Here is a 115,343-nt window from a genome sequence, read left to right on the forward strand (position 1 = left end):
GATATGGACACATCGATTTCTCCGCTTCCAACTCATTGGGATCAAACCCAAGGTAATAGAGAAATCAAGTGGCCTGGCGCAATCGGCTCCTGGAGCGCTGATAAAAGAACGTATACGCTCAATACGCAAAGTAATCTTCCGGAATGGCACAAATTCTTTTGGAGATATCCGGATACTTCCTTTAAAGATATCGCAGGCAATATCGTCGTTTCCAGTCCTACCGTTTCCGTCTCAGCAGGGAATATAAACTTAAACTATGGAACCATTCAGGATACTGCCTATTTTTTCCCGCTTGATACGGAACAAAGCTTCTGTGCGGACCAGAATGGAAACACCATACCTTGCCTAGGCACCGGTCAGGATGGCGAGGTCGGCGGAGTAATCCCGGTGCTAAGTCCGAATAGTTTTTTCACGTTACCGACGAATATCAACGGATATACGAACGATTTTGTCACAATGGATACCAAAAACAATCGAGTTTGGAAGACCTGCGAGCCGGATTACGAATTTATACCCGGAGCGGGAGCCTGTGTGAAAATCTGCCCCGGTGCAAATAAATGGAACGGTACTTCTTGTGTGCCTGATTTTGAAAATCCGTGGAAATCTTTCGAACAGTCAGTGGAAAGCTGTTCCGAGTTGAATGGTAAAAATTCCGGTTCGGGTTATGCGGGTCGAAAAGGCTGGAGAGTTCCTACTCTATCAGAATATTATACTATTCTTGAGTTTAATTCGACAACAGGAGATGCAAACGACACTATTCCGGATCGTTTTTTCCCCGGAATAGCGCGTGGAGGATATCAAAGATATTGGACCAGTTCCAATGCGATTACGATCAATTCGACCAACGTGTATACCCTGACACCTGTAATTGATCCGTTGTCGAACGGCCCCATCAATTACGCCGCGATCTCCTCTTTGCAAACATGGGCAGCATGGTCCGTTTCTATATTTGGAGGAGTAGCGGTTCCGTACAATAAGCAGAAAAACGACTCATGGGACGGAGCTTATTACAATACCACACTGTGTATTTCGGATTAATCAAGGAGTTTACATGAAATCACTTTTCAGAAAAATGTTTACCTATCTTTTCACTTTGATAGTATTTATCACCTTTTTCGTATATCCAATCTATCCGTTGGACGGCCCTTTTACGGATAATCTGGATGGAACCATCAGAGCGGGGAGCGGACGTTTCTGGCAAAAATGTTCGATGGGACAAGGAAGCACCATTTGTAACGCACCGGTTGCAACCACAACGGATTGGACTTCCGCTCTAGGCTATTGCAATACATTGGGATTGGCAGGCCGCGCATGGCGTCTCCCCACTGTTAAAGAACTACAAAGTCTTGTAGATTTCGGTAGGACCGCCTTTCCGATTATCAGCGTTACGACTTTTCCGGATACGGTAGGAGGATATTACTGGACATCCACAAACGCGTTGTCCAATGGAACCAGTCCGGCAACCGCAACCGGCGGATCTGATCCTAAAACGAACATTGAAACTGCTACGAACAAAACCGCGTATCGAATTCCAATCAGCACACCGTATCGAACTATGGCATACATCGTGGATTTTCGAATGGGCGGTGTCATCGAATTTCCGAAAGCGAATAACACAAAAGTATACGTTCGCTGTGTAAGCGGACCCTAAAATTAGATTCAAACAAATCCCAACTTTGAGTATGTGGCAAACTCCTATTCTCTTCTCCACTTCCTTCCAGACGCCACATACTCGTTTTTTTGACTCCTCTTCTAACACCATATCATCCAAAATCGAAAGATTCTTTTCCGCATTATAACGTTCGTTATTGGAAACGATACAAATCGACTCTGATAATAAATTTAGCTTATCTAAATATCATAGATAGAGTGATTCAAAATTCAAATCGCTACAAAGTAGCACGGCTATCAAATAGAAAGCGTACGTCATACCGTATTGTAAAAGGAAGCTTTCATAATAATATTGTTGGCCTTAAATTATAAAATTCAGCCATTTATAAGAATACTTACTGTATCATAAATCTCAACAAAAGATTTCTTGAACGGATGTGTTTTCGAAACAATCAGAATTACAAAAGTTTAAATAGGAAGCTATAGAAAGCATGGAACAACAAACAGTATTACTAGACATGAACAAAATATCCTTTAATCAGGGAATTCAATGCAATTGCCCTCGCATAATCAATCATTCACTAACGGATCCAAGTCATGACGCTTTATCAAATAAAGAAATAGAAGATTGCATAAAAGAATTGCAGAACGATTTGGAAGACCCGCTTATCGCTGCTTATTTGATCGAAGTTCAATTCAGTCATCATCAATTCCCCGAGCAAGAGAAGGAACTCTATGGCGAGGCACTCAGATTTATTTTAGAATCGATACATTTTCTAACTAAGACGGAAATGCAAATGTTTCAATTCTACGAAAGTAGAATTCTAATCCTTTTACCTATGAATGTTGAGAAACCCGATTTAAGCCTTCTACCTTCTCAGTTACTTTCCATGATGAACCATCCAATTCGTTATAAGGAAAACGACTTTTTCTTTAAAATTTCGATTGGATCATATTTGGTAAGGGAAAAAAACGAACCCTTTATCGAAATCCGAAATAAGCTAACGGATTCTCTAATCAAAGCCAGCAAATACCCGCACAGTCACTATATTGTGAATGGACTCGAAAAAGAAATTCAGGTGATTTTCGCTTTGAAAATCGCAAATTTCAAGAAAGAATTTTCCTTAAATTACCAACCTATATTGGATGCAAGAACCAAAAAAATCGAATATTTGGAAACGCTAACACGATGGAATCATCCGATCAAAGGAAATATTAGTCCGGAATTATTTGTTCCATTGGCCGAGAAATCTCTCCTAATTCTAAAATTAGGCGAATGGGTAATCAGAAACGCAGTCAGAGAATTTTCGAATCTCCTAAAGTTTGCAGTCATTCAAGAAGATTGTAAACTTACGGTCAATCTTTCTCCAATTCAATTGATTCACAAAGACATCAGCGAAGTCTTACTGGAAACCGTTAACCAATACAGGATTAAATCGGACCAGATCTTAATCGAGATTACGGAAACTTCAGTAAACATGAACAGCGGGGAATTTCGCAGATTTTGCGAACAAGCCGAAACTCTTCATTTTCAAGGGTTTCAGATTGCAATCGATGATTTTGGGAAAGGACATTCAAATTTTTCGAGATTGGATCAAATTCAATCCGATATCGTCAAAATCGATAAGAATCTTTTGAGCGGAGCCTTACGATGTCCCTCCAAAAGAAAACTGCTCGGTTCCGTCGTCGAAATCATGCACACCATGCATAAGAGAGTCGTTATAGAAGGCGTCGAAAACGAAGAGTGCGAAAAAATAGCCTCCGAAGCAGGAGCAGACTTTCTTCAAGGTTATCATTACTATGCACCTCTAAACATAGAAGGTTTATCGCAGATCTTCGGAATCAACTTTCAGATTTCCATCTGACAATCTTTATATTAGTATTTTTCAATATATTGAAAAATCAAAAAGGAGAATAATAAAATCATGCGCACTAACTTTATACAGATATTAATAATTCTGATCTTCGTAAGCTTTGGAACGTTCTGCGGAGAGAAAACCAATAGTAGTGATTCATTCGGATATCTAATAAATCTTTTAGGGAAACTTTCAAATCCCGATCCGAATCCAAATCCCGATCCGAATCCAAATCCCGATCCGAATCCAAATCCCGATCCGAATCCAAATCCTGATCCGAATCGTCCAATCCTAAACGATCTAAGTGTCCAAACGACATATAGAACCGGTACCCCAGACGATCAAAAAATAGATGTACGTTTTTCCTTTCAAAACGCGCCTCCTTCTCCGATTTCCGTAAGGGCATATATAGGAAGACCCAGCATCATGACTCTTGGTTCTGATGGACTGACTGTAAGTAATTTTATTTCGGAAGAATCATCGCCTAACCCGCTCTTTCCGGATCGGTTTATCTTCTATTCTCCGGAAACCGCTCAGTCTTATAAGATCATTGTAATTGCTTCGAATACATTTGGAAAATCAGCTAAAGAAATTAATTCAGTTCCCCCGAATCCTCCAAATGGCCCTTGTTTTGGAGCGGTAGCTGCTCCGGTTACGATCGGAAACTGTACGGGTCATTGTATTCAAGTTACTCTGAATGGAAATCTGTTAGAATTTATTGCAAAAGATACGACTACATCAATTCAAGACTATTTCTATCTGGATTTAACTACTTCCACACCTTCTGGCGGAAATACCCCGATTCCTTTTACTTTCATTGAGCACGGTCTTGATGGTAACCCAGTTCCGATCGGAAGTTATTCTATTGCAAAGCAAACTTTGAATACGTTAACATACACTGATGCTTGTATCAACATAAACTCTTATCGAATACTCGATAGTACCACCGGCGGTTTTTTTGATAGTTTCAAAACGCAAAAGATTATAGTTCCTTAATTTAGACGCTGACTTCTTTAATTTAGAAATCAGCGTCTACCCGATAACTGTTAGGAAATTTGAAGCTGAGGGTTCCCAAAATCCGAACGAATCAGAAGTGCAAATTGTAATTCTAAACGAATCTCGTTGGAAAGTGTTTTTAGAATCGGTAGCTCGGTCGATGATCGCCTTGGCAATTGGGGGTGAGATGTTCGGCATCGCTACCATTTTCTGCAACTCAACGATTTTGGTTTCTACGGTTTCAACTGTGTGAGCGCAAGCTTTTCAACATCCGAGCTTGCGCGACTTTCGTATTTCCAAAGAATCACCGGGTTTTGAATTTCGAAAAGACCGAAACTCATACGTCGAACGCTCTACGAATCTTAGAATACATAAGCCATCGGATGAATACATCCCATAACCTGAATCCATTTATCTTTCCTCGAGAATCAAACCGATCGATTCGTGATGACGAAATTGCTTCACGCCGATTCCCGATTCTTCTGAAAGGTTTCCGAGATTCGCATCGTTCACCATCTTCTCGTTTCGTTAGTCTGTGTATCGATTTTACGTAAGAAAAGATCGGATCGCACTATGGCCCCTGTTCGTTAAAATGATTTTTCCTTTTCCCCTTCCGAAGAGCCAAGGAATCGTGAGATAAAGCTCCCGTCTCCCGTTAAATGAAGAATCTAAAACCTTCTTTTTTCCAAAGTTTCGGCCCTCTCATTCTATCTCGGAAAATAAATTTTATATTTCATTCCGGATTTTAAAGCTTTCCCCTATGGGAAGGTTAATGAACCGGGAGCAAAAAAAATCTGAAAAATAAAAAAAATTAAAACCAGCTATTGACCTTACCCCTGTGGGAAGGTTTAAGATCAATGTTAAGATCGGATCGAACTAAAAATTATTCAAAATATGAATGATATGTTAGTACTTAATAATATTTTAAATTATTTAGAATCAGACAAACCGAGGATACAATCGGCCCCGATAGCCTGTCTCGATTTCTTAGAACCGTTCTAAAAATTTACTATGAACTGCTCGTAATATGAGATCAAAAGATACCAAAAGAATAATTTTTTTCGGACTCACCGGAAAAAAAACAGCTCCAGTTTTTCTGAATATGCTGGTAATTCTCTTATCAATGAGTTTCGGGTTATTTTGCGCAGAAGAAGCGGTAAAAACCGATTCCTTCACCGACCTATTCGATCTAATAGGTGGAAACCCCATTTCTCAACCGGAATCAAAAGCCGCAAGTCCTTTGATCCTAAACGATTTAACCGTGCAGACCACTGATTGGTCGTGTACACAAGGCACCCAAAAAATCGAAGTCTATTTTTCTTTTCGAAACACACCTCCCGCGCCAACTTCCGTAAAAGGATATCTCGGAAGACCCGGTATCATGACCCTCAGTACAGATGGGTTGACTGTGGATAATTTTATTTTGCAAGAATCAACGCCTAATCCGCTCTTTCCGGATCGGTTTATCTTCTATTCTCCGGAAACTTTTCAGCCTTATAAGATCATTGTAACTGCTTTCAATGCATTTGGAAAATCAGCTAAAGAAATTAATTCAGTTCCTCCAAACGATTACTGTCATGGAACGGTAAATACACCGGTAACAATTTAATACCTTTCTCTTTTAAATCTCTTCGTTCCTTTCTAACTTGAAAACAGATCCTGTGCTGCAGTCTCTTTTCTGAAACCTACGACCGGCAGGATGTCCAGAGATAGGATCGCGGAATCCAGTAAAAAAAAAGAAAAAAAATCTTTATCGGCTATTGACCTTACCCTCGTGGGAAGGTTTAAGCTGGATTACAAGATCGGCTTCAAAAGTCGCACAAGGAGAATCTTATGGTAGAATTTCAAGTAGAGAATATGACGTGCGGAAGTTGCGCAAATGTGATCAGCAAATCGATCAAAACAATTGACCCAAATGTTCAAGTTAGCGTGGATGTAGTAAGTCAGACAGTCCGAGTTGACAGTATCCTTCCTGAGAATAAACTCGCGAGTCTAATCGAAGAATGCGGATATCCAGTTTCTACAAGCACGGTAGTCGAACGATAACAGGAGAAACAAATCAATGAATCAAGTAAATCCAAGCTGCAAGATCAAAGCTACCTTTACTAAGGTAGCTTTTCCAAGAGTCGAAATTGCAAAGTTAGCGTTATCGATTACTCTTATTTTCGCAAGCTATAGCCTATTTGCGCACGGAGAACACGAAGCGGGTCCAAATGGAGGAACGATTCGGATGCCGGGCGGCTTTCATACCGAGCTAGTTCTATTAAAGGAGGGTTTGAAGGTGTATCTTTTAGATATCGAATTTAAAAACCCTTCAACAAAAAACGGCAAGCTTCAGGCAAAAATTATTCAAGGAAAATCAGAACAAAAGTTGGAATGCCAAACCCGTTCCGATCATTTTTTCTGTCCGGCTTCCAACGTTCCTAGTTCCGGTAAGATCATTTTGAAAGCGACACGAGAGAAGATGGAAGGTATTGACGCGGTTTACGACTTACCTTTAGTAAAAAAATAAGTGTACGTCAATCCCGGAATAAACAGTCTCTTAGATCGACTACATCGACTGGACTCGGTTTTCCAGTTGATGTGGACTCAATTTCCATGCAACATAGTTTCTTTTTGACATCGTCTTATGCAGCTGACGAGTTCCTTCAGAGCTATCCTTCAGGATTCCAAAAGAGAAAATCAGACGAACAAATATAAGACCCTAAGTGAATCGAAAAATATTTTAATGATTATTGAATCGTTTCGATTCTGTTAATTTATAGATTCGGAATATCGATTACGGCTCGCATTCATTTATTACTTAGAATTGGATCGAATTGATTTTAATTCAGAGAAACTATAGGAACTTTGTGGGAACTCCTAGGACAACACGCCTTGGAATTTTCAGGAATTTATTATCCTACTATTAAGTATCACTCACTAACATATATTTCGTACTTATGCATTCCAATAGATTAGAAAATTGAGTTCTCTTTATAATTATTAAACTCTTTTGTTTTTAAAAAACAAAACGAATTTTAAAAGCTACCTTTAGATTCTTCCCTTCGTTCGGCTATTCGATTCCGAGAAAATTGTTTTGTTTTTAATTTTTCAGCCATTTGCGTATCGATTTCGATTTCAAGGATTGATTCGAAATTTTGTCCTCTTGCGATAGCACAAGTAAAACAATAGATTCGCATCAAACCGAAGGATTTAGTATGCACTTTTTGGGTTAGACGATTTCGAAGGATTGTTCGGCCATGCCTTATTCTTAGGAAGCCAATTTCCCCTTTTCTCGATAATTCAAGGCATCCTAATCTATAAAGAGTGAATCCAAGTTCTTAAAATTAAACTAAGCTAAAGTCATCAAGTTTCTATTCCAAAGATAACTGAACATAAAAACTATGCATAAGTCTAATAAGCATAAATGTTGCATCCTTTTGCTTTTAACTCTAAGTTTATTTCTAGTTTCCAATTGCATCCGAAAACCCGACGGAAATCTTTTTATAGATACCATGATTTTCTCTAACTTTCTGACAAATGCTTTAACTCCAATGAAGCTTAGAGTTCAAGTAAAAGGTCTTGCGAGCGGTGCGAATTTTACGATCTCAAATCAAGATTCAGAAAGCTTAACCATTAGTAAAAACGGGGACTTCGAATTCCCAAAAATGAAAACGAAATATTCCGAATTTTCAATTTCGATTTTTTCCCAACCCGTTACTACGCCGAGCCAAACTTGCGTGATTACCAATCCTGCGGGAATTCTTAGTCCCAATCACAATACCGTCGAGATCAATTGTGGAACGAAATTTTTTCCCTTAAATCTTAACGTATTTGGAATTTCTACAGGAGCGACAGGAATTCTTTCGGTTCGAAATGGGTCAGTCGATACACTAAATATTTCCTCCGATGGGACCTATGAATTTTCGGCGCAAGTTCCGGATTTGGGCTCGTATTCAGCAACAATCTTAACAAGACCAAATATGCATGATTGTATCCTAGAACCGCTTCCCGCTTCCATCGGAACAATCAACGGGGCACCAGTTACGTTAAATGTAAACTGCTTAAGTCAAATCCATACTTTCCCTATCGACCAAACTGCAATAGGACCGAACGATAACTTGATTATCACTTTTTCGAAACCGCTTACACCCATGAGTTGTTCTTTCGTAGCCCCACCCGGAACTTGTTCGGCGGATTTAAGCGCTTCCGCCCTACCTTTGGTCCCAGCAGACTATAGCGGTAATAGGCTTACCGTTCGACCCAATGTGAACTGGAATGCAGGTCTTAGACAGTGCATACAGCTTGCTGGTTGTACGGAAGCCGGAACAAACCGCGTTTTTAATCCTTCGCGACCGAATAGCTACGCAGTTACGAATCAGATAAAATACGTAAGTGCGGGAGGCGCTGTCGCGGGCGCTTGTAATTCCGTTGCAACTGCTTGTGCTAATATACAATACGCCGTTTCACAGTGTAACGTTTTATCTTCTTGTTTTGTCTTGGTTTCTCAGGGAACTTATTCGATAGCAACAATTCCCGATAGGATTCTTTTGATCGATAGATTACAACTTTTAGGTGGATTTAGTACCGATTTTCAATCTCGAAATACCACAACGTTTCAGACGATAATACGGGACGATATAGGAGTTGGCGGGTGCGGCTCTAATGATGCGACATCTTGCACTCCGATTTCAGGTAGCGCCATGACTCTGAATTCCGACGTGCTTGTACAAGGATTTACGATCATCACCAATTCGAATAACAGAGTTTCAACCGGAATCCATCTGAACAACGTAGCTACAGGACCGAATTCAATCACGATCGACAATAATATCATTTTAGGTACGAATTCAGCGGCCCCCTATGCACTCATGATCGTAAGGTCGGGTATCTACGCATCAAACGTATCTCCATCTTTTCGCGCTACCGGAAATTACGTTTTGGGTGGTAGCGGCAATTCTATGTCAGTCGGCATGCGAATATTAAACGGAACGCAAGGGCTCATACAAAATAACCGGATCAGCGGCGGTTCGCATGTAAACATCAACGACGGCTTAGATTCTTCCATAGGAATTCTGATTAACAATACAGTGAACAATACGACTCAGTCTTTGGTAATTGCGAATAATATCATCAACGCATTTCATTTGAACGGAACACCGGCCGTTTCCACTACAACTTCTTTTGGAATCCAAGCGTTGTCTATCAACTCGCCTAATTTTTACGTTTTACACAACACCATCTATGGAGGAAACGGAGCTACTCGTTCTTACGGCATTCAACAGCAATCCACCGGATTTCTGAATGTAAATGTCGTTAACAATCAGGTCATTGCGAATTCGGCGGCGAGCAATCAGATTTGCCTAAATTATGGCACAAATAGTGTAAACACACTATCTAACGTCCGCGGGAATAACCTTTTCGGATGCAATATACCCGTTACGACCTCCGCCGGCAACTTCCGCTTTTGCGGTCCGGAGCCATCAAGTTTAAGAGATTCGATCTTTTGTATGACACCGATAACTAATTTAACCGCTTTGAATTTTAATCATGATCCCCTTTTCGCGACTCCGACAGGCAATCTGGACGTCATGTTATTGAATTCAAATTCAAGATGCGGTTCGGTTTACGGCGGAGTCGATCCAGGTTATCCGCTTCCGCTTTCCCAAGCCTACTTACGCGACATTCGAGTGTTAACTAGATCAACAAATATACCGCCTACTCCGGTTCCATCCGGATCCTTCGGTTATTCCATTGGAGCTTACGAATACGATGGCACATGCGTGCCTTAACAGGAACACATTTCGATTTAGGAAAAAGGATTGAATTCTAATTTTTATTGCCCAAGCAATAATATTTTAAGCAATATAAATCGTATATTAAATAGAAAGAAGGGTGTTGCATGAAGGATCTATTAAAAGAAACAAATTCAAAGTTTAGGATGGCAAATCGTTCGTGTCTTGAACCCGAGGAAGTTAAAACGATATCGCGGAAGTATTCGAAATATTTCCTTTTGCGCTTTAGTTCGCTCGCCGAGTTTTTATTTCTTATACATCTTTTATTATTCGGGATCGCTTTTTGCGAATGTCTTCCGAATGAAAAAGATAACGATCCCGCGTTAATGCTTTTGGGAGTTCCGCAGACTTCCGAAGAGTCGCCAAACAACGACGGATCTCCGCAACTTTCGTTTAACTATCCGACTTCGTCGTATCGACTTGTAAAAAATGTTCCGGTCGTTCCGATTAGTCCCGATATCCAAGGCGATTTGTCGAATTTTTCGATAACCCCGCCCTTACCGGCAGGATTAGTTATGAATCCGACGACCGGTACGATTACCGGGAGCCCAGCCTCCGCATTGCCGGTAACAACGTATCAAGTAACCGCATCGAATTCATCCAAATCGTTTACGGTTTCGTTAAATCTTTCGGCCGATGCATTGAATGCCGAAATTGAATCTTATATCAAAGCCCCGAATGCAGAAGTTTTTGATCAATTCGGAAAATCGATCGCAATCGACGGAGACACTCTTGTTGTAGGAGCTCCTATCGAAGATAGTAATCAGACTACAATTTCAAATTCTCTGGGACCAAATTTAACCCCGGCGGGAGACAACGACTCAGCCAACAATTCAGGAGCAGCCTACGTTTTTCGCCGCACAGGGAGCACTTGGGCTTTCGAAGCGTATTTGAAGGCTCCCAATGCAGAAAGCGGCGACCAATTCGGATACAAAGTTGCAATCGATAACGGCTTTATCGCGATCTCTGCCCCATTCGAACGAGGTGGAGGAGGAATCAGCCTTCACAATCCGCAACCCTCTTTTGGTCCAGCAAACGACAACGATTCGGCATTCAGCGCGGGCGCAGTTTATGTTTTTCGTAGGGATTCGAATGTTTGGGTCTGGCAGTCCTACATAAAAGGAAAGAACACGGAAGCAAGCGACCGTTTCGGGGAATCAATCAGCATTTCAGGTGAGCTTATCGCCGTTGGAGCAATGGGAGAGGATTCAGCCAATGCGATTATTTGCAACGGTGCAACCAATATACCAACGGGCGCAACGGATAACGAGGGAGCCGGCGGAAGCGGCGCCACCTATGTGTTTACGCGTTAAAATGATGAATCAGGATTTTGAAAGAGGGAAAAGTATGTTAGTTGTCTAAGAAATTGTTATAAACTAAAAAACTCTACTTCGATTCGATCGAAGAGGATCGACTTGCAACGAGATGCTCGATAAATTCGGAAAGATTTATCTATAGATCCAATCCGAAAATCGGAACCAAGTAGAGTTTTACGATCCGTATTTTCGATTTACTCGAAATAATTCAAAACAGGATTCAAAAGAATCTATATTTACTTTTTTTGTTTGAGAGGTTTCCATGCCCTGCGATATTTATTATGCAAGTGCGATTCAATATATTACATTAGGTTCCATTTATTATTTTAAAAAACAAAGGCCGTTCCAAAAGAAACAAGCTTTGATAGTAATATTCATCGGATTAAACCTGATAATTTTTTCGAGTCAGTCTATTTTTTCCAACCAGATGTTATCCTATATATTAAACTTTCTTTATTCCTTTTCTACGGTTTCCGGAACGATTTTGATTTACACTGTTTGCAAAGAATCGTTCGAATACTCCGAATCAAAAAAAAGAAAAAACACTCAATCGGATTTCAATCAGGAACTTGCTTTAATCGGCTGTATTTCTTTGGCATTAAGTGTGGCTTTGGTATATTTATGGTATAATACCGAACCCAAAATTCTCCCGAACCTTTTTTCGACTTTAAACGGTTTTTCGATTACCTTTCTAATCCTATACTGCTTGTACATTCAAGTTTATTTAAAAAATCATTACGCTCGAAAAGCTTTAAATTTGATGTATTTTCTGATCGCTTTAATAGCTGTCGAAAAACTCAAACTGATGATTCCGAATCCGTATTCTTACACGATTACTCTTGTCGGAGGAATTATCTACATTGTCCTCCCTATTTTTCTTTTCAGCAACTTACTTATAATTACTCCTCCAAAAAAGGAATTCGAGTCATTACCGAAATCTTTCGAGTTCAAAAAAGCGACCGGTATCGATCTCCTTGTCAACTTAGACAATGAAAAAATCATGTTTAAACTGTATGATCTATTCGTCCATGAGCGAATTTTCTTGGACGAAGATTTGAGACTTCCAACTTTGTCGGAAGAAATGGGCTTGAGTGTGCATCAACTATCAGCATTCATAAATCGTCATCTTCGAACTAATTTCAATACCTTCGTGAATTACTTCCGCCTAAAGGAAGCGATGTCTATGTTGATTGACGAACCCTCAAGATCGATTTTGTCCATTTGCATGGCCGTCGGATTCAATGGAATGTCCACTTTCCAAAGATTTTTTCTCTATGCGACAAATACCTCACCGAGCAGGTATCGTGAAGCCGTTGTAAATGGAGAGAAAATAGAATTCAGTCCGCTATTCCAACCCATCGCATTTGAAATTCGCCAATTCGAAGAGCAATACTTAAGAGAATGCGAACATCGTGCTATTTCTGAACTTACGATGTAACTTCAAATTCCAGGAAAGAATCTTCTAATATTGAATTTTCTTTTTAAGTAGCGGAGCCGGTTTTCCTATTTCAGTCGGTTTTCACAGTAATGAAAGGGCAAAAACTATATCGAATAGAAGTTGGTATGGGCATAAATACCTCTGATTACCGAATACCGGGCGCCGACCTTCTATTTTTATATTTTCTCTTTATAAAGTCTCAATGCGTTCGCTATTACGGAAACAGAACTTAAACTCATTGCGGCACCGGCAATCAGCGGAGACAATAAAATATGAAAGAATGGATACAAAACACCTGCCGCAATGGGAACGCCTAAGAAATTATAGATGAACGCGAAGAAAAGGTTTTGTTTAATGTTCCGCATAGTCGCATGGCTTAACGAAATCACTTTCGATATTCCTAATAAATCCCCTTTCACTAAAGTAACTCCTGCGCTCTGAATCGCGATATCGGTACCGGAACCCATTGCAATCCCAACATCCGCTTCTGTGAGAGCCGGAGCATCGTTAATCCCATCTCCGGCAACAAGGAGAACTTCATTTTTAGATCTAAATTTTTTAACGATGTCCCTTTTGTCTTGCGGGCTAAGACCCGCATATATTTCCGAAATCCCGACCTGATCCCCAACTTTTTTTCCAGTAGAAATCGAATCCCCCGTCAACATTAAAATTCGAATCCCGTACGTTTTCAATCTGGAGACGGCATCCTTGGTTGTGGATTTAATTGGATCGGTGACTGCGATGATTCCTAACCATCGTTTTTCATCAGCAACCCAAATGACTGTCTTCCCATTCAAAAGGAACTCTTCTTCTTTGGATTGTAATTCTTTGGCAATTGGTTCAGTGTTTATTTCCCATCCGGTTTTCTTACCTACAAAGACCGTAAGGTCTTCTATTTTTGCGCTGACTCCTCTTCCGGTTAAAGAAGAGAAATTTTGACTCGGGAGAAATTTTAAATTCGATTCTTCCGCTCTACGAACAATGGCCCTTGCAATCGGATGCTCACTCTTTTGCTCCAAAGAGCTCGCCAATTGCAGTAGATATTCCTCCTTTACTCCCATAACAGGGATTACATCGGTAACTCTGGGTCTACCCTCCGTAAGTGTTCCTGTTTTATCCGTAAAGAGTATGGTTGCTTTTCCCGTTTTTTCTAATGCTTCCGCATTTCTGATTAGAATTCCATTTCGTGCACCAATTCCGACCCCGACCATGATGGAAATCGGTGTCGCAAGACCCAACGCACATGGACACGCAATAATTAATACCGAAAGAGAATTTAAGATTCCGTTCGCAATGACCGGCTCCGGTCCGAAAAAATACCAAACGCAAAATGTGATAACGGAAATTAGGATCACGATCGGAACGAAGAAACCGGCGACCTTATCCGCAAGGGCCTGAATCGGAGCCTTCGACCGCTGTGCTTCCTCCACCATATGAATGATCTGTGAAAGGATTGTCTCCGCGCCAACGCGCTCCGCCTGAATAATAAAACTACCGGTTTGATTTGTGCTCGCTCCGAATACTTTATCGCGAACTCTTTTTTCAACCGGTATAGGTTCGCCGGTCAGCATAGACTCATCGACAAAACTAAAGCCCTCTATTACGACACCGTCAATCGGAATCTTTTCACCCGGCTTGATTCTCAGATGGTCTCCAATTTTAATCTCATCAACCGCAATCTCAATTTCTTTACCGGCTTCTATTCGATGTGCACTCTTCGGGGCCAAACTTAACAAAGCCTGAATAGCATCTCCCGTTCTACGTTGTGCCCGTGCTTGTAAATACTCGCCCAATATGACCAAAGTAAGGATCACTGAAGCGGCTTCGAAATATAACCCGATCTTTCCGTGCATTTTCGCCGTCTCCGGAAAGAGATCCGGAAATAAGATTGCAAACAATGAATAGCCGTAAGCAGATCCGACACCTATGGTGATCAAAGTGTACATATTTAGGTTTAAAGTTCTAAAAGATAAAAAACCCTTCTTGATTAGGAAAAAACCTGGTCCCAATAAGACGCTTGTTCCTAAAATTAATTGAATCCAACCGTTGAGACTCGTAAAGTTCGCAGATGTAAAATACATTTCCCCCATAGCCAAAAAGAACACGGGTATCGTTAGAAGTATTGAAGAATAAAGTTTGCGTCCTAATGAGCGCACTTCGGCTTCATCCTCTTCTTTGGAATTCCCTTTTTGTAATACGAGCCTCATTCCACAAATAGGGCAATCGCCCGGCTCGTTTCTTCGGATTTCCGGGTGCATACTGCAAGTGTATATTTTCGAATTTATGTTCGAGGATTCGGGTGGTAAATTTTCAACCGACTTTACAGAATGATGATGCATGTGTTTATGTTCCATACTGAAATCCTTATCCGTAAGATTTTACAACATTCAGTACGGTACAATCAAGCTAATTTGAATATTTCTACTTTTAAAGAGGAGTATAAACCTCCTCAATTTTCGCACATTTCAACAATAGACAGCGCCTACTTATCAATTAGAACGTAGACAAGGCGGTTTTAGAAAAGGACTATCCGATCCTAAAAATGTAAGAAAGGAATCTTCAGTCGCTCACGATCTGAAAGTAGTTTCCATTTTTATAATTTTCGTAACGCTTCCAATGGATCTTCTTGCCGACCGGAACGTAAGGATAATCCTGTTGTTTGATTTTGACACCGTGAACCAAAGAATAAATTCCCGCCGCAAGCGAAATCGCGACGTCCTTCTTCCGTTTAGTCATCAGAGTCATATCCTTTTCCTTGTCTATATAACCGATTTCTAAATAAGCCGAAATCGCGTTGATAAACGTAGGAAGCGCGTATGTGGACAAGTAAGGTTTATTGATCGGTCCGGGTTCGGGAAAGTCTTCGTCCGTTTTTCTTTTTCGCAAACCGTATTGAACGAAACGCATCAGTTCCGCGGAAGCGTAATGGTTGTCGCCTCCGAAGCCTTCTCTTCCGTCCTCTCTTCTCCAGAGTTCGGGCTCGGCCTTTTCTCGTTCCCAGAATTTTCCTTCCGCGACAAAGCTTTTATGAGTTTTCGAGTATCGCCCTTTACCGCCGGCCTTCGCCAATTCTTCCCAACCGGGAATGTCCTTGTATTTCCAACTAATCATGTTTTGGCGATACCCTTCGAACGCGGAAAGATCCGTTTTTTTACCGGACTTGTTCGGCCAATAACCGTGAAAGTAAATCCACGCGTCGGCGACGGCGTTTTCGAGTTTGGACCAGCCTTCTTTAAAGACCATCCACTCCGCCCAAGGAGAATCGTTGAACTTATCCTCGGAATATCTTCCTTCGGAGATTCCTTTCAAAACGTAGAAGGTTCTGTACGAAGGAGAAAGCACCGCGGCCATTCCGCCGGGATGTTCCTTGTAACTCGGATTGAGATGAAGCGACACGACAAGGTTCGGTTTTTCCTGATTGATAAACGAAATTCTCCCTTGTTTCATCTTTTTCGTTTTTTTATCGGGATAATCGAAAAGACGATACGGAGCGTTCGGATCTTCGTTGGCGGAATATTCGCGTTCCTCCGCGTTTCCCGTCCGTGTCATCACGGAATCGATTTTGATCCAGGGAAGATCGTCGTTCGTAAACGACTTCATATACGACTTGAACGTCTCGAATCCTTCCGGAGTTTTCGTTAAGTCGAGAATCTCCTTGAGTTCTTTAGCAAGTTCTAATACGACCGCGCGTTCCTTTCTTCCTTTGGAAGAAGCTCCGGCTTTATAGAGTTCCAGATATTTATCCGTGATCGGATCGTATTTATCGCCGTGATCCTCTTTGGGTTTGAGATCGACTCCTCCGTGTCCGGGATCGATCACCACTTTGAAGGTTTGAGCGGGAGTCGGCGGTGAAGAAGCGGTTTCAGGCGCTTCCTTTTCGGGACCGGCCAGAAGGACCGCCCCCGAAAACAAAAGGTAAAAAAGAAGAAAATTGTTAAACGAAGAGAAGTTTTGAAAATGCCTCACTATTTTTTCTGCGATTCCTTATCCGAGCTTTCGGAGTACACCATATTCCGATTGTCGCTCAGGTCTATCTTATATTTTTCGCGGACGTTTTTGCTTTCTTCTTCCGGTTTGAGTTTGCTCAAAATGGAAATCCCGTATTCTTTTGCGAGTCGAAAGTGTATGAGAGAATCCTTATATCTCGAATCCCTTCTCATACGATCCGCTTGAATCATCTGGTAATATGCGATCTGAAGTTTGTGGTGATTCGCGGAGATTTCGCGGCTGCGCGCCGTGACGGATTGTGCCGGTCCGTTTTGAGTCTGTTCGACGCTTACGATCGTATCCGCGCATTCTCCCAAAAGCTGATCCGTTCTTTTGTTGTATTGATCGGAGAACTTGTTGAAGAGTTTGTCCATGCTCTCGGAAGTCTCGCGCATTTTTCTTCCGGCCACGACGTATTGCCTTCTGTAATAATAATGCAGAGCGTCGTTGTATTGTTTCCAGATCGAATTCAAATCCTCGTTGGAACCCTGAACGCTGGAACCGAAATTTTTCGTAACGGTCGCGAGTGCGTAGATGTCGTTTTTTACTTTTTCTTTAAGAGAATCCAAGGTTCTCGCATAATGGAATTCTTCCAGATAATCGCCTTGATATTTGGGATCGTTAGCCGCGTTTGCAAGTTCGCTTCCCTTGCCTTCGTCTTTGGTCGCTCCGGATTGAGCCGAAACGGAAGCGGCGGTTAAGAATAAAATCACGATCGAAATTCGGAAACTTTTTAATGACATGCGAATCTCCTACGCGGAAGTATAGCACAGGGTTTTAAAACGCAACTCCTATTTTTGGAGCTTGCTTTGCGGGGCGAATTATCGGGTTTCTCGAAAACGAATCTGAAGCAGACCGTCGCCTACCGGGAATAGAGTATAAGCGAAATCGGAATTTCTCACTTCGTCCCAAAACTCACGGACGGCCTTGTCCGAAGGAGCCTGTCTTTCTGAGTCGAAGATTCTCCCGTGCCAGAGAACGTTATCGAACACAGCCGTTGTCGGTTTCAATCGGGAAAGAATCCGAAAGATCTCCGGATATAAAACCTTATCACAATCTATAAATACGAACTTACCGAACCAGTCCGCGTTCGGAACATCGAGTGCATCCTTCATGTATTGCAAACAATGCGTTTTCAAAAGATGAATGTCGAGATCACCGAAGGGATGTTTTTCGAGATACGATCGAACCCTTGCGATATAATCGATCTCCCGTTCCAAGGAAACAATTTTCGCGATCCGTTTCAAACCCGAAGCCATCCAAAAAAGGGAAATGCCGTAACCGGTTCCGAGCTCGAGAATTTCTTCGGGCTGAGCCGTCTCCACGAGAAAACGCAACACCGCTCCGGACGCGGGAGTTAAAACCGGAACGCCGAGCGCGGCCGCGTCTTCTTCCATTTGAAAGAGAATGTCGACGGGACGAGGAACCAGTTCGGAATCGATCCGTTCCTCAAGTCCGTTTAAAAAAACGGAGGTTCCGTATTTTCCCGGAGGACTTCCCTTGCTCATGGCAGAAACGCGTGGAAGCGGTGTCTTTCCTCTTTCGGAATTCGTTTGTCCAAAACTTCGCGGATATAAGGAACCGTATAACGTTTCGAAAAATGTATCAAGACGATCTTTTCGTTTTTGAACGAGGAAAGGTTACCGATAATTTCGTCGAGATGAATATGACCCCATTCCCTCGCCTGCGCCGTGTTTCGTTCCTTGTCTATATAAGTACATTCAATAAATAGAATACTCGAATTGGCTACGTCTTCGTGTTCGAGAACGAATTCGATCTTCGTATCGCCGGAAAAACTGATGACGGGAGCTTCGCTTAGTTCGGAAACTTCCGTTTTTTCCTTCAAGACCCGGTTCAATTCTTCCTTGGAGACGGATTGAAATTCTTTTTTGAGCTTCTTTCTTCTTTGATAAATCGTATAACCTTGCGAAGGAACTCGATGGAACGTTTTATGCGGAGAAAAGAAATGATGCGGATCGAGGTCGATCTTTTCCCCGTCGCTCACGCCTTTCATCTCGTACGAATACGGAAAATCTTCGATCTGAGAATAAAGATCGAGAATCTTACGCATCGGTTGTTCGAGCGGAACCGGAACGAAAATCTTAGGAGGTTTTAACTTCTTCAACGATCGCTGCGAAATATAATACGGCAAACCGGCGGAATGGTCCAGATGAGAATGCGTAAGAAGAAGCGTATCGAGATGGATTCGATTCGGATTCTGCGCTCCTATATCGAACATCAGACTCAGGGAAGGAAGATACAAAGAAGTTCGGATTCCTCCTTCGGAAATTCCCTCGAACTGATACTGTTTATGATGAAACTTACAATACACTAAGGAATCCTTTCTTCCGGCGCGATGTGTTTAACGGTTTCATTCAATCCTTTCGTAATATCCTTCGGTCCTGTAAGAACCGTTTTCACGGAAGAATGTACGAAATATTTTTTCCCTACTCTCTTTAGATCGTTCAAACTTACGGCTTGGATCTTGTCGCGGTAGGTTTTCAGATAATCGTTCGGCATATCGTGTTCTTTAAACCGAAGAAAGTTATGAAGAATTCCCATCTTATCCGCGAACTGGAAGATGAACCGGTTCACGATGGATTGTTTGGCGGATTCAAGTTCGTCTCCGGTGATCTTATCGATCGTCTCTTCGCTTAATATTTCGCGCATCAGATCGTAGACTTCCTTGGTCGTGGAGGTTTTGGTCTGTGTGGTAAAGTAAACAACCCCGTAGTCTTTTTCGAAATAGGTGGAACTATTGGAGGAATACGCAAGCCCCCGGTCCGAACGGATCTTCTGCATAAAATACGAACTAAAACCGCCCCCTCCGATGATGTAGTTCGCGAGTTGGATCGCGTAAAAGTCCGGGTCCTTGTGCGCGGGAAGAATCCCCGTCATCATCACGATGCTCTGCGTCGCTTCCTTATCCACTCCTAAAATCTGAAACGAAAGAGAATCCAGATTCTTTTTGAGGGATTGCGTGTTCAACACGACCGGCTTTTCCGCAAGTACGGTTTCTCTCGGAGGCAGCAACGAACCGACCAACGGTTCCGCTTCCTTTTTCTGAAGGTCCCCGGTGAATAAGACCACCCTTCTTGACTTGGAAAAAATCTGTTCGAAGTAGTCGCGCAAATCCTTGGATTGAATTTTGGAAAGGGAATCGAGTTGCGCGCTTTTTCCGAGAACGGTTCCTTTATAAACGAGTTCCGCGGTTTTACGGTAAGCGATGTCTGGGATCTTATCGTTTCTCCGTTTGATCGCCTCTTCCAGATTGAGTTTGGCGACTCCGAAACCTTCTTCGCTTAACAAAGGATTGGAAAGAAATTCCTTCACGAAAGGAAGAATCTCCTTTTCGAACCGAGAAAGATAAGAAATCGTGAATACGATTTTTTCCGAGTTCGCGTCCGTATCGATCTTGGCTCCGTAACCTTCCAGTGTTTCGAGAAACGCGCTTCCCGGAGCGGAAGGAATTCCTCCGTGTTTCCAAGCCTGTACGAACAACTCGGGAACTTCGGGCGGAAGATTCGGGTTGTACAAAACGCCCGCGTAGATATGAATCTCTATGTTTCTCAGAGGGAATTCTTCCCCCGGTAAAAAATACACTTCGGTTCCTTTTCCGGAAGAAAAGGTCTGCACTTCGGGAAACTCGAAACTGAGAGGCGGAACCTTTACGTTTTTGACGAAATCTCCCGGAGCCGAAGACACGGGCAAAACCGCCGCGAGGAGCAATACAAAAGAATAACAGAATATTCTTATATACGAATTCTTTTTTGAAACTAGGCGGTCTTGTTCGCTCGACCCGGCTCTTTTTTTCGCCTCGGATTCGGATGAAAGGCCGAAAGCGAAACGTTCTTTTGAAGTTTTCTTGTTCAGTATCATGTTCTGTTCTAAGTTCGGCATCATCGGTTCCCGGATAATTTGGTTTCCTTTACGGGCGGATTCAATTCCGCGATCGTTCTGTTTTCGGCTACGAAGTATTTTTTGGCGACGCGCTGAATGTCTTCCGGCGTCACCGTATCCAATTCTTCGTATCCTTTGAGAAGTTCCTTCCAATCTCCGTATAAAAGTTGATAGAGGGAAAGAACGTCTGCGAGTTTTCCGTTGTCATCCAAGGCTCGGAGATAACCGCCTAGGATTTGATTTTTAATTTTAAAGAGTTCTTCCGCAGTTACCGGTTCGGTTTTTAAACGATCCAATTCCTCTTGAACGAGATTCTCCACCTTCTTTTGATCCGCGTTTTGATTGTTCGTGATGTAGATCGAAAACAGATTGGAAAGTCGATCGCCCGGATCTCCGTTCCAACAATATACTCCCTGCGCGATTTGTTCTTCGAGAACGAGTTTTTTAAACAACCGTCCCGATTCCCCTTCCGCGAGAAGCGTATCGATGATGCTGAACACCGCGTCGTCCGGATGAGGAAACGCGGGTTTGTTAAATCCGATGATTTTGGAAGGCGTGCTCGGATGAACCACGGAAACGAATTTCGGTCCGTTAAAGCCCGCGTCCGCGACTTTTTTCAAAGCCTGCGGCTTTCCTTTTTTCAAATCGCCGAAATAGTTGCGGAGAATCGTTTCGGTCTTTTCGAAATCCAAGGAGCCTACAACGGCGATCACCATTCTTTGCGGATCGTAATAATTTTTAAAAAACGTTGTCGTCTTTTCGAGATCGAGAAAACCGAGATTTTTTTCATAGCCGATCACGGGCATTCGATACGGATGACCGACCGGAAACGCCGCGTCCATATAATTCTCGCGGAGAATTCCGAGGCCTCTGTTTTCGACGCGCATTCTTCTTTCTTCGAGAACGACTTCCCGTTCCGTATAATATTCTCGTAATATAGGATTTTTCAAACGATCGGATTCGAGTTTGGCCCAGATTTCCAACCGGTTCGCGGGAAGAAGAATCTGATAGTTCGTAACGTCGTTCGAAGTGTATGCGTTAAAACCGACTCCTCCGTTTCTCGAATAGATATAATTGTCTTCATTAGAGATTACGAATTTGCGATGCAGTTCCAGCAGAGCGGTGAATCTTTTTTTCAACGTTTCGATTTGATTCTTAAATTCCGCCGAAGGTTCTTCGCCTCTGGACTTTAATTCCAATTCTTGAATGCGAAGAGAATCCAATCTCTTTCCCCAAACGGCGATCTGTTCCAGATACGGTTTTTCTTTTTCGTAGTTCGTGGTTCCGATGTTCTTGGTTCCTTTGAACAACATATGTTCCAAGAGATGGGCGGTTCCCGCGATCTCCGGAGTTTCGTCCGCGGAGCCTACTAAGAATTTCGTATAAACCGCGATGGTAGGAGAATCCTCCCGCTTCATCATAAGGACCCTCAGTCCGTTTTCCATTTGAAAGGTTCTTGTCTTTTCTTCCAAAGACTTCTTGAGTCCGGAGAAAATCGAAGCGTCCGCAAACAAAGACGGACTCGAAAGAAAGACGTAGATTCCGAAAATCACAAGGGGTTTAAGAATCGGTTTCGTGAAACGCATAGCTTACAGTCTTTCCCGTTCGGAACCTGGTGTCCAGAAAGTTCCCGGAAAAATCCTGCTTCCTTTTCGGCGAGGTTTCGGAAATGCTTGTCCCATGCGGCGGTTGCGTTTCGTATTTTTAGAAATTTCGATTTTATTCTTCCTTTTCTCTTGTGTACCCGCCGATCCGGAATACAGACAAAAAGTTTTGGAGAACGTGCGAGACACAGGTTTTATTTCCAGAGAATTCTTTCAGATCTTAGTCAAGGTTCCCCTTCCCGTAAAGGACGCAGGAATCAAGGAATTGCGAACTCAGTGCAGAAAGATCGCGGAAACGAAACGGGACGAGATCGCTGTTTCCATTTTGATCAGAGAGATTCGGGAGAACGATCGAATTTACAGAGGCCCGATTCCCGCCGATTTTTCGAACAGTTCCGCACCGGCGCTTCCTGGTCAGATTTCCAGCACGACCGCCGCCGCTTCCACGACTCCGGGAGGAATCGCGGTTTCAGGAAGTTCTTCCAGCACGGCCGGTTCCAATCAGTCTACTACGAACAATCCGAATTCTTCCCAAACGCAATCGACTTCGTTGATTCCCGATCCCCGAGCGGCGGAAAAAGATAAGGAGAAAGCAAAGCAGCTCGCACAGGACGTGCTTGCCTATCGCGGGGCTTTTGCTTGGTTCTTAAATTCGATGTTTCTTTTTCGCGAAGATTATACGGACTCGGCGAATTGTACTTTCATTTACAGAAATATTCAGAAAGATTTGTATGCGAACGTTATACGAAAGGGCATTCAACCCATCTCCAAAGAAGAAACTCGGGAGGATCCATGAAGTCGATTCTACTTTTCTTATTTACCTTGTCCTTATTGTTCTTGAGCCAATGCACTTCTTCCGGAAAGAGAACCGAAGTTCCTCCGGGTCACCAGGAAACCACGACCGTTCGGGAAGAATCGAACGATAATTCCGCGGACGAATTCATCAAAGCTCCCGAAGGATTTTTGAATTCGGATACGTTTCAAGTCGTGATTTCTTCTTTGGAAGGCAACGCGGACGGCGCACAAGACTTAGCGCGCAAACGCGCCCTCAATCTGTTGATCGCGGAAAAGGGAGAATCCTTCCGTCCCGCCGACAAAACGATTTTGAAAGAACTCGTGGAATCAAAAGGAAAGATCGTAAAACATTCCGCTTCCATCCAAGGGAAAACCTACTTTTTGTTTCAAGTCAGTTCTCCCGGATTGAAATCTTCGCTCAAACGTTAGACGAAATAGAATCGACTTCCGAAACAACGATCGAAAATCCTGCAGCCTTTGGATTCAAAATACGATTCCCAGTCCGAAGGGAAGGATCATCTGCGAACCATCTGATTCTTCTTCGGAAGCGCGAACTCGTTTACTGAATCGTTTCTATTTGTTGGATTTTGCCGGGAATGCAGATATTCTTGTCGTAGTTGCAGTAATAAATCTTACCGTGAATTTCCAAGGAACCCTTGCCGGTAACGGTTAATTGAATCGGATCGACGGAAGCCAGATATTCCTTTTTCTTTTCGGAAGTTTTCCCTTTCACTTTCAGATCCGCTTTTTCCACCTTCAAGCCTTGACCCGCATTCAAGAGAATCTTATGAGGTGCGTCCTTTTGAATTCCGTAATTGGCGGGATGAACGATTTTTAAGAGATACGAATTTCCGAAACTTTTTTCCAATTTGAATTTTACGGGACTTTCGTCTTCGGCTGAAATTCCGAAGGTAACAAAACATACTAAAACACCGATGAGTAACTTCTTTTTCATACTAGTTTGACCAGGTTACGTTCCGATTTGTTTAAGAAAAGAATTCTTCCGTAGGCTATTCGGGCTTTGTAAAAAGCGATTGGATCTCGACCGAAAATCCTTCCAAGAGTTTCGACTCGATTTTACCGGAATCCGAAGAGGCAAAAAGCGTAAAACCAGCGGTTCCGTTTTGATAAATCTCCACCGAACGTTCCATCGGATCGACGATCCAGTATTCGCGAACCCCGTGTTTTTCGTAGAGTTTCTTTTTAGTCTTTAAGTCGTGGTAGGCGTTTCCTTCCGAAAGAATTTCGGCGACCCAATCGGGCGCACCTTCGATTCGTTTTTCCCGGATGATCGTATTACGCGCTTTTGAAATGAAGATGAGATCGGGTTGAACTACGTTGTGTTCGTCGAGAAACACGTCGATCGGGGAAAAGAAGATTTCTCCAAGTTGGTTGCGTTCTACGTATTTCAAAAGGTAAGTATATAACTTACCGGACACTCTTTGGTGTTCCGGGATCGGAGCAGGAACCATAATTATCTCACCATCCAAAAGCTCCGCCAAGGTTCCTTCCGGAAGTTCGGCGAAGTCCTTATCCGTTTTTAAATCGGTCATAGGCATAGTGGGAACTCAGGTCTTGGATTCGTTTTCAAATCCAAGAATTTAGGTTTCTGTGTAGTTGCAGATTTTGACGGAGGAAAGAAACCCTGTCAAGAAACTTGTTCTCAAAGAAAGAGTGAAACCGGCTCGATGAGACAACCGGCGTTTTAGCGGGATTATTTATAGTTCGTAAATTGAACGTCAAAGGGAAGATCGGAAGTTTTCAGAAGATGGATCACTTCCTGAAGATCGTCCTTTTTCTTACCGGTAACGCGGACGGATTCTCCCATGATCGTGACGTTGACTTTCAGCTTGGAATCCTTGATGAGTTTCGTCACTTCCTTGGTTTGTTCCTTTTCCATCCCCTTGCGGATTTTCACTTTCATCCGAACGGTGCCGCCGGTCGCGGGTTCGATCTTGGATTTGAAGTCGAAATTCTTTAAGCCGATCCCGCGTTTCGCCATTTTAGAAACGAGAACGTCGATCACACTTTCCAACTTCGCTTCGTTGTCCGAAGTCAAAACGAGCTGTTCGTCTTCGAGTTGGATGTCGGATTTGGAACCCTTGAAGTCGAAACGATTCTTAATTTCACCGAGAGCCTGAGTGACCGCGTTCGTCAACTCGGGTCTGCTGATTTCGGAAACCACGTCAAAGGAAGGATCGCTCATACTCTTTCTCCGGTTAAGATTTGTTTTGCTTCGTTCACTGCACCCGCGATCGCGGACTCGAGATTTTGTTTTTCCTTGCCGCCGCCCTGCGCCATATCGGGTTTCCCGCCGCCCTTTCCGCCTAACGCTTCACAGGCGACCTTGACGAGATTTCCGCAGTGAATTCCTTTGGAAACGAGTTCGGGAGAACAAGTGATCACTACGCTCGCGTTCTCCGCGTTTTTGCTGCCGAGAATTACGAGAAGATTCTTTTCACGCACTTTGAGATTATCGGAAAGACCTTTGAGGGAATTCGGATCCTTATCTTCGAAAATCGCGGAAACGATTTTACCGACTCCGGTCTCAACGGAAGAAGCGAGCACTTTCTCGATCACCGAAGCGTTGTTCTCGAAGTCGCGGGATTCCAAACTCTTCTTCATTTTCAAAAAGGAAGAAGTGCTTTCTTCGATCTTTGCGGCGATGCTTTCGGAAAGATCACGGAAGAATGTTACCGCGGTTGCTCCTTCCTTCTCGAGTTTTTCCCGAATCTCATCCGGCCCGGGCACGGGAGAAGTGATGAGAAGTTTTGATCCTTCGTTTGCTAACTCCGATTTGATTTTTAAGTTTAAGTTCTGCACGGATTCGGTGAGTTCAGCGAAACGGTTTTGAAAGGTTTCGATCACCGCAGGTCCGCAAACTCCTTCGATACGACGGTTTCCCGCGCCGGGTGAAGATTCTTTTTTGATAAAGAAGTAACCGATCTCGCCCGTATGACTTACGTGTGTTCCTCCGCAGAATTCGACGGATGCGTCTCCCATCTGAACGACTCGAACCCGATCTCCGTATTTTTCTCCGAAGGTCGCAACGGCTCCGGTCTTTTTCGCGTCGTCGATTCCGAGTTCTTTGGTTTCCACTTGGAAATCCTTACGGATCGATTCGTTGACCCAGGATTCGATCTTGCGGATTTCTTCTCCGGTCAACGCGGAAGGATGAGAAAAATCGAAACGAAGATATTCGGGAGAAACGATCGAACCTTTTTGCATGACGTGATCCCCGAGCAAATTGCGGAGCGCCCCGTTCAAAAGGTGTGTTCCCGAGTGATGAAAGCGCAAACGTTCTCTGCGAACCGCTTCCACTTCGGCTTCAAGTTCTTGTGCGATGGAGAATTCGCCGCTCAAAACTTCTCCAAAATGAAGAATGACGTCGTTTTCCTTTTGTGTGTCCGAAACCTTGAACACGCTTTTGCCCTGACGCAGGAAACCCGTGTCGCCGACCTGACCTCCTCCTTCGGGATAAAAAGGAGTTCGGTTTAATACGATCACACCCGCTTGTCCTTCTTTCAGAACGTTCGCGGGTTTATTATCGTAAGAACCCGAGCTTTTAGGAGCGCTATAGAATAAATGTGTAATATTCCCTTTTCCTGATAGAGAAGAATAACCGAGAAATTCCGTTTTTTCGACGGATTGTCCGGTCATCAAGGAAACCTTGTTGGCCTTCCAAGATTCTCTGGAAACTTGTCTGTCTTTTTCGAGTTCTTCTTGAAATCCTTGTTTGTCGAAATCGAGTCCTTGTTCGGCGACGATTTCCTCGGTCATCTCAGCCGGAAAACCGTACGTTCCGTAAAGCAAGAATGCGTCCGCTCCGGAAAAGATCGTCTTTCCGTTCGCTTTCGTTTTTGCGACGAGGGTTTCGATCTTTTCGAGTCCGAGTTCGAGGGTCTTTAAGAAGAGTTCCTCTTCGGCAAGAATGGTTTTTGTAATAGCCGCGGCATTTTTTCCGAGTTCGGGATAACGGGCCTCGTAGATTGCTACGACTTTATCGACGAGCTTGTATAGGAACGGTTCTCTAAAGTTTAACTTTCTTCCGAAAAGGGTCGCGCGACGGATCAAACGGCGGATCACGTAACCTCTTCCCGTTCTGTCCGGATAAATCCCGTCTCCGATCGAAAAAAGAACGGAGCGGATATGATCGGTTACGACTCGAAACGGTGTTTTGTTTTCGTTCGTGTATTTGATTCCGGATAATTCTTCGTAAAAGGAAATGATCTTGCGGAGTTCATCCGTATCGTAAACCGAGTCGACGCCTTGCAGCAATAAGGCGACTCGTTCCAATCCGGAACCGGTATCGATCCCCGTTTGTTTGAGAGGATGCAGATTTCCTTCCGTATCTTGATTGAACTGATTGAAAACTATATTCCAAAATTCTAAAAAACGATCGCAGTCGCAACCCGGTCTGCAGGTTCCGCTCGTCGCACAATTCGGTCCGCCTTTTTCCACTCCGCGGTCCAGATAGAGTTCCGAACAAGGCCCGCAAGCCCCGCTGTCCCCGGCCGGTCCCCAGAAGTTGTCCTTTTTGCCGAGACGCGTTATGCGCTCTTTGGGGATTCCTTTTTCGAGCCAGATTTTTTCGGCTTCGTCGTCATCGGTGTAAACCGTGACCCAGATTTTATCCTTGTCGAAGCCCAGGTGATTGACGGAACAATCGAGCGCATACTCAATCGCTTCTTCCTTGAAATAATCCCCGAAGCTGAAGTTTCCGAGCATTTCGAAGAATGTGCAATGGCGTTCCGTTCTTCCGACAACTTCGAGGTCGGTGGTCCGCAGACATTTTTGACAGGAAGTCGCTCTCGTATAAGGGAGTTCCACCGCGCCGGTAAAAAGCGGTTTGAATTGAACCATTCCGGCTGTCGTAAAAAGAAGTGTGGGATCTCCCGCAGGTAAAAGGGAAGAAGACGGAACTACGCTGTGAGCCTTGTCCTTGAAGTAGTTTAAAAAGATTTCGCGGATTTCCGCTACGGATTGGCGTTTCATGATACCTCTAAAATCAAAAAATGCCTGAAGCTCTCGGACGAAAGAGATTCAGGCATTCCAAAAAACGAAATGAAATGAAAAAGAAACTTAACGTTTGGAGAACTGAGTTCCTCTTCTCGCTTTGTGTAGACCGTATTTCTTTCTTTCCACCATTCTTGGATCTCTGGTTAAGAATCCTTCTTTTTTCACGGCTGGACGGAACTCCGGTTTGATTCTGCAGATCGCTCTTGCAACTGCGTGACGGATTGCTCCGACTTGTCCGGTGATTCCCCCTCCGGTCACGTTCAGATTCAGATCATACTTGTCTTGAACGTTCAGGAGAGAAAGAGGACGAACCGCCTCTTCGATGATTGCTTTGCGGTTTTGAAGATAATCTTTGATATCTTTGTGGTTTACGGTGATTTTACCGGAACCTTCTTTGATTTTTGCGCGGGCAACGGAGGTTTTTCTTCTTCCTACAGCCCAGATTTCTTTAGCGGGTGCCATTCAGGTCTCCTTAGATTTCCAGTTTCACAGGCTTTTGTGCCTGGAGGTTGTGTTCAGCACCCGAGAAAATTTTGCAATGGGTGAGCATCTTATCTCCGAGTTTGCTCTTTGGAAGCATTCCTTTCACGGCCTCGTAGATCACCTTTTCAGGTTGTTTTGCGATTAAGTCTTTGAAAACGGTTTCAGTCATCCCACCCGGATAACGAGAGTGATGATAATACATTTTCTGTGTTTCTTTGTTACCGGTCACTTTCACTTTGGAAGCGTTGATAACGATGATATTGTCTCCGCAATCTTGGTTCGGAGTAAAAGTTGCTTTGTGTTTTCCGCGAAGTCTTGCGGCGATCCCGGAAGCGAGTCTTCCCAGGGTTTTTCCTTCCGCGTCTACTACGAACCAGCCTTTAACGGCATTTTCTTTCGTAAGAGAAGGAGTTTTATGCGCTTTTGATAGTACTGACATGAAAAATCGTCCTGTAGGTGCCAGAGTTTCGCTTTGACCCCCAAAGTCAAGAAAAAAGAGCCGAAGTACACGGTTTGGGCGATTCGCTCGCAAATTCTCTCCGTTTTCGAGGCGAGCGAACGCGCTTTTCGCTCCAATCCCTCACCGAACCGATCCATCGTAAAAAATGCGAATCAAATTTTCGTTTTTCGGTTCGGGGATTTCCGCTGCAATCGCTATCGCAGGGAATTTTGTGAATCGAAGTCGGAGCTACAAAGAAGGAAGTGGACGGAACCCCATCCGAACAGGGCGCCCTGTTTTCTCCGCAAAATTTCATTCAGGCCCGGATTCACGAAATGTGGGAACTCCTTCGAAGACGATGCAACTTTTAGGAACGCGGGAACTCTTTCGTTTTCATTTCGAAAATGTAGGAACTCAAACGATTTTAAAAACGAACACGACCGAATTCCGACTCTGAAAAGAATCTCCGCGCCAGAGATCGAAGCAACGCGAAGCGGCTCCCCGCCTGAGCGGGAGCCGAGCGGCAGCGAGTTGCGGAAGAGCTCGGTCCATCCGATTGCAAATCGGATGGAGGCGCCGTATGAGTTCCTACAACCCAATCGATTACTTACAATCGGCCTTCAGCATCGTCGAAATCGTAAGTTCCACTTCCGGCCAAAGTTTGGAAACTCCGTCCTTTCCCTTGTGCAGATCCAGGCAAACTTTGTTGAGTGCCTCGACCGCGCCGAGGGCTTTCCAAGTTGCAAGATCCAACTTCGCGTTCGCACTGAGATGTGCCCCTCCGTGTAGGCTGAATGTTACATCCAACTTTTTGGAAACCCCGTTGAATTTGAGTTCGATCGCGCCCTTCCCCGATGTTTTGTCGGAATTCAATTCTACGGCTACGACCTTTCCTTCGATTTTCCCGTTTTGTTTCAGCGGATAGAAGAATGCGGATTTGATCTTCGCGTCACGGTCGTTGTTCCCCGAGTTGATCGTGTTCGGATCGATGATGAACTTGATTCCTTTCAAGACTTTATCGACGGAAGTTCCGGACGGAGTTCCGGCCACTTCGATCTTGTCGAAGGAACCGCCGACGCCCGTCTTCTCCGTATACTTAAACGCCTTCCAGCCGAACTTCGTACTCGCGTGATCATACGAATAATTGCAACTTTGGTTTTTGGTCGGAGCTTCGGAAAATCCGGCGACAAATGGGAGTAGGATCAAACAATAGAATAGAATGATTCGTTTCATAGTCTTTCAGACTGACCTGAAATCGAATAAAGTCAAGGTTTTTGAAGGAAATTTCCATTTTGAAAGAATCTGAAATCATCCGCGTTCTTTATCCGCCCGGCAGCGTTCAGACTGACGACTGTTATCTGGACGACGAAGGTCGGATCTTCACAACAGATACGATCTGCGAAGGAACTCATTTTAGAACCGAATGGAGCGGTCCGAAAGAAATCGCCCGAAAACTCGTGGAAGTGAACGTCTCCGATATCGCCGCAGGTGGTGGAGTTCCTACAAAAGCATTTTTGAATTTAGGGCTCAGCGCAAAGGCCTCCAAAGAAGAATGGATTCTTCCGTTTTCATCGGCCTTGCAGGAAACACTTTCCTCTTACGGAATCGAGTTGTGCGGAGGAGATACGTATCGTTCTTCTTCTTTGAATCTGACTTTGACTTTGATCGGAGTTACGACCACTCCTTGGAAACGTTCGGGCGGTAAGAAGGAAGACTTTTTGTATCTCACCGGTTCGGTCGGACTTTCTCAATTGGGATATAAGATTCTCAATGAACGTTTGGATGTGCCGGAACCTCTTCGCACTCTCGCCTTAGAAAGACATTTGACTCCGAAAGCTCGTTTGAACGCGGCTCGCGAACTTTCCCGACAATTCACCGTTTCCTGTTGTATGGATTTGACCGACGGTCTTCTACAGGATCTCCCGAAACTCGCTTCGTCGTCGGAACTCGGTCTGAAAATCGATCTGGATTCGGTTCCTATTCCCACAAACGCAAACGCATTTTTAAGTTTGAACGAATCGCTCGGCTCCGGGGAAGAATTGGAACTTTTATTTTTGAGTCCGCAGAAACTTCCTTCTACGTTAGGCGGAATCGCTCTTACGCAAATCGGAAGAGCGACGGGAGAATGGAAAGGCGTGAAATACTTTCAGAACGAAACCGAGCGCACGTTCGAGTATCCCGGTTTCGAACATTTTTGAAGAATTAGAGATACAATCCGAATCCGAAAATTCCGATTTGATTCTTCAGCGGCTCCGCCGCGTCGTCCTTTCCGATTCGTATATTTGCGTGCGAATATTCTCCCTCTAAAAAGATATATCCTCCGCCGAAATTAATCCGAAACCCGAGTTTCGCATATCCTCGATACGAATAGCATCGCCCCGCGCAGCTTCCGGCTCCGACTCCTAAGGCAAGATACGGATCGAACGTCTTACGCGGTCTTGCATGAAACGTCGGGCCTATATCGAAGTAGGTTATGCTGTCTTGAATTTTAGCGGAAGAAGTCGCCGGAGATGCGATCGTATATAAGAGATAAGCGGTCGACATCGATGAACTCGACGAGGAAGTCGCCGCGCTCTGAAGCAGCAGAAGCGGTAAAAGCTGCTCGATCGGGTCCACCTTCGCTTTCAAATCAAAGACGGAATTGGACATACCGAAATGCAGACCGAAATAGTTCGGCAGATATTCGGCGTAAAATCTCCCGTGATAAGTCGGCCCGGAATACGATTCCTTGGAAGTGCTCGACGAGAGCAACGCGGGCAACAATAGATTGGAAGTGCCGGAAGAAGTCGTCGAAGGGCTCGTTATCAAATACGGCAGCAGGGCCATGGAATTTCCTTCCGAAGGCATCGAATACGTCGCCTTCCCCGCTCCGAATCCGTATTGAATAGACCAATTGCTGTTTTCGTAGTTTCCGCTTACTCTGTCGTTTGCGCCATTTGGCTGATTCTCGGTCGCGAAGATCTCCATTCCGACAAGAACCATCGTTAAACAAAAAACGATTCTGATTTGTTTCATGTTTTCCTACTTTGTATTTTTGGAATACATTAGAAAAACAATATATTCGTTTCAACGATTATCGAAGTTTCAATTTATAATTCAGTAAAAAAAGAAACTGCAATATTCTAAAAAACCGCGAACTTCTTCTTCCGCAATGACCGTGTTTGGCGATCAACGGGATATATCTTGTTGCTCCCTGCTCTACGCGGCGCAACCGATTCGGGTTTCCGCAGGGATCTCCCGTTCCATCATCCAACCCGAGAAGAGTCACGTTATTTGCCGTTCCGGCCGCGCCGTTTCCGCAAGAACTTAGGAACGGTTTTCCTGTTGGACCCAGGAAATCAGATTCCAGATCAAAGGCGCTCCGTGCAGATACAAACCGGGAAGCCAGATCGGAACGAATAAAAAATCCGGCCGGTTATAGACGAACAGTCCCGCGTTGGAAATGATCGCTTCGGCGCTCGTTCCTCCGATCGCAAGAAGAATCGAAAAGAACGTCAAAGACTTTGCTTCCATCGAAAAGATCATTCGAAAGAGCCAGGCGCCGACGTAGATCGCCGCGAGCGTAAACGGACTTCCCGCAAAGATTCCGCTGGCAAGATACGCCGCGACAAACCAGATAAGACTTAAGACGAAATCACGGACATCGAAGGCTTCCGCTTCTTTCCTAAAAAAGGAAGCTCCGAGATACATTAATAAAGTTGCAAGTACGAATTGAGGAGCCACCCACCAAGCCTGACCGAACACTCCGAAATGGAAGTATCTCAACACGTCGAATTGCACATGGATTTGGTCGCAAAGAGCGAGACCGATCCCGCCTAAGAAAACTAACGCGATTAGTTTTTTGGGATTCTCCCGAACCGAAGAGAAAACTGGATTCATACGATTCTCCTTAAAAAAGAATTTCTTTTAAAATGAAAATCCGAATCCGAAACACCGGACGTCCCGCTTCTGTATGGAATCCGGGGAAATTCTTCCCTTCGGAGCCGTTCAACCGGCGTTTTGCGGAACGATCCTAAAACGAAGTCATCGTAACAAAGACCGCAAATCCTTCCAAACAATTTTTCTTGCAGGATCGAATCCAAAGGATTGAATTGTTCCATTCGAGTAGTGAGGAAAGATACAAAGATGAAAATACTCAAGTGGGTCCTGGGGATTTTAGGAACGTTCGCCCTTTTTCTAGTCGTCACGTTTTACGCGGAAACGCCGAAATACGAATACAAAACGGCTTCTCTGCATTCCGACTTCGACGCTTATTACAAAGAAAAGCTCAAAATCAGTCAGGAGAAAAAAGCGCGACCGAATAATGAAGAAAAGCTGGTTCGTTATTCTCCCGGCAAAACGGAATACGCCATTCTTTATATACACGGCTTCGGAGCTTCCCGTGCGGAAGGAGAAGAAGTCACGGACCAACTTGCAAAGGATTTAAAAGCGAATCTTTACTACGTTCGTCTCCCGGGACACGGAACCAATTTGGAAGATCACAGAGACGCTACGTTTCAAGAGATTCTTCAGGATTCCGAAACGGCCCTTTTGGAAACGGAAAAACTCGGAAACAAAACGATTCTAATCGGAACGAGCATGGGCGGTCTGATCTCCACCTATTTGGCAGCGAAGTATCCGGAACGGGTTCAAGCTTTGATCTTAGGCTCTCCCTTTTACGATTTCACGAGCGCCCTCGGAGGAATCTATCAATTCTCTTGGGGAAAGGATTTCGCACATCTCGTAATGGGAAAGATACGCAAATCTACGGAAGAACAGAAACGCGATCCTGCAAGCGCATTCTGGTATAGGGATCAATATCTCGCGGCGGTTCAAAATCTTTCGGATCTACGCGAATACATTTTAGGAACCGATCCGTTCTCCAAGATTTCTTCTCCCGTTCTTTTATTTTATTATTATAAGAATGATAAGGAACAGGACGCTTCCGCTTCCGTTCAATCGATGTTAAACGCATTCAAAAAAGTGAATGAGAACGGAAAGGCGAGTCCGTTGAATAAGGCGGTAAAAATCGAACTCGGAAATCACGTATTGTTTTCCAAGTATATGAAAAGCGATAAGGAACTGATTCTAAAGGAAGAAAAGGAATTCCTGAAAAAGGTGTTCGAAACTAAAAAATAATCTTCTCCCGAATATCCGGTCCGTATAGCTTCGAACCGAATCATCCGTAAACCTCCTTACAGAAAAAGAGGTTTACGGCCTACCGATTACTTCTTCTTTTTCTTTTTAGCCGCGGTCTTTTTCTTCGCGACCTTCTTCTTAGCTTTCGGCTTAGCCTTCACCTTTGTTTTTGGTTTGGCTTTTTTTGCGGAAGCCTTCTTAGCCTTGGCTTTGGCCTTCTTTTTCGGCGCGGCCTTTTTCTTTTTAGCGGGAGCCTTCTTCTTAGCCGTTTTTACAACCGCTTTTTTCGGAGCGGGAGAAACTTCCTGATTCAACAAGGCGAGATCGTAAGCGCTTTCGCCTAAAGAAGGCCAGTCTTCCTGGAATTCCACGGGAACCTGAAGCCAATCCTTCATCGCTCGGTCGTTTCCGGACGGATCGAAAAGTTTTGCGCCCGGATAACGGGAAATAATCTCGGCGATTTTTTCCGCTCCGAGTTTCAAAACGAGTTCGCCTTGAAAAAAGGTAACAAAGGGTTTTCCATCTAGATTCAAAGAATTTAATCCGAACCATTTTCCGGAGGTTACGTCTTTGTGCTTGGTTTGAAAATTATCTGCAAAGGTTTCAAAAAGAAATAGTGACATGCGCCAAGGAGATCCCTTTTCAAAGAGTTTTCAAGAAATAAATCTTTTCCTCAATCGATCCAAAGGTTGACGATGCTTGCTCCGTGAATCCGGGGAAAGGTCTTAGCGGTCGATCGTTTCACCCAAATGGTCTCTCCGTCCGAACCTAAGTCCCAAAGAGAACCTCTGAGGAACACATTGATCCCGTGAGTCGCGCCCGACTTCGACATTCTTCCTCCAAGCGCGTATTTCAACCAGGCCTCCCCTTCCGTGATCCGATCGACGTCCCGAGTCAAAACGTCCTTAGGATTGGAAGCTCCGTTATAACCCTTCCAAACCGCGGTCATAGCGTTATCCGGAGCGACATACGAAGGAACCAATACGAAATCTACATTCTGTTTTTTGAATGTATCATATACTTCCGGAAACCAGGAATCCGCACAGACCAGTACTCCGATTTTTCCCGCCGGAACGGACAGAACCTTGAGTTCGTCAATCGACGTCGCTTCCACGAAGGTTTTTTCGTCCTCGATCGGATAAATCTTCAAGGGAGAATTCTCCGCAACTTTACCGTCACTCGCAAATACGAATGACCCGTTTTTTAAAGCCCCGTTTCCGATTTGCAAGACTCCGTCTACGACCGAAGGTTCGGGAAGAAGGATCGATCCGGCCACGATTGTGATCTTATATTTGCGTGCCAATTCGGAAAACGTGCGCGTATAAATCGAAGCCATCTTCTCCGACTTCATCCGAAACAAAGCGTCCCGTACGGAGTCCTTTCCTTTTGCCTTGAGCAAGTTCCAAACGAACGAATATACGTTGCTCAGAACAAGAGTCTGCATCGCCTCTTCGATTTTCGTAGCGGAGATCACGGATTCTTTTTCCTCCGTAACCACTAACCAAGTTCCCAAATATTCCGGAAAAACGACGATCGTTTTGGAATTTATAAAACCTCTTTTCTGCGCTGTTTCGATATAGGATTCGATTTTGTTTCGGAAATTTTCCTCTTCGGAATAATCGATCGGAGTCATCCAGGGTTGAACGCCCAAAAGATTTCCTTTGTTCGTATCCTTGCCGAAGCTTTCGACCCGTTCTAAACGAAGATCGGGTTTTCTCATCGAATGGGAACGGCCCGTAAACGACCAAACGAAATGGCCGCACACTATAGAAACGATTGCGGCAAAAATAAGAGCGTATTTTTTCATAGGATTCACCGGAGACTTTTCTGTCATCGGTCTCGATTTCTCTCAACTCTATTTTACGGGAAAAGGAAGGATAAAATTGGTCATCTATTCTAAATACATTCTAATTTATAAATATTCAAAATTATTAAATTTTACGGGAACTTTCAATTCGATCGGAAATGGATTCGAAATGCGAAGGGAATCAAATTCTAAGGCAAGGGATGCCGAGGGATTTTACTCCCTCGACGAAACCGGACTCATTTTAATTTAAGTTGAGTTTTGTAACTATGAGAATCGGATACTTTTTCGTTTCCTACGTATCCGGAAATCTCCACGGTTTCTTCGATCGTCATAATCGCCTTATCCATATCGTCCGCGTTTTCGATTGTGGTTTTCGAGCCGGTAGTCGTAAACGTGACTTCAAACTTAGGATACAGATAACCGTTCACTTTATAAGAACTGGAACTGATCGTCATCGAGCTGTTCCCGGTCGTTTTGAGCAAGCTTTGAGTCGAAGCAGGATCAACGGTAACGGTCATCGTTCCGTTTTGTTCAAGTTCTCCTTCTAAAAGCATCTGCGAAGAATTACCGGCGGACTCCACGTTCGGCGCCATCAAAGAACAAGCGGTATAGGTGATTTTGACACCGGTGAATTGAGCGTTGATAGAAGCGCCGTTCATTGCCTGCGTAAGATCTCCGGCGAGGGTCATGTTTCCGCCTCTTGGACAGTTTTGCGACTGACTGATCAAGGCGAAGGGAGAAACGCTTCCGTTCGAATAATTTCCGCCTCCTCCTCCGTTATTGCTGCGCGCCATCAACGAAGCATACAAACCGGAAATACCGGGGTTTTGGTTTTGTAAAGCCAACAGCAGAATCGCGTTATTCTGCGAATCGTCTTTCTTCTTCTCTCCGCAATTGGAAATAAACAACAAAAGAGTAAGCGATAGAATCAGTTTCGTTAGTTTCATACTTGGATCCTCCTAAGGAACGATCTAAATATGGAAGTCTCAGCAAGATTCTGAGACAGAAATCCGAAAAAAAATGAGGGAATATTCCTTCTTAATTTGGAAATAAAATTTTTCGAAGCGAAAGAATGGGAGAAACTATTAAGCGAAATCGAGCGGAACACTGTTTCAAAGAAGAAGAAGTTCAAACCCGCCGATCCGGTTCTCGTAAAAAGAATCGGTCGACGGGTCGAAGTTCGAATTACTTCATCTTAAACGTAGTTTTATAGGTATAAGTGGTATCGATCGTCTTATCACCGATCGTACCCGTAACGCGAGTCGTTTCGTCTACGGTCACGGTCGCTTTATCCAAATCGTTCGCGTTCTCGATCGTAAGTTTGGAATTGTTCGAAGAAAACGTAAGATCGAACTTAGGATAAAGATAACCGTTCACAGTATAATTACTGGAAGAAAGATTATAACTTCCGCTCTGCGTAACTTTCACCAAAGTCGCCGTATTTGCGGGATCCATGGTCTGAGAGATTGTTCCCGACTGTACAACTTCTCCGTTCAGAACAAGCAACGAAGAATCTTGACTGGACCCGTCGATACGAGGAGCAAGAAAAGAACAGGCCGCATAGGTATGTTTGATTGCGGTCAGAGTAGCGGTAAAGACGCCTCCCGCCATACCCATAGTTATATCTCCGTTAGCCGTATCGCTTCCTCCTCTAGGACAAGGATACGTACCACTGTACGCTTGAAAGGGGGAAACGTTTCCTTTGGAATACGCTCCCGGACCACCGCCTCCTCCGCCGTTTTGTTTGGCTAAGATCGCATACACACCGGAAATTCCCTGATCCTTAGGCATCAACGCCAAAAGAAGAGCGGCTTGCTCATTCGAATCGTCTCCTCCTTTGCCTCCGCATTGGATCACGAGCAAGACGGTGGTCAGCGTAAAGAATATTTTTTGAAACATTGGTTTGAGTCCTCCTGATGGATTCTAATCAAGCCAACGATTCAAAAAAAAAATTGTGCCACGCCGTATTTAAAAACGAATCGTGATTCCTCCCGATACTTCCTTATGTTGGAAGGAAACGTTGAAGGAAGGAATAACGTTCCCGAATTCGTGACGGTATCCTAAGAACGCATCGAGAATTAAAACGAAAACGAACGCTGAAACATACATTTGTCTTTCTTGAAAATAACGGTCCCGCTCCATCATCGTTCCATCCGAAACGACGACTTTCTGAGAATTAGAATACGTAGAATTCAAAAAGGCTACGCTGGTTAGATTACTATCCCTCAGCAGAAAGGCAAGTAGCATCTGAGGAGAAGGAGGAAGATCCGCCTCCGAACCGGGAGTCGGCGCTTTTAGATATACGTAACTTTTATAAGCGAGAAAGAGTTCCGCCGCCATAAAAAAGAAACCGACCCCTTTCCAAGAATACGAATCGGAACGAACCAAACGAGACCAACCGGGAATCAAACCTTCCGCAACGACGGCAACCTTCGATTTTTGTTTGGGTCCGGACGAACGTACCGATTCTTCGTTTGGATTCGGTAAAAGCGGTTTTACAAGTTCGTCTTTTTCTTTCGGATTTTTGTTTTCCGTTTTTTGGAAAGAATTTTTTGACTTGTCTTGATTCGAAACGACGGACGAGCTCTTCTCCGGAATCGAATCCGAAAAATGGACCTTCTGCACTTCTTGCAGGGAGAATCGTTCGATCTTCCCGTTCTTATAACGAACTTCAAATCCCGAAGAGATAATCTTTACGTTCACATTCTCGATCTTTCTGCCGTTTTTAAGCAAAATGGACTTCGCGCTCAACGTAAAAATAGGAACCAAAAACGGGATTAAGATCAGAAAAAAAATCAGGAATCGATTCAACATTTTATTTTTTTCCGATTTCGTTGGCACTTTTCAAAAGGTCAACTCGTTAATAAAAATAGATGAGCCGAAGTTTCGAAGAGCAAACTTTTGATTTCGACGGATTGTATTCGAGAAATTACGAAAAAATTTATCGATTCCTTTTAAGCAAAGGAGCATCCGTTGAAGAGGCCGAAGAAGTTTGCCAGGAAACGTTTATCAAGGTACTGCGTCATTGGGGGAATTACGATCCCGAAAAAGGGAATGAAACTTCTTGGATCATAACGATCGCGAAGAATCAGTTCTTGGACTTGGTTAAAAAGAAGAATACGGTTCAAAATAAGGAAATCGATAACTCGCAGTCGTATCTGGAAGCGGTCGCAACGGCGAAAAAAAAATCGGAAGAAGAAGACGAACAATTGGATCTTCTTCGAAAAGAGGTCGAACAATTGCCGGAATTGGAAAGGAAAATCATTCGATTCCGGTTTATGCAGAAATGCACGATCCAGGAAACGGCAAACTCATTGGGAATTTCGGTGCGTACGGTAAATCGCAAGACGTACGCATCGTTACAAGTATTAAGAATGAAACTGCAACGCGCAGATTTCGCTTTTGAAGGTGATTAGGAGAAGCAGAATGTCAACGAATCAAAATCAAAGCCGAAGAACCCAAATGCAGCGCGCGTTGGCGAACGAAATGACAAGAACGGAGCTCTTGGAATTTTTAAATGATCCCCGATCCAAAAAAGAATTCTTCGAGCTGATGAAATTAAAAAACAAAATCGGATCGCTCGAACCGAGCCTTAAAAAAGAGGAGAACGTTTCCGTTATCGGGCCTTCTCGATTTTCCATATATTCTAAAAATGGAATGTTATCCGCAGCGTGTTTGTTTCTGCTCGGAATTCTCGGGTTCTACTTTCTCTTTTTCTTCCGGGGAGAAACCCGCTTTGAAACAGTAAAATCCGTAACAAGCGGCTCCTGCGAGTTGAAAAACGAAAAACGTTCCCTTCTTATCAAATCCGGAAAAGAATCCTTATGCGACTACAAGATCGAGGGAGAATTGGGTTTGGTCGTCCGTCTCCTTCCCGATTCGGAATTCGAAATTTTCTCGGAAGAACCGGGAATCAATCTGGAATTAAATTCAGGAATCGTAATATTTACGACCTATAAGAAAAATCCTTCCTTAAAAGTGACGGCTCGGGTTCATTCCTTGTATTCCGAATTGTTGGGAACGACGCTCGTATTGACCGCAAAACGCAAGCAGGAAAAGGACAGAATTCTCGTTCTGGAAGGCGCGGTTCGAGTTCGCGGAATCGAGAAGGAACTCAAAATCACCGCGGATATCTACGCCGAATATTCAGCCTTTGAAAAAGAAAAAACCGGATCTTCTCCAGAGCCCCGAATCCAAGTCGAAAAAATTCATTCGATCGAACTCGATCAATACAGAAAACTTTCGGAAGATTCCCGGAAAACGGTGAACGGAGCGGAGACGAATCATAGCCGCGAAACGATGGATTTGATTCAGAAAGAATTCTCCGTTGAAAATCCGTCGTCCGAACCCGTATATAAAATCACCTTGAAGGACAAAAAGACGTATTTAGGCACTTTGGAAGAACGGGAAAAAACTTATGTTCTTACCGACTCGAAAGGAAACGTAAAGAGAATCGACAAAACCGAGGTTTTGGAGTTGGAACTGTTTCATGAATGAGGCGTCCTGTGGTGCCATATTATATTCTGATCTTCACTGGCTTATAAAGTAAGAAGCTTTTAATTTTAACATCGATTATTCTATTCGCATCTTTTAACGGGATCGTTTACGGAGATCGGGTATGAATATTACGGAAAATCAACTCAAGAGTTTAAGCGCTTCGTTCGACATCATCAACTTGGATCGAATTAAATTCGCTGAATTGTTTTTCCTGTATCTCAAAGAGAACAGTCCGAAATACGAGGATATCTTCAACAGACTTCAAATCGAAGAGGTTCGATCCTTTATGAACTCTGCGAGAAATATCATTCTTTCCAGTTCCCAGCAGATACAATTCGAAAAGGCGATTCATTCTTTCGGAATGGAATGTCTAAAAATCTGCAACCGAGCGGAAGAACTTCCTCTTTTGGAAAAAGCCTGGATCTTTGCGCTCGAGGAATGGCTCGGGCCTTGGTATACGCACGAGGTAGAAGACAGTTGGGAAGAAGTTTTTAAGGCGATCTACGTCGCTTCGGCGGAAACTCTCCAGTGGAGCTGAGTGAAACGTTTACCGCGGCAAAACTTTAAAATATTATAATTTTCTACTGATGATCGGAATACTGATCGGAGGATTGGTCGCCTTGCATACAAAGGTGGAAAGTCCCGTGGAGATCAAGGATACGAAGAAGATCTGATCCGCGCATTCGTCCACCGCGTCCTTCTGATACATTTTCTTTTCATCGATCCCGATACCGTCCGGAATCAAGACGGTGAGCGTCAATCCGGCTGCAGCGTTCGAACGCATCGGTTCCGGTTCGGTCAAAGCCATAAGATAAACGATTCGACTTAAGAGAAGTCGATCATTGATGATTTCTTTCGCCTCCGCTCCGGTGACAAGACTCGGATTCACGTTCAAATAGGCGCAGTTGAACGTTAGAAACAAAACGAACCATAAAAGCCGATCGATCCGAATACGAACCATCATAACCGCAGCCCCGCGGATAAAATCGATATCCGCTCTTTTAGTTTCTTTCCTAAAAAGGCAAAGTCAAACGATTTTCGGATCGGCCGATTCGTCGAACTCGGATTAGTATTTCGGCCAGTCGATCGCGTCGTCTTTGAAGAGCGGACTGAACCCGAAAAAGATCAGTTCGTTTTCTTCGAACTGAAAAATCGCGTTGAGTTTATCGGAGAACGCGGTCACTCCGTGAACATGATCCTCGTCGTCGTGGTCATGATCGTGACCTTCGTGATCGTGTTCCTCGTCGTCCTCTTCGAAATCGTCGATCCCGTTTTTGCTCAGGAGTTCGCGAATGGTTTCGATCGATTCTCCGATGATCGGTTTTCCGAATAAGCGGATGGAAGGATTGGAAATCGTGATCGAATACAAACGATCGCCTTCGTCCTTATCGAACTCGTATTCCGATTCCTGAGAAAAATATTCGAATCCGGTCGAGAGAGAACCTTCGTAATCATAGTCGTAGATTTCGTCGGGTTCTCCCAACTTCGACGTTACGTCTTCCTTGGACATTCCAAAATAAAGACCGTTTAATCCTTTGCCGATTTCGATGTTCACGATTCCTCCCGCGAGTTTAATACTCTTTTCGAATTTTCGAATATACGATTAAAAACACAGGCTCTTTGAGAGGCAGAAGGCTGACAACCTCTTAAAACAAAGAGTCTTCGGTAAGTTTGAGTTTTTTCCTCAAATCCCGGAATTCATTCTTGTTTCGATTCCAGTAATCGCTCTGGATGCTCGCGTCCAACACCGCATAGGTGGTCATCAGATGTCCGTTGAAGTCCAAAAAGGTTTCCTCCCATGCGAGAATTTTAAACGGAAATGAAGAATCCGTTCTGATCTTCAGAGTTCTTTCCTCTTCCGGATACCAGATCGTATAGATAAAATCGTTTTCCAGTTTCTGCTTCGTAACGACCGCTTTGAGAGGTTTTAATTCCTTATGATTGAGTCGTACGTGAAAGAATCCCGGTATCAATGCGACTTCTCCGGTAGGCACGGACTCCGGGTCCAAACGGATTCGGTTCCAGAGTTCGTCTTCGAGAATTTCGGTTTTTAAAAAGAACTTCGTATCTCCTTCCGTTTCGAAATAAGAATACGATTCGATTCTGAATTGATCCTTATCTAGATTCAATTGTGTGAATACGTTTCCGCACCATTCCTGAGAAGACATGGACTCTTTCAACGAATGCGGATATTTTTCGGCTTCCAACGGCGTAAAGACGGAAAGAGTCATCGAATACGCGTAGATTCCCGTCACGAAATTCTTTACAAAGTTGAGCTTTAACACTTTAGCGCGATCGTTTTCGGCAAGTTCGGGTTGATCGAGTTTGACTTGTTTCGTTCTGGAGAAGTCTTCCGTGACGAATACGAGAATCGCCTTACCCGTATGATTTTCCCCGTAACGAACCTGGCTCAAATTGTAAGAGGAGATTTCCGCGGTTCCGGATTCCCAATACGAGCGGAAGCGCTCCCGCGCATCGCCAGTAGTAGCGATTGCAGACGGTGGAACGGATTCTTTACAATAGGGTAAGAATCCGAAAAGAATCAGGATGAGCGCGAGTCGGTTCATGGATCTTTGAGCTTATCGCAAAGGAAGAACTCTTCAAGAACTTTCGTTTGTCTTTAGAGATTTGTCGGAGGTACGACGGATATCGCACTCGGGATTTTAGTTTACAAAAGTTGAATTTTCTGTTAATGGAAAGTTCGGCGATGGTGCCCACGAGCCCGCCTCCACCTCCCGAACTCGGGCGGGGGCTTTCTTGTATTACGGAAAGTTCGTCGGAACTACGACAAAACCCCGCGCCAGCGATCGGAGCGATGCGAAGCAGCCGCCTTGCGGCCGAAGCGAATGCGGAGTCGCGGAAGAGCGCGGTCCTTTTCATCGGAGATGAAAAGGAGGCGCCCCGTTTTTGAAAAAGAATCAATAGCTCAGATATTGCAAAGCGCCGATCGCGAGAAGATTGCCCGGAACGAGCAAAAACCAACCGAGAGCGACCATAAAGAAACAAACCACAACGACGACGGTTACTCCTAAGCTATACGGTGCGGCGTGATTGCGGGAAATTTCCCCTTCGTCGCTGCTCATAAAGGTCGCGATTCCGATCCGTAGATAGTAATAGAGCGCGAGCGCGGAGTTGGTCACTCCCCCGATCAAAAGAATGCGGTTCATCAGATGATCCGACTCCGCGAGCTTTTGAAAGAGAAACAGCTTCGCCCAAAATCCTCCGAACGGGGGAACTCCCGCCAAGGACATAAAGAAGATGTTGATTGCGATCGCTGTGAAAGGTTTCACTCCCGATAAGGATTGAACGGAAAAGAAGGTTACTTGTCTGGTTCCTTCTTCCAAATACGCGAGAATTGCGAACGCTCCCAAACTCATAAACGAATACACGATGAGATAAAAGAGAACTTCTTCCTTGATTCCCGCTGAAATTCCCGCCACGACGTAACCCGCGTGTGCGATCGAAGAATACGCGAGCATTCGCTTTAAATTTTCCTGTTTTAATGCGAGCAGGTTTCCGTAGACCATCGACAACAACGCAAGAATTCCCGGCAGCCAAGCCCAGGTGCTGTCTTCCAAAGGCAAAGGAAGTTTCGTATAAAGCACGAGAAGAAGTCCGATCGACGCTGCCTTTGCGGCGGTGGACATATAACCCGTTACCGGAGTCAACGCTCCTTCGTATGCGTCCGGGGTCCACGCATGATATGGAAATAGCGCGATCTTAAACGCGACTCCCGTAATGAACAAAACGAGTCCGATTTTTGCGAAGTTTCCTTGATAGCCCGCGATCAGCAGCGGTTTTAACGCCGCCGTGATATTCGTAGAACCGCTTCCTCCGAAAAGAAACGCGATTCCCATTAACATAAACCCGGAAGAAAAGCTTCCGAGCAGAAAGTATTTCAACGTAGCTTCCAAAGAAAACAGATCGCTTCTCGCCATTCCGATCAGAATATATAAGCAAATGCTCATGAGTTCGAGCGCGACAAAGACGAGAATAAAGTCCTGTCCGCTCGTCATCAGCATCATCCCGCAGGTTGCGAACAGTAAGAGCGGATAAAACTCGGGAAATTCTATTTTATGATTCTTTAATATTCTCGGTACGACCGCCGCCGTTCCGATCGCCATCGAGATGTAGATCAGATTCAGCCAAAAGGACAACACCGAATTTTCGATCTGACCGCCGAAATAAACTCCGTTACCCGGAAAACGAAACGCGGTATAAAAGACGCTCCCTAACGCTATAAGAAGAATCAAACCGGACACGTATCGCACGATGAGGAATTCTTTCGTTTTAAAAATCACTGAAAGACAGATGAGAAAGACTCCGCCCGCAGCGAGAATCAACGCGGGAAGAATGGAAAATAGATCGAGGACGTTCGGGATTAGATTCATTTTTGAGCCTCCTCGTCCCCTGTCGGAGAAGTTTCCTTTCCCTTGCGGATCGATTTCGGCAGCGAGTATTTACTTTGAAAACCGTTCAGACGTTCCTCGTAATCGCCCGGTTCTTCGCCGAGAGAACGGTAGGAAACGTATTTTCTTGCGTTATCCACCGTCCTTCCGTTCAAATCCGTTTCTTTAAACGAACTCGCCGTACGATCCCGAATCGCTTTTGCGGACGCAGAATTTAACGCGACTTTAACCGATGGTTCCAATACTTTTAAAAACGGTTTCGGATAGATTCCGATCCAAAAGATCATGACGACCGTAGGAATCAGAATGATCCATTCTTTCAGACTGAGGTCGTGATGTTCGATCAGATTTTTGGTCGGTTCCCCGAAGATCATTCTTTTTGCGAACAACAAAAGATAACCGGCGGCGAACACGACTCCGGTGGCGGCTAACGCGCCGTATACGACGTTCGCTTTGATGCTTCCGAGTATGATTAAAAATTCTCCGATAAAGCTGTTCGTCCCGGGAACTCCCAAGGACGAAAATATCGCGATCGCAAAAAAGACCGAAAAGACGGGAAGGAGTTTGGATAAACCGCCGGCCTTCGCTATATCGTTATTGCCGATTCTTTCATGCAGCATTCCCAACATGAAGAATAGCATCCCCGCGGTGAATCCGTGGTTTAGCATCTGCAACATTCCACCGGCCATCCCTTCTTCCGTAAAACTCAAAATCCCGAGCATACAAAAACTCATGTGAGATAGGGAAGAGAACGCGACGACTCGTTTGGAATTTTCCTGGGCCATTGCGATCACGGCGCCGTAGATGATTCCCGCGATACAAAGTCCTCCGAGAAGTTCTCTGTATTCCAACATTTCTTCGGGGAACAACGGAATCGCAAGCCGAACGAATCCGTATAATCCGATCTTCAATAAGATTCCGGAAAGATCCACCGAACCGACCGTAGGCGCCTGCGAGTGAACGTCCGGCATCCAAGTATGAAGCGGAAACAAAGGCACTTTGATCGCGAACGCAAGGACGAACGCGAAAAACATAAACAAACGGATATTCTTCGGAATTTCGGGAAGAAGTCCCGTGGACAATTCTTCGATCACGATCGTTCCGGTTTTGAAATACAAGATTAGAATTCCTGCAAGCATCAAAACCGATCCGGTGAACGAGAAGATCAGATATTTGATCGCGGCCTTTACGCGCTGATCCTCTCCCCAGATTCCGACCATCAGAACCATCGGAGATACCATCGCTTCCCAGAAGATATAAAACAAAACGAGGTTCCCGGACAAGAACACTCCGTGAACGCTCATCTCCACGATCATTAGATAAACATAAAATTCGCGAATACGATTCGTGATGCTCGACCAAGTGGCGAGCGTGGAAAGAAAGAAAAGCAAGGAGGACATTCCGCAGAGTAGAAGACTGAATCCGTCGAGTCCGATATGATAATCGACCCTGAGATTTCCGGAAACTACGATTCCCCAGATGCGATCCACGAATTGAAGAGCGGAATTCGAAGGATCGTATTGGAAATACAAGCCTACGATGATCAAAAACGGAACGAGCGTAAACGATCCGGCGACGAGCCTCAGCCAATAGACGCTATTGGAAAAAAATAAGAACGGCACTCCGATCAACGGAAGAAATAAAAAAATACTCAATATATACGGCGGGAAATCCAAGTTACAGCCCCCTCAATAGAAAAAAGGAAAGAATGACCACGGTTCCGAATACGATCAGGATCGCGTAGTCCACGATGATTCCGGTCTGAACCCTTCGCAACACAAGAGAGATCGCGACCGCGATTCTTCCCGTACCGCGCAGCATCAGATCCAAGAAATTTCTTTCCACGTATCCCGCGAAAAACTTTCCGAGCAGGAGAATCGGTTCCACGATGAAGTTCTTATAAAACTCGTCGACGTAGTATCTCTGAGAAAGAATCCGTTTCACGCCCGTATGCGATTCTTCCGCTTCGGGTACGTTTTTTCCCGTTAAGAAGATCGTTCTTGCGATAAAGATTCCGGAGATCGCAACGGCTACCGATACGGCCACCAAGATCAACTCGATCGCGGCTCCGGTTTCGTGACCGTCTACGGAATGTTTGACGATCATCTCGGAAATTTCGGTTCCGCGGACAAAGACGGGAGCGAAGTAACGTGTAAGAGCGTCCACTCCTCCGAACAAAAAGTGAGGCACTTCCAAAAATCCCGCAACGACCGCGCCGATCGAAAGAATCATCAGAGGAATCGTCATTACGAGCGGAGACTCGTGCAAGTGGTCCGCCTTGTGGGAAGACACTCTAGATTCTCCGTAAAACGCGAGGTATGTCATGCGGAACATGTAAAACGCGGTTAAAAGCGCGGTAACAATTCCGAGTCCGTAAAAGAGAGTTCCATACGCATAACTTTTTTCTAATATTAGATCTTTGGAAAAGAATCCGCTGAACGGAGGAATTCCCGATATCGCGAGCGATCCGATCAAAAAGGTCAACCAAGTGATCTTCATCTGATTTTTGAGTCCGCCCATGTTTCGCAGATCCTGTTCGTGATGAAGCGCGTGGATCACGGAACCCGATCCCAAAAAGAGAAGCGCCTTAAAGAACGCGTGCGTCATCAAGTGAAAGAGCCCTGCGACGTAAGCGCCCGCTCCCATCGCGACGAACATATATCCGAGCTGCGATACGGTGGAATACGCCAATACCTTCTTGATGTCGTTTTGAAAGAGTCCGATCGTCGCGGCAAAAAAAGCGGTGATCGATCCGATGATTACGATCCAATGTCCTACTTGCGGCGCGGATAAAAAGATAGGATTGAGTCTTGCGATCAAAAAGATTCCCGCAGTCACCATCGTCGCCGCGTGAATCAAAGCGGAAACGGGAGTCGGTCCCGCCATCGCATCGGGAAGCCACACGTGCAAGGGAAGCTGCGCCGATTTTCCGATCGCTCCGATAAAAAAGCAGATCGCCGCCAATGGAATCACGTATCGAAAGGAAGGGATTTCCGGAATCGATTCCGCGATTTGCGTAAAGGAAACGCTACCCGTATACCAAAACACGAGCGCGATTCCGAGAAGCATTCCCAAGTCGCCGATTCGATTCGTGATAAACGCCTTCATGCCCGCGTTGGCAGCGGACTCTTTGTGATAGTCGAATCCGATCAAGAGATACGAACAAAGCCCCACTCCTTCCCATCCGAGAAAGAGAAGAATTAAGTTTTCTGCAAGTACCAGATTCAACATCGCGAAGATAAACAAATTCAAATAAGCGAAGTAACGCGCAAAACCGGGATCGTCCTTCATATATCCGATGCTGTAAAGATGGATGAGCGCCCCGATTCCGGTGATGATCAAAATCATATAAAGCGAGAGCTGATCGACTTGATACGCGAGAGATACGTTCAGTTCGCCCGTTTCGATCCAAGGCATTACGGTTACGATTTCGGGAATCGTGCGTTCCATCGGATGAAACAGAACAAAAGACAACAAAGCCAGCGCGAAGGATAAAAAGACGACGCCGGTCGAAATGATCCCCGTGAATCCTTTCAGCCATTTGCCGAAAAGACCGGAGATCAAAAATCCGATCAACGGAAGAGCGACTAACGCAGGGATAAGATTTGCAATTTCCATTCTTCCTATTCCTACCATTTCATCAGATTCATTTCGTCTACGTAGCTCGTCTTTTTGAGCCTATGAATCGCGATCACGATCGCAAGTCCGATCGCCGCTTCCGCGGCCGCGATCGCCATTACGAAAAAGACGACCACTTCTCCGTCGACCTGATGAAGCGCCTTCGAGAAAGTCACGAACACGAGGTTCACCGAGTTCAAGATCAACTCCACCGACATAAAGATCAAAACCGCGCTTCTTCTTACCATCACTCCCGCGACACCGATCGTAAAGATGATCATCGCAAGAATCAGAAAGTAGTGCATCGGAATTCCGGAAATCCAAAGACTCATAGGTTTCCTCCTTCCGCGTTCTTCCCTAAATTCTTTTTTCCGAGTACGACCGCGCCAAGCACAGCCGCGAGCAATAACAAGGAAATCAGTTCAAACGGAAGAAGGTATCGTAAAAACATGGCGCTTCCCACGACGGCGGTGTTTCCCGAAGTCGTAATCGCGATCGGGTTGGCGGTGTTTCCGCCTTGCGGGATCGGATAACTGTATTGTTGGTTGGTGTTCGCCCCGTAACCGATTCTTTGCGAAGTTTCGGAAGGAATTCCGTCCTGAACCGCAGTGACGAGCAAAACGCCCAAGAACAGTACCAATCCCAAATATAACAATTTCTTAATGGGTTTTTCGAAGATGAAGAGTTTCGTATCGTCTTCGCGCAGCGACAAAAGCATCAACACGAACACGACCAGCACCATGATCGCCCCCGCGTATACGAGAAGCTGCATCGTCGCGATGAAAATCGCGTTCATCACCGCATAGATCGCGGCGAGCGAGAAAAAACTCAATACGAGCAGAACCGCGGCGGTGATCGCGTTCGGATGAAAGATCACCCCCAAAGAGCTGAGTATCATCACCGCCGAAAACAGAAAGAATAGAAGCAGTTGAGGTTGATCCGTGTATGGCATATTCTTAGTTTTTTAAAATTGTATATAGATGCTTGCGATGACGATGTTCAAAATCGCCCAAGGAATGAGTTTTTTCCATCCCAGGCTCATGAGTTGATCGTATCGAAAACGCGGAAGGGTCCATCTCACCCACATAAACAAGAATGCGAAAAAGAGAACCTTACCCAAAAACAAAACCAGTCCGAGCGCGGGCTGAAGAACGTTTCCTTCCAGCAATCCGAAAGGCACCTGATACCCCCCGAAAAACAGAAGAGTCACCACGCAGCTCATGGTGATCATGTTCATGTATTCCGCGATAAAAAATAATGCGAACTTAAACGCTCCGTACTCCGTGTGAAACCCGACAACGAGTTCGGACTCGGCTTCCGCCAAGTCGAAAGGAAGACGGTTGGTTTCGGCGAACATCGCTACGACGAACAGACAAAACGCGATGAACCCCGGAAGTTTGAAGATATTCCAGAGTCCCGCCTGAGACGCGCTGATGTCGGAAAGTTTCAAAGAGCCGGTAAGAATCACGATGGCAACCACGCTCATTCCCAAGGGAAGTTCGTAGCTGATCATCTGTGCCGTGGAACGGATCGCGCCTAACAACGAATATTTGTTATTACTCGCCCAACCCGCGATGATGATCCCGTACACGGCAAGAGAAGAGATCGCGAATAAAAAGAGAATTCCCGTATCCGGGTTTGCGATCTGCAGATCCAAAAAGGTCAGGCCGGTTTTTTCCTGAAGCCAAGGAGGAAGAGGAATCTGCCCGCCCAAAGGAACCACGGACCAAGCCATGATCGCGCAAGTCATCGAGATCGCAGGCGCGATGAGATACATCACGCGATTGACCTGCATCGGAAACACTTCTTCTTTGGTTAAGAATTTAATACCGTCGGCGAGAGGTTGAAGAAGTCCCCAAATCCCCGCACGGTTCGGACCTTTTCTGTCCTGAATAAAACCGGCCACTCTTCTTTCCGCGAGCGTGTAATATGCGCAGGCGGTGATGAGAATGAAAAAGAAAAGTCCGCTTTTCAAAAGCCAAAATAAAACTTCATTCCAATTCATGGAGTTCTTTGTCCCCCCGCGGTTTCGCCGATTCTATCTTCTTTTCTTCTTTTCGGATGATCGGGAACGGGTTCCGGTTTTTCCTTCAATCTTGCATCGAACTCCGCGCGAAACTTCTGCAAAGCGGGACGAACCGCTCCCACACACGCGTCGGAAAGAGGACAAATCGTAGTTCCCCCTTCCATGTTTCTGGATAAGGAAAGAATCAAGTCGATGTCTTGGGTCGTTCCTTCTCCTTCGCGGATTTTATAAAGAATGTCGCGAACCCAATGAGTTCCTTCGCGGCAAGGCGTACATTGACCGCAGGATTCGTGAGCGTAGAATCTCGCGAACCGATATGTGGTCTCCACAATGTCCGTGCCTTCGGCAAGAACGATCACCGCACCCGAACCGAGCATGGTTTTGTGGGCCGCCATCGATTCGAAATCCATATTCGCGGTTTTACATTCTTCCGCTGTGAGAATCGGAACGGACGATCCGCCGGGAATGATCGCCTTGAGAGGTTTATCGTCTACGATTCCTCCGCAAAGATCATTCACAAGTTCTAATAAAGGAGTTCCTAATTCGATTTCGTAAACGCCGGGACGTTTTACGTGACCCGAAACGCTGAAGAGTCTCGTACCCGGAGATTTTTCGGTTCCGATCTTGGAATACCAATCCGCTCCCTTGTCGAGAATATGAGGAACCGCCGAAAACGTTTCCACGTTATTCACCACGGTCGGAGAACGATAAAGTCCCGACACCGCGGGGAAAGGAGGTTTCAATCTTGGATGACCTCTCCTGCCTTCGAGAGAATTGATGAGTGCGGTTTCTTCTCCGCAGATATAAGCGCCCGCGCCTTCGTATAAAATCAGATCGAAGTCGAATCCGCTTCCGAGAATATTCTGCCCGAGATACCCTTTCGCATAGGCTTCGTCGATCGCCTTCTGCATGGTTCTCGCGCCTTTTTGAAATTCTCCGCGGATGTAAAAGAATCCCTTGTTGGAACCGATCGCTTTGGCGCCGATGATCATTCCTTCGATGATCTGGTGCGGAAGGTTCTCGATCAGTTTACGATCTTTGAATGTTCCGGGTTCGCCTTCGTCGGCGTTGCAGATGATGTATTTCGGCTTCGGAATGTCTTTCGGAATGAAGGACCATTTGAGTCCGGTCGGAAATCCCGCGCCCCCTCTTCCTCTGAGTCCGGACTTTTTCACCTCGGTGATGATGTCGTCCGGTTTCATCTGAAGGGCTTTTTTCAAGCCGTCGTATCCGTGAACCGATTCGTAGAACTCGAGTTCGGCGGACTTAGGGTTGTCGATGTATTTCGTGAGAAGTTTCATTTCTGCCATAAGGAGTTCCTTTGTCAGTTCAGGCCGCTTAGAATCTGATCCACTTTTTCGGGTGTCAGCTGTTCGTAAAAATCGTCGTTGATCTGGACCATCGGCGCGTAACCGCAGGCTCCGAGACATTCCACTTCTTCCAAAGTGAATTTTTTATCGGGAGTCGTTTGTCCGAGATGAATTCCGAGTTTCTCGCAGAGATGTTTTTCGATCGTATCGTTCCCTTGCAGATAACAGCTCGAGGTTCCGCAGATTTGGATGTGATATTTGCCGACCGGTTTCTTATTGTAAAGAGTATAAAACGTCGCGACTCCGTAGACCTGCGCGAGAGAAATCGGATCTCCGAGACGCTCCGCGATGTAATTCATTCCTTCCTGGTCCACAAAACCGTGTTCTCTCTGTAAAATATACAAACAAGGGAGAATCAGGGAACGTTTGTCCGGGAATACTTCCAGCATCTTCCGGAATCTTTTTTCGGATTCTTCACTGAACTTATAGCTCATCAGCAGTCCAACTCCCCCGCGATCACGTTCAAAGAACTCATCGTCGCGACTGAATCCGCGAGAAGTCCTCCGCGGACCAATTCCGCAAACGATTGATAATACCAGAAACAAGGGCGTCTAACGTGAACTCTCCAGGGAGACTTTTCCCCTTCGGACACGATGTAAAATCCGAGTTCTCCGTTGGCCGCTTCGGTGGACATGTAGTGTTCTCCCGGAGGAACCTTCACACCGTGCATGATGATCTTGAAGTGATAGATCAATTCTTCCATGTTGTTGTAGACTTTGTTCTTTTCGGGAAGATAGGCGTGCGGCAGATCCGCGTGCCAAGCTCCGCTCGGAATTCCGTCCACGAGCTGTTCGATGATCCGGATCGACTGACGCATCTCCTCCATTCTCACCAAACTTCTGTGAAGAACGGAACCGTCCTCTCCGATCGGAACGTCGAAGTCCACCTTATCATACAGCATATACGGTTCGTCTTTACGGACGTCCCAATCCACTCCGGCGGCGCGGAGATTCGGGCCGCTGAATCCGTAGGCGATCGCGTTTTCCGCGGAGATTCCGCCGATTCCTTCGGTGCGCCCGAGAAAGATTTTATTTTTGAGAAGAAGACTGTTGAATTCTTCGATCGCGGGTTTTAATCCCTTGCAGATCAGCTTTACTTCCTTTTCGAACTCGGGATAAATATCCTTTTCGAGTCCGCCGATTCTGCAGAACGTCGTTGTCAATCTCGCGCCGGTGAGTTTTTCGATGACTTGATAGATGTTCTCTCTGTGATGAAAGAGGTGCAGCATTCCCGAGAACGCTCCGAGGTCCACTCCCAAAATTCCCGTGCAGATGATATGATCCATGATTCTCGAAAGTTCCGAGATGATCATTCTCACATACGTTACGCGGTCGGGGACTTCCACCTGCATCATCTTTTCCACGGCGAGAATCCATCCGATGTTGTTGAGCGGAGTGGAAACGTAGTTCATCCGGTCCGTGCAGACGAGGAACTGATTGTATGTATAACGTTCTCCTAATTTTTCGAAACAGCGGTGAACGTAACCGATGATGGATTCGGCTTCGACGATCCTTTCTCCGTCGAGCTGGATCACGTTCTGTAAAATTCCGTGCGTAGCGGGATGCGAAGGTCCGAGGTTTACGAGAAGATGTCCTTCGGGAAGATTGGCGAACTTCTTTCCGAAATGTTCGGCCGTTTTTTCATACATCATTCTACTTTCCTCCTTCCTTTGTGATGTCTTCGTTCACGTGGATATGAAGAAGGTCTTCGATGAGATAATCCTGTCCGAATCCTTCCAAGGGAAAATCCTTACGCAAAGGATGTCCTTGAAAGTTGTCCGGCATGAGAATCCGATCCAAACTCGGATGACCGATAAAGGAGATTCCGAAAAGATCGTAGACTTCCCGCTCGGGCCAGTTCGCGCCTTTGAACACGGAAGTGATGCTCGGAAGCGATTCTCCGTCTTCGAGCCGAACCTTAAATTGAATCCTGCTCGAAGCCTTACTTCCCGAACGGAGAAGATAACAAACTTCGAATCGGGGTTCTTTTTTTCCGAGCCAATCGATCGCGGTTAAGTCGTTTAGAAAATTATAATTCAGTGATGGATCGTTTTTCAACGCGGCGAGAACCGGAACGATTCCTTCCGCTTTCAAAAAGAAAACGGGAACGTTCGAGACGACCTCTTCCTGCGTATCCAAAAAATGGGAAAATTTTTCTTTGAGGAAACGTTCTACTTCTTCTTTCATCGTACAACCAGGGGTTTATTTCTTTCGTTCAATTCCTGGATTTTCTGCATCACTTCCTGACGTCTTGCTTCCAGCCCCTGGGTTTTCAGTTTTGCCTGTAATTTCAAGAGAGCGTCTAAGATCGCTTCGGGTCTAGGAGGACAGCCCGGAACATATACGTCCACGGGAAGAATCCGATCCACTCCCTGAAGCACTCCGTAGGTGTTGAACATTCCTCCGGAAGAAGCGCAGGCCCCGACGCTGATCACGAACTTAGGCTCCGCCATCTGATCGTAAATCTGACGAAGAACGGGAGCCATCTTGTAAGTGATCGTACCGAGAACCAAAATCATATCCGCCTGACGCGGAGAAAACGAAGGACGTTCCGCTCCGAAACGGGCGATATCGTAATCGGAACAAGCGGTGCTCATATATTCGATTCCGCAGCACGCAGTCGCGAACGGATACGGCCAAAGCGAATAACTTCTTCCCCATTGGATCACGGACTCGATGCTACCGAGTTGAACCATATCTCCCAGGGCTTGGCCCGGGGCTTTACTTAAGTCACTCAATCCCATTCCAAGGCTCCTTTCTTCCAGATATAGTATAAACCTACGACCAACGTGAGGACAAACACAAACATTTCTATCACGAGAAAAAGTCCGATTCCCGCGTTCTTAAATCCGATCAGGTTGACCGCATACGGAAACAGAAACACCGCTTCGATGTCGAACAGGATGAACAATACGGCGACGAGATAGAACTTGATGTTGAAAAGCCCTCTCGCATCTCCATAGTATTGAACGCCGCATTCGAACGTGTCCTGAGGTTTGGATTTCTTTTTAGGACCGATGAGTATGGCAAGGGTAAGAATCAGAGCGGAGAATCCGACTCCGAGTAAGAATTGAATCAGTAGTGGGCCAAGGTGCTCGGGAGCGCTATCCATAGCTACTATTAGACTCCCGTTTGCATATAGCCTGTCAACGCAAATTCAAAAGGAAATGTCGCATGCTTCGCCCGTTTCCGAACGAAGAGAATTTCACACCGAAAAAGAAATCTCCGTTCACACAGGTCCGAGCGGAAAATAAAAATATCCTAAATTAGAATTTTGCGTAGAACGCCCGAATCGGCCGAACGGTTTGGCAAAAAACGGATGGACAAATGGGTTGAGTGACGGCTGGTAGTAATGGAACGAAAGGGAAAACGATTTGTCCGCCGCTCGCACCGCATTTTACTTTTCCCGAACGGGAATCCCTTCCTACATCGGGAGAATTCTCACCCTGCTCTTATTCCTTTTCACGTTCTCCGCTTGTGCGTCCTCCAAAAACTCGATCTTCGGAACCGTGTTCGTTCGAAGAGGATTCACTCCCGAGAAAAAAGCGAAACACGTCGTCTTCCCGGTTCAGATTCGATCAGGTTGGTTGTCGAAAGAGGCGAACGGCGAACAGAAAAAATTCTTAGAATCCAGAAGTTTTGAAAAACTGGAACTGGCGATCCTCGGATACGGAGGAAAGATCCAGGAAAAATACAACGCGGAAAAACAATTCCGAACCGCGTTCGAAGCGGACAATTCCCTCAACGAAGAAAAGGGAATCAAAATCGCAAAACAACTCAAAGGCGACGTCGTCGTATTTACGGACGTCACCGATTACGGAACCGCTTCCGGAAATTCCGTTATGGAAGTGACCGTCAAAGCGATGGACACGGACAGCGGAGAAATCCTCTGGAAAGCGATTTATTCGGGAAAGGCATTCGGACTTCAGGACAACATCGACTTGTCCATTTTAGAATCCGAAATTTTTGAACATCTTACTGAAAAATTAAAAAACAAAACGGAGTAAAAGGAGAAAAACATGGCTAAGGTAGTATTGTCCAGTTTTGCCGAATTAGAAGCCTATACCGGAAAGGAAATCGGGGTTTCCGATTATCACACGGTGACTCAGGAGCAGGTGAATAAGTTCGCCGACGCGACCCTGGATCATCAGTGGATTCACACGGACCCGGATAGAGCCGCTAAGGAATCTCCGTTCGGAGGAACGATCGCTCACGGATATCTTACCTTGTCCATGGCACCCTACCTCTTATCTCAAATATTAGAATTAAAGAATATTAAGATGGGGATCAATTACGGGATGGAAAAACTTCGGTTTTTAGAGCCCGTAAAAGTAGGAAGCAAGTTGAGAATTAGAGCGGAGTTGATCGAGCTGAAAGACCTGAGAGGTACGGCGAGAATGACTCTGAAGATGACTTTTGAAACCGAAGGATCCACGAAAGCCGCTGCGGTAGGAGAGGTAATCTATCTATATCAATTTGCCTGATAAGAAAAAAATTTCTAAGATTAGGTAAAATATGAGTCCTAGACTGATCATCTATATGATCTCGAGAATTCGAGACGAATTTCACAGACACCTGAACCTGGAGTTGAAAGAAAAAGGTTTGGGTCCGTTAACGACCACTCACGCGGATATCCTGTTCGCACTCGTCAAAAAGAAAAAGGCGCAGATGCAGGAAATCGCCAAGATGATCAATCGAGACAAATCCACGTTAACCGCTCTTGTAGATAAGCTGGAAGCGTTGGGATTTGTCGAGAGAACGAGAGATCCCGAGGATCAGAGAATCGTTCATTTGGAACTGACTCCGAAAGCGTATTCGGTAAGACCGGTATTGCTCGGAATCTCCAGATCCTTAGTGAACAATCTCTATCGGGGATTTACGGAAGAAGAAAAACTGGAATTGGTTCGATTGCTGATGAAACTCTATCAGAACCAAAATCCGGAATCCGCCACGGTGGAACTTCTACAATAAACGAATATGTTTCTTATCGCCCAAATAACGTCCTGGACTTCCGGTTTGATCCTGTTGATTCTATCCGGATTTCACTTTTACTGGATGTTCGGAGGAGCGTTGGGAAAAAATCGTGTAGTCCCGGAAATACAGGGGAAACCGGCCTTCCAACCCGGAAGACTCGCCACCGCAGCGGTGGGAATCCTGTTGTTCCTGGCAGCCTTGTTACCGATCGGACTCAGAATGCAGTTTCCGCTCGGAATTTTACAAGACGTATGTCGATACGGAACCGTCTTTTTGTCCTTCGTCTTTTTGCTTCGAGCGATCGGAGATTTTCGATTGGTCGGCTTCTTTAAAAAAATCAAAGGCACGGCGTTCGCGCAAAGCGACACGGCTTATTATTCTCCCCTTTGTCTTTTTCTTTCCCTTTTATTATACGTTTCTTCCGTTCTCTGAAGTTCGGAATAACAAACGGACCGTCCGTATTTTTCTCCCGGAAACCTCCCGAAATCCACGCGGATTTTTCAGAAAGAATTTATTTTCCATTTGATAAAAACGAGGGTTTGGATTCCATTCTCCTCTCATGAAATCAAAACATACATTTTCGGATAAATTTCGGTATCACTTCGACAACTTCATGTCCCGAGGCGGCGGATCGGTCTTTGCCGCATTGATCACATTATTCTTAATCGCATTCGTGTTCCTTTCCATCCTACGACTGTTAGGCGGACTCGTCGCGCCGGACGAATCGATACAAGGCAACGGAGAATTTTTCTGGAGAGTGTTTCTTCAAATTTCCGACGCGGGCGCCGTCGCGGAGGACGGAGAATCGAACTGGTTCAATAAAACGACCGGGATTCTCACCGTGTTTCTCGGACTCGTACTCTTTTCGAGTTTAGTGGCCTTCATTACCAATCAATTCGATCAGAAGATTCAGGATCTGAGAAAAGGAAAGAGCGACGTATTAGAATCCGATCATACGATCATCTTAGGATTCGGCGTTCGAGTCGTGGAAATCATCAAGGAACTCATCGAAGCGAATTCATCCGAGTCGAGAGCCGTTGTAGTCATTCTCGCGGAAGAAGACAAGGAAGTCATGGACGATTACTTGGCGGAGAATTTGGAGGAACGCAAAACGACGAAGATCATCACACGTTCGGGAACGCCTTCCAGTCTTCATTCCCTTCGCAAAGTCAACGCGGGAGAAGCGAAGTCCGTATTGGTTTTGAATTCCTCGGGAGAAGAGGACGGCAAAGACGGAAGAAACATCGGCGACGCCAAGGTATTAAAGTCTTTGATGGCGTTAGTCGCGCTTGGACATGAAAAAGAATTACCCCCGATCGTGGCCGAACTCTACAACGAGGAAAACCGTCTGATCGCGCAGGAACTTTCCTCTTCGATCCAAGTTATGGACGAAAGAAACATTCTCGCAAAATTACTCGTGCAGACTTCGAGAACGTCCGGACTCGCCGTCGTCTATTCCAACTTGGTCGGATTCGAAGGAGACGAGATCTATTTCTACAAACCTTCCTCCGGCTGGAAGGGACTCAACTACAAGGAAATCGCGTTTCGGTTTAACGAATCGGTTCCTCTCGGATTCAGAAGGGAAGACGGAGAAATCGTACTCAATCCGCCGAGCGATTACACGCCCGACGACAAAGAAGACGCGGTGCTTCTCGCGGAAGACGATTCCAAAATCCGCTACGCGGAAACCGCGGTCGCAAGTCCGAGAGACTTCCAACTCCCGAAAAAGAAACGATCCAATCCGGTCGACAAACAACTCATCGTCGGCTGGAATTCCAAAAGTCCTCTGATCGTGGAGGAATATGCGAAGTTCGTTTCTCCCGGATCGACCATAGACATTCTCGTCAAACAGATCGACGAAGAATTTAAGGGAACCGTAATACGACTCAAGAAAAAATATCCGAAGATCACTCTTCGATCCTTTCAAGCCGATCTTTCCCAAGAATCGGTGATGAAACGGCTCGCACCCGAATCTTACGATTCCGTAATATTCTTGGCGGAAGAAAAGGAAAACATCGAAGAAGTGGACGCGCAGACGATCTCGTTGCTGCTTCGTTTCAGACAATACTTCAAACGATACGCGTTTAAAACGGGAAATCAACCTTCCACACAGCTGATCACCGAAATCATGAACTCGGAAAATACGGAGATCGTTCTCGAAACGGGCGTAAAGGACTTCCTGATTTCCAATCAGTTCGTATCCAAGATGATGGCTCAGGTTTCGCAGGAACCGGACGTGATGCGGATTTACGAAAATCTGTTCAGCCCGGAAGGAAGCGAAATCTATCTGAAACCGGCTTCACTTTACTTCGAACACCTTCCTCAAACCCTGAGTTTTGCGGATTGTGTAAGCGCGGCCTTAAAACGGGGAGAAACCTGTTTCGGAATTCGAATCGCTTCGGAGGAAAAAGACGAGGAAAAAGGATACGGCGTGCATTTGATCCCGTTGAAGGATACCGCCTTTTCGATCCATCCCGAAGACAGCCTGATCGTCCTTGCGGAAGATCAAACATAGAACGCGATTCATAAAGAGCGTTTTAGCCAGCGAGCAGTGGAACGTTGCGAGCGGCCTGAACGAAGTTCAGAAATAAACCCATTTCGGATTAAAAAATCCGTCCTTTCTGTCTGTTCAAAAAATTACGAAGCGTAAAAGAATCAGGAAGGGCGGCCCATGAACCAAGCGAAAATCATATTCATTCTTACCCTATTTGCGGCCGGTTGCCAAAGTATAAAAAACGAACAAGTCACCGGTGAAGAAGCGATCAAACGAATCTCGAAAGAGATCTCCGTCGTATCCGTTTACGAAGCAATAGGCGGGTACGGTACAAATCCGGCTCGCTGCAACTCTATAGGAACAACGTCTCCTCCGTATGGAATCGGGATCGATGCCGAACCGAACGAAACCTATTCGACCGCACAAACCATACAAGCTCAGTATCCTCAATTTCCAAGAATGCAGGTGAACGGTATCATTTCAAGTCCGGCCGATAAGGACGTGTTTCAATTCACCAGCCCTCAGACTCTCTCAACGAAATTTACCATGCTCTCCGGCGCCGCAGCCTGCAAGCTCAGTTACGGAGCGGATGAAAGCTCGAACAATAGCTTCATTCCATTCGGCGTTAATTTTTCTCTGACGCCGGGTTTAGAGATAATCTTTACGATAGGACCGAACCCCTGGGAAGCCGTCTATATCGCGTGTGAAGGAACTACCGCACAAAGTTATACTCTGCAAGCGGATTACAACGCCTATGAAAACGGCGCAAGTGCAAGTTCTACCACGTATTCCTATTCCGCCGGAATCGTAAGCCTTACCACCTCGCACTTATTTTTTATCGAAGCGATGGGAATTTCAAAATCGAAAACCTATTCCGGACATTCCGTAGATCGTTGTATCGATGCAATTCGAACCACCGGTGCAGTCTACGCAATCTCCTCTTACAATCGAAGCTTTTCCACTTGTGAAATCAATCGGGGAGTTTATGAAACCGGAAGAATCACACTTTTAAAGGAAGACTGCACGTTGGAGCCTGCAAAAATCACCGCTAATAAGATCTACGGAACCGGGGAGTAGGAATAAATCCTTTCTTCGCATTAACGAAACTACCCCTTTGGCGGTAACTCTTTATACCCTTTAAAAATAATAAATTTCCAAAGGGTTATGAGGGATGAAAGGGATTTGTTTGTCTAAAAATCTCAGAATTCGTTTTCCAAGTTTAAGGCTTCGAGGAGATTTTCGACATGAAACAGTTTCTAATGATCGCAAGCGTTTGGGTTCTTTGGTTACATTCCGTAAGGGGGAACATTTCCCTAGGAGAATTCGGCACCGAGGAAGAATGCAGAACCGCGATCCGTCAGGATAAAACGCATCTGTTGGTGTGGAAAACCCGCTGCAAAGAATCCGAGTAACTTAGAACTGAAGCCAAACCGTCGAGGTATTTCAAAAACGGTCGAAAAACGGATACGATTCGATCGTTTTTTACGAACGTTTTCGATAAAAGATAAGCATCGGAAACGTTTCGTTTCCCGTAAGACTCGAGGGGGCATTTAAAAACTCCGTAAAATCTATAAACGAAATCCTCGGGAATGTACTGCCGGGAAAAAGCAACGAATTTGGCGTAGCGGGCCGTCTTTTAGTTAAACAAGAAATAAATAATTTCCGATAATTTTGTATCGGTTTTTCCGCCGTATAATGTACAATTTCTAATTCCTGGATCAGTCGCAATACCGCAGATTCCGGGAGGGTTTAAAAATGAAAATGAGCCTGACACTTTTAAGCATCTGGATCCTTTGGTTGCATTCCGTAAGAGGGAACATAGCGCTGGGAGAATTCAACACACAAGAAGAATGTCGGGCCGCGATGCGCCAAGACCCTACTCATTTATTAACTTGGAAAACCTTCTGCCAAGAAACGCGGTAAGATAGACGTCGCACAAGGCAAGACTTCGCTTAACAACGTAAGAAGTGCCGGTGTTTCGATTTGAGATGTGTCCTGCAGGCGCCGCTACGGAAGCGCTTAGAACTTAAACCAAACCGTCCAGATAGTTCAAAAACGGCTGAAGAATCCGATACGATTCGATCGTATTCTTAACGAACGTTTTCGATAAAAGATCCGCGTCGGAAACGTTTCGTTCCACGATATAACTCGTGTATTGAATCCATTCCAGATCGGGATGATCCTTTGAAAAACCTTTCGGAGCGGTTTTGAGTTTCATATCCGAAAGACCGCCGAACTCCTTGATAAACTTCTTATCCTGAACGATCTTTTTAAGAACTTTAGAATCTTCTAAAATAGCCTCGCGCACTCCGCGCAGAATCTTGGTATCGGGCATATACAAACCGCCCGCGATAAAGGATTCGTTGCCCGGTTGAACGTGGATGTAAAAAAGAGGCCTTCCCAAATCCTTGCCCTGCGCTCCGATGCTCGCGCCGAAATTGGTCTTATAGGGTTCCTTATTTTTGGAAAAACGAACGTCTCTGTGGATTCGAAAGATGCACTTTTTAGGGTCTACGCCCGCGAGCGCAGGATTGACTTTAGCAAGTCCGAAGATCAGCTCCGTGATCAAGGCTTCGAAATCGTTCTTTGCGGAAGTGAACAAGTCCTTGTGACCGTCGAGCCAAACCTTGTTGTTATTCTTCGCTAATTTTTTAAGAAAATCTAAAGTGGATTGTTGCAGCATGAAAACCTTCCGCATAAGAATTCTATTCCTTTCGCGCAGGATCAAGCCAAAATTGCAGGAACTCTTCTATCGGCGCTGCGTTAGAAAAGCGAAGCGCCGATAGAATCGAAGGCGTGTTAAAGAACGCCGGAAAGAAACGAATCCAAATCCTTTGCCGTCCGATCCGGAATCTCTTCCATCGGAATATGACCCGCGCCTTCATACACGGCGAACTTCGCATTCTTCAAATCTCGTTTCCAATTCGGAAAGTATTCGTATTTCAACCAATGATCTTCGGTTCCCCACATCACCAAGGTCGGAGTTTGAACTTCCTTGATTCGTGCGGAGATTTCTTCGTTCGTGAATTTTTCTCTGGCGATCTGAAAGATCTTCGCGATCGCTTCCCTGTTTCCTTCCCGCATAGAAAGATCCACGTAACGATCCTCGACTTCTTCCTTTAACTTGGAAGGATCTCCGTACGCCTGACGGATACCGCGGCTCACCAGAAAACTCGGAGTGGAAAGTTTCGCGACGGGTTGAACGAGAGGATGACTTCCGAACGCGATCAATTCGGGCAAAGGTTGAGGATAACCGGCGGCATCGATCAACACCATCTTCTCCACTCGATTCGGATACGATAAAGAATAGTTCCAGGAAATATAACCGCCCATCGAGTTGCCCACGAGATGAAACTTCTCCAGACCGAGACGTTTTCGAAACTCCTCCAAAAGTTTTACTCCTTCCATCGGATCCAACACCGCCAAATCGCCGTTAATCGAAGTCAAACCGTGGCCCGGAAGATCGATCCGAATAATTCTATATTTTCCCTTGAGCGACGCGACCCAGTCGTCCCAAGTATGCAAAGAAGCGCATACTCCGTGCAGAAGAATCACCGCCGGCCCCTTGCCCTCGTCTCGAAAATGAAGGTTTACGTTTCCGATCTGAAGAAACTGAGACTCGGAGTTTGCGTATTTGGATTTGAGAACATCGATCGGAATCGATCCGATCCCGAGAAATTTACAGGAACTCAAAAGAACGGACAGAAGCAGAAGGGCCGTTCGGAAATGAAAAAAGGAAATTCGCATCATACAATTCTCACCTAAAAGTTTTTAATTTTAGAATGACATATCAGTCACATTCTTGGCGAGTAAAGAAGAATTCCGACTAGGAGGAAATTTCCGATTCCAAGGGAAATGAAGGAGTTCCTACACTTTCCTTTCGTTCTCTCAATTACGGGAAAATCCGAATTTGCGCGCAACGGAGCGGCAATTCATCGAATGGAAGCGAATTAGATGGGCGCTTCTTTAAAGATCGTATCGATTCGATGGAGAATCGCCGTTTCTTTTTCGGAGGAGGAACGGGCTTGTTCCAAACCGGCAACGAGAGCCTTCAATTCTTGTTGGATCGGCGCGGAAAGTTTTCGGAAATCGGGGACCCAAAGAGAATTCAGATCGCCCGGTTCGGCTTTCCACAAACCTCTCGCATATTCCCTTCTCCGCGTTTCGAGATCCTTTTTGGAATTCGAGGAAATCAGATACGCATAAACCGCGTCCACCCACTCCTCTTGCTGCGGGGCCGGATTGAATCCGTGAAAACAAGTCAAGTGAACTACGCTGCTGAAATTCCGAACGATTCGAACTTCGGTTCTGTGAAAACTGGAAGCAAGAATCGGAGCCGCGGATTTGGATTCCTGCGTATACCAATTCTTTCTTCGGGAAGGAAGAAATCTTTGGTGAACCCCTCTCGTGATTCCCGATTGAAGATGATTCTGCAAAGCGAGAGAATCGTTCGGGTCCAATTCGAGTTTCACGTCCAAAAGCCAAACCTTCGCCCCTTTGCGGCTGAGTTCTTCCCAATCTCGGCTCAAGAAGATTCGATTTCTTGCATATTGTGATTTTGGAATACAGGCTTTGAAATATTTTTCGTGGATTCCGGAATGTTCCACCATTTCCTTCGTGAATAGAAAGAAGTCGTTGTCTCCGGTCGCGATTCCTCTCGTGAACTTTCCGAACTCGAGAAGAGGAACGTAGTGTTCCCCTTTTTCGTTTTCAAAGTCGGGCTTTCGCTCGCTCACTTGAATCTTTTTTTCCATACGATGAAAGATCGGACTCCACTTCGCTTCGGGATCAGGGAAGGGAATCCATTCCCTTTGGATCGATTCCACGGAACCGGAAAGGATCTCCGTTTTTTCGGAAAAAAATCCAGGTTTGAGTCTGGTCCAATAGAAGCCGGACTTCTTAACTTTATCAGAATTTTCTAATAAAAGAATACACGAACTCGTCACCGCTTCGTCGAAAAGGCTGTCCTGGGGAGATAAAAGAAACAAAGAATGCAGAAGACCGGATTCCTGAAGCGCGGATTTGATGAAAACCCCGTAACCCGAATTGAAAAAATCCTGAGGAACGAGAAAGGCGGCGCGGCCTCCTTCGTTTATCATATTCAAACATTTTAATAGAAAGAATACGTATAGATTGGCGGTTCCGGGAAGTTTCCGGTCCGATTTTCCTCCGAACTGTTGAATCAGTTCCTTGGAATAATTTTTATCGCTGATCTTGCGATAGGGAGGATTGCAAAGGATAACGTCGTATTTTCTTTCCTCTTCTCGAAGTAGAAAATCGCGATCGTAAAAATTCAGTATACTAGTTTTGGAGATTCTGTTTTCAACCGCAGATCGGCTGGACAGAAGACATTGCGAATCCAAGTCGTAACCGACCCATTCCGCATTTAGATCCGGTTTCTTATCGAGAATGCTTTCGAAAAAAACTCCGTTTCCGATCGCGGGATCCAGTATACGCTTTTGTCCTTCCGGAGAAGCGATTCGTTCCGCTCCCAGAACCCAATCAACCAGGAAATCCGCGACCCTTTCGGGTGTAAAAAACTGTCCTAGATATTTACTTTTGTTTTTCCGTCTTACCTCTGGTGACATTTAGACCGTGCAATTCCAATCATTCGCCGTTCAAACGAAATCAATTTTTTATGCTTATTCGTTCCGCAAGTTAACATCAGTTAAAGACAAAACTTTCAGAACGGGAGAACCTAACAACCAGTAAATTATTTCATCGAGTTTCGCGCTGTTAGGCGACTCATCAGTATACTATCATTGATCGTTTTCTAAGCACAGAAACTTTTTTTAAGCGGACATCGTAAAAGCGTATACGCGTATACGGCGATAGAGTGAGAACGATGTTTCTTTTGCGCGTATACGCCTTTCATTTTTCTCGTTAGTCGTTTTAGCCTTTCGAATTTGTTAAAAGAATACGCGGCTATGATAATCGTAAATAGGATCGTATACGCTTCCATATTTACAACGATCCAAGCCTTTTTTGTTTTCATCTTTTTCCGCCGATATAAGAACTTTTACGGACGTACGTTTTATCTACGTCCGATATGAGATAACGTATACTCCGGTTTCAAAAGACTTCGAATACGACAATAGAGGCGAGAATATGATCGTTTCCTACTATTCTAGGGTTTTATACGGAGTTTATGAAATTAGGAGGAGGAGTATACCGGAGCAATTTCCGATTAGCAAGAAATCAGTTAATGCGACATGATAAAAAGAAACGCGTTGAAGTTCGGATGAAAAATCCGTGCGTCGATCTGAAAATTTAAAGAGAAATCCGAATTCGAGCCGAATGCCCGAGGGCTTGCAGAAATCGACGCGTTATTGAGGAGATCGTTCTCCGTTTTCTTTAACTCCGCCCTTTTTCAGAATGAGCGTTTCAAGAGCGTCGAGCTTTTGTTTACGCGCTTCTTCCAGAGGACTTCTCCCGTGAACATCCGAATGGTTCGGATCGGCTCCGAGTTCGAGAAACTTTTCCGCCAACGAAATTCTTTTTTTGAGGATTGCCTGCAGCAAAGGAGTGATTCCTTCCGCGTTTCTATGATTGATGTTCGTGCCGGATTTGACGAGAAGCTCTGGAATCCTCGGATCGACTTCGGATTCTTCCGTAAGAAAATGAAGCGCATTGTCGACTCCGACTTGAATCGATTTTCCTTCCACAATCTTCTCGTGAAGACGACTCGTATAATCCGGCTTAGCGTTGTGTTTTAAAAGATATTCCACGATCGAATAATTTGCCTGGGAGGTTCCGGCTCCGCACGCGAGGAAAAGGGGAAATTCTTCCGGATTTCCTTTGTCGAAATTGACCTCGGCGTGATTTTCAACCAGAAACTGAACCAATACGAGATTTCCATGACGGATCGCAACGTTTAAGATGGAAACCGGAATCGTCTTCGTCGCGTCGACTTTGGAAAGATATTCCAACTTTGCACCCGACTCGATCAATCGTTTGGGGACGGCCAGATCGTCTATGTCTAAAACCTTGACGTCCAAAAGTCCCGAAAGACTTTCCAGAAGAACCGAACTTCCGTCTTCATCCTGAGCGTTTACGTTTGCGCCCGAACGAATCAACACTTCCGCTACTTCGGGTCTGTGATCGGCGATCATCAGAGCGGTCTTTCCTCTGGAATCGGTCGCGTCCACATTGGCCCCCGCCTGGATGAGAATCTGCGCTTTCTTCGGATCTCCTTCCTGAACGGCTCGTAGAAATTCGCTGTCCAAAGCGGAATCTCCGAAAAGGAACAAAGGGAAGATCAATATGAAACAGGGTATTTTATGAATTCTGGAAATCATCGGATATCAATAGACCATCTTATAATATTCAATCGGTTTTTTTAGGAAGTGTATATCCACATTTTTAGAATCCTGATTTTCCAGGAATCCTAAAAACGTCCTTTTTATCTTGACCCTTTCCGGTTCCCGGGGTTCAACCTTCTTTTCGGAGTTCTTCTATGCCACAATCCTTTAAAGAATACACATATTATGACGCTCTGGGTCTTGCCGAATTGGTTCGAAAAAAATCGGTTCATCCGAGCGAACTCGTGGAATCGGCGATCGAACGGATCGAATCCGTAAATCCAGGACTCAACGCGGTCATCACGAAGTTTTATGACGAAGCGAAGAAGAACGCGAAATCAAAACTTCCCGACGGTCCGTTTAAAGGTCTTCCGATTCTCGTCAAAGACATCGTTCATTCGATCGCGGGTGCGCCTCTTACATCCGGCTCCAAATCGTTTCGAAATTATATTTCTCCGGTCGATTCCGAATTCGTAAAACGACTCAGAGCAGCGGGAACGATCTTTCTCGGTCAGACAAACGTTCCCGAATTCGCGCTCATGGGAATCACCGAACCGAAGTTTCACGGTCCGACGCGAAATCCTTGGAACTTGGAAAGAACTCCGGGAGGTTCTTCCGGAGGTTCCGCGGCAGCAGTCGCCGCAGGAATGGTTCCCGTTGCGACCGCTTCGGACGGAGGCGGTTCGATCCGAATCCCCGCCGCCTATTGCGGGTTATTCGGTTTAAAACCGACTCGGGGAAGAACTCCCGTCGGTCCGTATTTCGGAAGATTTTGGCAGGGAGCTTCGGTGGATCACGTTCTTTCGAGAACGGTCCGCGACAGCGCGGCATTTCTGGACGCGTTAGGCGGAATCGAAAACGCGGGCGCGTTCTCCTTTGATTCGCCTAAGACCGGTTATATGGCGGAAATTAAAAAACCTCCCGGCAAACTGCGGATCGCATTCTCCACTCAATCTCCGATCGGAACTCCGGTTCATCCAGATTGTGTGGAATCGGTCGTTCATACGGCGAAACTTTTGCATTCTCTCGGTCATAAGGTGGAGGAAAAAGACGCGCCCGTGGACGGCAAGGCGATCGGTCGCGCGTTCATCACGATGTACTTCGGAGAAATGGCGGCGCAGATGAAAAACTTAGAGCCGATTCTCAAACGCAAAGCGAGAATGAGCGATGTCGAATCGGTGACTTGGATTCTCGCGCTTTTAGGAAGAACCGTTTCCGCCGGAGAATTCGTCCTCAATTTGCAGGAATGGGACAAGGCCGCTTTGGCGATGGAAACCTTCCATGAAACCTACGACGTCTATCTCACTCCTACGACCGCGATGCCTCCCGCTAAAATCGGCGAACTGGAACCGAAACTCGGCGAAAAGATCGCGATGCAAGTCGTGGGTCGTCTCGGTTTGGGAAGAATGCTGCTCGCTTCCGGTCTTGTGGATCAACTTGTGGAAACAAGTCTTTCTCGAACTCCCTTTACACAGCTCGCAAATCTTACGGGGCAACCCTCGGTTTCACTTCCGATCGGTCAAACGAGCGATCAACTTCCGTTAGGTTTGCAGTTTACCGCCGCAAGAAGAAGAGAAGATATTCTTTTTCGTCTCAGCGCCCAATTGGAAAAGGCCGTTCCTTGGTCGAAGCATAAGTAACGTTGCCCCGCATTCCCGTCTTACTCATCGGCCTCGGACGCATCGCGTCACTGTTGGAAAAAGATACTTTGCGCAATCGTCCCTGCACGCACGCAGGAACGATCTTTTCTCCCTGGGGAAAGAACAAATTCTCCCTGATGGGAGCGATCGACCCTTCCGAAGAACGAAGAAATCGTTTTTGCAAAGATTGGAATATTCCAAAAGAAGCATGTTTTTCCGATTTTAAAGATTGGTCCGCCTCGTTCCATTCTCCGCAAAACAGAAACGATAATATGAGCCGCGGTTCGAAAACGGAAGTCCGATTGAATTTGTCCGTTTCAAAAAAAAAGATCCCTACCTCGATGAACAAGCGCGTTTCATCGAAGGCGACAAGTTCCGACAAGAAGTCGTCCGCCCCTTTCCCTTTGAATTCCGACGGAAAACGTAGGAACTCCAACACGGACCCAGACAACTTCGACCTTGCCGACTGCCTTGTGATTATCGCAACCCCTTCGGAAACACATTACGAACTTGCAAAGAAGGCGATCGACTTCGGCTTTCGACGTTTGCTCGTGGAAAAACCGGTTTGCCATTCTTTGCCTCTCGCGCGCAAACTCGCAAAACTTTGCCGGGAAACGAAAACCGATCTTCGGGTAAATCACGAAAGAAGATATCATCCCGTATACAGACAAGTCCGTCGGTGGATTCAAGAGGAAACCTACGGGCCGGTTCGCACCATCCGCGCGTCCGTTCTTACGTCCGCTCGCAATCCGGGCCGGGCGATTTTGGACAAGACCGGCCCGCTCTTTCATGACGGAACTCATGCGGTCGATCTTCTTACCTGGTATTTGGGAATGCCCGACCGTGTGGTTTCCGTTTTGCGGTCCTATCCCGATTCTCCCGTGGAAGAACAAGCTCTGGCCCTCATGACCTATCCGAACGGGGAAACCGTTTTTCTGGAGGCCGGGGGAATGCGGAATTACTTCCAGTTCGAGTTGGACATTCAAACGGAATCGGCCCGCTTCCTCGTGGGGAACGACGAGGTCCGCTATTGGAAATCCAAACCTTCTCGCAAATACAAGGGATTTAAAAGTTTGACTCCGGTTTCAATTTCCGAAAAATCTTCCGCAGGCTCGAATCCGTTTCTCAATCTATACGATTCTCTGCACCGGCATTTCACCGGAAAATCTTCCGACATCACGGGAGATATGGAGGAGAATCTGCAAATTCTTACCCTGCTGGACACGATCCGGAAAGGAGCCGAAAAAAGAATCCTAGAGGTTTAGAAGTTTCATCTATGCTCGTGTCTTCCACAACCGGAACCGCCGAACCTCAGGAAACCCAATCCTACAAACGGCATAGCAGCGCCTGGAGATTTTGGAACGCGAGTTCTTTCGTCTGGAAAAAAATCTGGGCTATATTCTGGTTTTTTAAATTAGGAAGAATTCTTTTCTCTTCGTATCGAGACCCCGCCGTTCAGGAAAAATTTTTCCGCGCTTTAGGAGAGGATTTTCGAAACTTCTTTTTATCCATGGGCGGAGTTTATATCAAACTCGGCCAGTATCTCGGCAATCTTTCCCATATCTTTCCGGATTCGTTCACCGAATCCTTGCAGGACTTGCAGGATCGGGTTCCTCCTCATCCGTTTTCCGAAATCGAAGAACGGTTTCGTTCCGAGTTCGGAAAAGAAATCACGAAAGTATTTCCGGACATTCAAAACACGCCCGAAGCGAGCGCGTCCACCGCTCAGGTTCACGTAGCTTCCATCGGCGGACAAAAGGTCGCGGTCAAGGTTTTGTATCCTGGAATCGAAACTCTCATCGCAAACGACCTGAAAAACATCCGCTCCTTCTTAAAAAGAATCAACCGCTATCTTTTCCGTTTCGAATACAAGAAGATCCACGACGAGATCACTCATCTCGTGACGAGAGAAACGGATCTGCAACTCGAAGCGGATTCGTATGATCGGATGAGACAACTCTTCGCCGAAGAACCGGACTATGTTTTTCCGAAAGTCATCCGACAATTTTCGGGCAAGAGCGTTCTTGTCACCGAGTTCATCGAAGGAGTAAAGATCACGCGCGCGATTCCCGTGTTAAAAGGACAGGCCAAGTCGAGACCGGTGGAACTTCTCGTGCGTGCGTATGTGCTGATGATCTTTCAATATCGTTTTTATCACGCGGACCCTCATCCCGGAAATCTCATCTACACTCCCGATGAGAAACTCTGCTTTATCGACTTCGGCGCGGTGGGCGAAATCGGAGCGGGAGGCGTCTTCGCATTAAAAAAGATTTTTCTTTCGGCGATCGCAAAGGATTACTACGGGGTGGTTTCCGGTCTCGAAGACATAGGCGCGTTATCGGCCTCGGCGGATCGGGACAAACTCGAAGAAGTCGTTCGTTATTCTCTGGAGAAGTTGGGTCGTTTTGTGGCGGACACGGATTACTTCCGCAATCTTTCCCTGGATCAAATCCATACGCGGGAAGACCGGCTCTTTTTGAAGGAGATCAATTCCAGCCTCAAGGAAATCTTTAGAATGATCCAGATCCCGGAAAATTTCATTTTCCTGGAACGGGTCCTGGGTTTACTGGTAGGGATTACAGCGATCCTGGATCCTTATAGAACCGTTTTAGACTACGGAGAAAAACCGTTCCGGACTGTCGCCACCGGAAAAGAAGGCGGACTGGAGTCTCTTTTGTTAAACGAAGATAAGAATCTATTGGGAAACACGCTTTCCATTCCGGGAGAATTTTATAAAGTACTCCAGAACATCAACCGAGGCAGACAGGGAATCCAGCTCCGGGAAGTGGAACGCCACACTCGGAAGATGTATGTTCTCGGGCATCAGATTTTGTATTCCGGATTCTTGATTGCGGGAATTCACTTCGGAAATTATTATCTCGAAAAAGGAATGGAAATCCAAAGTTGGAGCGCCTTCGGAACCTCCGGATTTTTCGGACTTATACTCATCTATTCATTTTGGAAAAACAAACTTAAAAAGAAAGGAACCTCTTCGTGAAGTATTTTGAAAAAAGATTTTTAGACGTCTATCGCCCTCTTTATCTAGGAGTCATCTTTATCGGAATCGTATTGGATCTTGTGACGAAGTTCGTCGTCATTCTTTACTTTCAGCCTCATCGTTATCTGGAAGTAATGGGCAGCTTCTTCCGGATCACTCTGACCTTCAACACCGGATTCGTATTCGGCGCGTTTCAGGACAACGCGATTCCTTCTCTCGTTGCGACCGGAGTCGCGATCGTGTTTCTCATCGGTTATCGATGGAAGAATTTCGATCTCGGAAATCCTTGGGGATGGAACCTCGTGATGGCCGGAGCTTTCGGAAACTTCCTCGATAAATTCTTCGTAAAAATTCCGGGCACCGGATTCCGTTTCGGATTTCAACCCAACATCGGAGAATACATCGGAGTCGTGGACTTTCTCGATTTCGACTGGCCCGACTTCCTTTTATTTTCCAGATGGCCCGCGTTCAACGTGGCCGATTCCTGCGTGACGATCGGATTGACGATTCTCATCTTCACGATGAAGCTGGAAGAGGAGAAATAATTTCTTGAAAGCGCTCGATCTGCCCATCTGGAGAAAATTGTTCAATCGCAAAGAAGCGAACAACAAGGAAATCATTCATTTTCTAAGGGAAACTTCCGTCTTCGGAAGAATGAAAAAAAGAACCCTGATCGAAATCGCAAGGATGGTGCACGTTCGGGAATATCAGGAAGGAGAAACGATCTTTCGTCAGGGAGAAGTCGGAGCCGGATTTTATCTCGTCTACGACGGTTCCGTTGTGATCCGTTCGGTGCGCGACGGAATCGAACTCGATCTCGCGCATCTCGACCAACACGCGTTTTTCGGAGAACTTTCCCTGTTTACGGAGGAACGAAGAACCGCGAGCGCGATCGCTCTCGAACAAACGACGTTGCTCGGATTCTTCCAACCCGATCTCAAAGAGATCATCGAAACCAAACCGAGAATCGGCATCGAAATTCTCATGAGCCTTTCCACGGTGATCGTGGAACGACTTCATAGAACCAACGGCTTGTTGGAAAAGGCTTACTTCCGAGGAAAACAAAAGAATGCGTGATCCGGAAAGAAAAGAACTCTCCGAATATTTCATCCGGACGAGTTTCTTTCTCATCGTAGCCTTTACCATCGTCGTATCGCTTTGGGGTCTGAAGCTTCTCGCGGTTCCGATGGTTATGGCCTTATTGATCTTTTACGCGTTCAACGGAACGATCAACAATCTGGAAAGTCTGGGCGTCCCGAGAATTCTTTCGATCGCGATTTTGATGTTGGTCATCAGCATTCCGATCTATCTCTTCATCAACTCGGTCGCCCCACCGATCGTTTCCACGTTGAATCCTCTTTTGAAAAACTGGAAACAGGACCTGGACGATGCGAAGTTCAAATACTTAACCGTGACCGTCAATCTTCAGTTCAACGAATTTCCCGCAGGATGGAACGAAACGATCCGTCCCGACGAACTCATCAAACGCATCGCGGAATTGATGCACGAACAAGTCAAGGGTTTCGTGTCCTACGTTCCGACTTTGATCGGTTATATGATTATCACGCCCCTATTCGCGTTTTTATTTTTGTTAAACGGAAACGGGATGTATAAGAATCTGATCGCTCTGATTCCGAACCGTTATTTCGAAATGGCTTTGATGGTGACGTATAAGATCAACGAGCAGTTGACCAACTATCTCAAAAGCCTCATGATCCAGGGAGCGATCATCTGCGCAGTTTCCGGTCTCGGTTTTTATTTCATCGGCCTTCCGTATTTCTACATCTTCGGTTTGTTTTTGGGAGTTGCGAATTCCGTTCCGTATCTCGGACCGATCATGGGAGCGATTCCTCCCTTGTTCTTCGCGCTCGTCATCGGAGGAACCGGAGCGACGGAGCTGATGACTTCGATTTTAATCGTGGTTTTGATCGCGCAGATCATCGATAACTTCTTCATTCAACCGGTCGTGATTTCCGGTTCGGTTTCCTTACATCCGATCGTAGTAGTCGGTGCGGTCACGGTGGGCGGTGCGGCCTTAGGACTCGTAGGAATGCTCATCGCGGTTCCGATGGCGGCGATCTTGAAGGTTACGATCCAGACCTTATACAGCGGAATGAAGGATCACAACCTGCTTTGAAAAATCGGAAAGCCGTTCCTGGAACGGCTTTTTAAAATCGAAATATTCGTTTAAGCCACAAAGCTTCGAATTCTTTTTAAAAATTCTTCCTTTTCCGAATTTTGAAATGCGCTCAACGGAACGATCAAAGCGCTCAAAGAAGTAACGTATAAAAAAAGATATTCTTTTGTTTCGACCACGTCCGTGAGGGAACCTAATTTAAAATTAGAGGAACTGTGAGACGTTTCAAACGTAAGAACGTCGTCCGTCAAAGTGATCTTATGCGTACCGATCATTCCCTTGCTTTCTTTTTCCAAAAGCATACGAGCTACGTTTTTTCTGAGTCTCCAAAAATACAGACGATCGTAAAAAAAGAACCAGCCTACGGCAAATAAGAAAATCGGAATATTATACAGAAGAGAAATTCCGCTTATATCGTTTCGGTTTAAAACGAAAAAGACGAGAACCGTCCAAATAGGAATGATCAGTTTTACGATGAACCGTTTTTTCCGGGAGAGTTTTGAATTTCGGAAATGGTAATCGTTGAAATTGATGATATCATCCAACGTTATTTCATAGACGATTTGCATAGATTCCTTGGTGGTTCCGATAAGTTTTCAAACGGTCTAATTTATTCTAAAACAAACCGTTCACGCCGTTGATCGTAACGGTTTTGACGACTTCCTTGTCTTTTTCGGATTCGGCGACCTTCCAATTCACTCCGGACGAAGTGGACAATAGGCTTCTTCCGATTCCGGCGCGGCCGAGCGCGGAACCGACTCCGCTTACTCTCGCGATAAAGATTCCGTGTTTCGAGGATAATTTCGCATAACGTTCCAAATCCTGCGCATGTGTGGAATCCGATTCCAAAACGGAATCGATATGAAACAGAAGGTTCACGTTTTGCGATTTCAGTTCTTCGAAACGGGCCTCGTTGAAAATCTCCTTCCCGGCCACGATCCCGAAACGAAAACCGCCCATGATAAAGATCGTTTCCGCATCCCCCGCGACCGCCGCGGACTCTTCCGGGAAAAGCTCCCGTTTGTCGTACCAATCCACCACGACCACGTTTTGAACGATCGGAATGCTGATCTTCAGCTTTCCGGCTTCGTCCTTGCGGAACATGGAACCGCCGATAATTACACCTTTATAATATTCGGAAATCTGCAACAACTCGTCCGAATAACGTTTCGCGTATTCGGAAAGTTTTTCCGGAGCCGCGGAAGAATCGTAAAAAGGGAAATATTCCGGAAAAAGAAGAAAGTCCGACTTCTCCTTGGAGAGTTTGGACTTCTGATCGTTCGAAACGGGTTTATGAATCTGTTTTTGAAAAAGCGTAACCTTTGCGGATGCCAAAATCGATACCGCCTTCTAATCGCCTAAAATAGAAGGATCGACGCCCAATGAATCCGCGTCTATGTTTTCCGCGCTTCCTTCAGCCGCTCCCGCGCCGCCGCCCGGAACTCCGAGATCGGATTCTCCGCCTGCCGGTTGTTCCGCCTTAATGCCGAATTCTTTCTCCATCTCTTCGGGAGAAAGTTCCGTGACGCCTCCGAAAAGATCTCCGCTTTCCAGACGACCGGCAAACGCGATCGCAAAACAATACGCTTCCATGATACACTGTTTGATCGGTTTTTTATTCAGCCTTCTTCTCGATTCCATCAAATCGAACGTCATGAGCTCGTCCATGTTGGTCACGATCTCTTTTTTCGATTTCATATCCGCGATCAGCTTTTCCAGAATTTCGGAGGTCTTTTCCACGAATTCCTTTACGGTCACACGAACGTTGCGGGACTGCTGGCTTCGTTTCGTTTCCAAAGAAGTCGTCTTTTTGGAAGCCTCGATGTAATTGGCTCCCGGATTTTTAAGATGGTTCTTTAGTTCTTTGTAATATTGATCGTAGATTCGGAACTGTTCGATCGAAGCTCTCGTCGTTTCGTAAAGGTCGATCATCTTTTCACGGTAATCCACTTTCGAACCGTTCACGATCGTAGGTTTGATTTCGATCTTCTTCGTGGTCATTACGAAGGAATATTCCGAGTCGAATTCCTTAAAGAAAAGCCAGGTCAAAAAGGCCTTGTCCCCCGAAGGAATCATCTCGTATTCCCCTCTCGGATCGTGCTTTTTGCGGAGCTGATCGAGCGGCAGCATTCTCATCAGCTTCAAACCGTATTTGAGTTCCTTGCTGAGAGAATCCTCCGGATTGGTTTCTTCCTTTTTCTCTTCTACCGGAGCCTCCTCTTCGGGCGCGGCGCCTCCGGAGATTTCATCCAGCTCTTCACCTTGTTGTCTTTGACCCGGTTTTTCCTCGGGAACGATTCCGAGAATCGCCTCCATCGTATTACTCAAGAGAGGAATGTTCTTATTCTCGTTGCGGAGAACCACGAGATAGAGTTTTTCAAAGAGAGTTCCGAACAGATAATCGAATTCCTGAAGCGCTCTCTTCTTCTTCGTATTGTAAATGCTGGAAGGTTTGCCTTCGAGTTTTTCCAAGGCCGCGTAGCCGAGGGTGATCGCCTTGACGTAACTTCCCTGAAACGGATAAACATAGTATAATTTTCTAAAAATCGAATATAACGGATCTTTAACTCTCGAAATCGACACCGGAAGATCGGGCGCCGCGTTATGCGGCTCTAGGACCTGATTCACTTCTCCGTTATCGTAGATCTTGTGCATTCTCCCTAAAAGTTCGATGTAGAGAGGATTTTGAGCGTCGAGTTCCTTCGCGATTTTGCCTGCATACGCGGGATTTCCGAGGATATCGTTTCCTACGAAGTTGAGTTCGAGAAGGGATTTTTTTCCGGAGAGGTTGAACTCCGACATAAAACCGGGAAGCAATTCGGAAGAGGAGAATCCGGTGACTCTTCCCAGCCAGCATTTAATCCGAACGGAAAGACGGTTGATGAAGTTCCCCATCTCGTCTTCGAGAGCCTTTCTATCTCTCGGACTCGGGCCTTTGGGAGCGACCGAACCGCCGCCCTTCGCTCCTCCGCCGGCGCCTCCGCGCGAAGACGCGCCGCTTCCGCCTCGGGAAGAAGAATCTCGTCCTCCGGCCTGACTTCTCTGACCTTGACGAATGTTGGGTTGATTTCTGGACGCGGCTTCTTCTTTCTTTTTATCCTTTTCGTTGACGACTTTCCCGCCAGCCGATTGGAATTTATCAAACATTTCTTTCCTGGCCTTATCATCCAGGTTGTTCACTCCGATGGAGCGTTTCGTCTTATCGAACTCAGCCATAATGCAACCCTTGCAATCCCGCGTCTCTTGTTCAAATTTGCAGTTCTGAGAAATAAATCAAGAAAGATACTGATCCATTTTACTTCTTGACAGACCTTTCTTCCAGGTGTTTTTTCGATCTGATGATAATCCGCAGCGAGATACGGGAGAACCACATCGTTCTTAGCGTTCTTGAAGATATTCTTATGGATAATTCGCGGGATTTCTACTACGAATTCGAAGAATCCGTAAAAACCGGAAATCCGGAAATCATCAGTTTTTTTCTAGGAAAGGTCAAATTCATTGACTCCTCCGGAATCGGCATCATCATCAAAGTTAGAAATCAAATCCGCGAAAAAAACGGAACCGTCAATATTTTCGGCCTCAATAAATCCCTGAACTCGGTGTTTCGACTATCGGGACTGGACAAAATTGTGAACCTTTATACCAATGATGAGTTTCTAAACAAGTATCCGGTTTTTCAAGAGTTCGTAGATCAAAATTCCAAATGAAACTAACATTCAAATTTTTCAGCTTATTCCTCGTCTTTCTTTTCGTTCAGTGTTCCTGGGTTCAGGAGCGAAGCTTCTTCTTTTGGACCAGAAATCAAAATCTGCTCTACAATTCGGAAGAAGTCGCATATTTTAAGATCAGCCCTTCCAAAGTGGATCAGTTCGACGAATTTGTAGCTCCCGGCGCTTTCTCGCATCCTACGCAGCTCACTCCCGAACAGTGGAAGGATCTTTTAGGAAATCTCAAATACGTTAAAAAATCCTCGCTCGGTTTTTTTACCGATCACGTCTTTTCGGACGGAGAATTGGAAATCATCGCGAGAGACCTTCCCTACGTTCTCAAATCCCTTCCCGATAATAAGATTCTCGTTCTAATCACCAAATACGACGACATCCAGTCCGTTATCTCCAACGAAGAATTAACTTCCGCGCTGATTTGGGGGGAGAAGGACAAGATCAATCTGGTTTTCGGCAAGATCAAACGCGAGATCGTAGATAAGGCCGTCGGATTGGATTTTGCTCTTTGGACGGACATCAAGCAGATTCACCTAACACACGTATCCGACGGAACGGAAATCGGCGACAACGGAGCCGTGCAGTTCCAATTGGTCCGCAATATTCCCAACCGAAAATGGGTCGTCTTTGATCCGGCTCGTTTGGATCAATACAAGTTCAAACCGAGAAAACGAAACGAGATCCGCAGACTCACGGACGAAAACGATCGCCCCGGCGGCTAATTTTTGTTAAACGACTTCGTTTAACAAAAAAGGGAGAATGTTCCAAATTCCGCTGTAGAACGCGGAACGGAGATTCTCCCTTTTTTATGCGCCGAGGTTGGAAAGATAACACCCGACCGCGCCCCCGTCAAACGTCGATTCACCGAACGGACCGGGATTCCGGCCCGAACGAGTCAGCCGACTACGGATTTACAACGTCCGCAGAGATCCCCTTCTTTGGAAATGTCTTCGGTATGTCTCCAGCAGCGAGGACATTCTCCTTGCGAAGGTTTTAAAACCTTTACGGAGAATTTTTCGTTCTCGTGTGCGGAAAGAATTTCCATTCCCGGATTCTTCTCATGAACTTGCGAAACAACAAAGAGAAGTTCCAAGGTTTCCTTCGGGAGAAGTTTCCCGATGTTGTTTCCGTTTTTGGAAACGATTTCCAAACCGGCCTCGAGTGATTTTCCGAGCTTGCCTTCTTGTCTTGCGATCTCCAGAGCTTTTTGAACGGCTTCTCTCGCTTGGAGCGCGGACTCGAACTTATCTTCGAGAGCTTGATTCTTCCAAGACTTCAGATCGGGAAAGGTTTGTAAAAAGACGGAATCCTTTTTGCCGTTGGACGCCCAGACTTCTTCCGCGGTAAAACTTAAGATCGGCGCGGTCAAAACGCATAAGGTTTCCAGAATATGTTGCAGCGCCGTCGCGGAGGATCTTCTCGTTTTGGAACTTCTCGCGTCGCAATACATGCGATCGCGGATCATATCGAAATAATCCTGGGACAAGGTCACGGTGCAGAACAGAATCAGCTTTTGATAGATCTGATGAAACTGATACGTATCGTAACTTGCAATCGCTTCTTCCACAAACTGAGCGAGTTTGGAAAGATAAAATCGATCGATTTCTTCCAGTTCTTCGTACGGAAGATTTTGATCGGACGTATGTCCGTCCAAATTTCCGAGAAGATAACGGAACGTGTTTCGAATCTTGCGGTATTGTTCGGATACGATCTTTAAGGATTCTTTTCCTACCTTGATATCGTCTCGGAAATCCAAAGAACTGACCCACAAACGGAGAATGTCCGCTCCGTAAACTTGGATGATATCCGTCGTAGGGTCGATTCCGTTTCCGAGAGACTTGGACATAGGATGTCCCTTCTCGTCCAAAACGTAACCGTGCGTTAATACGGCTTTGTAAGGAGGAATTCCTCGAAGAGCCATCGAAGGCCAAAGAGAAGACTGAAACCATCCTCTGTGCTGATCCGAACCTTCGAAATACAAGTCCGCGGGAGGTTGACCGTCGCGCTCGCCTAACACGGCAAAGCTGGAAACCCCGGAGTCGAACCAAACGTCCAGAATATCGTTTCCTTTTTTAAAGGAATCGCTTCCGCACTTTCCGCATTTGGTTCCGGGCGGAAGAAGATCCTTTGCCTGTTCGGAATACCAGATTTCGATTCCTTTCTCGCGGACCATCTTCGTGAAGAATTGAATCGACGCGTCGTCGATATGAGTTTGTCCGCAAGACTCGCAGGTGAAAGCGGGAATCGGAACTCCCCAGTTTCTTTGACGGGATAAACACCAATCCGGTCTTGCTTCCACCATCGAACGGATTCTCGTGATTCCCCAGGAAGGAATCCACTGAACCCCGTCGATCGCGGTCAAAGTTTTTTCGCGCAGTTCGTTGAAGTCCATCTTAAAGAACCACTGCGGAGTCGCGCGGAAGATGAGAGGTTTTTTACTTCTCCAGCTATGAGGATACGAATGTTCGAACTCGCTGTAATGTAAAAGCAGGCCCTTATCCCTGAGAAGCTGAACGATTTCGGGATTCGCATCGAAGACTTTCTTTCCTTGCATCAAAGGAAATTCGTCCGTATATCTTCCGTAGTCGTCTACCGGTGAAAACGGTTCGAGCCCGGCCGCCAAACCGACCTTATAGTCGTCTTGTCCATGACCCGGAGCGGTGTGAACGCAACCCGTTCCGGCTTCGAGCGTCACGTGTTCCCCGAAAAGAGGAATCGATACGCGATCGATGAACGGATGCTGGAATTTAAGAGCAGCGAGCTCGTCCGATGTGATCGGTTTTATTTTGTTAAGCGACACACCGGTCGCGTTGGTTACGCTTTCGGCGAGACCGTCGGCGAGAATGAGTTCGTCGCCCGACTCCGTTTTAAAAATAGAATATTCAATTTTCTTGTTAAAGCAGATAGCTAGGTTGGCCGGAAGCGTCCACGGAGTCGTCGTCCAGATCAGGCAAAAACGGTTCGTTGCTCCGATAACGGGAAATTTCACGTAGATCGAAGGGGAAACGTGAGGATAATACTCGATTTCCGCTTCCGCGTGCGCAGTCGCAAGATCGATCGACCAATATACGGGCTTTTTGCCTCGGTATACGTAACCTTTTTGAAAGAGTTCCCCGAACACTTCCACGATTCTCGCTTCGAAATCGGGAGACATCGTTTTGTAGATTTTTCCCTCTTCCCAAAAACAAAGAAAGCGGCTTAAGTCTTCTCCCTGCTTTCCTACAAATTCTTCCGCGTAATCTCGACAGAGTTTTCTGAGTTCCTCGGGTCCGGTTTCGCGCGCTTTTTTGCCGAGATTTTTTAAGACCTGAACCTCGATAGGAAGTCCGTGACAATCCCATCCAGGAATCATATCCGCGTAAAAACCCGCAAGAGCCTTCGATTTAACGATCGTGTCCTTAACGATTTTGTTAAGCGAATGCCCCAAGTGAAAGTTCCCGTTCGCGTACGGTGGTCCGTCGTGCAGAACGAATTCCTTTTTTCCTTTTCTTTGTTCCTTCATTTTCCGGAAAATCTGACCTTCTTTCCAGGACTTAATCTGAGCCGGTTCGCGTTTTGCGAGATCGGCCTTCATCGGGAAATCGGTCTTCGGGAGAAGAACCGTGGAGGAATAAGGGTTTTCTTTTTGGGTTTCGCTCATGGTCGTATCAATAGTCGATTTTAGTGTTCGGAAGGATCGCCTGGAGTTTATCGGCGTCCTCCCCTTTCAATGATGTTTTCTTAATATTCAATCTTTTTAAACGGGTTAAACTTTTGAGTTTTTGATAATTGGAAGGTAGTGCCGTAATTTTGGAATTCAGGTTGAGATCCAACTCCTCCAAAGCGGAAAGCGACGCGAGAATTTCGACGTCGGTTTCCGTCAAAGTGAGTTTATTTTGATCCACATAAAGCGTTTTGATCAAGGGAAGAAACAAAAGCTCCGAAGGCAGGATCGTCAGATCGTTGCTTCCGGCGAGCAATACTTTCAAATTCTTTAATTTAGAAAAAGAAGAAGGGAAAGCGTTCAGATCGTTTCCGAAAACGTTCAGTTGTTCGAGCTTTGTGCAATCGCCGATGAAATCGGGAAGAGTCGTCAAGCTGTTCAGCCGAAGATCAAGGCGCGTCAGATTCGGAAACGCACAGACTCCGTCCGGAATGGAGGACAACTTCTGCATTCCCAAATCCAAAATCTGAACGGATTCCGGTTTTGCTTTTGCTTCTTCTAAAATTTCCGCCGCGTTCTTCTTGCAAGCGACCGCAAGAAACGACACAAGAATCAGAGAGCAGGTTACGATCGGTTTATTTCTAAAGGGAAAATTCATACTTTCGTTTCCTTATAATGCGAAGACGTGTTCCAATCCCGTTTCGTAAGGTTCGCTCAACGCGGACAAACTCAGCTTCACGCCGGCGTCTTTGATTTCCAAGGTTCCGTTTGAGGTCGTTTTTCCCACGGAATAAAACTTGAGCCCCTTCGCTTCCGTTTGTTTCCGGATTTCTTCCTTTGCCGAGGAATCGAACCCGATCAATACGGCAGTGGAAGATTCGCCGAACAAGGTCAAGTCGAGACGATTTTGTTTAAGAGCAGTTAGGTCCGCTTCGACGCCAAGCCCGGAAAAAAGAACGGTTTTGGAAAGCGCGATCGAGATTCCTCCGAGAGAAAGGTCTCTTGCGGATTTCAGAATTCCTTTTTCGTTCAGAGAAAGAATCAGTTTACAAAGTTCTAATTCTTCTTGGATGTCGAGTTCGGGAATGCTCCCGTTTACCTGACCGTGAATCTTTTTCAGGTATTCGCTTCCGCCCAGAGAAGGACGGAAATTTCCGAGGACGGCGAGTGAAATTCCCGCTGCCTTAGGAAAGTTGGATAGAAGTTTCTTTTTATCCTGAAGAATTCCCACCATACCGATCGTAGGAGTCGGGAAGATCGGACCTTCGGGAGATTCGTTGTAAAACGATACGTTCCCTCCGGTTACGGGAAGTTCGAGAAAACGGCACGCGTCTCCCATTCCGCGAATACATTCCGAAAACATATAGTAGTTTTCCGGAATATAAGGATTTGCGAAATTCAAATTGTTCGTCACTCCGTACGGAGTCGCTCCGGTCACGTAGACGTTGCGCGCCGCTTCGCAAACCGCGAACTCGGCTCCCTTATACGGATCGAGATAAGTATATCTGGAATTACAATCGGTCGCCGTTGCAAGCGCCTTGTTCGTATCGGGAATGGAAGAAAGTCCTCCGTCCAATCCGGGTCCGATCAATTTTACCAAACCGACTTCGCTGTCGTATTGTTCCGTGATCGGCTTCCGGGAACATACGTTCCAAGAGGAAAGAATCTTAAGAAGAGTTTCGTTCGTGTTGTTCGGAGTTACGTCCGCAATTCCGTCCGGCTTCCAGGTTTTTACAGCGTCGAGATAGGCGGGACGTTTGGTTTCCCGTTCGTAACGAGGAGCGCCTCCGCCTAACACGAGTGATTCGGCGGGAATCTTCGCTTTGAGTTTGCCGCCCATGTGGATCTCGATCATCCCGTCTCCGGTGACTTCTCCGATCTTTACCGCGTTTAGATTCCATTTTTCGAATATAGCTACGAGTTCGGATTCTTTTCCTTTTTTCGGAACAACGAGCATTCTTTCCTGCGATTCGGAAAGCATCGCTTCATACGCGTTCATTCCCGTTTCACGGAACGGAACGAGATCGAGGTTGATCTTCATTCCCGTTTTTCCCTTTGCGCTCATCTCCGAAGTCGCGCAGGAAATTCCAGCGGCGCCCATATCCTGAATTCCGACTAATAATCCTTTTTGAATCGCTTCGAGACTTGCTTCCATCAGAAGCTTTTCCATAAACGGGTCGCCTACTTGAACTGCGGAACGTTTGGATTCGGATTCTTTGGAAAGATCTTTCGAAGCGAAAGAAGCCCCGTGAATTCCGTCTCTTCCCGTCGTAGCTCCGACAATGTAAACTGCGTTGCCGATTTGTCCGCCGGTTGTCGCGCTCGCCATCTGATCGTGACGAACAATTCCGACAGTCATCGCGTTCACGAGAGGGTTTTTAGAAAAACATTCGTCGATAAAAAGTTCTCCACCGGAAACCGCGATTCCGAGAGAATTTCCGTAATCGCCGATCCCTTTCACGGCGCGGGAAAGGAGATATTTGTTTCGCGGTTCGTCGGGATTTCCGAAGCGAAGCGAGTTAAGAGATACGATCGGTCGAGCGCCCATCGTAAAGATATCTCTCATAATTCCACCGACGCCCGTCGCCGCGCCTTGATACGGTTCGACAGCGGTCGGGTGATTGTGACTTTCGATTTTGAATACGACCGCCAGTCCGTCGCCGATGTCCATCGCACCCGCGTTTTCTTCTCCGGCTTTTGCGAGCAGCTTGTCGGAGGACGTGGGTAGGGTTTTTAATTTGAGAATCGAGTTTTTATAAGAACAATGTTCCGACCACATCGCGGAGAAAATTCCGAGTTCGGTCGAGTTCGGGATTCTACCACCCAGGATTTCCTGGATCTTTTGAAATTCTTCTGCTGTTAGCCCGTGTTCCAGGGCGTCTTGTAAGGAGACGGCGTCTTTTTCCATCGATTGTCAGTATTTTTTCCAAGTCACCCTCTGAAAATCAAATATTCCCGGAAATTTTGTGTAGGAGATCCTACATTGTTCGCGCCGTTGATCTTGGGTTTGGTAAGAGTTCCCACAGTTTCTCGGAAGGACATTTAATCCGCAGGAGTTCCCACAAACTCTCTTGCATTTTCAAAAAGGAATCCGGCAAACCCGATCCGTAAGCGGCAGCCAAGCCTTGGTCCGAGTCTTCGAAAGCCAACCGGAACGAATCCGCAAACCCAAACCGGCGAAAACTCAATGTTCACCGCCTGAGGCCATTCCCATGGGACCTCAAAACGGCCTACCGAATAAATATCATAGGAGTTCCTACTTTTTACTTTCCGAAGAAGATTCAAGGCCGGTTCCGCAAACCTCGACAAGATAATCGAACAGGACAGGTCGGATCTCCGAACGGTCCTTCCGGAACATCAGTCCTCCGTCTCCCAACTCAAAAATCGAGAGGTCGCAAAATTTCTCGGAACCGGGTTTTGAAGCTGTCGGAGAACCGACAATCGATGAAAAGAAAGCCGAAGCTTGATCTTGCAACGAAGTTATCCGACTGCATTGATAAAATAAAAAACATAGAAAAAAGATTTCTAACCGTAACCGCATTGTATTGGTAGCCTCGGTTCCCAAAGGTTGCTTCAAATCGGGAACGTGTTCTTAAGAAAGATAACGTTGCGGAGAAGGGACTTCTGCCAAAAATTCTCGGCCCAAAGGAATTTTGCAGAAACGGGCGATTTCGAGTATCGATTCCGTAAGAATTTTAAGAAATTCCAAAATCGCTATCGAAAAGTCGCTTTAACGAAAGCGTTATGCGACTTTGATTTTAGATTCGGAATTGAAAGCCGTTCTCCCCTCTGGCCGAAAAAAGGAAGAACGGCATATTCTCATTCTTGAATGTTCAACGTGTACGTAAAGTTCGTGGACTGAGGAATCACTCCTATGGTCACGGTTTTTCCTTCTTGAATCGTCTCGGTGATCGTATCGTTACCGAGATTTTCCGAAGACTTGAAATTCTTTCCAAGATTGATTCCGGGGCAGGTTCCGATCCATGCGGACAAATCCGAATCGGAGACCAGGGCGTTCAACTGGATCGAGTATTGTTTCGTGGCCGGCGCCGTAAATCGGAAATACTGTGTGCATATATTGTTCGCAGAATTACAACTTCCGTTTTTCGTCTTCGGTTGATTTATGTCGATCACTTCGGCGTTGAAAGACGGACAGATAAATCCGGATGTCATCTTTTGAACCGCGCTGATCGTATTGTCCTGCGTGACACGAAGCGTAAAACGATTGTTGTTTCCGGTCACATCGGAATAGGAAAAATATACTACATCTCCGGCGCTTAACTTTCTTGAAATATTTCGATCAAAGTCCCCTCCTGTCGAAGGATAAAAGAAAGAAGCATCGTTGAGTCCGGGACAACGATTGACGTAAAGTGAAAGATCGACCTGACTCGTCGTGTCCACGAAGTCCACAGCGAATCGATACGTCCCGTCGCTCGGCGCAACGAATTTATAATGTCGAGTCGGATCTCCCGAATTCATGGTAAGAATTCCGGTGGCAACTCCTAAGACGAGATTTCCATCCGTTTGTGCGGAACAAGAATTCACCGATCCGATCGTATAAGCGTGGTTAGCCGTATAACTGCCGATTCCGCTTTTCAAAAAAGCGATCCAAACCGTGTCATTTGGTCCGGCTTCGAACGTAATTTCGTCCGAACCTCCTTCCCCGTTTCCTCCGTTTACCGATGCGATGCTTGCACTTTCGGTCAATGGACATTTGTTTTTCCAGAGATACAGATCGGCTCCGACCGCAGTTAGGTTTCCAAGAACGTTAGACGTTACCGTAAACGTTCCGCTCGCATCCATGAGAAATTCCTGAAATCCCCATTGATACCAGGCGCTCTGTCTGATTTTTCCGGATTGGCCGATTCCTAAAGTACCCGTAGTAGAACCGGAAGCGCCGGGACTGGAAGTGTAAAATCCTTCGGATAAGTCCGCGGATGAAAACCCGCAATCGGTTCTCGAAAAACCGTTCGAGTGTTCGATTGCATTCGCGATCGTAGACGCAATCAAAAGATTCGTCATAGGATTTTGTTCTTCTCCTTTTTTGCAACTTACGGCGATACTGATTAGCAAAGCCGCCAACAAAATACGGATCATGTTTGTCTCCTTGGTTCGTCTGATCGCAAGGACCGTCGAACGAACCAAAAAGAGAGACAGCGTAAAATCCGGTTTTTGTCAGCCGAATGGATTCATCTTATAACTCAAATTCAATAATTAATTGATAACACAAAAAAAGGGTTTTATGGCGAAAGAGCCCCATTTCCTTTTAACAGGTCAAAAAAAATCCTCTTCAAATCGAATAATAATTTCTTCTATAATACAACAATGGGCGACGATCATCATCCGATCCCGCCGAAATCACTCTGCCGATCACGATCGAATGATCTCCCCCGTCGATGAATTGATCCACTTCGCATTCGATATGAGAAAGCGTTCCCGGCAAAATCGGTAAGGACAATTCTCCCGTTTTGCATTCGAGTTCTTCGATCAAAGCATGCTTATCCGTCTTTCCCGAAGCGAATTGATTGGAAAGAGAATCCTGTCCTTGTGCAAGAATGTTCACGACGAATTTTCCCGAACTGCGAATCGGATCGTGGCTTGAGATATTCTTCTGAAGACAAAAAAGAATCAAAGGAGGACTTAAGGAAAGGGAACTAAAACTGCTCACGGTCAAACCGCCGTTTTTGCCGAGATGAGAATACGTTATGACCGTTACGCCCGACGGGAAATGAGAAAGCGCGTTCTTAAAAACTTCGTCCGTGATTTTCATGAGGTCGATCTTAAAATCCGAAGCTTCGATGTCAACCGATCGAAAAAGACTCCGATCCATTGAATAGCCCTCAAGCCTACTTTAAGCCTTTCGGATCCAATCCACCGAACGCGACAAAGCAATTGACTTTTCCGCTTGAACAAGGATACTCGAAGAGAACGTTATGACACGAATCCTATTGAGATCTTCCGTAATTCTATGTTTGCCCTTCTTCCTTTCCTGCCTTTGGTTGATACGACCTTCGGGAAATTTTGAAGAACACGATCCTCCGGAAAAACCGGACTATTCCCTTTTTTCTTCCTGGGCTGCGCTTCCGCAAACCGACGACGATGCGGACCGGGTTCCGTCCGAATCGAACCTCAAGGACGAACAGAGCAATGCTCCCGTCGACGTATTCTTTATCCACCCCACTACGTTTTACGGAAGAGAATGGAACGCAAAATTAGAGAATGAAAGAGTCAATCGAAGAACGGACGAAGGGACGATCCAAAAACAAGCGAGCGTATTCAATTGCTGCGCGAAGATCTACGCCCCCCGTTACAGACAGGCCACCTTGTATTCGTTTCTCGATCCGGACAACGGAAAACGTTCTTTAGAATTAGCATATCAAGATATTCTCACATCCTTCGATTATTATCTGAAACAATGGAACGGAGGAAGACCCTTCATCATCGCGTCCCACAGCCAAGGCACGCATCACGCGATCCGGCTTTTAAAGGATAGAATCGACGGCACCGTTCTTTCGCAAAAATTCGTGGCCGCCTATTTGGTCGGAGGCGCCGTTCCGATCGATTCGTATCGAACCATACCGACTTGCAAAACTTCATCGCAAACCGGCTGTTTTGTCAGCTGGAGAACGTTCGGCGAAGATGCGGAAATTCCGAAACTTCCGCACGATCCGAAAGGAGAAACCGTCTGCATCAATCCGATCAGTTGGAAAGAAGACGAAATTCTCGCGGAAGCCGGCCAACATCCCGGAGGGGTCAACGCGGAATTTAAAACGATCGAACGCCAACTTTGCAGCGCCCGGTGTTCAAAAGGAATTTTACGAATTTCTAAACCGAATGCTCCCGGTTTTTCAAGATGGATCGGTGAAAACTATCATATCTTCGATTACGGAATTTTTTATCAGAGCATTCGAGACAATGTTTCGAAACGAATCCAAACGTTTCTGGAGGAAAAGAAGAATTGAACTCGATCGAAACTCTCTGGACATTTCCGATCTTTCCGTAAAGTTAGATCGCAAAAGGAGAATCCGATGACTTCCCGAGAACTGGAAGCGAGAACCCAGGAATTTAAGAAGATCGTTCCCACGGAAATTACAGTTACGAGATGGGAACATTCGTTGCGCGTCGCGGAAATAGCGAAAGAACTCGCGCTCATTCATTCTCAAGAAGAAGCGGAACTCGCATATCTTGCGGGAATCGTTCACGATATCACGAAACAAAAAACTCCGGAATTTCATCTAACGTTATTCAAGGAATCGGGACAAGAAGAACTGGAAAAACTTCCTTCCGCGGCCTGGCACGCCTATTCCGCGTCGATCTATCTCAAATCACAATACGATCTAAAACACGAAGGAGTTTTATCCGCCGTGCGCAATCATACCTTGGGAGCGGAAACTCCCGGCCCTCTCGATCTGATCTTATATGCCGCAGATTTTTTAGGCTCGGATTACGCTGAAAAAAATCCTCTCTATCCGGATTGGAGAGAACAAGCCCGGAAGAACTTATATTTAGGCGTCTTGTGTAAGGCGAAGAATACGATGGAGGATTTGATCGCTTCCCGAAAAACGATTCATCCGAGAACCGTATTCACGTATAACCTCGCCGTTTCCAAATGTTCGCAATAAAATTCGGATTTGAACGCGTAACGATACACGTCCGAACGACCGCCTAATTTGTGTTTGTGGACCGATCCGCTACGTAACCGATCGCGGACGGAATGATCACCATCGTCAGATAACCGAGACCGATTTTAATGAAATAATCGCCCACGCTCATCTTCGACATAGGAATCAGAATCAGGAAATCGAGACCCCAGTTGATCGCAAGCCAGATAAGACCGGTCGTCAAAAGGATCGAAAATTTCTTTCCCGTAATTTTCAAAGCAAGAGCGACGATCAAAATACAACCCGTGAGATTCCCCACGAGGATCATCACCGACTTAAACAAAAAAATATCGGTGAGTAGCTGTCCGTCCGGCGTATGAAACGGGATCGCAACCGTAAACGGAATCAGCCAAACTAAAAAACCGTATGCAAGAATTCGAATTAAATATTGTTTCATCATGGATCTCCTATGTATGCGTAAGAATTACGGCACTGTATCGTCCGTAATAAAAGTCTTCAATCTCGAATTTGAAAAAGAAAACCGATCGAATTAAAAATTCACCGGCTTTTTCGTTTCCAAATCGCCGCTTTCTCCGTCTTGCGGATCGATTTCCTGATCCGCTTTGTAAGCGCTGAGCAAAGAGGAAGGGAACAACAGTCTGGAAATCATACTGAGCGTTCCGATGCTCACCTGCATTTCGTTCGAGTCGAGTTCGCTTAACAATTTACTTTTCATATATCTTCTCCGAATTTCTCCTTAAAGTATCTGCCCCAGTGCGGCCTGGTTCCGTCCTTGTCCTCGAAATCGTATTCTTCCGAAAGTTTCCAAGAACTCGTGGCGGTTCCCGTTTTGAAAAACGCATTCTCGTCCGCCGCCAAACACGCTACCACTCGGCCGATGTAAGCGGGAGTTTCCGAAGCGATAAAATGCGGATCTTTTAGAACGGCGTCCTTCCAATTCGATTCTCCTACCCCGAAATAATCGAGCATCGCCTCCGATCGGAGAAAACCGGGAGTGATCGCGACGACGGCGATCCCGTGCGGTTTTAATTCCTCCGAAAGGGAACGCGCAAGATTGATTACGGAAGACTTAACCAAAGTATAATATACGTTTCCCCGATAACGGTAATCCGTTCCGTCCGTGATCTCGACCACGAGCCCGGAAGCGTTTCGAATCATCAAAGGAGCCGCGAAAAAATTGGTGATTAGATGGGAATCTAGACAAGTCCGTTGCACCTTTAGACCGTTCTCCAGAGAATGTTCCCAAAATTTTTTCTCCCATTGAATGTAAGGATCTCCGCCCCAAACATCGTTGATGAGAATGTCGAGTTTCCCTTGTTCCCGATCGATTTTTTCGATCAGGGATTTTACTTCCTCGGGTTTCGTATGATCGGTGCGCACCCAGATCGCCTTTCCTCCCGAGCCATTGATGATCTCCGCGGTTTCTTCGATCGTTTCTTTTCGATTCATCTCCGAAAGATTTCCTCGAACGCTTCGACCCGTGACGTAAACGGTCGCACCCTCTTCTCCCAATGCGATCGCGATTCCGCGTCCCGCACCTCTTGTGGCTCCGGCGACAAGCGCGACCTTGCCTTCCAAACGTTTCGGTTTCATGAGCCTATCTTAGCACGGGCAATTTGACAAACTCTGTCATATATTCGGAAGAATCTTTTTTCCAATCGAAAAAATCGGTTTCGGTTACGATCCGGAGAATTATATATGTCATTCATTGTCATGTATCCGGAATAGAATTGAAATATGCGTGCGGACCGATTACTCTCCATTCTTCTTCAACTCCAAGCCAAAGGGAGAATTTCGTCCCGTGACTTGGCGAAAAAATTGGAAGTCTCGGAACGAACGATCCACAGAGACATGGAAGCGTTGAGCGCCTCGGGCGTTCCCGTTTTTGCGGAACGCGGCTCCAAAGGCGGTTGGGAATTGTCAGAAGGATATCGAACCAACCTGACCGGAATGAAAAAGGAAGAAATCTTTTCGATGATTTTGACGAGCTCCACACGCATCGCTTCGGACCTCGGCAAGAAAAAAGATTTCGACTCCGCCTTTATGAAATTCATGGCCTCTCTTCCTCCCGCGTATCAACAGGAAGCGGAGATGGTTCGACAAAGAATTCACATCGACGGTGCGGGCTGGGGCTGCGCCGAAGAAGAATTTCCGTTTTTACCTTTGATTCAAGAAGCGGTCTGGCAGGAAAAGAAGGTGATTCTCCGGTATCGATCGGACGAAGAATCCAAAAAGAGAATCATTCTTCCTTTGGGACTCGTGGCGAAAGGAAAGACCTGGTATCTCGCCGCGAAATACGGAAAAGAATTCAGAACGTTCCGCATTTCCAGAATCTTGGAAGCGAAACTCGGAGATTCCTTCGAACGACCGAAAAAATTCGATCTCGAAAAATACTGGCAGGAAAGCACGCGCAACTTCTTTTCCAAACTTCCCACCTACCCGATCCGACTCAAAGTCCGAACGGATCGATTCGAATTTTTCAGAATGATTTCGTACGGTAGAATATTAGAATATTCAACTATAAACAAGGACTGGATCGAGGTGAAGGCCGATCTCGAAACCAAGGAACTCGCGCTTCATCATATCCTCGGCCTGGGTGATTCCGCGATTCTGATCGAACCGAAAGAACTCAAAAAGGAAATTCTTTCCCAAGCCGAAAAGATATCCGAGTCTTATTCGACCTGATACACACCCACCAAATTTTCCTTACCTTTCACGGAGACTTTCCCCAATTCCTTAAAAGCGTATTTTACTCGATTTCGGATCTTACGGAAACTATCATCCGAAAGAAGAATGTCGACTCCGTATTTTTTCGTAAGACCTTCGATCCGGGAAGCGAGATTGACCGCGTCCGAAATCACGGTTCCGTCCATTCGTTCCACTTCTCCGATCGTGCCCAACATCAAAACGCCCGTGTGGATTCCGATCCCGATCCGAATGGGTTCGTAATTTCTTTCCAATCGGCTCTGATTGTGACGATCCAATTCCAGTTTCATTTCGAGCGCGGCTTCGAGAGCGTTGTCCGGCGAATCCGGAAAAAGCGCCATGATCCCGTCTCCTAAATATTTATCCACGAAACCGCCGTGTTTGCGGATGATGGGTCCCATCCTTCCCATATACGAATTCAAGAAATCGAAGTTATCCTTAGGAGTCATTTTTTCCGAGAGTTCGGTAAAGGAACGGATGTCCGAAAACAGAATCGTCATCTCCCTTTGCGTTTGATCACCTAATTCAATTTCCGTAATATTCTTTTTTCCTAAAAAATTCAGAAATTCCAAAGGAACAAAACGGCTATAGGACCGGTTCGTCGCCTTTAAGTCGGCGGAAAGATTTTCGATCGATACGAAAGCCGCGGAAAACTTCAGGGAAAGCATGTAGGATTGCGCGAAGATAAACGTGAACAACCCGAGAGGAAGATAATATCCCGTGCTGACCATCGTTTGACTCTGAAGAATGTCGTTGACGGCGGCCGCAATCAACGCGAGCGCACCCAAACTTGCTATGATCGCCCCGTCCCTCTTCCGATAGATAAATCTTCCGAGCCAAAAGAAAAAAACCAGGGTATAAACCAGAAGGACGAGTTGATAAGGAATGAGAGTGAGCGCAAATATCTTGGTCGGAAAGAAAAGAATCACAAGCGAAAATACGCCGACTACGGCCGCACTGATTTTCCAAACGATCGGACTCATGTCTTCGGGAAAAATCGTATCCATATATTTCTGAAAGATCGGCCAAGCCAGATAAAAGGAAAGATATTCCACTTTGCTTCCCAGCTCCCAAGGAATCTCGGGAAATTTTTGAAGAATGAATCGTTCGCCGGTCATCAGCAAACGGATCACGATTACGAAACAAAAAAGTCCGAAGTATAAACTCGATTTATCTTTTCTTCTCAAAGAAAATAAACCGAAATGATAAAGGGCCATGATCGCAATGCTTCCGAACAGAAACATTTCGGTGGTCCATCGGTCCTCTCTGTAACCGGAAATATCTTTTTTACTTCCGAGCCGAATCGTTTCCCAGATTCCCCCCTTAAAGTGATGAAAGTTCGACACTTCCACCTGAATCAGAATTTCCTTTCCGCCGGGTTTGAATTCCGCATAACGCGGAAGATACTGAGGTCTGGACGTGTTCTCGTCCGTACCGACGACCCCGCTTCGAATCAGTTTTACGCCGTCCACCCAAAGCGCCCCCGCCGTGCCGACGTCCTGAAATCGGATCGAAAGCGGATTTTGATCTTCGCTTAACAAAACTTTCAAAGTGTAAGTGCCGTATCCGTAGACCGATACGGAATTCATATCCGGAATCTCCGAATACGAGTTCCAGTTATCCGGAACGGAGACGAAATACGATTTCGAATCCGCCGACTTTGATTCCGGTTTGGAAAGACTTAATTCCTTCCAGACAAAGGACCATTCTCCGTCCAATTTAACGATTCCGTCCGTATCGAAATTCCATTCTCGCAAATCCAAAACTCCTTTCTCCGCGTGAGGAGCGATCTTCGTAGAAATCGGATTGGAACAATCGGCAAAGAGAAGCGGAAAGAAAAGAATTCCTAACGCGAATAAGGACGAAAATTTCTGTTTCATGTCTACCTTTACATCCGCCGATCGGGAACGGCTGTGATGGAAAAAAACGTATCCTCATCCGATTGAAAATAATTTCAAGATTTATCCGATGGATTTCGATCCGATTTCGCTTTAAATTTCCGTAATTTATTCGGAACAAATGGAAAGGCTTGTATTTTTACGGAAATACTGTATTCCAAGATCGAGGTATCCAGCATGAAAAAAGCGTTCGCTCTATTCGCGGTCATTCATTTATTTTCCGTTTCTCTCGCGGCAAAAACCGCTTCCAAAAACATCGTCTACCAAGAAGGCGAAACGATGTTGGAAGGATACATCGCTTATCCCGATCTCGACGTGAAAAAGAAAGTTCCCGGCGTCTTGGTCGTTCATGATTGGATGGGAATCGGAGAGAATTCGAAAATGCGCGCGGATAAACTCGCGGGACTCGGATACGTGGCTCTTGCGGTGGATATCTACGGAAAAGGCGTAAAACCGAAGGGAATGGAAGAAGCGGCTAAATTAGCGAATTCTTATAAACAAGATCGTAAACTGATGCGCGCGAGAATTCTCGCGGCTTTGGAAACTCTGAAAGCGCAGCCGGAAGTCGACGTTCAAAACATCGCTGCGATCGGCTATTGTTTCGGAGGAACCGTCGCCTTGGAACTTGCGAGAAGCGGAGCGCCGATTTCCGGAACGGTCAGTTTTCACGGAGGACTTGCGACGCCGAACCCGGACGATGCGAAAAATATTAAAGGAAAAATCTTGGCTCTGCACGGAGCGGACGATCCGTTCGTCAAAAAAGAGGAAGTAGAAGCGTTTCAGGAAGAAATGCGAAACGCGAAGATCGACTGGCAATTCGTTTCCTACGGAGGAGCGGTTCATTCGTTCACGATCAAGGAAGCGGGCAACGACAATTCGAAAGGAGCGGCCTACAACGCAAAGGCGGACAAACGTTCTTGGAACGAGTTATTGACCTTTTTTGCGGAAACCTTCCGAAAATCCAGAGACTAACCTCGAATCATCGTTTTCCGGCGGCGGCCGCAACGGCCGCCCTCTCACGAGAAAAACATTATTTCTTCCGAATATACTCGTTTCCTAATACGATTCCAGAACAACCCGGAACCTTAAATTGATCGAATTCGTTGTGATCAAACGGGGTCGTGGAAAAAAAATACTTTCTGCAATCGGTCGGATTGGAAAAGAATCTCGGCTTTTTACCGAAATTAAAAACGATCAGTTTGCGTTCGGCACCGGATTCCCGGAGATAAACGAGCATATCCTTGGGAACGTTCTCCTCGATCAAGGTCAGCGTTCCTTCCCGCAGCGCGTTGCTTGTATTTCTTAAATGAAGAATTCCTTTGTACGTATTCAAAAGGGAATCCCGGTCCTCGGATTCGACTAAAACGTTCCGTTCCTTGTAATTTCCGTGGACGCGAATCCAGGGTTTCGCTTTTTTCGTCGTAAAACCGGCGTTCGGCGAATCGTCCCATTGCATCGGAGAACGGGCGCGGTCCCGAATGATGATGTCCGCCAAACCTAAAAATTCGGAAAGAGTATCGCCTAACCAGCGATAGATTCTCGCGAGAGGGTCCTGAGCCTCCGTAAGTTTGATCGTTTCGTTCGTCATTCCGATCTCTTCCCCGTAGTAAGTGACCGGAACTCCTCTTGCGGTGAACTGAAACAAAGCGACGAGTTTTCCTTTTTCGAGGTTGTTGTTGATCTTGCGCATATAGCGTCTTTGATCGTGATTTCCGAAAACGTATGTCGGAATGTACGGATACGGATAAACCTCTTCCATTTTCTTGATGATGCCCTTGAAAAAAGTCATCTTGAACTTCAATAAAAGCGTTTCGAACAAAAAGATGAGATTGAGACCGTCCCTTTTTTCGCCTAAGTATCGTTTGATGATATGATCGTCGCCGGCGACCTCTCCGACCGAAAAACGATCTCCGTCGAATTCCTCCAAAACGGCACGGAGTTCCTTCGCAAATTCGAAGTTGTTCGGATGATTTACCGTATAAACGCGGCTTTGAAAGTAACCGTCGTGATCGTTTTCCGAAACGATGTATTTAAACCGAAACGGATTGTCCCGAAAATGTCTGTCTTTAAAAATTGCGTGAAAGATATCGAGACGAAAACCGTCCACTCCCTTCTTCAGCCAAAAACGCAGAACGTCGAACATCGCCTTTTTGACTTGAGGGTTGTAGTAATTCAGATCGGGTTGAAAATCCAAAAAGCTCGCGAGATACCATTGGTCCGTTTTTTTGTCGTAGTTCCAAGCCTTGGGCGTGACGAACGAGCTCCAGTTGTTCGGCGGCTTATTCTTTCCTTTTCCGTCCCTCCAAATATACCAATCCCGTTTCGGATTATCGCGGCTTGAGCGAGACTCCTTAAACCAATCGTGTTCATCGGAAGTATGATTCATCACCATATCGAACACGATCTTCATTCCGCGCTTATGAACTTCTTTTATTAGCTTTTCTGCATCTTTCACCGTTCCGTATTCGGGAGCCATCGAGTAATAGTCGCTAACGTCGTATCCGTGATCCATCTGCGGACTTTTATACATAGGAGAAACCCAGATCGTTTCAAAACCCAGATCGCGGAGATAATCCAACTTGGAGATAATGCCGGGAATATCCCCGATCCCGTCTTCGTTCGTGTCCGCGAAAGAGCGGGGGTAAATCTGATAGATCGTGGTCTTTTGCCACCACTTATCGAGCTGATCGGATGATTTTTTTTTGGAAGTTTTTTTCTTAGCGGTCATAGATCTTCGGGCTTTAATGGAATCAAAAATATTAGAATGAAGGTTGTCAAACGGTATTACGCGGAATCGTCGAACGTGAACCCGCGAACACAAGAACGTTCGATTGTAATATTCCTCCGAAATCCCGATCATTAGACCTTCTGTCTCTTAACAAGGGACAGACTTCGGGAAGAATTCCGGACCGAACCAGAAACGCTTTTTTAGAAGAATGAAAAATTTTTAGATTGACGAAAGTCTCATTTATTTCGACATCGAAATAAATGAAGCAAGAATTCGCAATTCACCTTCTTTCAAGAACCAGGGACAGAATCCAAAAATACCTCACGAAAGAATTCGAAAAGGAAGGAATCAAGGATCTCGTTCCGGCCCACGGAGGAGTTCTCTACGCGCTTGGAAACGCGGGAGAAATGACGATGAGCGAACTCGCAACAACGTTGGATCGAACCAACTCCACGGTCACTGCGTTATTGGACAAGATGGAGGAATTGAAATACGTGAAACGAATTCAATCCGCGGAAGACGAACGTGTTTTTACGGCGGTATTGACGGCCAAAGGGAAATCGACTCGGGAGGCCGTGTTACGCGCTTCGCAAACGACGACTCAAAAACTCTACAAAGGTCTTCTCCCCGAAGAGAAGGAAACCTTCATCCGTCTTTTGGAAAGAATTCATTCGAATTTTGAAAAGTGAAATTGTTTCGATTTTTACAAGTTATTTCGACATCGAAATAAATGGAGGAATGTATGTTTCAGGATAGAACGATCGTAATCACCGGCTCCGCAAGAGGAATCGGAAAAGTCACGGCAAAGAATTTTTTAAACAAAGAAGCAACCGTAATCGTTTCCGACTTGGATCCGATCCAAGTGGAAAAAACCTTTCACGAACTTTTGCGGATCGGTAAAGGAAAGGTATTCGGAAAACTCTGCGACGTGCGCGACAAAGCCCAAGTCAAGGAACTCGCCGAATTTGCGTTTCAAACGACGGGAAGACTGGATGTTTGGATCAACAACGCGGGCATCATCAAGGACGATCTTCTTTTGCGGATGAGCGAGGAAAAATGGAACGAAGTCTTCGACGTAAATCTCAGAGGCGCCTTTTTCGGAACGCAAGCCGCGGCAAAGTATATGATAAAACAGGAATATGGAAGAATCATAAACATCGGTTCTGTGTCCGGGTTTTACGGTAACGGAGGACAAGCGAATTATTCCGCCGCTAAAGCGGGCCTTATGACTTTGACGAAATCCTCCGCGAGGGAACTCGCTTCCCGCAATGTCACGGTTAACTGCGTCGCTTCCGGATTTATCGACAACGACTTTGCCGCAAACGTTCCGAAAGAAGCGCGGCAAAAGATCCTCGATACGATTCCTTTGAAGATCGATCGTAATCCGGAAGAAGCCGTCTCCTCCGCGATTCATTTTTTTGCATCGGAAGAAGCCGACTGGATTACGGGAGCGACGCTTCGTGTGGACGGGGGAATGATGATCGGCTTCTAAACGAAGGGCCGATTTAAAATCAAAAGAAACGATAAAGGCCGCTTTTCCATTGCAAAGAGCGGCTGTTAATCAATCTGCAATCTCCTTCCGCAAAGGAAGAATCAAAAGAACGAAATTCGAAACTACATCTTCCGAAATCAAAGAACGGAAATTCCGATCTCCGAGAATCTCTTTCGATCGCATACGAACTGGGCGATGTCGATCTGTTTGTGATGATCGAATAAGAACGTGGTCATCTTTCCGATCCATCTTCCTTTGTATTCCTCTTCCACGAAACGGATCCACGCAAGAATATCGATCAGCTCGTGCGCCATGAATTCGTAATTTTTTCCTTCGTGGATGAACTTTTCCCGTGGATTGAAAATCCTCTCTTCGTTTAACAAAATTACGTTTTCAAGCGTGAACGGATAATCCTTTAAACCGCCCGCAAGTCCGATCTGATAAAACTTCTCCGCTTCGGCGCCGGGACGAAACGCAGTGGTTCTTGCGGAAGCAATATATGCGAAAATTTCGGGTGTCATCTCCGTTTGAATTCTCGAGTCGCCGACCGTGTTTCCAGGGTAACTTACCTGATGATCCAGAAACAAGGTTCCGCTTCCGTCGTCGGGTTCTAAAATACAATATCCTTTGTCCCAAACGGCGACGAACGGTTTGGTTACGGTGATCTTCGGAACGTCTCCGATCTTTTGCAAATTCTCCAGAACCCCGTCCCAATAAACCTGATCGCAATGATCGAACGTGGGAAAACTGGATTCTTCCAATTCGAAATCCAGATACAATCCGAACGCGGACTGAAATGCGATCGGATGTTCGATGATCTTCACGTCGCCGAGTTGTATATTATGATTTCCTTTTATACAAAAAGACGGATTCAGTTCGTAACTTTTTCCGGAATGAGTAAAACGGGAATAAGAGCCGCCGGACGGTTTTACGGTAATTCGGGTCGGTTTGTTTTCCAACGTCGAAATTCCGTTTATAACGAAGGATTTTTGAATCGTGTAAGAAGCGTTTCGATCGACGGGCAATCTCGAGTTTTGAAAGTGTTCGGGAAATCGAAGCGAAACCGCAAATCGGCTTTCTTTGAGTTCGGAAATTTTTCGGAGATCTGTGAAAACCTGCATTCTAAACGACAAAGGAAGTCGTTTTTTGAAAAGAAAGCAATCTTAAATCGGGGAAGGAATGTTCCGGGTGAAGAGTCCCACCCGGAAAAATGGAATTATACTCCGTAGAAAAGGAAGGACGCGATGATAGTCCAAACCCCTACTGCAATTCCAAAAATTCCCAACTTACCTTGGATCGGAGCCAATTTCGCTAAGAGTTCGGCGCCTTTTTTCTTTGCTTCTTCGTTTTTAGAAAGAACGTAAGTAGAGATCGTTCCAAAGCCGAGGATGAATCCGAGAACCGCTTGAACGATGTTTCCAGCGAGTGCAGTCACCCAGTAAATCGGCCAAGTTGGAAGCCATCCAAGACCGAGAAGCCCTTGGAATACGATTCCATAGATTCCCCAGAAGCAGAAAACCAGACCGATCCAACCTTGGTAAGGTGAAATCTTTGCAAGTAACTCTTTTGCATCCGGTTTTTTCGCCAAAAGCAGGGAAGGCACAGCAAGGATGCTGAGCACGATGAGTGTAATTCCTGATACCATTTGTATCTCCTGTTGAATTGAATTAGATTCAAAACCTTTTTACTGTTTCATTTTGCGTAAAAAGATCGTATGCATCTATCAGATCGAGTAACTCTTACCTAAGTGATTTTTTGCTCACTTTTTAGGTTTTGTTCCTCGTTTTAGGCCTTTCTTTCTTTTTTTATAAGAAAATCATCTAACGATCATTCAGCGCAACCGACCTTTCTCAAAAAAGAATCAGTAATTTCTGAATCATTTTCGGGAACAAAGATCGGTTTTTCGAAGATGACGCATAAATTTATCTAATGAATTTATAATATGATAAAGAATATATAATTCAAAATATAGCTTGTTGCCCGATGAATATACATTTAGGGAGCGCTTTTATCCTTGGTGTACAAAACGATTTCGTTTTATCACGACTGATTCCAAGTTACAATACGAAAGTTCGCATAACGTTGGGTATTCCGACTTGAGAATTTTGCGGAAGCTTGGTGCCGCGGATCGTAAAACCCGTTTTCAATTCACAAACCCTTCTTTCGAAAGAAGGATCGGCTGAGGAGAATTTTGATTCGCACCCAGGTCGTAAATCATTGCTTCGGGAGAATTCTCCCGCGATCCAGGAGAGCCTTTCGAAGATCGGGATGATTCTGTCGGATGTGGGAACTCATACATTCTCCCGTTGGTCTGAGATTCTCTCTTCCGGTGTTGATCCGACTTGAAAACCTGAAATTACAGAAAAAGGAAGGAGTTCCCACGTTCTCTGAAAAACGTCGGGCGACGCGGCCCTTTCTCCATTTGGGCGCAGGAGTTCCCACAAAATTCGGTCAAACGGTCAAACTTCGCTTTCCGTACAAGCGTTTTTCGATTTTCCCCTTGACCGTCGGGGGACGTCGACCAGATTGGTTGAAAACGACTTAAAACAGGCCGGACGGATATGTACGCTATTATTTCAGTTGGAAACAGACAATACAAGGTAACCCAGGATCAGGAATTTCTGACCGAAAAAACCGGCAAAAACGCGGGTGAATCCTTTGACGCAAAAGTTCTTCTTTTCGCGGAATCCAGCAATAAGGTTCATATCGGACAACCTGAGCTAAAAACGGCTCGTGTTTCCTTAAAAGTTCTCGAAGACGTAAAAGGTGACAAAATTCACGCTTACGTTTACAAAAGAAGAAAGAACTATCAAAAAGCTTGGGGCCACAGACAACAGCTCCAAAAAGTTAAGGTCGTTTCTCTCTCCGCAGTTTGATCCGAATTCGGATAACTCGTAACGGAGAATTTTATTCTTCCTTGGAAAGCGAGGGACATTCCCCGGTTTCTTTAGGAAAAAAAGGGGAGAATCTTCTCTGCTCTGCCGTCTCGGTTCTGGTTCAGACCTTATATCTGCACCTCCTCCAATCCGGCAAAGCGAAACCCGCAGAGATCGCCGACGGCTATCTGCGATTCGAAGTTCTCCAGCAAGACGCATTGATACAAACTAGTTTCGATTTGGTTCTCACCGGGTTAAAAAACCTCAAGAGCCAATATCCGACAGAAATTGAACTGATAGGAGTACCTGAAAATGGCACATAAGAAAGGTGGTGGATCTTCTAAGAACGGCCGGGATTCAAATTCCCAGAGACTCGGCGTAAAACGTTTCGGCGGTGAATCCGTTCTCGCAGGAAATATTCTCGTTCGTCAAAGAGGAACAAAATTCCGCCCTGGCAACAACGTTGGCCTTGGAAAGGATCACACTCTCTTTGCTCTCGTTCACGGGAAAGTAAAGTTCGAGATGGTATCCAAATTGAAGATGCAGGTTTCCGTTTACCCGGAATAAACCTTCATATTTCAACAAAAACCGGATGAACCGCAGTCTCCTGCCCGCTTCTGGGTCCGGACTCTGCGGTTTTTTGTTTTATTAGGTAATTTAAGAATTTAGAATATTCGATTAACAACATGGAATCCTTTGTAGACGAAGTCGCCATTGAAGTGTTCGCCGGTCACGGCGGAGCAGGTTCCGTTCATTTCCGCAGGGAAAAATACGTCGAGTTCGGCGGTCCCGACGGCGGAGACGGAGGAATCGGCGGAAACGTGATCATTCGTCCGAATCTTTCCATGTACACCTTGGACAAATATCTTTCCAAAAGAAAGTTCAAAGCGGAAGCCGGTTTTCCCGGAGTCGGCGACAATTGTTCCGGCAAAAAAGGAGAAGACTTGATCCTCTTCGTTCCTCTCGGAACGCAGATCTACGACGAGGAAACCGGCGATCTTCTTTTCGATTTCGTTTCCGACACGCAGGAATTCGTCGTCGTACGAGGCGGCCGAGGCGGAAAAGGAAACACACACTTTAAATCTTCCACCAATCAAACTCCCCGCTTCGCGCAGCCCGGAGAGGAGGGAGAATATAAATTTCTACGTCTTTCGTTGAAACTTTTGGCCGACGTCGGAATCGTCGGTCTTCCGAACGCAGGTAAATCGACTTTGATCTCAAAGATCACGGACGCGCATCCGAAGATCGCGGGCTACGCGTTTACGACTCTTTCTCCGAACCTCGGCGTTGTTAAGCGAAGAGGAGATATCTTCCGTTTTACGATCGCGGACATTCCCGGCATCATCGAAGGCGCGAGCATGGGAATCGGGCTCGGACTTTCGTTTCTGCGTCATATCGAGCGAGTGAAGGGAATTTTATATCTGTTCGACGCTTCCTCTTTGGACATCGAAGAGGATTTGAAGATGCTGAAAAACGAACTTTCCACATACAATCCGGAACTTCTCAAGCGCCCTTATCTGATCGTATTGAACAAAATCGACGTGTGGGACGATCCCGAATTTACCAAGGACGTAATCCAAAAAGTTTCCCATCTCGGTAAGGTGATCGCGATCTCCGCGGACAAGGAAACGAACTTGGAAGAACTTTTAATCACAATGGACGAAACCTTTTTCAAAGAAGAAATCGAAAAGGTTTTAAATCCGGTAAAAGAATCCAAATCCGCTTTGTCGGAAGAATCGGACGATGACTCTGCCGCACTCGGTTCGATTTCGAATTCGCCCGACAAGGCGTCGGATCGCAAGGAGTTCCAAGAATGAATTCATCCATCTTAGAACGCTCCGCTCTTTCGGAAAAAATCCGTTCCGCCGAGATGATCGTAATCAAGGTCGGTTCTGCGAGATTGTCCGGTCCTTCCTCGGAAGTGAACGACTTTCTGTTTCAATTGGTAAGCGACATCCGTCATCTCCGCGATCTCGGCAAAAAGGTGATCCTCGTTTCCTCCGGCGCGATCGCAAGAGGAAGACTTTTGTTAAGCGAACTCCCCTCTTCCATTTCCTCGGGAGATTCTCTTTCCGAAAAACAGGCGTTAGCCGCCATGGGTCAGAACCGTCTCGTCAATCTATACGACAGTTTTTTTTCCAAGGTGAATCTGAGCATCGCGCAGATTCTTTTCGGGGTTTTGGATCTCGAATCCAAAGAAGGTTATAAAAATCTAAAGAATACGTTCACGCAACTTTTGGAATGGGGAATTCTTCCCATCGTAAACGAAAACGATTCCGTTGCGACCGAAGAGGTAAAATTCGGAGACAACGATATGCTTTCGGCTCTGGTGAGTCTGATCGTAGGCGCGGATCTGCTCGTCATTCTTACCGGCGTGGACGGATTTTTGAAAGAAGAGAAGGTCGTTCCGTTTTTGGGAAGAATTACCAAAGACGATTTGAATCTCGCGGGCGGTCCGAGCGGTCCCGGAACGGGGGGTATGTTTACCAAGCTCAAATCGGCGGGTTTGTTATCCGAAGCCGGAATTCCGACCGCGATCTTAAACGGAAAGAAGATGCACGTGATCCGAGAGTTTTTGAACAAGAACGAAATCGGAACGTTAGTCGCTCCTTCTGGAAACCGAGTTTTTTCGGAAGAGGACGTAAAGGAAATCATTCGTAAGAATCGAAATGCGAACGGAAACGGAGGAAATCATATATGAAAGAAATCGAATACGTTGAAGACCTTTGTTCGCACGCGAAAAAAGCTTCCAGAAGTCTAAAGGCGCTTCCTTCCTCCAAAAAGAATAAAATTCTTTCTGATCTCGCGGACCTGCTCGAAAAAAGAAAATCGGAAATCCTCGCCGCAAACGAACAGGATCTCAAAGACGGTAAGGAAAAAAATCTTTCCGCGGCCTTGATGGACCGCCTTTTGTTAAACGACAAGAGAATCGCCGCGATGGCTTCCGCGGTTCGGGAAATCGTAAGTCTTCCCGATCCAGTGGGAGAAGTTACGCGCGGCTTGACTCTTCCAAACGGTCTTGAACTCGTAACGAGACGGGTTCCGCTCGGGGTCGTTATGGTGATCTACGAATCTCGTCCGAATGTCACGATCGACGTGGGTGCGCTTTCCTTTAAATCGGGAAACGCTTGTATTCTTAGAGGAGGAAGCGAAGCGTTTCACTCGAACGCGATCCTCGTAAAACTATTTCATGAAATTCTAAATAAAGAAGGAATAGACACGGGAGCGGTGACGTTCGTGGACAAAACGGATCGATCGTTTATGCTTCCCTTCTTTCAACAAACCGCGTCGATCGATATCGTAGTTCCGAGAGGCGGAGAAGGTTTGATCCGGTTCGTCAGCGAAAATTCCAAAATCCCCGTCGTCAAACACGACAAAGGCGTTTGTAATCTTTACATCGATCAGGACGCGGATCCCGAGAAAGTGATTCCGATCGTAATCAACTCGAAGGTCCAAAGACCCGGAGTTTGCAACGCGACTGAGAATCTGATTCTTCATAACGGATATCCGTTCCGCAAAGAACTGTTAGAGGCTCTTGCAAAAGAAGGCGTGGAACTTCTTTTAGATCCCCCCGCTCTGGCTTTGTTTCCGAAAGGAAAACCGGTAAGCGAAGCCGACTACATGGAAGAATTCTTAGATCTGAGACTTTCCGTAAAAACGGTTTCTTCTCTGGAGGAAGCGTTGGCGTTTATCGAAAGGACCTCATCGGGTCACACGGAAGCGATCGTAACGGAAGACGTAACCACCGCGAAAACGTTTACGAACTCCTTGGATTCCGCAGCGCTTTTCGTGAATTGTTCCACCCGCTTTCACGACGGAGGAGAATTCGGCCTGGGAGCGGAAGTCGGAATTTCCACCGGTAAACTTCATGTTCGCGGACCGATGGGTTTGGTGCATCTCACGACTACGACCACTTACGTCAACGGAAGCGGACAAATCCGAGGTTAAGACTTGTCCGGTGAATCCCAAATTCTCACCGGAATCTTCGGAGGAAGTTTCGATCCTCCCCACCTAGGACATTCAGGAATCCTAAAGTCTTTTTTTCAGGAAGTTCCCGAATGTAAGGAAGTCTTTCTGATTCCCAATCGGCAAAATCCTCTCAAAAACGAGAAGAGGACTTCCTCCGAAACTATATTAGAGATGTTGCATATTTTTGTTTCCGAATTTCGGGAAACGATCCGCATCCTGGACTTGGAACTCAAACGAACAGGCCCAAGCTTTACGATTCAAACGATCTTGGAACTGAAGGCTTCTTATCCGAATCGCGAGTTTTTGCTTTTGATCGGAGAGGATAATTATTCGAACTTTCATCAGTGGAAGGATTGGAAAGAAATCCTCAACCACGTGCATGAGGTTTTCGTGTTCCGTCGTTTTTCGGAAAACATTCCGGCGAACGACCACCTTTCCGGAAAAGGACGGTTTCGTTTTTTAAACAATCCGCTGATTCCGGTAAGCTCCACGGACTTGAGAATTTCTTTTGCTAAGTCCGATTCCGCTTCGGCGGCTTTGAAGCGAGAACGGCTTTCCGAAAACATTTTAGCTTACATCGAGAAGAACGGCTTATATCGTAAGTAGGCGTTGAGATAAAATTCGTATATTTCCTATTGCTTTAGGAAAACGAAAACAAGATCGGTAGAAAATCTTATGTTAATCTTTGAAAAGGCAAATTTTTTAGGAAGAATTCCTTTCGTTACTCTTTCCCTGATTGTTTTAATGTTCCTCTTGAACATATTTCAAGCGGACGACATACAACTTTCTTCCGATAACATCAATTCTTACAATCTGATTACTTCGATCTTTGCCCATGCCAATTTCATACATTTCTTAGGAAATGCTTTCTATCTTTATATGTTCGGCGACAATGTTGAGGATGTTCTCGGTCATATAATTTATTTATGCTTATTTGTTTTACTGGGACTCATCGCCAATTACTCCTTTATTCTTCTGCACACCGGAGAAGACTTTCGATTGGTCGGCGCCTCAGGAGCAATTTCGGGAGTTTTAGGTTTATATCTAATTTTTTTTCCAAATGTAAAATCAGACGTTGTTTTTCCGGTTAAAGTTACGCGCTACAGCTGGGATTATATAACGCTCCGGAATATCCCGATATCATGGAGTCTCACTCTCTGGTTTATCATTCAGGTAGCTTTTACCATTTACGAATCGATCGGTTCATTCGGTGTTGCTTTCTCCGCTCATGTAGGAGGTTTCATTGCGGGAATTCTATTTGGCTTGTTATTAAAAAAATTAGGTTTTATTGATAGACATTCCCTGAGGCTGCAGCGCCTGGTCAAAGATAAAATGAGTGTCTTATGTCCTTCTTGCAACACTCCCAAGAAAATACCGAAGTATGGAAGATATAAATGCGGAGCCTGTGATTGTGAATTCCTCTTTGATAGCAAAGGAAAAAGAATACTAATACCTTGATTCAATAAAATCGCGGCTCTTGTTCAAAATGCCAGAGTTTCGACCCCACCCTCAATTTTAGAATTTCCAAAAGATTCTCTCCCTACAATTTGGATTCATGAAGGCAGCCTTCTCCTACGACCCCGAAACGATCCGCAGAGCCTTGGGATTACAATCCGGGACTTGGTTTCAAAAGGAATCACCGATTGCTACGATTACGACTTCCTCTGCGGAAGCGGAATCCGGCTCCCTCTTTATCCCGCTCCGGGGAAATCGGGACGGTCACGAATTTATCCGCGACGCGATCGCCAACGGTGCGTCCTATTTTTTAGTGGAGGAAGATCACCCGATTCGAAACGGCTTAACGAAGGAAGAAACAGCCAAGTCGATTCCCGTAAAAGATACATTGATCGCGCTCGGAAGATTGGCGGAATTTCACAGAATGAGATACAATCCGATCGTAATTGCCGTAACCGGCTCGAGCGGAAAAACGACCACGAAAGAGCTATTAGGGAATTGTCTCAAACCGATCGGCGAACAAGCGTTAGTCGTCACGGAAAAAAATTATAACAACGAAATCGGTCTTCCGTTCACCCTCTTTCGAATCACGGATCGAACTCGAATCGTCGTCTGCGAACTCGGTATGAACCACAAAGGGGAAATTTCCAGATTAACCCGGATCGCAAAACCGGATCACGCCGTTATAACTACGATCGGAACCGCGCATATAGAATTCTTAGGCAGTCAAAAAGGAATCGCAAAGGCCAAAGCGGAAGTAGCGGAAGGTCTTACAAAGGGCGGCAAACTCTTTTACCCAAGCGCCGGAGAATATTCTAAAGTTCTAAAGCGAAAGCTCCGTAAACACGGCGGAAAACTCGTCCTTGCCGAACCGGGCAGGACGTTTTCCGTTCTCGAAAAACGGCCGTCCGGATTCTTATTAAATTATAAAGACAAAGAAATCGAGTGGAATCTACCCGGAGAAAAACTTTTGGGAAACGTGGCCGTCGCGGTTTCCTGTTTGGAAGCGATCGGAACCCCGATCGAATGGATTCAAGACGGAGTCTCCTCGTTTCGTTCCGCGAATAAGCGACTCGATTTTCAATCCGGTAAATACAACGTGATCAACGATACGTATAACGCGAACTACGAATCCATGCTTTCTTCCTTGGAAGTCGCGGATCAACTTGCGGACGGAAAGGAATTCTTTGCGGTATTAGGCGACATGAAAGAACTCGGAAAACATTCCTCCGAATTCCATAAAAAACTCGGCAAATACTGCGCGGGCTTTCCAAATCTCAAAGGCTTATTTACGTTCGGGAACGACGCGAGTTTGATACGGGACGAATTTTTGAAACGAACATCCTCTCCGCGATTTGCGGAACATTTTCCGGGAACGGAAGAAGGGTTGAAGGAACTCGTTCGAATCTTTACGAACTCTGTTCCGGAGGGTTCCGTGGTTTTAGCGAAGGCGTCCCGAGGAATTCAGCTCGAACGCTTCGTAGAAACCCTTCCGGTTTAGTTCTTGCAAACCTCTTTACGCACAGAAACAGTTTCAGAAGGAGAATCCAACTTGAACATAAAAGTGGCAATCATCATGGGCAGTCATTCCGATTGGGAAACGATGAAGGAAGCCGAGTTGATCCTAAAGGATTTCGGAGTTAGTGTTCATAAAGAAATCGTTTCGGCTCACAGATCCCCCGAACTTATGTTGGAATTTTCCAAGAACGCGAAACAAGCCGGTTACTCCGTCATCATCGCCGGAGCAGGAGGAGCCGCTCATCTTCCCGGTATGGTTGCGTCGATGACAACTCTTCCCGTACTGGGAGTTCCGGTTCAAAGCAAAGCGCTCAACGGATTGGACAGTCTTCTTTCCATCGTTCAAATGCCGGGCGGTGTTCCCGTGGGGACTCTCGCGATCGGAACGGCGGGTGCGAAGAATGCGGGCCTTCTCGCTCTGAGAATTCTTTCCTTACAAAGCGTTGAACTTTCCGAAAAACTCGAACAATATCGGATCAAAATTCGAGAAGAAGCCCTCTCCAAAAACAAGGATCTTCTGTGAACCGAGAGAACGTTCTTCTTCCCGGCGCTAAACTCGGGGTTATGGGCGCGGGACAACTCGCGAGAATGTTCTGCTTGGAAGTGATTCCGTTCGGATACGAAGTTTCCGTTTATTCTCCCGAAAAGAATTCTCCCGCGGCGGGTGCGGGTGCGAACGAATTCGTATCCGAATACGAAGACGTTACCGCACTGACCGATTTTCTAAAGAAGATCGACGCTCTTACATTCGAATTTGAGAATATTCCGGAAATTGCACTTTCCACCATCGAAAATTTTTCCGAACGAACGGGACTAAAAGTCAATCCGTCTCCGGACTGCATCCGAATCGCGCAAAACCGATGGAAAGAAAAAACTTCCTTTCAAAAGGCGGGGATTCCTACCGTAAACTTCTATCCCGTGTTCACGAAAGAGGACAAGCGTTCGGTTCCGTCCAAAGTCAAGTTTCCCTGCATTTTAAAAACGAACACGATGGGTTATGATGGGAAAGGTCAAGTGAAATGTAAGACGCAGGAAGAACTGGTTTCCGCGCTTGCCGATCTCAAAGAATTCAATCATATCGTGGAGGAATTTTTTCCGTTTACGGACGAGGCTTCCGTAATCTTAGCGAGATTCGAAGACGGTACGATTTCCCATTTTCGACCGTCTCGAAACGTTCATAAAAATCACATTCTGGATCTGACCTTTCATCCCGGAGAATTTCCGAAAAGCGTGGAAGAGAATCTTGTCGCTTATGCAAAAAAACTCGCTGAAACGATCGATTATGTAGGCGTTTTCGGAATCGAATTCTTTATCAAGGGAGAGGAAATTCTTTGCAATGAGTTCGCTCCGAGACCGCATAACTCCGGGCATTTCAGCCAGGACAGCGGAACAATTTCCCAATTTGCTCTTCAGATGAGAACTCTTTGTAATCTTCCCGCACCGAAGAACATCCCCGTTAAAGCGGTCACGATGAAGAACATTCTCGGCGAAGATTACAAACCCGGCTCCGTTCTCTGGAATCGAGCATTAGAAAATCCTTATTATCACCTCCACCTTTACGGAAAAACGGAGGTCCGCAACGGAAGAAAGATGGGTCACTGGAATTATTCCGGACCGAATCCGGAATCCGCGTTTGTAGACTGGGATTGACAGTTTCCATCTTAGGATTTTCCCCGATCGACGTAACCGAATGCGGGTTCCTTTCCCGCGTTCGATAAACAAGTTGTTGACAACGCTTCCGATTTTCTTATGCGTTTTGCTTTTCGTTCAATGTTGGTCCAATCCGTTTTGTCGGCCGCCTATCGAATGTTCGATGGGAATCCACAACCGACTTTGCCCGGATCATTCCTTAAAAACGTTCATCTAACAAAATTTATACGGCCGGCTTTCCGATCGAGAAATACTGAAACCCTTGTTTTTTCATGGATTCCGGAGAATACTGATTTCTTCCGTCGAAGATCACGCTTTGTTTCATCAGGCTCTTCACTTTCGCGAAATCGGGTTCTCTAAATTCTCTCCATTCGGTTAAAAGAAGAAGAGCGTCCGCGTCTTTAAGAGCGGAATATGCATCGTCCGCATATTGCACCTTCCCTTCGAAATAATGACCCGAAGTCTCTTTGGAAACCGGATCATAGACCTGTAATTTTACGTTTTTATCATGTAGTTTGAGCAAAAGAGGAATCGAAGGAGCCTCTCTCATATCGTCCGTTCCCGGTTTAAAGGAAAGTCCCCAAACCGCGAAGGTCTTTCCGGCAAGACCGGATTCTCCGTAAAACTTTACGATTTTCTCATAGAGTCTGAGTTTTTGCGCCTCGTTGACTTCTTCCACTTTGCGGATGATCTGCAAGGGCGCACCTTCGTCTTCCGACGTTTTGATGAGGGCGCGAACGTCCTTCGGAAAACAAGAACCTCCATATCCGATTCCCGCGTACAAGAACTGTCTTCCGATTCTGGAGTCGGTTCCCATTCCTTTGCGCACGTCTTCGTAATTTCCTCCGACGGCTTCGCAAAGGTTCGCGATCTCGTTGGCAAAGGAGATTTTCGTCGCGAGGAACGCGTTACACGCGTATTTGGTAAGTTCCGCGGAAACGACCCCCATGCGGAGAATCGGATTTCCGTTGAGAACGAAAGGCGCATACAATTGTGCGATGAGGTCGCCGGCTTTCTGCGTTTCCGCTCCGATCACGACGCGTTCGGGACGCATAAAGTCGTCGATCGCCGCTCCTTCTTTCAAAAATTCGGGGTTGGAAACGACATCGAATTCTTGTTTGGTTTCGTTGGCGATGATCGCTTTGACTTGAGCCGCAGTTCCGACCGGAACGGTGGACTTATCCACGATGACCTTGTATCCGTTAATGGATTTACCGATTTCCTTTGCGACCGCAAAGACCGCGGAAAGATCCGACGATCCGTCCGGGAGTGTGGGAGTTCCCACAGCGATAAAAATGATTTCCGATTTTTCCACGCCTTCCTTGAGAGAAGTCGTGAAATCCAACCGTTTTTCCTTCCAATTGGTCAAAACCAATTCGGAAAGACCCGGTTCATAGATGGGAATGATTCCTTTTTTAAGATTTGCGATTTTTGTTTCGTCCTTATCGACGCAAATCACGTGATTTCCGTATTCCGCGAAACAAGCCCCAGCGACGAGACCGACATACCCGCTTCCAATCACACAAACTTTCATATTGAGAACCAGGATTCCCGGCTTTCCGAGGCGAGAAAGAAAAATAAATCAGGAAGAAGCGTCTTTTTCCAGGCGACTTTGGACCGGAAGCCAAGCCGCACCCTCGAATTTCGGAAGATCGAGCCGTTCCAGCTCAAAAGAAAGAATCCCGTCCTTCCAAAGGTAATTGCTTCCCACGTGGTTGTCCCCTTCGTGCAACGCGATCCCCAGCGAATACTTTCCTGCGGAAAAATTCAGAGGAAGTCGGAACTGCGCCCGGACGGATTCTCCCGCGCGGATGTTTTTCAGCGAATTTCCGAGGTGAAACGTGTTCGTTCCGAAAGCACGGATTCCCCGAGCATCGTCGATGTGAAAGCCGACCGTCAAATCGGGGATTTCCTTTTTGAATTTTACGCCGACCGTAATTTCCACCTCGGCGCCGACCGGAAGAATCTTCGGATTGATCTGGCCTTTGTGTTGAATTCCGACCGAAAGAGTTTCCACGGGAGAATCCTTCTGCAAAGGAAGAACGTTTTCTTGTCCGCTCCCCGCATCCGCGATGATCTGCATGTATTCGCGAAATCCTTCGACGGGATCTCCGTCAAAAACCAGTTTTCCTTTTTCCAAAATGAGAACCCGAGAACAGACGGACTTTAAAAGTTCGAGATCGTGACTGACGATGAGCGTCATCGTTCCCTGTTCCTGAAACGAACGGAAACGCTGCAGACATTTCTGCTGGAAACTCGCGTCTCCTACCGCGAGAGCCTCGTCCACGATGAGAATGTCGGGCCGTGCAAACGTCGCGAGCGCAAAGCCGAGGCGCATCACCATTCCGGAAGAATATTGTTTGATCGGAATATTCTTAAATTCTTGTAAACCGGCGAAGGTGAAAATCTCCTCCATCGAGGATTCGATTTCTTTCGGACTCAGTCCCCAAACGAGACCGTTGTAATACAGATTTTCCCGTCCGTCAAGTTCGGGATTGAATCCGACTCCGAGTTCGAGGATGGATCGAAGCGTTCCCGTTTTCAGAATTTTCCCCGACGCGTACGAAGAAACTCCCGTGAGAACTTTCAACAAAGTGGACTTTCCCGCGCCGTTTCTTCCGATCAAACCGACGATTTCTCCGGAACCGATTTCAAAGCTTACGTTTTTCAGAGCGTCGTAACGCACGTCGTTCCCGAAAAAACCGAGCGTGAGTACGTTTAAAATCCGGTGGGAAGGGCCGCTAAAACCGGTGTAAACCTTGTTCAGATTTTCTACTTTTAAGCTCAAAGATGATCCAGAATGACGGAATGAAATTTAGAACGGCTGAGGATTCCGATCAAAGGAAAAAAAATCAGGGACGGAAGAAATTCTTTCCAATGAAAAACGGGAACGAAGTCGTTTAATAATACGAAACGGAAAAGTTCCAAAGGAAAGTTCAACGGATTCCAAACGTTGACTTCCTGCAAAAAGCCGGAGGAAACGTATAAAATCGGCAGGGACCAAAAGAAGAATTGGGAGATCAGTCGAATCAGAGGAGTGATGTCCCGAAGAATCACGTTGGCTCTCGCGAGATAACCCTGCACGAAAGAAAGCAGATATCCCGTGACAACCACGATCAAAACACCGAGCGGGAAAAAATAAACATTCAATTTATCTAATACAATCAGAACGACCAGAATCGGAACGGCCGTCACGGCGAAATGAACGAGCATCTGCACGTAAGGAATCCAAAGAAAGATTTCGGGGCCAAGAGGAGACCGTTTGATGAGTTGTCTGTTTTCGGTAAGAATGGAAGTTCCGCGGATCATGTATTCCTGAAGAGGAATCCAAAACAAAAGACCGCTGAACGCGTATCCGATAAAGTCGGAAGCGGATTCGGGATTTCCTTTTAAATGAAGAAATAAAAAGACGATCGTGTAGATAAGGATCAAACTGAGGTTTTGAATCAACATCCACGAGATTCCCAAGGAACTTCCCGCGAATTGTAAGGCGTAATCTCTCCGCACTAAGATCCAAAGAATCGGCAAATTTTTCAACACTGCGTTACGCCTGAAGAACCTTACCTTCCTTACAGGAATAGATCCCGTCAATTCCAAAAATCCATTGGTCCAAGAGGTCGATTCCGAGAGAATCCAACAACTTGCCGAAATTCTTATAAATCCAAACGTCTTCTCTGCTCGGTTTGCAGCCGGATTCGGGATGATTGTGCGCGATGATCACGGCGGAGGCCGCGTCGTTCAAGATGATCTTCAATAGGTCGCGGCTTTGTACTCCGACTTCTTCCAGACTTCCGGTCGCGACGACTTCGGCGCGTAACACGGAACCTTCGGGAGAAAGAGTGATGAGAACGAAACATTCTCTGTTTTTGGGGATTAAACTTGTGGATAAAAAGTTCAGAAGCTGCTTGGAGGAATAACGTTTCCCTTTGAGCGCTTCCCATTTGAGACGTCTCGCGAATTCGATGGCGGCGATTAAGGCGGTCGCCTTTGCGTTGCCGATGCCGGGAATCCTACGAAGATCCGAAACTTGTTTTTGAAGAAGTCCGCCCAGTCCCTTGCTTTGATGCAAGATATTGCGGCTCAATTCCTCGATCGGCTGAGCCCGATTCCCTCTTCCCAGAAGTACCGCCAAAAGTTCCCAATCTTCCAGGGATTCGGCTTCATACGCAATCCGCGTTCTGGGATCGGGAAAAGGACCCAACCTTTCAGAGAGTTTTCCGCTAGATTTCAAATCCGCTTCAGGTTGTTTTTACTGAGCTCAGAAAGTGAATCTGCAAACCAGGTTCCCTTTTGAACTACTTCCCCTTCAAACGCTTCTTCCAGATAATCCGCGAAGGATTTAAGATTCGACTCACCCGCGCGAGCCCGTTCCTTCCAGTTAGGACCGGCACCGGCGAGACCACCGCGTTTTCTCTGGTAATTTGCTGATTCTTGCAGAGATCGAATGATCATAGTCTTCTCTCCATTCTTAATAAATTAGACGACATAAACAGATAAAACCACAGGATAATCCACTAAACGGATATGTATATACTAATCAAAATAGTAGTAAATGTCAACCCAAAACGCTCTTTTTTTTCGAAAATCCTCGATTTTCGATCCAGAAGCCCTTTTGAGTCCCAAAACCCCGTGTTTTCCTCCGTTTCTGAATCCTATCTTAACGTTTCCCCCGGACAAAAACGTTTCGTTTGAATTTTTTTTGAAAAGAATTTCGATTTTTTCCAAAGCGTGCGCTTGATCTTCTCCGTCGCGAACCGCTTCGAACGTGCGGAAAAGCGAATTCTCCCGTCCCAAACCGGCAACGATTTTGTTTTGGGTTTGCCTTCTTTGCGTTTTCACAAACGGTTTGCGCGGGGAAGAAGACGAACGCGAACGATTTCGATCGGATATCGATCCGGCCTTCTTTCTTTCTCCGAAGAATTCTTCCCTTGCTTTGGGAGTTTTGACCGAAGCGCGAAAGAAATTTCCTCCCTCGTTCGGAGCCTCCGGAGAATTCTTTATCGTAAAACGAAACGAACATCTTTGGAAGACTTCGTTCGTTTATGTGAATCATAGAACCGCGGCGGAAACCTCTCCGCCAGTTCATCAAACCTACGCGGGTTTCGGTTATTCTTTCGTTTCGAGGGAGAATTCTTTCTCTTCTTCTTTGTTTGCCGGTTGGGAACGCGGATACAAGGACCTCTGCGTGATCGGGTTTCGATTGGAAATTCCTACTCGACAGTCGATCCATCTTTTCGGAAAGACCGGCGAAGAATTTCGAAACGTTTCTCTTGTACTGCATTCTCCATTGAACCGGGAACTTCGGTTGTTTGCGGGAGTTTCGAGAACTTGGACGGAGGCTCATACCGAAGATCGTTTCACGCTCGGAATCGGATTTGCCTGGGACAACGCCGCCGTTTCGTTTTTTGGAAATCAAAGTGCAATCGATAAAGACGCTTCGTTTTCCGCGCGTGCGGACATCGGAGATCTTTTTGAAAAAGATTCCGATTCAAGGGCGACTCGAATTTCCTCTGGCAATCGCATCGATCGCGAATCGGAGGCGGCGTATGATCGCTCTTCCATAAAGAACACGGAAATATCCGAGAAACACGATCTTGTTCGAAGATCACCGATTCACCGTTATACGAATACCTCTTTTACGCTGCAGGAACTTTTGTCGGCGGGATTTCCGCTCGCGGCCGCGTTGCGAATCTCCAGAGAAAGCGCGCGTTCTCGAAACGAATTTGCGGAGTTCTTCCATTCTCTTTCGGAAAAAGAACAAGCGAAGATTTACGTCCTTTTAAAAAAGAAGAATCCGGCGGCGCGGCCGAAGGCCGCGCCGGACAAGGCGGACAAAAAACGAACCGATACGAACGTCCGGAAGGAAAAACCGTGAGTTTGAAACCGGATTCGTTTTTTAGAATATTCGAATTCTTTGTTTCTTCGTCGAATCCGAAAGTTTACGCGCCTCGTTTTCTGTTTTTATGCGCGGTTTTTTGCGCCGGGACTCCGATCGATGCGATCGAATCTAGAGTCGGAGCCACCGGAGAAACATACGAATCGAGATATACGCATACCGCCAAAGAGAATTGGTTTTTGAAAACTTCGAACTGTCCGATACAACCCGATCCGAAGACGAAACAAACTCCGGTTTCGAACGACACGAATGTCGCTTATCCATCGGCTCGTTCTTGTTGGACCGGCTTTTTCGAAACTCGAAACGGAACCCCGCTCTTTTCCGCAAAAGTCGATCACAAAACCGTTCGCGCCGGCTTCGGACATAGGTTTCGACCTCTGGAGAATTTTTATTTTCTGAGGGACAACGACTTTTATACCGCGCTTCCGGAGATCGATCAAGCGGTGCATCGTTCGGGCTTTTTCGGTCTTCTCTGGAAGGGTTGGTCGCTCGGGACGTATTACTCCGAACAAGAAGCGAAACGCAGAGCGGGGTATTATTTTCTTTCTCCGAAGAAGTT

General features: G+C 45.8%; 109 protein-coding genes and 3 pseudogenes (2 of these 112 cut by a window edge). 52 read left to right on the forward strand and 60 right to left on the reverse strand.

Going from position 1 to position 115,343, the window contains the following annotated elements; all coding sequences use genetic code 11:
* From DLM76_RS00490 to DLM76_RS00540, 10 genes are all read left to right on the forward strand, one after another.
* Positions 1-1,038 carry the 3' end of an Lcl domain-containing protein gene (locus DLM76_RS00490; protein ID WP_118964081.1) on the forward strand. 1,218 nt of this gene lie to the left of the window's left edge, so 1,038 of the gene's 2,256 nt are visible here — the last part of the coding sequence; the start codon falls outside the window, past its left edge; the stop codon is at positions 1,036-1,038.
* A gap of 13 nt (positions 1,039-1,051) precedes the next feature.
* Entirely contained in the window at positions 1,052-1,651 is a 600-nt protein-coding gene (locus DLM76_RS00495; RefSeq protein WP_118964082.1) for an Lcl C-terminal domain-containing protein, read from the forward strand.
* Positions 1,652-2,504: 853 nt separating this feature from the next.
* Positions 2,505-3,476 (forward strand): EAL domain-containing protein, encoded by a 972-nt coding sequence (locus tag DLM76_RS21505; RefSeq protein WP_241548180.1) that lies wholly within the window; start codon positions 2,505-2,507, stop codon positions 3,474-3,476.
* 60 nt (positions 3,477-3,536) lie between these two features.
* The gene (locus DLM76_RS21420; RefSeq protein ID WP_147455768.1) at positions 3,537-4,463 is read left to right on the forward strand and encodes a hypothetical protein; all 927 of its coding nucleotides are present in this window, start codon (positions 3,537-3,539) and stop codon (positions 4,461-4,463) included.
* Positions 4,464-5,490: 1,027 nt separating this feature from the next.
* Positions 5,491-6,072, forward strand: a complete 582-nt coding sequence (locus DLM76_RS00515) for a hypothetical protein (protein WP_147455769.1) — start codon at positions 5,491-5,493, stop codon at positions 6,070-6,072.
* A gap of 224 nt (positions 6,073-6,296) precedes the next feature.
* Positions 6,297-6,509 (forward strand): heavy-metal-associated domain-containing protein, encoded by a 213-nt coding sequence (locus DLM76_RS00520; RefSeq protein WP_118956379.1) that lies wholly within the window; start codon positions 6,297-6,299, stop codon positions 6,507-6,509.
* Positions 6,510-6,525: 16 nt separating this feature from the next.
* The gene (locus DLM76_RS00525) at positions 6,526-6,975 is read left to right on the forward strand and encodes a hypothetical protein (protein ID WP_118964087.1); all 450 of its coding nucleotides are present in this window, start codon (positions 6,526-6,528) and stop codon (positions 6,973-6,975) included.
* Positions 6,976-9,148: 2,173 nt separating this feature from the next.
* Entirely contained in the window at positions 9,149-10,237 is a 1,089-nt protein-coding gene (locus DLM76_RS21425) for a hypothetical protein (RefSeq protein WP_147455770.1), read from the forward strand.
* A gap of 110 nt (positions 10,238-10,347) precedes the next feature.
* Positions 10,348-11,553, forward strand: coding sequence for a putative Ig domain-containing protein (locus DLM76_RS00535; protein WP_118964089.1), 1,206 nt, complete (start codon positions 10,348-10,350; stop codon positions 11,551-11,553).
* 265 nt (positions 11,554-11,818) lie between these two features.
* Entirely contained in the window at positions 11,819-12,994 is a 1,176-nt protein-coding gene (locus DLM76_RS00540; protein ID WP_118956375.1) for an AraC family transcriptional regulator, read from the forward strand.
* Between the two features lie 176 nt (positions 12,995-13,170).
* On the opposite strand, the gene DLM76_RS00545 is transcribed toward DLM76_RS00540, so the two are convergent.
* The 7 genes from DLM76_RS00545 to DLM76_RS00575 all read right to left on the reverse strand — a co-directional run bounded on the left by DLM76_RS00545 (position 13,171) and on the right by DLM76_RS00575 (position 22,467).
* Positions 13,171-15,348, reverse strand: a complete 2,178-nt coding sequence (locus DLM76_RS00545) for a copper-transporting P-type ATPase (RefSeq protein ID WP_241548153.1) — start codon at positions 15,346-15,348, stop codon at positions 13,171-13,173.
* Positions 15,349-15,553: 205 nt separating this feature from the next.
* Positions 15,554-16,960, reverse strand: coding sequence for an N-acetylmuramoyl-L-alanine amidase (locus DLM76_RS00550; RefSeq protein ID WP_118964091.1), 1,407 nt, complete (start codon positions 16,958-16,960; stop codon positions 15,554-15,556).
* Positions 16,960-17,724 (reverse strand): hypothetical protein, encoded by a 765-nt coding sequence (locus tag DLM76_RS00555; RefSeq protein WP_118964092.1) that lies wholly within the window; start codon positions 17,722-17,724, stop codon positions 16,960-16,962. Before DLM76_RS00555 ends, DLM76_RS00550 begins: the two co-directional genes overlap by 1 nt.
* A gap of 78 nt (positions 17,725-17,802) precedes the next feature.
* Complete coding sequence (locus DLM76_RS00560; protein WP_118964093.1) at positions 17,803-18,489, reverse strand: O-methyltransferase; 687 nt, start codon at positions 18,487-18,489, stop codon at positions 17,803-17,805.
* Positions 18,486-19,313 (reverse strand): MBL fold metallo-hydrolase, encoded by an 828-nt coding sequence (locus DLM76_RS00565; RefSeq protein WP_118964094.1) that lies wholly within the window; start codon positions 19,311-19,313, stop codon positions 18,486-18,488. The genes DLM76_RS00560 and DLM76_RS00565 overlap by 4 nt, the downstream gene beginning before the upstream one ends.
* Positions 19,313-20,884, reverse strand: coding sequence for a M16 family metallopeptidase (locus DLM76_RS00570; RefSeq protein ID WP_429946394.1), 1,572 nt, complete (start codon positions 20,882-20,884; stop codon positions 19,313-19,315). The genes DLM76_RS00565 and DLM76_RS00570 overlap by 1 nt, the downstream gene beginning before the upstream one ends.
* Positions 20,881-22,467 (reverse strand): M16 family metallopeptidase, encoded by a 1,587-nt coding sequence (locus DLM76_RS00575; protein ID WP_118956367.1) that lies wholly within the window; start codon positions 22,465-22,467, stop codon positions 20,881-20,883. The genes DLM76_RS00570 and DLM76_RS00575 overlap by 4 nt, the downstream gene beginning before the upstream one ends.
* Before the next feature lie 94 nt (positions 22,468-22,561).
* Between DLM76_RS00575 and DLM76_RS00580 the strand changes: the two genes are divergently transcribed.
* Together DLM76_RS00580 and DLM76_RS00585 are read left to right on the forward strand one after the other, a co-directional pair.
* Positions 22,562-23,281, forward strand: a complete 720-nt coding sequence (locus DLM76_RS00580; protein WP_118964096.1) for a hypothetical protein — start codon at positions 22,562-22,564, stop codon at positions 23,279-23,281.
* Positions 23,278-23,709: a lipoprotein gene (locus DLM76_RS00585; protein ID WP_118964097.1), complete on the forward strand. Its 432-nt coding sequence runs from the start codon at positions 23,278-23,280 to the stop codon at positions 23,707-23,709. The genes DLM76_RS00580 and DLM76_RS00585 overlap by 4 nt, the downstream gene beginning before the upstream one ends.
* A gap of 130 nt (positions 23,710-23,839) precedes the next feature.
* Here the strand turns inward: DLM76_RS00585 and mpl17 are convergent, their stop codons facing one another.
* From mpl17 to DLM76_RS00625, 7 genes are all read right to left on the reverse strand, one after another.
* Positions 23,840-24,235 carry a cell surface protein MPL17 gene (gene mpl17, locus DLM76_RS00590; protein WP_118956365.1) on the reverse strand — a complete coding sequence of 132 codons (396 nt, stop codon included), beginning with the start codon at positions 24,233-24,235 and terminating at the stop codon, positions 23,840-23,842.
* A 55-nt stretch (positions 24,236-24,290) separates the two neighbouring features.
* A complete protein-coding gene (locus tag DLM76_RS00595) occupies positions 24,291-24,839 on the reverse strand; it encodes a Uma2 family endonuclease (protein ID WP_118964098.1) in 549 nt (182 codons plus the stop codon).
* Between the two features lie 155 nt (positions 24,840-24,994).
* Positions 24,995-25,486, reverse strand: a complete 492-nt coding sequence (locus DLM76_RS00600; protein WP_020986223.1) for a YajQ family cyclic di-GMP-binding protein — start codon at positions 25,484-25,486, stop codon at positions 24,995-24,997.
* A complete protein-coding gene (alaS, locus tag DLM76_RS00605; protein ID WP_118964099.1) occupies positions 25,483-28,275 on the reverse strand; it encodes an alanine--tRNA ligase in 2,793 nt (930 codons plus the stop codon). The genes DLM76_RS00600 and alaS overlap by 4 nt, the downstream gene beginning before the upstream one ends.
* An 87-nt stretch (positions 28,276-28,362) precedes the next feature.
* Positions 28,363-28,761 (reverse strand): 30S ribosomal protein S9, encoded by a 399-nt coding sequence (gene rpsI, locus DLM76_RS00610; protein ID WP_100747449.1) that lies wholly within the window; start codon positions 28,759-28,761, stop codon positions 28,363-28,365.
* Between the two features lie 10 nt (positions 28,762-28,771).
* Positions 28,772-29,221: a 50S ribosomal protein L13 gene (gene rplM / locus DLM76_RS00615; RefSeq protein WP_010574070.1), complete on the reverse strand. Its 450-nt coding sequence runs from the start codon at positions 29,219-29,221 to the stop codon at positions 28,772-28,774.
* 603 nt (positions 29,222-29,824) lie between these two features.
* Positions 29,825-30,454 (reverse strand): YceI family protein, encoded by a 630-nt coding sequence (locus DLM76_RS00625; RefSeq protein WP_118964101.1) that lies wholly within the window; start codon positions 30,452-30,454, stop codon positions 29,825-29,827.
* Positions 30,455-30,495: 41 nt separating this feature from the next.
* Between DLM76_RS00625 and thiL the strand changes: the two genes are divergently transcribed.
* A complete protein-coding gene (gene thiL / locus DLM76_RS00630) occupies positions 30,496-31,419 on the forward strand; it encodes a thiamine-phosphate kinase (RefSeq protein WP_118964102.1) in 924 nt (307 codons plus the stop codon).
* Positions 31,420-31,423: 4 nt separating this feature from the next.
* Here thiL and DLM76_RS00635 read toward each other — a convergent pair whose 3' ends face one another.
* Together DLM76_RS00635 and DLM76_RS00645 are read right to left on the reverse strand one after the other, a co-directional pair.
* Positions 31,424-32,236 carry a hypothetical protein gene (locus DLM76_RS00635; RefSeq protein ID WP_118964103.1) on the reverse strand — a complete coding sequence of 271 codons (813 nt, stop codon included), beginning with the start codon at positions 32,234-32,236 and terminating at the stop codon, positions 31,424-31,426.
* Positions 32,237-32,527: 291 nt separating this feature from the next.
* On the reverse strand, positions 32,528-33,100 hold the full coding sequence (locus DLM76_RS00645; RefSeq protein WP_118956357.1) for a hypothetical protein: 573 nt from the start codon (positions 33,098-33,100) through the stop codon (positions 32,528-32,530).
* Positions 33,101-33,346: 246 nt separating this feature from the next.
* Here DLM76_RS00645 and DLM76_RS00655 point away from each other — a divergent pair, with 246 nt between their 5' ends.
* Positions 33,347-34,339 carry an alpha/beta hydrolase gene (locus tag DLM76_RS00655; RefSeq protein WP_118964106.1) on the forward strand — a complete coding sequence of 331 codons (993 nt, stop codon included), beginning with the start codon at positions 33,347-33,349 and terminating at the stop codon, positions 34,337-34,339.
* An 86-nt stretch (positions 34,340-34,425) separates the two neighbouring features.
* Here the strand turns inward: DLM76_RS00655 and DLM76_RS00660 are convergent, their stop codons facing one another.
* From DLM76_RS00660 to DLM76_RS00680, 5 genes are all read right to left on the reverse strand, one after another.
* Positions 34,426-34,962: a DUF773 domain-containing protein gene (locus tag DLM76_RS00660; protein ID WP_118964107.1), complete on the reverse strand. Its 537-nt coding sequence runs from the start codon at positions 34,960-34,962 to the stop codon at positions 34,426-34,428.
* A 50-nt stretch (positions 34,963-35,012) separates the two neighbouring features.
* Complete coding sequence (locus DLM76_RS00665; protein WP_118964524.1) at positions 35,013-36,146, reverse strand: nitrilase-related carbon-nitrogen hydrolase; 1,134 nt, start codon at positions 36,144-36,146, stop codon at positions 35,013-35,015.
* A 236-nt stretch (positions 36,147-36,382) separates the two neighbouring features.
* Positions 36,383-37,093, reverse strand: a complete 711-nt coding sequence (gene srp / locus DLM76_RS00670; RefSeq protein ID WP_118956353.1) for a sigma factor SigX-regulated lipoprotein — start codon at positions 37,091-37,093, stop codon at positions 36,383-36,385.
* Between the two features lie 238 nt (positions 37,094-37,331).
* The gene (srp, locus tag DLM76_RS00675; RefSeq protein WP_118964108.1) at positions 37,332-38,045 is read right to left on the reverse strand and encodes a sigma factor SigX-regulated lipoprotein; all 714 of its coding nucleotides are present in this window, start codon (positions 38,043-38,045) and stop codon (positions 37,332-37,334) included.
* 69 nt (positions 38,046-38,114) lie between these two features.
* Positions 38,115-38,960 (reverse strand): LA_0442/LA_0875 N-terminal domain-containing protein, encoded by an 846-nt coding sequence (locus DLM76_RS00680; protein WP_241548154.1) that lies wholly within the window; start codon positions 38,958-38,960, stop codon positions 38,115-38,117.
* A gap of 59 nt (positions 38,961-39,019) precedes the next feature.
* Here DLM76_RS00680 and DLM76_RS00685 point away from each other — a divergent pair, with 59 nt between their 5' ends.
* The 3 genes from DLM76_RS00685 (at position 39,020) to DLM76_RS00695 (ending at position 41,181) form a co-directional block, all read left to right on the forward strand.
* On the forward strand, positions 39,020-39,562 hold the full coding sequence (locus tag DLM76_RS00685; RefSeq protein ID WP_118964109.1) for an RNA polymerase sigma factor: 543 nt from the start codon (positions 39,020-39,022) through the stop codon (positions 39,560-39,562).
* Positions 39,563-39,572: 10 nt separating this feature from the next.
* Positions 39,573-40,643 carry an LIMLP_03685 family anti-sigma factor gene (rsx, locus tag DLM76_RS00690; protein WP_118964110.1) on the forward strand — a complete coding sequence of 357 codons (1,071 nt, stop codon included), beginning with the start codon at positions 39,573-39,575 and terminating at the stop codon, positions 40,641-40,643.
* A gap of 121 nt (positions 40,644-40,764) precedes the next feature.
* A complete protein-coding gene (locus tag DLM76_RS00695) occupies positions 40,765-41,181 on the forward strand; it encodes a globin (RefSeq protein WP_118956348.1) in 417 nt (138 codons plus the stop codon).
* A 33-nt stretch (positions 41,182-41,214) separates the two neighbouring features.
* Here DLM76_RS00695 and DLM76_RS00700 read toward each other — a convergent pair whose 3' ends face one another.
* From DLM76_RS00700 to DLM76_RS00775, 15 genes are all read right to left on the reverse strand, one after another.
* Entirely contained in the window at positions 41,215-41,607 is a 393-nt protein-coding gene (locus tag DLM76_RS00700; RefSeq protein WP_118964111.1) for a TIGR04452 family lipoprotein, read from the reverse strand.
* Between the two features lie 102 nt (positions 41,608-41,709).
* Complete coding sequence (locus tag DLM76_RS00705; protein ID WP_118964112.1) at positions 41,710-42,198, reverse strand: hypothetical protein; 489 nt, start codon at positions 42,196-42,198, stop codon at positions 41,710-41,712.
* Positions 42,199-42,289: 91 nt separating this feature from the next.
* Entirely contained in the window at positions 42,290-43,210 is a 921-nt protein-coding gene (locus DLM76_RS00710) for a hypothetical protein (RefSeq protein ID WP_118964113.1), read from the reverse strand.
* Positions 43,211-43,561: 351 nt separating this feature from the next.
* Complete coding sequence (locus tag DLM76_RS00720; protein WP_118956343.1) at positions 43,562-45,034, reverse strand: NADH-quinone oxidoreductase subunit N; 1,473 nt, start codon at positions 45,032-45,034, stop codon at positions 43,562-43,564.
* On the reverse strand, positions 45,031-46,728 hold the full coding sequence (locus DLM76_RS00725) for an NADH-quinone oxidoreductase subunit M (RefSeq protein ID WP_118964115.1): 1,698 nt from the start codon (positions 46,726-46,728) through the stop codon (positions 45,031-45,033). The genes DLM76_RS00720 and DLM76_RS00725 overlap by 4 nt, the downstream gene beginning before the upstream one ends.
* A 1-nt stretch (position 46,729) precedes the next feature.
* Positions 46,730-48,670 carry an NADH-quinone oxidoreductase subunit L gene (gene nuoL / locus DLM76_RS00730; protein ID WP_118964526.1) on the reverse strand — a complete coding sequence of 647 codons (1,941 nt, stop codon included), beginning with the start codon at positions 48,668-48,670 and terminating at the stop codon, positions 46,730-46,732.
* Positions 48,671-48,681: 11 nt separating this feature from the next.
* Positions 48,682-49,002, reverse strand: a complete 321-nt coding sequence (gene nuoK, locus DLM76_RS00735; RefSeq protein WP_118956341.1) for an NADH-quinone oxidoreductase subunit NuoK — start codon at positions 49,000-49,002, stop codon at positions 48,682-48,684.
* Positions 48,999-49,622: an NADH-quinone oxidoreductase subunit J family protein gene (locus DLM76_RS00740; RefSeq protein WP_118956340.1), complete on the reverse strand. Its 624-nt coding sequence runs from the start codon at positions 49,620-49,622 to the stop codon at positions 48,999-49,001. Before DLM76_RS00740 ends, nuoK begins: the two co-directional genes overlap by 4 nt.
* Before the next feature lie 12 nt (positions 49,623-49,634).
* Positions 49,635-50,675 (reverse strand): NADH-quinone oxidoreductase subunit NuoH, encoded by a 1,041-nt coding sequence (gene nuoH / locus DLM76_RS00745; RefSeq protein WP_118956339.1) that lies wholly within the window; start codon positions 50,673-50,675, stop codon positions 49,635-49,637.
* A complete protein-coding gene (gene nuoF, locus DLM76_RS00750; RefSeq protein ID WP_118964116.1) occupies positions 50,672-52,006 on the reverse strand; it encodes an NADH-quinone oxidoreductase subunit NuoF in 1,335 nt (444 codons plus the stop codon). The genes nuoH and nuoF overlap by 4 nt, the downstream gene beginning before the upstream one ends.
* 14 nt (positions 52,007-52,020) lie before the next feature.
* Positions 52,021-52,500, reverse strand: a complete 480-nt coding sequence (gene nuoE / locus DLM76_RS00755) for an NADH-quinone oxidoreductase subunit NuoE (protein WP_118956337.1) — start codon at positions 52,498-52,500, stop codon at positions 52,021-52,023.
* The gene (locus DLM76_RS00760; RefSeq protein WP_118956336.1) at positions 52,500-53,717 is read right to left on the reverse strand and encodes an NADH-quinone oxidoreductase subunit D; all 1,218 of its coding nucleotides are present in this window, start codon (positions 53,715-53,717) and stop codon (positions 52,500-52,502) included. The genes nuoE and DLM76_RS00760 overlap by 1 nt, the downstream gene beginning before the upstream one ends.
* Before the next feature lies 1 nt (position 53,718).
* A complete protein-coding gene (locus DLM76_RS00765; RefSeq protein WP_118964117.1) occupies positions 53,719-54,252 on the reverse strand; it encodes an NADH-quinone oxidoreductase subunit C in 534 nt (177 codons plus the stop codon).
* Positions 54,249-54,809 (reverse strand): NADH-quinone oxidoreductase subunit B, encoded by a 561-nt coding sequence (locus DLM76_RS00770; RefSeq protein WP_118956334.1) that lies wholly within the window; start codon positions 54,807-54,809, stop codon positions 54,249-54,251. The genes DLM76_RS00765 and DLM76_RS00770 overlap by 4 nt, the downstream gene beginning before the upstream one ends.
* Positions 54,800-55,177, reverse strand: coding sequence for an NADH-quinone oxidoreductase subunit A (locus DLM76_RS00775; protein WP_118956333.1), 378 nt, complete (start codon positions 55,175-55,177; stop codon positions 54,800-54,802). The genes DLM76_RS00770 and DLM76_RS00775 overlap by 10 nt, the downstream gene beginning before the upstream one ends.
* A 316-nt stretch (positions 55,178-55,493) precedes the next feature.
* Between DLM76_RS00775 and DLM76_RS00780 the strand changes: the two genes are divergently transcribed.
* From DLM76_RS00780 to DLM76_RS21510, 7 genes are all read left to right on the forward strand, one after another.
* Positions 55,494-56,072, forward strand: coding sequence for a hypothetical protein (locus tag DLM76_RS00780; protein ID WP_406600707.1), 579 nt, complete (start codon positions 55,494-55,496; stop codon positions 56,070-56,072).
* 12 nt (positions 56,073-56,084) lie between these two features.
* Positions 56,085-56,549 carry a MaoC family dehydratase gene (locus DLM76_RS00785; protein ID WP_118956331.1) on the forward strand — a complete coding sequence of 155 codons (465 nt, stop codon included), beginning with the start codon at positions 56,085-56,087 and terminating at the stop codon, positions 56,547-56,549.
* Between the two features lie 31 nt (positions 56,550-56,580).
* On the forward strand, positions 56,581-57,036 hold the full coding sequence (locus DLM76_RS00790) for a MarR family winged helix-turn-helix transcriptional regulator (protein WP_118956330.1): 456 nt from the start codon (positions 56,581-56,583) through the stop codon (positions 57,034-57,036).
* A gap of 6 nt (positions 57,037-57,042) precedes the next feature.
* Positions 57,043-57,471 carry a DUF3995 domain-containing protein gene (locus DLM76_RS00795; RefSeq protein WP_118956329.1) on the forward strand — a complete coding sequence of 143 codons (429 nt, stop codon included), beginning with the start codon at positions 57,043-57,045 and terminating at the stop codon, positions 57,469-57,471.
* 127 nt (positions 57,472-57,598) lie between these two features.
* Positions 57,599-59,554, forward strand: a complete 1,956-nt coding sequence (locus DLM76_RS00800; RefSeq protein WP_118956328.1) for a CASTOR/POLLUX-related putative ion channel — start codon at positions 57,599-57,601, stop codon at positions 59,552-59,554.
* 156 nt (positions 59,555-59,710) lie between these two features.
* Positions 59,711-60,610 (forward strand): hypothetical protein, encoded by a 900-nt coding sequence (locus tag DLM76_RS00805; RefSeq protein ID WP_118964118.1) that lies wholly within the window; start codon positions 59,711-59,713, stop codon positions 60,608-60,610.
* 167 nt (positions 60,611-60,777) lie between these two features.
* Positions 60,778-60,945 carry a hypothetical protein gene (locus DLM76_RS21510; RefSeq protein WP_158586056.1) on the forward strand — a complete coding sequence of 56 codons (168 nt, stop codon included), beginning with the start codon at positions 60,778-60,780 and terminating at the stop codon, positions 60,943-60,945.
* 614 nt (positions 60,946-61,559) lie between these two features.
* Here the strand turns inward: DLM76_RS21510 and DLM76_RS00815 are convergent.
* The 4 genes from DLM76_RS00815 to DLM76_RS00835 all read right to left on the reverse strand — a co-directional run bounded on the left by DLM76_RS00815 (position 61,560) and on the right by DLM76_RS00835 (position 66,831).
* Complete coding sequence (locus DLM76_RS00815; protein WP_118964120.1) at positions 61,560-62,216, reverse strand: DUF2461 domain-containing protein; 657 nt, start codon at positions 62,214-62,216, stop codon at positions 61,560-61,562.
* A 116-nt stretch (positions 62,217-62,332) separates the two neighbouring features.
* Positions 62,333-63,283, reverse strand: coding sequence for an alpha/beta fold hydrolase (locus DLM76_RS00820; RefSeq protein ID WP_241548155.1), 951 nt, complete (start codon positions 63,281-63,283; stop codon positions 62,333-62,335).
* Positions 63,284-63,483: 200 nt separating this feature from the next.
* Positions 63,484-65,121 (reverse strand): HsdM family class I SAM-dependent methyltransferase, encoded by a 1,638-nt coding sequence (locus tag DLM76_RS00825; protein WP_118964121.1) that lies wholly within the window; start codon positions 65,119-65,121, stop codon positions 63,484-63,486.
* Positions 65,122-65,859: 738 nt separating this feature from the next.
* Complete coding sequence (locus tag DLM76_RS00835) at positions 65,860-66,831, reverse strand: ankyrin repeat domain-containing protein (RefSeq protein WP_118964122.1); 972 nt, start codon at positions 66,829-66,831, stop codon at positions 65,860-65,862.
* Between the two features lie 158 nt (positions 66,832-66,989).
* Between DLM76_RS00835 and DLM76_RS00840 the strand changes: the two genes are divergently transcribed.
* The 7 genes and pseudogenes from DLM76_RS00840 to DLM76_RS00865 all read left to right on the forward strand — a co-directional run bounded on the left by DLM76_RS00840 (position 66,990) and on the right by DLM76_RS00865 (position 73,609).
* Positions 66,990-68,474 (forward strand): amidase, encoded by a 1,485-nt coding sequence (locus DLM76_RS00840; RefSeq protein WP_118956323.1) that lies wholly within the window; start codon positions 66,990-66,992, stop codon positions 68,472-68,474.
* A gap of 2 nt (positions 68,475-68,476) precedes the next feature.
* Positions 68,477-68,725, forward strand: a pseudogene (locus DLM76_RS22105) (hypothetical protein); the annotation flags it as partial.
* A gap of 201 nt (positions 68,726-68,926) precedes the next feature.
* Positions 68,927-69,739 (forward strand): annotated as a pseudogene (locus tag DLM76_RS22110) (Gfo/Idh/MocA family protein); the annotation flags it as partial.
* An 11-nt stretch (positions 69,740-69,750) separates the two neighbouring features.
* Positions 69,751-71,472 carry an ABC1 kinase family protein gene (locus DLM76_RS00850; RefSeq protein WP_118956321.1) on the forward strand — a complete coding sequence of 574 codons (1,722 nt, stop codon included), beginning with the start codon at positions 69,751-69,753 and terminating at the stop codon, positions 71,470-71,472.
* Complete coding sequence (locus DLM76_RS00855) at positions 71,469-72,017, forward strand: lipoprotein signal peptidase (RefSeq protein ID WP_118964124.1); 549 nt, start codon at positions 71,469-71,471, stop codon at positions 72,015-72,017. The genes DLM76_RS00850 and DLM76_RS00855 overlap by 4 nt, the downstream gene beginning before the upstream one ends.
* Before the next feature lie 4 nt (positions 72,018-72,021).
* The gene (locus DLM76_RS00860) at positions 72,022-72,549 is read left to right on the forward strand and encodes a cyclic nucleotide-binding domain-containing protein (RefSeq protein ID WP_118956319.1); all 528 of its coding nucleotides are present in this window, start codon (positions 72,022-72,024) and stop codon (positions 72,547-72,549) included.
* Complete coding sequence (locus DLM76_RS00865; protein ID WP_118964125.1) at positions 72,542-73,609, forward strand: AI-2E family transporter; 1,068 nt, start codon at positions 72,542-72,544, stop codon at positions 73,607-73,609. The genes DLM76_RS00860 and DLM76_RS00865 overlap by 8 nt, the downstream gene beginning before the upstream one ends.
* 50 nt (positions 73,610-73,659) lie before the next feature.
* Here DLM76_RS00865 and DLM76_RS00870 read toward each other — a convergent pair whose 3' ends face one another.
* The 3 genes from DLM76_RS00870 to DLM76_RS00880 are packed head-to-tail and all read right to left on the reverse strand — an operon-like array spanning position 73,660 to position 76,825.
* Entirely contained in the window at positions 73,660-74,178 is a 519-nt protein-coding gene (locus DLM76_RS00870; protein ID WP_118964126.1) for a YcxB family protein, read from the reverse strand.
* A gap of 46 nt (positions 74,179-74,224) precedes the next feature.
* Complete coding sequence (locus DLM76_RS00875) at positions 74,225-74,944, reverse strand: carbon-nitrogen hydrolase family protein (protein WP_118956316.1); 720 nt, start codon at positions 74,942-74,944, stop codon at positions 74,225-74,227.
* Between the two features lie 15 nt (positions 74,945-74,959).
* Positions 74,960-76,825, reverse strand: coding sequence for a hypothetical protein (locus DLM76_RS00880; RefSeq protein ID WP_118956315.1), 1,866 nt, complete (start codon positions 76,823-76,825; stop codon positions 74,960-74,962).
* Between the two features lie 122 nt (positions 76,826-76,947).
* On the opposite strand from DLM76_RS00880, the gene DLM76_RS00890 reads away from it, so the two are divergent.
* Positions 76,948-77,316 carry an STAS domain-containing protein gene (locus DLM76_RS00890; RefSeq protein WP_118956313.1) on the forward strand — a complete coding sequence of 123 codons (369 nt, stop codon included), beginning with the start codon at positions 76,948-76,950 and terminating at the stop codon, positions 77,314-77,316.
* On the forward strand, positions 77,313-78,053 hold the full coding sequence (locus DLM76_RS00895) for an LA_1326/LA_4305 family lipoprotein (protein WP_118956312.1): 741 nt from the start codon (positions 77,313-77,315) through the stop codon (positions 78,051-78,053). The genes DLM76_RS00890 and DLM76_RS00895 overlap by 4 nt, the downstream gene beginning before the upstream one ends.
* A 173-nt stretch (positions 78,054-78,226) precedes the next feature.
* On the opposite strand, the gene ileS is transcribed toward DLM76_RS00895, so the two are convergent.
* The 5 genes from ileS to DLM76_RS00925 all read right to left on the reverse strand — a co-directional run bounded on the left by ileS (position 78,227) and on the right by DLM76_RS00925 (position 86,744).
* Positions 78,227-80,971, reverse strand: coding sequence for an isoleucine--tRNA ligase (ileS, locus tag DLM76_RS00900; RefSeq protein ID WP_118956311.1), 2,745 nt, complete (start codon positions 80,969-80,971; stop codon positions 78,227-78,229).
* Positions 80,972-80,978: 7 nt separating this feature from the next.
* The gene (locus DLM76_RS00905) at positions 80,979-81,632 is read right to left on the reverse strand and encodes a leucine-rich repeat domain-containing protein (protein WP_118964127.1); all 654 of its coding nucleotides are present in this window, start codon (positions 81,630-81,632) and stop codon (positions 80,979-80,981) included.
* Between the two features lie 12 nt (positions 81,633-81,644).
* A complete protein-coding gene (gene purL / locus DLM76_RS00910; protein WP_118964128.1) occupies positions 81,645-83,882 on the reverse strand; it encodes a phosphoribosylformylglycinamidine synthase subunit PurL in 2,238 nt (745 codons plus the stop codon).
* A 911-nt stretch (positions 83,883-84,793) separates the two neighbouring features.
* The gene (locus DLM76_RS00920; protein ID WP_118964129.1) at positions 84,794-86,071 is read right to left on the reverse strand and encodes a hypothetical protein; all 1,278 of its coding nucleotides are present in this window, start codon (positions 86,069-86,071) and stop codon (positions 84,794-84,796) included.
* Positions 86,072-86,264: 193 nt separating this feature from the next.
* Positions 86,265-86,744 carry a flavin reductase family protein gene (locus DLM76_RS00925; RefSeq protein ID WP_118964528.1) on the reverse strand — a complete coding sequence of 160 codons (480 nt, stop codon included), beginning with the start codon at positions 86,742-86,744 and terminating at the stop codon, positions 86,265-86,267.
* 163 nt (positions 86,745-86,907) lie between these two features.
* Between DLM76_RS00925 and DLM76_RS00930 the strand changes: the two genes are divergently transcribed.
* Positions 86,908-87,936 carry a DUF3089 domain-containing protein gene (locus tag DLM76_RS00930; protein WP_118964130.1) on the forward strand — a complete coding sequence of 343 codons (1,029 nt, stop codon included), beginning with the start codon at positions 86,908-86,910 and terminating at the stop codon, positions 87,934-87,936.
* Positions 87,937-88,002: 66 nt separating this feature from the next.
* A complete protein-coding gene (gene yqeK / locus DLM76_RS00935) occupies positions 88,003-88,596 on the forward strand; it encodes a bis(5'-nucleosyl)-tetraphosphatase (symmetrical) YqeK (RefSeq protein ID WP_118964131.1) in 594 nt (197 codons plus the stop codon).
* Between the two features lie 43 nt (positions 88,597-88,639).
* Here the strand turns inward: yqeK and DLM76_RS00940 are convergent, their stop codons facing one another.
* From DLM76_RS00940 to DLM76_RS00950, 3 genes are all read right to left on the reverse strand, one after another.
* Positions 88,640-89,032, reverse strand: a complete 393-nt coding sequence (locus tag DLM76_RS00940; protein WP_118956304.1) for a hypothetical protein — start codon at positions 89,030-89,032, stop codon at positions 88,640-88,642.
* 93 nt (positions 89,033-89,125) lie between these two features.
* Complete coding sequence (locus DLM76_RS00945) at positions 89,126-89,311, reverse strand: hypothetical protein (protein ID WP_118964132.1); 186 nt, start codon at positions 89,309-89,311, stop codon at positions 89,126-89,128.
* A complete protein-coding gene (locus DLM76_RS00950; protein ID WP_118964133.1) occupies positions 89,308-90,189 on the reverse strand; it encodes an SDR family oxidoreductase in 882 nt (293 codons plus the stop codon). Before DLM76_RS00950 ends, DLM76_RS00945 begins: the two co-directional genes overlap by 4 nt.
* A 144-nt stretch (positions 90,190-90,333) precedes the next feature.
* Here DLM76_RS00950 and DLM76_RS00955 point away from each other — a divergent pair, with 144 nt between their 5' ends.
* On the forward strand, positions 90,334-91,281 hold the full coding sequence (locus DLM76_RS00955) for a helix-turn-helix transcriptional regulator (protein WP_118956301.1): 948 nt from the start codon (positions 90,334-90,336) through the stop codon (positions 91,279-91,281).
* Here DLM76_RS00955 and DLM76_RS00960 read toward each other — a convergent pair.
* Positions 91,269-93,182 (reverse strand): 7TM diverse intracellular signaling domain-containing protein, encoded by a 1,914-nt coding sequence (locus DLM76_RS00960; RefSeq protein ID WP_118964134.1) that lies wholly within the window; start codon positions 93,180-93,182, stop codon positions 91,269-91,271. The genes DLM76_RS00955 and DLM76_RS00960 overlap by 13 nt on opposite strands.
* A gap of 195 nt (positions 93,183-93,377) precedes the next feature.
* Between DLM76_RS00960 and DLM76_RS00965 the strand changes: the two genes are divergently transcribed.
* Positions 93,378-94,172 carry a dienelactone hydrolase family protein gene (locus DLM76_RS00965; RefSeq protein WP_118956299.1) on the forward strand — a complete coding sequence of 265 codons (795 nt, stop codon included), beginning with the start codon at positions 93,378-93,380 and terminating at the stop codon, positions 94,170-94,172.
* Between the two features lie 58 nt (positions 94,173-94,230).
* On the opposite strand, the gene DLM76_RS00970 is transcribed toward DLM76_RS00965, so the two are convergent.
* Positions 94,231-95,928, reverse strand: a complete 1,698-nt coding sequence (locus tag DLM76_RS00970; RefSeq protein WP_118956298.1) for an alpha-glucosidase — start codon at positions 95,926-95,928, stop codon at positions 94,231-94,233.
* Positions 95,929-96,188: 260 nt separating this feature from the next.
* Here DLM76_RS00970 and DLM76_RS00975 point away from each other — a divergent pair, with 260 nt between their 5' ends.
* Complete coding sequence (locus DLM76_RS00975) at positions 96,189-96,617, forward strand: MarR family winged helix-turn-helix transcriptional regulator (RefSeq protein WP_118964135.1); 429 nt, start codon at positions 96,189-96,191, stop codon at positions 96,615-96,617.
* Positions 96,618-96,670: 53 nt separating this feature from the next.
* Positions 96,671-97,420 carry a 3-oxoacyl-ACP reductase FabG gene (gene fabG, locus DLM76_RS00980; RefSeq protein WP_118964136.1) on the forward strand — a complete coding sequence of 250 codons (750 nt, stop codon included), beginning with the start codon at positions 96,671-96,673 and terminating at the stop codon, positions 97,418-97,420.
* A 137-nt stretch (positions 97,421-97,557) separates the two neighbouring features.
* Here the strand turns inward: fabG and DLM76_RS00985 are convergent, their stop codons facing one another.
* Both DLM76_RS00985 and DLM76_RS00990 read right to left on the reverse strand, forming a co-directional pair.
* On the reverse strand, positions 97,558-98,541 hold the full coding sequence (locus tag DLM76_RS00985) for a UDP-3-O-acyl-N-acetylglucosamine deacetylase (protein ID WP_118964137.1): 984 nt from the start codon (positions 98,539-98,541) through the stop codon (positions 97,558-97,560).
* A 95-nt stretch (positions 98,542-98,636) separates the two neighbouring features.
* Positions 98,637-99,065: a hypothetical protein gene (locus tag DLM76_RS00990; RefSeq protein WP_118956294.1), complete on the reverse strand. Its 429-nt coding sequence runs from the start codon at positions 99,063-99,065 to the stop codon at positions 98,637-98,639.
* 916 nt (positions 99,066-99,981) lie between these two features.
* On the opposite strand from DLM76_RS00990, the gene rplU reads away from it, so the two are divergent.
* From rplU to DLM76_RS01050, 11 genes are all read left to right on the forward strand, one after another.
* The gene (gene rplU / locus DLM76_RS01000) at positions 99,982-100,296 is read left to right on the forward strand and encodes a 50S ribosomal protein L21 (protein ID WP_118956292.1); all 315 of its coding nucleotides are present in this window, start codon (positions 99,982-99,984) and stop codon (positions 100,294-100,296) included.
* Positions 100,293-100,619, forward strand: coding sequence for a ribosomal-processing cysteine protease Prp (locus DLM76_RS01005; RefSeq protein ID WP_118956291.1), 327 nt, complete (start codon positions 100,293-100,295; stop codon positions 100,617-100,619). Before rplU ends, DLM76_RS01005 begins: the two co-directional genes overlap by 4 nt.
* Positions 100,609-100,863 (forward strand): 50S ribosomal protein L27, encoded by a 255-nt coding sequence (gene rpmA, locus DLM76_RS01010; RefSeq protein WP_002629808.1) that lies wholly within the window; start codon positions 100,609-100,611, stop codon positions 100,861-100,863. Before DLM76_RS01005 ends, rpmA begins: the two co-directional genes overlap by 11 nt.
* A gap of 119 nt (positions 100,864-100,982) precedes the next feature.
* Entirely contained in the window at positions 100,983-102,113 is a 1,131-nt protein-coding gene (obgE, locus tag DLM76_RS01015) for a GTPase ObgE (RefSeq protein WP_241548156.1), read from the forward strand.
* On the forward strand, positions 102,110-102,997 hold the full coding sequence (gene proB / locus DLM76_RS01020; protein WP_118964139.1) for a glutamate 5-kinase: 888 nt from the start codon (positions 102,110-102,112) through the stop codon (positions 102,995-102,997). Before obgE ends, proB begins: the two co-directional genes overlap by 4 nt.
* The gene (locus DLM76_RS01025; protein ID WP_118964140.1) at positions 102,994-104,244 is read left to right on the forward strand and encodes a glutamate-5-semialdehyde dehydrogenase; all 1,251 of its coding nucleotides are present in this window, start codon (positions 102,994-102,996) and stop codon (positions 104,242-104,244) included. The genes proB and DLM76_RS01025 overlap by 4 nt, the downstream gene beginning before the upstream one ends.
* A gap of 3 nt (positions 104,245-104,247) precedes the next feature.
* Positions 104,248-104,871, forward strand: coding sequence for a nicotinate (nicotinamide) nucleotide adenylyltransferase (gene nadD / locus DLM76_RS01030; protein WP_118964141.1), 624 nt, complete (start codon positions 104,248-104,250; stop codon positions 104,869-104,871).
* Between the two features lie 69 nt (positions 104,872-104,940).
* Entirely contained in the window at positions 104,941-105,723 is a 783-nt protein-coding gene (locus tag DLM76_RS01035) for a rhomboid family intramembrane serine protease (protein ID WP_118964142.1), read from the forward strand.
* A 97-nt stretch (positions 105,724-105,820) separates the two neighbouring features.
* Entirely contained in the window at positions 105,821-107,221 is a 1,401-nt protein-coding gene (locus DLM76_RS01040; RefSeq protein ID WP_118964143.1) for a UDP-N-acetylmuramoyl-tripeptide--D-alanyl-D-alanine ligase, read from the forward strand.
* 51 nt (positions 107,222-107,272) lie between these two features.
* Positions 107,273-107,761 (forward strand): 5-(carboxyamino)imidazole ribonucleotide mutase, encoded by a 489-nt coding sequence (purE, locus tag DLM76_RS01045; protein WP_118964144.1) that lies wholly within the window; start codon positions 107,273-107,275, stop codon positions 107,759-107,761.
* On the forward strand, positions 107,758-108,888 hold the full coding sequence (locus DLM76_RS01050; RefSeq protein ID WP_174714629.1) for a 5-(carboxyamino)imidazole ribonucleotide synthase: 1,131 nt from the start codon (positions 107,758-107,760) through the stop codon (positions 108,886-108,888). Before purE ends, DLM76_RS01050 begins: the two co-directional genes overlap by 4 nt.
* Positions 108,889-109,111: 223 nt before the next feature.
* Here DLM76_RS01050 and DLM76_RS01055 read toward each other — a convergent pair whose 3' ends face one another.
* From DLM76_RS01055 to DLM76_RS01075, 5 genes are read right to left on the reverse strand one after another with little or no spacing between them, the layout of a single operon-like run.
* On the reverse strand, positions 109,112-110,422 hold the full coding sequence (locus DLM76_RS01055) for a UDP-glucose dehydrogenase family protein (protein ID WP_118956285.1): 1,311 nt from the start codon (positions 110,420-110,422) through the stop codon (positions 109,112-109,114).
* Positions 110,423-110,470: 48 nt separating this feature from the next.
* Complete coding sequence (locus DLM76_RS01060; protein WP_118964145.1) at positions 110,471-111,676, reverse strand: ABC transporter ATP-binding protein; 1,206 nt, start codon at positions 111,674-111,676, stop codon at positions 110,471-110,473.
* Positions 111,673-112,428: an ABC transporter permease gene (locus DLM76_RS01065; protein WP_118964146.1), complete on the reverse strand. Its 756-nt coding sequence runs from the start codon at positions 112,426-112,428 to the stop codon at positions 111,673-111,675. Before DLM76_RS01065 ends, DLM76_RS01060 begins: the two co-directional genes overlap by 4 nt.
* Positions 112,429-112,432: 4 nt before the next feature.
* Complete coding sequence (locus DLM76_RS01070) at positions 112,433-113,119, reverse strand: JAB domain-containing protein (RefSeq protein WP_118964147.1); 687 nt, start codon at positions 113,117-113,119, stop codon at positions 112,433-112,435.
* Positions 113,116-113,340, reverse strand: a complete 225-nt coding sequence (locus DLM76_RS01075) for an LIC12298 family protein (RefSeq protein WP_118964148.1) — start codon at positions 113,338-113,340, stop codon at positions 113,116-113,118. Before DLM76_RS01075 ends, DLM76_RS01070 begins: the two co-directional genes overlap by 4 nt.
* Positions 113,341-113,734: 394 nt before the next feature.
* Here DLM76_RS01075 and DLM76_RS01085 point away from each other — a divergent pair, with 394 nt between their 5' ends.
* Entirely contained in the window at positions 113,735-114,763 is a 1,029-nt protein-coding gene (locus tag DLM76_RS01085; protein WP_241548181.1) for a hypothetical protein, read from the forward strand.
* Positions 114,764-114,888: 125 nt separating this feature from the next.
* Positions 114,889-115,343: pseudogene (locus DLM76_RS22115) on the forward strand (hypothetical protein); its annotated part runs 328 nt beyond the window's last position; the annotation flags it as partial.

Origin of the sequence: Leptospira yasudae (assembly GCF_003545925.1) — a bacterium.
Taxonomy (GTDB): Bacteria; Spirochaetota; Leptospiria; order Leptospirales; family Leptospiraceae; genus Leptospira; species Leptospira yasudae.

Coding starts and splice junctions, on each gene's coding strand:
- DLM76_RS00495 (WP_118964082.1), top strand. CDS start 1,052: ATGAAATCACTTTTCAGAAAAATGTTTACCTATCTTTTCACTTTGATA.
- DLM76_RS21505 (WP_241548180.1), top strand. CDS start 2,505: ATGAACCATCCAATTCGTTATAAGGAAAACGACTTTTTCTTTAAAATT.
- DLM76_RS21420 (WP_147455768.1), top strand. CDS start 3,537: ATGCGCACTAACTTTATACAGATATTAATAATTCTGATCTTCGTAAGC.
- DLM76_RS00515 (WP_147455769.1), top strand. CDS start 5,491: ATGAGATCAAAAGATACCAAAAGAATAATTTTTTTCGGACTCACCGGA.
- DLM76_RS00520 (WP_118956379.1), top strand. CDS start 6,297: ATGGTAGAATTTCAAGTAGAGAATATGACGTGCGGAAGTTGCGCAAAT.
- DLM76_RS00525 (WP_118964087.1), top strand. CDS start 6,526: ATGAATCAAGTAAATCCAAGCTGCAAGATCAAAGCTACCTTTACTAAG.
- DLM76_RS21425 (WP_147455770.1), top strand. CDS start 9,149: ATGACTCTGAATTCCGACGTGCTTGTACAAGGATTTACGATCATCACC.
- DLM76_RS00535 (WP_118964089.1), top strand. CDS start 10,348: ATGAAGGATCTATTAAAAGAAACAAATTCAAAGTTTAGGATGGCAAAT.
- DLM76_RS00540 (WP_118956375.1), top strand. CDS start 11,819: ATGCCCTGCGATATTTATTATGCAAGTGCGATTCAATATATTACATTA.
- DLM76_RS00545 (WP_241548153.1), bottom strand. CDS start 15,348: ATGGAACATAAACACATGCATCATCATTCTGTAAAGTCGGTTGAAAAT.
- DLM76_RS00555 (WP_118964092.1), bottom strand. CDS start 17,724: ATGTCATTAAAAAGTTTCCGAATTTCGATCGTGATTTTATTCTTAACC.
- DLM76_RS00560 (WP_118964093.1), bottom strand. CDS start 18,489: ATGAGCAAGGGAAGTCCTCCGGGAAAATACGGAACCTCCGTTTTTTTA.
- DLM76_RS00570 (WP_429946394.1), bottom strand. CDS start 20,884: ATGATGCCGAACTTAGAACAGAACATGATACTGAACAAGAAAACTTCA.
- DLM76_RS00575 (WP_118956367.1), bottom strand. CDS start 22,467: ATGCGTTTCACGAAACCGATTCTTAAACCCCTTGTGATTTTCGGAATC.
- DLM76_RS00580 (WP_118964096.1), top strand. CDS start 22,562: ATGCGGCGGTTGCGTTTCGTATTTTTAGAAATTTCGATTTTATTCTTC.
- DLM76_RS00585 (WP_118964097.1), top strand. CDS start 23,278: ATGAAGTCGATTCTACTTTTCTTATTTACCTTGTCCTTATTGTTCTTG.
- mpl17 (WP_118956365.1), bottom strand. CDS start 24,235: ATGAAAAAGAAGTTACTCATCGGTGTTTTAGTATGTTTTGTTACCTTC.
- DLM76_RS00595 (WP_118964098.1), bottom strand. CDS start 24,839: ATGCCTATGACCGATTTAAAAACGGATAAGGACTTCGCCGAACTTCCG.
- DLM76_RS00600 (WP_020986223.1), bottom strand. CDS start 25,486: ATGAGCGATCCTTCCTTTGACGTGGTTTCCGAAATCAGCAGACCCGAG.
- alaS (WP_118964099.1), bottom strand. CDS start 28,275: ATGAAACGCCAATCCGTAGCGGAAATCCGCGAAATCTTTTTAAACTAC.
- rpsI (WP_100747449.1), bottom strand. CDS start 28,761: ATGGCACCCGCTAAAGAAATCTGGGCTGTAGGAAGAAGAAAAACCTCC.
- rplM (WP_010574070.1), bottom strand. CDS start 29,221: ATGTCAGTACTATCAAAAGCGCATAAAACTCCTTCTCTTACGAAAGAA.
- DLM76_RS00625 (WP_118964101.1), bottom strand. CDS start 30,454: ATGAAACGAATCATTCTATTCTATTGTTTGATCCTACTCCCATTTGTC.
- DLM76_RS00635 (WP_118964103.1), bottom strand. CDS start 32,236: ATGAAACAAATCAGAATCGTTTTTTGTTTAACGATGGTTCTTGTCGGA.
- DLM76_RS00645 (WP_118956357.1), bottom strand. CDS start 33,100: ATGAATCCAGTTTTCTCTTCGGTTCGGGAGAATCCCAAAAAACTAATC.
- DLM76_RS00655 (WP_118964106.1), top strand. CDS start 33,347: ATGAAAATACTCAAGTGGGTCCTGGGGATTTTAGGAACGTTCGCCCTT.
- DLM76_RS00660 (WP_118964107.1), bottom strand. CDS start 34,962: ATGTCACTATTTCTTTTTGAAACCTTTGCAGATAATTTTCAAACCAAG.
- DLM76_RS00665 (WP_118964524.1), bottom strand. CDS start 36,146: ATGAAAAAATACGCTCTTATTTTTGCCGCAATCGTTTCTATAGTGTGC.
- srp (WP_118956353.1), bottom strand. CDS start 37,093: ATGAAACTAACGAAACTGATTCTATCGCTTACTCTTTTGTTGTTTATT.
- srp (WP_118964108.1), bottom strand. CDS start 38,045: ATGTTTCAAAAAATATTCTTTACGCTGACCACCGTCTTGCTCGTGATC.
- DLM76_RS00680 (WP_241548154.1), bottom strand. CDS start 38,960: ATGTTGAATCGATTCCTGATTTTTTTTCTGATCTTAATCCCGTTTTTG.
- DLM76_RS00685 (WP_118964109.1), top strand. CDS start 39,020: ATGAGCCGAAGTTTCGAAGAGCAAACTTTTGATTTCGACGGATTGTAT.
- rsx (WP_118964110.1), top strand. CDS start 39,573: ATGTCAACGAATCAAAATCAAAGCCGAAGAACCCAAATGCAGCGCGCG.
- DLM76_RS00695 (WP_118956348.1), top strand. CDS start 40,765: ATGAATATTACGGAAAATCAACTCAAGAGTTTAAGCGCTTCGTTCGAC.
- DLM76_RS00700 (WP_118964111.1), bottom strand. CDS start 41,607: ATGATGGTTCGTATTCGGATCGATCGGCTTTTATGGTTCGTTTTGTTT.
- DLM76_RS00710 (WP_118964113.1), bottom strand. CDS start 43,210: ATGAACCGACTCGCGCTCATCCTGATTCTTTTCGGATTCTTACCCTAT.
- DLM76_RS00720 (WP_118956343.1), bottom strand. CDS start 45,034: ATGAATCTAATCCCGAACGTCCTCGATCTATTTTCCATTCTTCCCGCG.
- nuoL (WP_118964526.1), bottom strand. CDS start 48,670: ATGGAAATTGCAAATCTTATCCCTGCGTTAGTCGCTCTTCCGTTGATC.
- nuoK (WP_118956341.1), bottom strand. CDS start 49,002: ATGAGTCTTTGGATTTCCGGAATTCCGATGCACTACTTTCTGATTCTT.
- DLM76_RS00740 (WP_118956340.1), bottom strand. CDS start 49,622: ATGCCATACACGGATCAACCTCAACTGCTTCTATTCTTTCTGTTTTCG.
- nuoH (WP_118956339.1), bottom strand. CDS start 50,675: ATGAATTGGAATGAAGTTTTATTTTGGCTTTTGAAAAGCGGACTTTTC.
- nuoF (WP_118964116.1), bottom strand. CDS start 52,006: ATGGCAGAAATGAAACTTCTCACGAAATACATCGACAACCCTAAGTCC.
- nuoE (WP_118956337.1), bottom strand. CDS start 52,500: ATGAGCTATAAGTTCAGTGAAGAATCCGAAAAAAGATTCCGGAAGATG.
- DLM76_RS00760 (WP_118956336.1), bottom strand. CDS start 53,717: ATGATGTATGAAAAAACGGCCGAACATTTCGGAAAGAAGTTCGCCAAT.
- DLM76_RS00765 (WP_118964117.1), bottom strand. CDS start 54,252: ATGAAAGAAGAAGTAGAACGTTTCCTCAAAGAAAAATTTTCCCATTTT.
- DLM76_RS00770 (WP_118956334.1), bottom strand. CDS start 54,809: ATGGGATTGAGTGACTTAAGTAAAGCCCCGGGCCAAGCCCTGGGAGAT.
- DLM76_RS00775 (WP_118956333.1), bottom strand. CDS start 55,177: ATGGATAGCGCTCCCGAGCACCTTGGCCCACTACTGATTCAATTCTTA.
- DLM76_RS00785 (WP_118956331.1), top strand. CDS start 56,085: ATGGCTAAGGTAGTATTGTCCAGTTTTGCCGAATTAGAAGCCTATACC.
- DLM76_RS00790 (WP_118956330.1), top strand. CDS start 56,581: ATGAGTCCTAGACTGATCATCTATATGATCTCGAGAATTCGAGACGAA.
- DLM76_RS00795 (WP_118956329.1), top strand. CDS start 57,043: ATGTTTCTTATCGCCCAAATAACGTCCTGGACTTCCGGTTTGATCCTG.
- DLM76_RS00800 (WP_118956328.1), top strand. CDS start 57,599: ATGAAATCAAAACATACATTTTCGGATAAATTTCGGTATCACTTCGAC.
- DLM76_RS00805 (WP_118964118.1), top strand. CDS start 59,711: ATGAACCAAGCGAAAATCATATTCATTCTTACCCTATTTGCGGCCGGT.
- DLM76_RS21510 (WP_158586056.1), top strand. CDS start 60,778: ATGAAACAGTTTCTAATGATCGCAAGCGTTTGGGTTCTTTGGTTACAT.
- DLM76_RS00815 (WP_118964120.1), bottom strand. CDS start 62,216: ATGCTGCAACAATCCACTTTAGATTTTCTTAAAAAATTAGCGAAGAAT.
- DLM76_RS00820 (WP_241548155.1), bottom strand. CDS start 63,283: ATGATGCGAATTTCCTTTTTTCATTTCCGAACGGCCCTTCTGCTTCTG.
- DLM76_RS00825 (WP_118964121.1), bottom strand. CDS start 65,121: ATGTCACCAGAGGTAAGACGGAAAAACAAAAGTAAATATCTAGGACAG.
- DLM76_RS00835 (WP_118964122.1), bottom strand. CDS start 66,831: ATGATTTCCAGAATTCATAAAATACCCTGTTTCATATTGATCTTCCCT.
- DLM76_RS00840 (WP_118956323.1), top strand. CDS start 66,990: ATGCCACAATCCTTTAAAGAATACACATATTATGACGCTCTGGGTCTT.
- DLM76_RS00850 (WP_118956321.1), top strand. CDS start 69,751: ATGCTCGTGTCTTCCACAACCGGAACCGCCGAACCTCAGGAAACCCAA.
- DLM76_RS00865 (WP_118964125.1), top strand. CDS start 72,542: ATGCGTGATCCGGAAAGAAAAGAACTCTCCGAATATTTCATCCGGACG.
- DLM76_RS00870 (WP_118964126.1), bottom strand. CDS start 74,178: ATGCAAATCGTCTATGAAATAACGTTGGATGATATCATCAATTTCAAC.
- DLM76_RS00880 (WP_118956315.1), bottom strand. CDS start 76,825: ATGGCTGAGTTCGATAAGACGAAACGCTCCATCGGAGTGAACAACCTG.
- DLM76_RS00890 (WP_118956313.1), top strand. CDS start 76,948: ATGATAATCCGCAGCGAGATACGGGAGAACCACATCGTTCTTAGCGTT.
- DLM76_RS00895 (WP_118956312.1), top strand. CDS start 77,313: ATGAAACTAACATTCAAATTTTTCAGCTTATTCCTCGTCTTTCTTTTC.
- ileS (WP_118956311.1), bottom strand. CDS start 80,971: ATGAGCGAAACCCAAAAAGAAAACCCTTATTCCTCCACGGTTCTTCTC.
- DLM76_RS00905 (WP_118964127.1), bottom strand. CDS start 81,632: ATGAATTTTCCCTTTAGAAATAAACCGATCGTAACCTGCTCTCTGATT.
- purL (WP_118964128.1), bottom strand. CDS start 83,882: ATGGAAAAAGACGCCGTCTCCTTACAAGACGCCCTGGAACACGGGCTA.
- DLM76_RS00920 (WP_118964129.1), bottom strand. CDS start 86,071: ATGATCCGTATTTTGTTGGCGGCTTTGCTAATCAGTATCGCCGTAAGT.
- DLM76_RS00925 (WP_118964528.1), bottom strand. CDS start 86,744: ATGAAAATCACGGACGAAGTTTTTAAGAACGCGCTTTCTCATTTCCCG.
- DLM76_RS00930 (WP_118964130.1), top strand. CDS start 86,908: ATGACACGAATCCTATTGAGATCTTCCGTAATTCTATGTTTGCCCTTC.
- yqeK (WP_118964131.1), top strand. CDS start 88,003: ATGACTTCCCGAGAACTGGAAGCGAGAACCCAGGAATTTAAGAAGATC.
- DLM76_RS00940 (WP_118956304.1), bottom strand. CDS start 89,032: ATGAAACAATATTTAATTCGAATTCTTGCATACGGTTTTTTAGTTTGG.
- DLM76_RS00945 (WP_118964132.1), bottom strand. CDS start 89,311: ATGAAAAGTAAATTGTTAAGCGAACTCGACTCGAACGAAATGCAGGTG.
- DLM76_RS00950 (WP_118964133.1), bottom strand. CDS start 90,189: ATGAAACCGAAACGTTTGGAAGGCAAGGTCGCGCTTGTCGCCGGAGCC.
- DLM76_RS00955 (WP_118956301.1), top strand. CDS start 90,334: ATGCGTGCGGACCGATTACTCTCCATTCTTCTTCAACTCCAAGCCAAA.
- DLM76_RS00960 (WP_118964134.1), bottom strand. CDS start 93,182: ATGAAACAGAAATTTTCGTCCTTATTCGCGTTAGGAATTCTTTTCTTT.
- DLM76_RS00965 (WP_118956299.1), top strand. CDS start 93,378: ATGAAAAAAGCGTTCGCTCTATTCGCGGTCATTCATTTATTTTCCGTT.
- DLM76_RS00970 (WP_118956298.1), bottom strand. CDS start 95,928: ATGACCGCTAAGAAAAAAACTTCCAAAAAAAAATCATCCGATCAGCTC.
- DLM76_RS00975 (WP_118964135.1), top strand. CDS start 96,189: ATGAAGCAAGAATTCGCAATTCACCTTCTTTCAAGAACCAGGGACAGA.
- fabG (WP_118964136.1), top strand. CDS start 96,671: ATGTTTCAGGATAGAACGATCGTAATCACCGGCTCCGCAAGAGGAATC.
- DLM76_RS00985 (WP_118964137.1), bottom strand. CDS start 98,541: ATGCAGGTTTTCACAGATCTCCGAAAAATTTCCGAACTCAAAGAAAGC.
- DLM76_RS00990 (WP_118956294.1), bottom strand. CDS start 99,065: ATGGTATCAGGAATTACACTCATCGTGCTCAGCATCCTTGCTGTGCCT.
- rplU (WP_118956292.1), top strand. CDS start 99,982: ATGTACGCTATTATTTCAGTTGGAAACAGACAATACAAGGTAACCCAG.
- rpmA (WP_002629808.1), top strand. CDS start 100,609: ATGGCACATAAGAAAGGTGGTGGATCTTCTAAGAACGGCCGGGATTCA.
- obgE (WP_241548156.1), top strand. CDS start 100,983: ATGGAATCCTTTGTAGACGAAGTCGCCATTGAAGTGTTCGCCGGTCAC.
- proB (WP_118964139.1), top strand. CDS start 102,110: ATGAATTCATCCATCTTAGAACGCTCCGCTCTTTCGGAAAAAATCCGT.
- DLM76_RS01025 (WP_118964140.1), top strand. CDS start 102,994: ATGAAAGAAATCGAATACGTTGAAGACCTTTGTTCGCACGCGAAAAAA.
- DLM76_RS01035 (WP_118964142.1), top strand. CDS start 104,941: ATGTTAATCTTTGAAAAGGCAAATTTTTTAGGAAGAATTCCTTTCGTT.
- DLM76_RS01040 (WP_118964143.1), top strand. CDS start 105,821: ATGAAGGCAGCCTTCTCCTACGACCCCGAAACGATCCGCAGAGCCTTG.
- DLM76_RS01055 (WP_118956285.1), bottom strand. CDS start 110,422: ATGAAAGTTTGTGTGATTGGAAGCGGGTATGTCGGTCTCGTCGCTGGG.
- DLM76_RS01075 (WP_118964148.1), bottom strand. CDS start 113,340: ATGATCATTCGATCTCTGCAAGAATCAGCAAATTACCAGAGAAAACGC.